Annotated in this window: 104 protein-coding genes, 1 tRNA gene and 6 pseudogenes (2 of these 111 only partly in view); 47 read left to right on the plus strand and 64 right to left on the minus strand. The window is 62.7% G+C overall.

Features of this window, described 5'->3' with window-relative positions:
- Both ACMHLQ_RS20890 and ACMHLQ_RS20895 read right to left on the minus strand, forming a co-directional pair.
- Positions 1 to 23: the 5' end (the start) of a glycosyltransferase family 2 protein gene (locus ACMHLQ_RS20890; RefSeq protein WP_415402598.1), read on the minus strand. It extends 928 nt beyond the left edge of the window; 23 of the gene's 951 nt are visible here — the first part of the coding sequence; its start codon is at positions 21 to 23; the stop codon falls past the left edge of the window.
- Positions 24 to 27: 4 nt separating this feature from the next.
- The gene (locus ACMHLQ_RS20895; RefSeq protein ID WP_415402599.1) at positions 28 to 1,638 is read right to left on the minus strand and encodes a peptide chain release factor 3; all 1,611 of its coding nucleotides are present in this window, start codon (positions 1,636 to 1,638) and stop codon (positions 28 to 30) included.
- A 215-nt stretch (positions 1,639 to 1,853) separates the two neighbouring features.
- On the opposite strand from ACMHLQ_RS20895, the gene ACMHLQ_RS20900 reads away from it, so the two are divergent.
- On the plus strand, positions 1,854 to 2,219 hold the full coding sequence (locus ACMHLQ_RS20900; RefSeq protein ID WP_415402600.1) for a nuclear transport factor 2 family protein: 366 nt from the start codon (positions 1,854 to 1,856) through the stop codon (positions 2,217 to 2,219).
- A gap of 48 nt (positions 2,220 to 2,267) precedes the next feature.
- On the opposite strand, the gene ACMHLQ_RS20905 is transcribed toward ACMHLQ_RS20900, so the two are convergent.
- Together ACMHLQ_RS20905 and ACMHLQ_RS20910 are read right to left on the minus strand one after the other, a co-directional pair.
- A complete protein-coding gene (locus ACMHLQ_RS20905) occupies positions 2,268 to 2,834 on the minus strand; it encodes a hypothetical protein (protein WP_415402601.1) in 567 nt (188 codons plus the stop codon).
- A gap of 52 nt (positions 2,835 to 2,886) precedes the next feature.
- Positions 2,887 to 3,888 (minus strand): Hint domain-containing protein, encoded by a 1,002-nt coding sequence (locus ACMHLQ_RS20910; protein WP_415402602.1) that lies wholly within the window; start codon positions 3,886 to 3,888, stop codon positions 2,887 to 2,889.
- 138 nt (positions 3,889 to 4,026) lie between these two features.
- Here ACMHLQ_RS20910 and ACMHLQ_RS20915 point away from each other — a divergent pair, with 138 nt between their 5' ends.
- The 5 genes from ACMHLQ_RS20915 to ACMHLQ_RS20935 all read left to right on the plus strand — a co-directional run bounded on the left by ACMHLQ_RS20915 (position 4,027) and on the right by ACMHLQ_RS20935 (position 7,894).
- The gene (locus ACMHLQ_RS20915; RefSeq protein WP_415402603.1) at positions 4,027 to 4,806 is read left to right on the plus strand and encodes an SDR family oxidoreductase; all 780 of its coding nucleotides are present in this window, start codon (positions 4,027 to 4,029) and stop codon (positions 4,804 to 4,806) included.
- Positions 4,806 to 5,933: a DNA alkylation repair protein gene (locus tag ACMHLQ_RS20920; RefSeq protein WP_415402604.1), complete on the plus strand. Its 1,128-nt coding sequence runs from the start codon at positions 4,806 to 4,808 to the stop codon at positions 5,931 to 5,933. Before ACMHLQ_RS20915 ends, ACMHLQ_RS20920 begins: the two co-directional genes overlap by 1 nt.
- A gap of 193 nt (positions 5,934 to 6,126) precedes the next feature.
- Complete coding sequence (locus ACMHLQ_RS20925; protein ID WP_415402605.1) at positions 6,127 to 7,221, plus strand: ABC transporter ATP-binding protein; 1,095 nt, start codon at positions 6,127 to 6,129, stop codon at positions 7,219 to 7,221.
- Entirely contained in the window at positions 7,218 to 7,562 is a 345-nt protein-coding gene (locus tag ACMHLQ_RS20930; RefSeq protein ID WP_415402606.1) for a Lin0512 family protein, read from the plus strand. Before ACMHLQ_RS20925 ends, ACMHLQ_RS20930 begins: the two co-directional genes overlap by 4 nt.
- Complete coding sequence (locus tag ACMHLQ_RS20935; RefSeq protein ID WP_415402607.1) at positions 7,559 to 7,894, plus strand: Lin0512 family protein; 336 nt, start codon at positions 7,559 to 7,561, stop codon at positions 7,892 to 7,894. Before ACMHLQ_RS20930 ends, ACMHLQ_RS20935 begins: the two co-directional genes overlap by 4 nt.
- Before the next feature lie 58 nt (positions 7,895 to 7,952).
- Here ACMHLQ_RS20935 and ACMHLQ_RS20940 read toward each other — a convergent pair whose 3' ends face one another.
- Positions 7,953 to 8,624, minus strand: a complete 672-nt coding sequence (locus ACMHLQ_RS20940; RefSeq protein ID WP_415402608.1) for a helix-turn-helix transcriptional regulator — start codon at positions 8,622 to 8,624, stop codon at positions 7,953 to 7,955.
- Between the two features lies 1 nt (position 8,625).
- Positions 8,626 to 8,928, minus strand: coding sequence for a hypothetical protein (locus ACMHLQ_RS20945; protein ID WP_415402609.1), 303 nt, complete (start codon positions 8,926 to 8,928; stop codon positions 8,626 to 8,628).
- Positions 8,929 to 9,136: 208 nt separating this feature from the next.
- Here ACMHLQ_RS20945 and ACMHLQ_RS20950 point away from each other — a divergent pair, with 208 nt between their 5' ends.
- The 4 genes from ACMHLQ_RS20950 to ACMHLQ_RS20965 are packed head-to-tail and all read left to right on the plus strand — an operon-like array spanning position 9,137 to position 11,607.
- Complete coding sequence (locus tag ACMHLQ_RS20950) at positions 9,137 to 9,355, plus strand: twin-arginine translocase TatA/TatE family subunit (RefSeq protein ID WP_415402610.1); 219 nt, start codon at positions 9,137 to 9,139, stop codon at positions 9,353 to 9,355.
- Between the two features lie 3 nt (positions 9,356 to 9,358).
- Positions 9,359 to 9,829, plus strand: coding sequence for a Sec-independent protein translocase protein TatB (gene tatB / locus ACMHLQ_RS20955; RefSeq protein WP_415402611.1), 471 nt, complete (start codon positions 9,359 to 9,361; stop codon positions 9,827 to 9,829).
- Positions 9,830 to 10,765, plus strand: coding sequence for a twin-arginine translocase subunit TatC (tatC, locus tag ACMHLQ_RS20960; protein ID WP_415402612.1), 936 nt, complete (start codon positions 9,830 to 9,832; stop codon positions 10,763 to 10,765).
- On the plus strand, positions 10,765 to 11,607 hold the full coding sequence (locus ACMHLQ_RS20965; protein WP_415402613.1) for an ATP-binding protein: 843 nt from the start codon (positions 10,765 to 10,767) through the stop codon (positions 11,605 to 11,607). Before tatC ends, ACMHLQ_RS20965 begins: the two co-directional genes overlap by 1 nt.
- Here ACMHLQ_RS20965 and ACMHLQ_RS20970 read toward each other — a convergent pair.
- From ACMHLQ_RS20970 to ACMHLQ_RS21100, 27 genes and pseudogenes are all read right to left on the minus strand, one after another.
- On the minus strand, positions 11,604 to 12,650 hold the full coding sequence (locus ACMHLQ_RS20970) for a Hint domain-containing protein (protein ID WP_415402614.1): 1,047 nt from the start codon (positions 12,648 to 12,650) through the stop codon (positions 11,604 to 11,606). The genes ACMHLQ_RS20965 and ACMHLQ_RS20970 overlap by 4 nt on opposite strands.
- 167 nt (positions 12,651 to 12,817) lie before the next feature.
- Positions 12,818 to 14,014 carry a peptidoglycan DD-metalloendopeptidase family protein gene (locus ACMHLQ_RS20975; RefSeq protein WP_415402615.1) on the minus strand — a complete coding sequence of 399 codons (1,197 nt, stop codon included), beginning with the start codon at positions 14,012 to 14,014 and terminating at the stop codon, positions 12,818 to 12,820.
- Between the two features lie 94 nt (positions 14,015 to 14,108).
- Positions 14,109 to 14,774 carry a protein-L-isoaspartate(D-aspartate) O-methyltransferase gene (locus ACMHLQ_RS20980; RefSeq protein WP_415402616.1) on the minus strand — a complete coding sequence of 222 codons (666 nt, stop codon included), beginning with the start codon at positions 14,772 to 14,774 and terminating at the stop codon, positions 14,109 to 14,111.
- Positions 14,771 to 15,553 (minus strand): 5'/3'-nucleotidase SurE, encoded by a 783-nt coding sequence (gene surE, locus ACMHLQ_RS20985; RefSeq protein WP_415402617.1) that lies wholly within the window; start codon positions 15,551 to 15,553, stop codon positions 14,771 to 14,773. The genes ACMHLQ_RS20980 and surE overlap by 4 nt, the downstream gene beginning before the upstream one ends.
- Before the next feature lie 105 nt (positions 15,554 to 15,658).
- Positions 15,659 to 16,303, minus strand: coding sequence for a class I SAM-dependent methyltransferase (locus ACMHLQ_RS20990; protein ID WP_415402618.1), 645 nt, complete (start codon positions 16,301 to 16,303; stop codon positions 15,659 to 15,661).
- 31 nt (positions 16,304 to 16,334) lie between these two features.
- Complete coding sequence (locus tag ACMHLQ_RS20995) at positions 16,335 to 16,976, minus strand: SDR family NAD(P)-dependent oxidoreductase (RefSeq protein WP_415402619.1); 642 nt, start codon at positions 16,974 to 16,976, stop codon at positions 16,335 to 16,337.
- A 31-nt stretch (positions 16,977 to 17,007) separates the two neighbouring features.
- Entirely contained in the window at positions 17,008 to 17,286 is a 279-nt protein-coding gene (locus tag ACMHLQ_RS21000) for a pilus assembly protein PilP (protein WP_415402620.1), read from the minus strand.
- Positions 17,287 to 17,407: 121 nt separating this feature from the next.
- Positions 17,408 to 17,809: a DUF1801 domain-containing protein gene (locus ACMHLQ_RS21005; RefSeq protein WP_415402621.1), complete on the minus strand. Its 402-nt coding sequence runs from the start codon at positions 17,807 to 17,809 to the stop codon at positions 17,408 to 17,410.
- 57 nt (positions 17,810 to 17,866) lie between these two features.
- Positions 17,867 to 19,321 carry an amidophosphoribosyltransferase gene (purF, locus tag ACMHLQ_RS21010; RefSeq protein ID WP_415405325.1) on the minus strand — a complete coding sequence of 485 codons (1,455 nt, stop codon included), beginning with the start codon at positions 19,319 to 19,321 and terminating at the stop codon, positions 17,867 to 17,869.
- Positions 19,322 to 19,437: 116 nt separating this feature from the next.
- Positions 19,438 to 20,007, minus strand: coding sequence for a Hint domain-containing protein (locus tag ACMHLQ_RS21015; RefSeq protein ID WP_415402622.1), 570 nt, complete (start codon positions 20,005 to 20,007; stop codon positions 19,438 to 19,440).
- 226 nt (positions 20,008 to 20,233) lie between these two features.
- Positions 20,234 to 20,833 carry a hypothetical protein gene (locus tag ACMHLQ_RS21020; RefSeq protein ID WP_415402623.1) on the minus strand — a complete coding sequence of 200 codons (600 nt, stop codon included), beginning with the start codon at positions 20,831 to 20,833 and terminating at the stop codon, positions 20,234 to 20,236.
- A gap of 51 nt (positions 20,834 to 20,884) precedes the next feature.
- The gene (locus tag ACMHLQ_RS21025) at positions 20,885 to 21,439 is read right to left on the minus strand and encodes a CvpA family protein (RefSeq protein ID WP_415402624.1); all 555 of its coding nucleotides are present in this window, start codon (positions 21,437 to 21,439) and stop codon (positions 20,885 to 20,887) included.
- A gap of 32 nt (positions 21,440 to 21,471) precedes the next feature.
- Positions 21,472 to 22,838 (minus strand): annotated as a pseudogene (radA, locus tag ACMHLQ_RS21030) (DNA repair protein RadA).
- 60 nt (positions 22,839 to 22,898) lie between these two features.
- Positions 22,899 to 23,648, minus strand: a complete 750-nt coding sequence (locus tag ACMHLQ_RS21035; protein ID WP_415402625.1) for a DNA repair protein — start codon at positions 23,646 to 23,648, stop codon at positions 22,899 to 22,901.
- Between the two features lie 117 nt (positions 23,649 to 23,765).
- Positions 23,766 to 24,209: a paraquat-inducible protein A gene (locus tag ACMHLQ_RS21040; RefSeq protein ID WP_415402626.1), complete on the minus strand. Its 444-nt coding sequence runs from the start codon at positions 24,207 to 24,209 to the stop codon at positions 23,766 to 23,768.
- Between the two features lie 66 nt (positions 24,210 to 24,275).
- Positions 24,276 to 25,025 carry an ABC transporter ATP-binding protein gene (locus ACMHLQ_RS21045; protein ID WP_415402627.1) on the minus strand — a complete coding sequence of 250 codons (750 nt, stop codon included), beginning with the start codon at positions 25,023 to 25,025 and terminating at the stop codon, positions 24,276 to 24,278.
- A gap of 76 nt (positions 25,026 to 25,101) precedes the next feature.
- Positions 25,102 to 25,875: an MlaE family ABC transporter permease gene (locus ACMHLQ_RS21050; protein WP_415402628.1), complete on the minus strand. Its 774-nt coding sequence runs from the start codon at positions 25,873 to 25,875 to the stop codon at positions 25,102 to 25,104.
- Positions 25,872 to 26,906 (minus strand): alanine racemase, encoded by a 1,035-nt coding sequence (gene alr / locus ACMHLQ_RS21055; RefSeq protein ID WP_415402629.1) that lies wholly within the window; start codon positions 26,904 to 26,906, stop codon positions 25,872 to 25,874. The genes ACMHLQ_RS21050 and alr overlap by 4 nt, the downstream gene beginning before the upstream one ends.
- Before the next feature lie 108 nt (positions 26,907 to 27,014).
- The gene (locus ACMHLQ_RS21060) at positions 27,015 to 27,803 is read right to left on the minus strand and encodes a DUF1194 domain-containing protein (RefSeq protein ID WP_415402630.1); all 789 of its coding nucleotides are present in this window, start codon (positions 27,801 to 27,803) and stop codon (positions 27,015 to 27,017) included.
- Between the two features lie 101 nt (positions 27,804 to 27,904).
- Entirely contained in the window at positions 27,905 to 29,407 is a 1,503-nt protein-coding gene (locus tag ACMHLQ_RS21065) for a replicative DNA helicase (protein ID WP_415402631.1), read from the minus strand.
- Positions 29,408 to 29,671: 264 nt separating this feature from the next.
- Positions 29,672 to 30,346, minus strand: coding sequence for an orotate phosphoribosyltransferase (locus ACMHLQ_RS21070; protein WP_415402632.1), 675 nt, complete (start codon positions 30,344 to 30,346; stop codon positions 29,672 to 29,674).
- Positions 30,347 to 30,421: 75 nt separating this feature from the next.
- A complete protein-coding gene (pyrC, locus tag ACMHLQ_RS21075; protein ID WP_415405326.1) occupies positions 30,422 to 31,453 on the minus strand; it encodes a dihydroorotase in 1,032 nt (343 codons plus the stop codon).
- 1,134 nt (positions 31,454 to 32,587) lie between these two features.
- Positions 32,588 to 33,634 carry a glycosyltransferase family 2 protein gene (locus ACMHLQ_RS21080; protein ID WP_415402633.1) on the minus strand — a complete coding sequence of 349 codons (1,047 nt, stop codon included), beginning with the start codon at positions 33,632 to 33,634 and terminating at the stop codon, positions 32,588 to 32,590.
- Positions 33,631 to 34,332: an FkbM family methyltransferase gene (locus tag ACMHLQ_RS21085; protein ID WP_415402634.1), complete on the minus strand. Its 702-nt coding sequence runs from the start codon at positions 34,330 to 34,332 to the stop codon at positions 33,631 to 33,633. The genes ACMHLQ_RS21080 and ACMHLQ_RS21085 overlap by 4 nt, the downstream gene beginning before the upstream one ends.
- A gap of 1 nt (position 34,333) precedes the next feature.
- A complete protein-coding gene (locus ACMHLQ_RS21090; protein WP_415402635.1) occupies positions 34,334 to 36,706 on the minus strand; it encodes a glycosyltransferase family 2 protein in 2,373 nt (790 codons plus the stop codon).
- Complete coding sequence (locus tag ACMHLQ_RS21095) at positions 36,706 to 37,332, minus strand: hypothetical protein (protein ID WP_415402636.1); 627 nt, start codon at positions 37,330 to 37,332, stop codon at positions 36,706 to 36,708. Before ACMHLQ_RS21095 ends, ACMHLQ_RS21090 begins: the two co-directional genes overlap by 1 nt.
- Positions 37,329 to 38,357 carry a glycosyltransferase family 2 protein gene (locus tag ACMHLQ_RS21100; RefSeq protein ID WP_415402637.1) on the minus strand — a complete coding sequence of 343 codons (1,029 nt, stop codon included), beginning with the start codon at positions 38,355 to 38,357 and terminating at the stop codon, positions 37,329 to 37,331. Before ACMHLQ_RS21100 ends, ACMHLQ_RS21095 begins: the two co-directional genes overlap by 4 nt.
- Before the next feature lie 221 nt (positions 38,358 to 38,578).
- Between ACMHLQ_RS21100 and ACMHLQ_RS21105 the strand changes: the two genes are divergently transcribed.
- Complete coding sequence (locus ACMHLQ_RS21105; protein WP_415402638.1) at positions 38,579 to 39,487, plus strand: AAA family ATPase; 909 nt, start codon at positions 38,579 to 38,581, stop codon at positions 39,485 to 39,487.
- A gap of 59 nt (positions 39,488 to 39,546) precedes the next feature.
- The gene (locus tag ACMHLQ_RS21110) at positions 39,547 to 40,800 is read left to right on the plus strand and encodes a vWA domain-containing protein (RefSeq protein ID WP_415402639.1); all 1,254 of its coding nucleotides are present in this window, start codon (positions 39,547 to 39,549) and stop codon (positions 40,798 to 40,800) included.
- 51 nt (positions 40,801 to 40,851) lie between these two features.
- Here the strand turns inward: ACMHLQ_RS21110 and purL are convergent, their stop codons facing one another.
- Positions 40,852 to 43,011 carry a phosphoribosylformylglycinamidine synthase subunit PurL gene (purL, locus tag ACMHLQ_RS21115; protein ID WP_415402640.1) on the minus strand — a complete coding sequence of 720 codons (2,160 nt, stop codon included), beginning with the start codon at positions 43,009 to 43,011 and terminating at the stop codon, positions 40,852 to 40,854.
- 304 nt (positions 43,012 to 43,315) lie between these two features.
- On the opposite strand from purL, the gene ACMHLQ_RS21120 reads away from it, so the two are divergent.
- Positions 43,316 to 44,080, plus strand: a complete 765-nt coding sequence (locus ACMHLQ_RS21120) for an SDR family oxidoreductase (protein ID WP_415402641.1) — start codon at positions 43,316 to 43,318, stop codon at positions 44,078 to 44,080.
- A gap of 39 nt (positions 44,081 to 44,119) precedes the next feature.
- Entirely contained in the window at positions 44,120 to 45,385 is a 1,266-nt protein-coding gene (locus ACMHLQ_RS21125; protein WP_415402642.1) for an alkyl sulfatase dimerization domain-containing protein, read from the plus strand.
- On the opposite strand, the gene ACMHLQ_RS21130 is transcribed toward ACMHLQ_RS21125, so the two are convergent.
- From ACMHLQ_RS21130 to ACMHLQ_RS21145, 4 genes are all read right to left on the minus strand, one after another.
- Positions 45,382 to 46,173 carry a transglutaminase-like domain-containing protein gene (locus tag ACMHLQ_RS21130; RefSeq protein ID WP_415402643.1) on the minus strand — a complete coding sequence of 264 codons (792 nt, stop codon included), beginning with the start codon at positions 46,171 to 46,173 and terminating at the stop codon, positions 45,382 to 45,384. The genes ACMHLQ_RS21125 and ACMHLQ_RS21130 overlap by 4 nt on opposite strands.
- A gap of 32 nt (positions 46,174 to 46,205) precedes the next feature.
- Positions 46,206 to 47,315: a mechanosensitive ion channel family protein gene (locus tag ACMHLQ_RS21135; protein WP_415402644.1), complete on the minus strand. Its 1,110-nt coding sequence runs from the start codon at positions 47,313 to 47,315 to the stop codon at positions 46,206 to 46,208.
- On the minus strand, positions 47,312 to 48,487 hold the full coding sequence (locus ACMHLQ_RS21140) for a hypothetical protein (RefSeq protein WP_415402645.1): 1,176 nt from the start codon (positions 48,485 to 48,487) through the stop codon (positions 47,312 to 47,314). The genes ACMHLQ_RS21135 and ACMHLQ_RS21140 overlap by 4 nt, the downstream gene beginning before the upstream one ends.
- 254 nt (positions 48,488 to 48,741) lie before the next feature.
- Positions 48,742 to 49,647, minus strand: a complete 906-nt coding sequence (locus ACMHLQ_RS21145; RefSeq protein ID WP_415402646.1) for a LysR family transcriptional regulator — start codon at positions 49,645 to 49,647, stop codon at positions 48,742 to 48,744.
- 179 nt (positions 49,648 to 49,826) lie between these two features.
- Here ACMHLQ_RS21145 and ACMHLQ_RS21150 point away from each other — a divergent pair.
- The 10 genes and pseudogenes from ACMHLQ_RS21150 (at position 49,827) to ACMHLQ_RS21195 (ending at position 61,222) form a co-directional block, all read left to right on the plus strand.
- Positions 49,827 to 53,227, plus strand: a pseudogene (locus ACMHLQ_RS21150) (indolepyruvate ferredoxin oxidoreductase family protein).
- A gap of 94 nt (positions 53,228 to 53,321) precedes the next feature.
- Positions 53,322 to 54,203 carry a lysophospholipid acyltransferase family protein gene (locus ACMHLQ_RS21155; RefSeq protein WP_415402647.1) on the plus strand — a complete coding sequence of 294 codons (882 nt, stop codon included), beginning with the start codon at positions 53,322 to 53,324 and terminating at the stop codon, positions 54,201 to 54,203.
- Between the two features lie 18 nt (positions 54,204 to 54,221).
- A complete protein-coding gene (locus ACMHLQ_RS21160; RefSeq protein ID WP_415402648.1) occupies positions 54,222 to 55,031 on the plus strand; it encodes a glutamate racemase in 810 nt (269 codons plus the stop codon).
- A 27-nt stretch (positions 55,032 to 55,058) separates the two neighbouring features.
- Positions 55,059 to 56,087 carry an N-acetyl-gamma-glutamyl-phosphate reductase gene (gene argC / locus ACMHLQ_RS21165; protein ID WP_415402649.1) on the plus strand — a complete coding sequence of 343 codons (1,029 nt, stop codon included), beginning with the start codon at positions 55,059 to 55,061 and terminating at the stop codon, positions 56,085 to 56,087.
- Between the two features lie 4 nt (positions 56,088 to 56,091).
- Positions 56,092 to 56,535, plus strand: a complete 444-nt coding sequence (gene ccmE / locus ACMHLQ_RS21170; RefSeq protein WP_415402650.1) for a cytochrome c maturation protein CcmE — start codon at positions 56,092 to 56,094, stop codon at positions 56,533 to 56,535.
- 81 nt (positions 56,536 to 56,616) lie between these two features.
- Entirely contained in the window at positions 56,617 to 57,228 is a 612-nt protein-coding gene (locus tag ACMHLQ_RS21175) for a holin-associated N-acetylmuramidase (protein WP_415402651.1), read from the plus strand.
- Positions 57,219 to 57,791: a holin family protein gene (locus ACMHLQ_RS21180; RefSeq protein ID WP_415402652.1), complete on the plus strand. Its 573-nt coding sequence runs from the start codon at positions 57,219 to 57,221 to the stop codon at positions 57,789 to 57,791. Before ACMHLQ_RS21175 ends, ACMHLQ_RS21180 begins: the two co-directional genes overlap by 10 nt.
- Before the next feature lie 164 nt (positions 57,792 to 57,955).
- Positions 57,956 to 59,922: pseudogene (locus ACMHLQ_RS21185) on the plus strand (heme lyase CcmF/NrfE family subunit).
- Positions 59,919 to 60,374 (plus strand): cytochrome c-type biogenesis protein CcmH, encoded by a 456-nt coding sequence (locus ACMHLQ_RS21190; protein ID WP_415402653.1) that lies wholly within the window; start codon positions 59,919 to 59,921, stop codon positions 60,372 to 60,374. Before ACMHLQ_RS21185 ends, ACMHLQ_RS21190 begins: the two are co-directional and overlap by 4 nt.
- A gap of 71 nt (positions 60,375 to 60,445) precedes the next feature.
- The gene (locus tag ACMHLQ_RS21195) at positions 60,446 to 61,222 is read left to right on the plus strand and encodes an enoyl-CoA hydratase-related protein (protein ID WP_415402654.1); all 777 of its coding nucleotides are present in this window, start codon (positions 60,446 to 60,448) and stop codon (positions 61,220 to 61,222) included.
- A 66-nt stretch (positions 61,223 to 61,288) separates the two neighbouring features.
- On the opposite strand, the gene ACMHLQ_RS21200 is transcribed toward ACMHLQ_RS21195, so the two are convergent.
- From ACMHLQ_RS21200 to gltX, 3 genes are all read right to left on the minus strand, one after another.
- Positions 61,289 to 63,022, minus strand: a complete 1,734-nt coding sequence (locus ACMHLQ_RS21200; RefSeq protein WP_415402655.1) for a calcium-binding protein — start codon at positions 63,020 to 63,022, stop codon at positions 61,289 to 61,291.
- Positions 63,023 to 63,309: 287 nt separating this feature from the next.
- Positions 63,310 to 64,605 carry a citrate synthase gene (gltA, locus tag ACMHLQ_RS21205; RefSeq protein WP_415402656.1) on the minus strand — a complete coding sequence of 432 codons (1,296 nt, stop codon included), beginning with the start codon at positions 64,603 to 64,605 and terminating at the stop codon, positions 63,310 to 63,312.
- A gap of 101 nt (positions 64,606 to 64,706) precedes the next feature.
- A complete protein-coding gene (gene gltX, locus ACMHLQ_RS21210; protein ID WP_415402657.1) occupies positions 64,707 to 66,107 on the minus strand; it encodes a glutamate--tRNA ligase in 1,401 nt (466 codons plus the stop codon).
- 81 nt (positions 66,108 to 66,188) lie between these two features.
- On the opposite strand from gltX, the gene ACMHLQ_RS21215 reads away from it, so the two are divergent.
- Positions 66,189 to 68,267, plus strand: a complete 2,079-nt coding sequence (locus ACMHLQ_RS21215; protein WP_415402658.1) for a ComEC/Rec2 family competence protein — start codon at positions 66,189 to 66,191, stop codon at positions 68,265 to 68,267.
- 85 nt (positions 68,268 to 68,352) lie between these two features.
- On the opposite strand, the pseudogene lexA reads toward ACMHLQ_RS21215, so the two are convergent.
- From lexA to ACMHLQ_RS21245, 6 genes and pseudogenes are all read right to left on the minus strand, one after another.
- Positions 68,353 to 69,050, minus strand: a pseudogene (lexA, locus tag ACMHLQ_RS21220) (transcriptional repressor LexA).
- Positions 69,051 to 69,129: 79 nt separating this feature from the next.
- A complete protein-coding gene (gene glp / locus ACMHLQ_RS21225; RefSeq protein WP_415402659.1) occupies positions 69,130 to 70,305 on the minus strand; it encodes a gephyrin-like molybdotransferase Glp in 1,176 nt (391 codons plus the stop codon).
- Positions 70,302 to 70,775 (minus strand): cyclic pyranopterin monophosphate synthase MoaC, encoded by a 474-nt coding sequence (gene moaC / locus ACMHLQ_RS21230; RefSeq protein ID WP_415402660.1) that lies wholly within the window; start codon positions 70,773 to 70,775, stop codon positions 70,302 to 70,304. Before moaC ends, glp begins: the two co-directional genes overlap by 4 nt.
- The gene (gene trpC / locus ACMHLQ_RS21235; RefSeq protein ID WP_415402661.1) at positions 70,776 to 71,591 is read right to left on the minus strand and encodes an indole-3-glycerol phosphate synthase TrpC; all 816 of its coding nucleotides are present in this window, start codon (positions 71,589 to 71,591) and stop codon (positions 70,776 to 70,778) included.
- A gap of 79 nt (positions 71,592 to 71,670) precedes the next feature.
- Positions 71,671 to 72,690: an anthranilate phosphoribosyltransferase gene (trpD, locus tag ACMHLQ_RS21240; RefSeq protein WP_415402662.1), complete on the minus strand. Its 1,020-nt coding sequence runs from the start codon at positions 72,688 to 72,690 to the stop codon at positions 71,671 to 71,673.
- Positions 72,687 to 73,268 (minus strand): anthranilate synthase component II, encoded by a 582-nt coding sequence (locus ACMHLQ_RS21245; RefSeq protein ID WP_415402663.1) that lies wholly within the window; start codon positions 73,266 to 73,268, stop codon positions 72,687 to 72,689. Before ACMHLQ_RS21245 ends, trpD begins: the two co-directional genes overlap by 4 nt.
- Before the next feature lie 159 nt (positions 73,269 to 73,427).
- On the opposite strand from ACMHLQ_RS21245, the gene ACMHLQ_RS21250 reads away from it, so the two are divergent.
- Positions 73,428 to 74,870, plus strand: a complete 1,443-nt coding sequence (locus tag ACMHLQ_RS21250) for a divergent polysaccharide deacetylase family protein (protein ID WP_415402664.1) — start codon at positions 73,428 to 73,430, stop codon at positions 74,868 to 74,870.
- Positions 74,871 to 74,881: 11 nt separating this feature from the next.
- Here ACMHLQ_RS21250 and ACMHLQ_RS21255 read toward each other — a convergent pair whose 3' ends face one another.
- The 8 genes from ACMHLQ_RS21255 to fabI all read right to left on the minus strand — a co-directional run bounded on the left by ACMHLQ_RS21255 (position 74,882) and on the right by fabI (position 83,227).
- Entirely contained in the window at positions 74,882 to 75,919 is a 1,038-nt protein-coding gene (locus ACMHLQ_RS21255; protein WP_415402665.1) for a succinylglutamate desuccinylase/aspartoacylase family protein, read from the minus strand.
- Positions 75,920 to 76,003: 84 nt separating this feature from the next.
- Positions 76,004 to 77,512, minus strand: coding sequence for an anthranilate synthase component I (gene trpE / locus ACMHLQ_RS21260; protein WP_415402666.1), 1,509 nt, complete (start codon positions 77,510 to 77,512; stop codon positions 76,004 to 76,006).
- Positions 77,512 to 79,356 (minus strand): peptidyl-prolyl cis-trans isomerase, encoded by a 1,845-nt coding sequence (locus ACMHLQ_RS21265; protein ID WP_415402667.1) that lies wholly within the window; start codon positions 79,354 to 79,356, stop codon positions 77,512 to 77,514. Before ACMHLQ_RS21265 ends, trpE begins: the two co-directional genes overlap by 1 nt.
- Positions 79,357 to 79,433: 77 nt before the next feature.
- Complete coding sequence (locus tag ACMHLQ_RS21270; RefSeq protein ID WP_415402669.1) at positions 79,434 to 80,609, minus strand: aminotransferase; 1,176 nt, start codon at positions 80,607 to 80,609, stop codon at positions 79,434 to 79,436.
- Positions 80,610 to 80,676: 67 nt separating this feature from the next.
- Positions 80,677 to 81,192: a xanthine phosphoribosyltransferase gene (gpt, locus tag ACMHLQ_RS21275; protein ID WP_415402670.1), complete on the minus strand. Its 516-nt coding sequence runs from the start codon at positions 81,190 to 81,192 to the stop codon at positions 80,677 to 80,679.
- Position 81,193: 1 nt separating this feature from the next.
- Positions 81,194 to 81,802, minus strand: a complete 609-nt coding sequence (locus tag ACMHLQ_RS21280; protein ID WP_415402671.1) for a LysE family translocator — start codon at positions 81,800 to 81,802, stop codon at positions 81,194 to 81,196.
- A gap of 3 nt (positions 81,803 to 81,805) precedes the next feature.
- Entirely contained in the window at positions 81,806 to 82,417 is a 612-nt protein-coding gene (locus tag ACMHLQ_RS21285) for a LysE family transporter (RefSeq protein ID WP_415402672.1), read from the minus strand.
- Between the two features lie 3 nt (positions 82,418 to 82,420).
- Entirely contained in the window at positions 82,421 to 83,227 is an 807-nt protein-coding gene (gene fabI, locus ACMHLQ_RS21290; protein ID WP_415402673.1) for an enoyl-ACP reductase FabI, read from the minus strand.
- A 135-nt stretch (positions 83,228 to 83,362) separates the two neighbouring features.
- Here fabI and pdxH point away from each other — a divergent pair, with 135 nt between their 5' ends.
- The 4 genes from pdxH (at position 83,363) to ACMHLQ_RS21310 (ending at position 85,235) form a co-directional block, all read left to right on the plus strand.
- Positions 83,363 to 83,968 carry a pyridoxamine 5'-phosphate oxidase gene (gene pdxH / locus ACMHLQ_RS21295; protein WP_415402674.1) on the plus strand — a complete coding sequence of 202 codons (606 nt, stop codon included), beginning with the start codon at positions 83,363 to 83,365 and terminating at the stop codon, positions 83,966 to 83,968.
- Positions 83,969 to 84,088: 120 nt separating this feature from the next.
- On the plus strand, positions 84,089 to 84,625 hold the full coding sequence (locus tag ACMHLQ_RS21300) for a cold-shock protein (protein ID WP_415405327.1): 537 nt from the start codon (positions 84,089 to 84,091) through the stop codon (positions 84,623 to 84,625).
- A gap of 64 nt (positions 84,626 to 84,689) precedes the next feature.
- On the plus strand, positions 84,690 to 85,115 hold the full coding sequence (locus tag ACMHLQ_RS21305; RefSeq protein ID WP_415402675.1) for a DUF192 domain-containing protein: 426 nt from the start codon (positions 84,690 to 84,692) through the stop codon (positions 85,113 to 85,115).
- A 43-nt stretch (positions 85,116 to 85,158) separates the two neighbouring features.
- Positions 85,159 to 85,235 (plus strand) — tRNA-Pro (locus tag ACMHLQ_RS21310).
- 10 nt (positions 85,236 to 85,245) lie between these two features.
- Here the strand turns inward: ACMHLQ_RS21310 and ACMHLQ_RS21315 are convergent.
- Positions 85,246 to 85,704: a hypothetical protein gene (locus ACMHLQ_RS21315; protein WP_415402677.1), complete on the minus strand. Its 459-nt coding sequence runs from the start codon at positions 85,702 to 85,704 to the stop codon at positions 85,246 to 85,248.
- A 529-nt stretch (positions 85,705 to 86,233) separates the two neighbouring features.
- Here ACMHLQ_RS21315 and ACMHLQ_RS21320 point away from each other — a divergent pair.
- Positions 86,234 to 89,905 (plus strand): vitamin B12-dependent ribonucleotide reductase, encoded by a 3,672-nt coding sequence (locus ACMHLQ_RS21320; protein WP_415402678.1) that lies wholly within the window; start codon positions 86,234 to 86,236, stop codon positions 89,903 to 89,905.
- Positions 89,906 to 90,180: 275 nt separating this feature from the next.
- Here the strand turns inward: ACMHLQ_RS21320 and ACMHLQ_RS21325 are convergent, their stop codons facing one another.
- The gene (locus ACMHLQ_RS21325) at positions 90,181 to 90,621 is read right to left on the minus strand and encodes an RNA polymerase sigma factor (RefSeq protein ID WP_415402679.1); all 441 of its coding nucleotides are present in this window, start codon (positions 90,619 to 90,621) and stop codon (positions 90,181 to 90,183) included.
- 281 nt (positions 90,622 to 90,902) lie between these two features.
- On the opposite strand from ACMHLQ_RS21325, the gene ACMHLQ_RS21330 reads away from it, so the two are divergent.
- Positions 90,903 to 91,151 (plus strand): hypothetical protein, encoded by a 249-nt coding sequence (locus ACMHLQ_RS21330; RefSeq protein ID WP_415402680.1) that lies wholly within the window; start codon positions 90,903 to 90,905, stop codon positions 91,149 to 91,151.
- Positions 91,152 to 91,511: 360 nt separating this feature from the next.
- On the opposite strand, the gene ACMHLQ_RS21335 is transcribed toward ACMHLQ_RS21330, so the two are convergent.
- The gene (locus tag ACMHLQ_RS21335) at positions 91,512 to 92,111 is read right to left on the minus strand and encodes an outer membrane protein (protein WP_415402681.1); all 600 of its coding nucleotides are present in this window, start codon (positions 92,109 to 92,111) and stop codon (positions 91,512 to 91,514) included.
- Positions 92,112 to 92,517: 406 nt separating this feature from the next.
- Here ACMHLQ_RS21335 and ACMHLQ_RS21340 point away from each other — a divergent pair, with 406 nt between their 5' ends.
- Positions 92,518 to 94,062 carry a trimethylamine methyltransferase family protein gene (locus ACMHLQ_RS21340; protein WP_415402682.1) on the plus strand — a complete coding sequence of 515 codons (1,545 nt, stop codon included), beginning with the start codon at positions 92,518 to 92,520 and terminating at the stop codon, positions 94,060 to 94,062.
- Positions 94,063 to 94,145: 83 nt separating this feature from the next.
- Here the strand turns inward: ACMHLQ_RS21340 and ACMHLQ_RS21345 are convergent, their stop codons facing one another.
- Entirely contained in the window at positions 94,146 to 95,324 is a 1,179-nt protein-coding gene (locus ACMHLQ_RS21345; RefSeq protein WP_415402683.1) for a pyridoxal phosphate-dependent aminotransferase, read from the minus strand.
- A 124-nt stretch (positions 95,325 to 95,448) separates the two neighbouring features.
- Positions 95,449 to 95,805, minus strand: a complete 357-nt coding sequence (locus tag ACMHLQ_RS21350; protein ID WP_415402684.1) for an MmcQ/YjbR family DNA-binding protein — start codon at positions 95,803 to 95,805, stop codon at positions 95,449 to 95,451.
- 197 nt (positions 95,806 to 96,002) lie between these two features.
- On the opposite strand from ACMHLQ_RS21350, the gene cysS reads away from it, so the two are divergent.
- Genes cysS through ACMHLQ_RS21370 form a run of 4 tightly spaced genes read left to right on the plus strand, consistent with a single transcriptional unit; the run spans position 96,003 to position 100,613 of the window.
- A complete protein-coding gene (gene cysS, locus ACMHLQ_RS21355; protein WP_415402685.1) occupies positions 96,003 to 97,511 on the plus strand; it encodes a cysteine--tRNA ligase in 1,509 nt (502 codons plus the stop codon).
- Positions 97,508 to 99,124 carry a citramalate synthase gene (gene cimA / locus ACMHLQ_RS21360; protein ID WP_415402686.1) on the plus strand — a complete coding sequence of 539 codons (1,617 nt, stop codon included), beginning with the start codon at positions 97,508 to 97,510 and terminating at the stop codon, positions 99,122 to 99,124. Before cysS ends, cimA begins: the two co-directional genes overlap by 4 nt.
- The gene (locus ACMHLQ_RS21365) at positions 99,121 to 99,849 is read left to right on the plus strand and encodes a class I SAM-dependent methyltransferase (protein ID WP_415402687.1); all 729 of its coding nucleotides are present in this window, start codon (positions 99,121 to 99,123) and stop codon (positions 99,847 to 99,849) included. Before cimA ends, ACMHLQ_RS21365 begins: the two co-directional genes overlap by 4 nt.
- Positions 99,846 to 100,613 carry a squalene/phytoene synthase family protein gene (locus ACMHLQ_RS21370; protein ID WP_415402688.1) on the plus strand — a complete coding sequence of 256 codons (768 nt, stop codon included), beginning with the start codon at positions 99,846 to 99,848 and terminating at the stop codon, positions 100,611 to 100,613. Before ACMHLQ_RS21365 ends, ACMHLQ_RS21370 begins: the two co-directional genes overlap by 4 nt.
- Here the strand turns inward: ACMHLQ_RS21370 and ACMHLQ_RS21375 are convergent.
- Positions 100,610 to 101,833 carry an MFS transporter gene (locus tag ACMHLQ_RS21375; protein ID WP_415402689.1) on the minus strand — a complete coding sequence of 408 codons (1,224 nt, stop codon included), beginning with the start codon at positions 101,831 to 101,833 and terminating at the stop codon, positions 100,610 to 100,612. The genes ACMHLQ_RS21370 and ACMHLQ_RS21375 overlap by 4 nt on opposite strands.
- 101 nt (positions 101,834 to 101,934) lie before the next feature.
- Here ACMHLQ_RS21375 and ACMHLQ_RS21380 point away from each other — a divergent pair, with 101 nt between their 5' ends.
- Genes ACMHLQ_RS21380 through ACMHLQ_RS21390 form a run of 3 tightly spaced genes read left to right on the plus strand, consistent with a single transcriptional unit; the run spans position 101,935 to position 103,915 of the window.
- The gene (locus ACMHLQ_RS21380) at positions 101,935 to 102,627 is read left to right on the plus strand and encodes a precorrin-6A/cobalt-precorrin-6A reductase (RefSeq protein ID WP_415402690.1); all 693 of its coding nucleotides are present in this window, start codon (positions 101,935 to 101,937) and stop codon (positions 102,625 to 102,627) included.
- Positions 102,624 to 103,253: a DNA-3-methyladenine glycosylase family protein gene (locus ACMHLQ_RS21385; RefSeq protein WP_415402691.1), complete on the plus strand. Its 630-nt coding sequence runs from the start codon at positions 102,624 to 102,626 to the stop codon at positions 103,251 to 103,253. The genes ACMHLQ_RS21380 and ACMHLQ_RS21385 overlap by 4 nt, the downstream gene beginning before the upstream one ends.
- Positions 103,250 to 103,915: an alpha/beta hydrolase gene (locus ACMHLQ_RS21390; protein ID WP_415402692.1), complete on the plus strand. Its 666-nt coding sequence runs from the start codon at positions 103,250 to 103,252 to the stop codon at positions 103,913 to 103,915. Before ACMHLQ_RS21385 ends, ACMHLQ_RS21390 begins: the two co-directional genes overlap by 4 nt.
- A 14-nt stretch (positions 103,916 to 103,929) precedes the next feature.
- On the opposite strand, the gene ACMHLQ_RS21395 is transcribed toward ACMHLQ_RS21390, so the two are convergent.
- Entirely contained in the window at positions 103,930 to 104,103 is a 174-nt protein-coding gene (locus ACMHLQ_RS21395; RefSeq protein WP_415402693.1) for a hypothetical protein, read from the minus strand.
- Positions 104,104 to 104,434: 331 nt separating this feature from the next.
- On the opposite strand from ACMHLQ_RS21395, the gene ACMHLQ_RS21400 reads away from it, so the two are divergent.
- On the plus strand, positions 104,435 to 105,019 hold the full coding sequence (locus ACMHLQ_RS21400) for an HNH endonuclease (RefSeq protein ID WP_415402694.1): 585 nt from the start codon (positions 104,435 to 104,437) through the stop codon (positions 105,017 to 105,019).
- Positions 105,020 to 105,150: 131 nt separating this feature from the next.
- Positions 105,151 to 105,708: a hypothetical protein gene (locus tag ACMHLQ_RS21405; RefSeq protein ID WP_415402695.1), complete on the plus strand. Its 558-nt coding sequence runs from the start codon at positions 105,151 to 105,153 to the stop codon at positions 105,706 to 105,708.
- A 4-nt stretch (positions 105,709 to 105,712) separates the two neighbouring features.
- Here ACMHLQ_RS21405 and xth read toward each other — a convergent pair whose 3' ends face one another.
- Positions 105,713 to 106,495: an exodeoxyribonuclease III gene (gene xth, locus ACMHLQ_RS21410; protein WP_415402696.1), complete on the minus strand. Its 783-nt coding sequence runs from the start codon at positions 106,493 to 106,495 to the stop codon at positions 105,713 to 105,715.
- Between the two features lie 347 nt (positions 106,496 to 106,842).
- Here xth and ACMHLQ_RS21415 point away from each other — a divergent pair, with 347 nt between their 5' ends.
- On the plus strand, positions 106,843 to 107,364 hold the full coding sequence (locus ACMHLQ_RS21415; protein WP_415402697.1) for a hypothetical protein: 522 nt from the start codon (positions 106,843 to 106,845) through the stop codon (positions 107,362 to 107,364).
- A gap of 51 nt (positions 107,365 to 107,415) precedes the next feature.
- Positions 107,416 to 108,485 (plus strand): annotated as a pseudogene (locus tag ACMHLQ_RS21420) (DUF6902 family protein).
- Position 108,486: 1 nt separating this feature from the next.
- Here ACMHLQ_RS21420 and ACMHLQ_RS21425 read toward each other — a convergent pair.
- A pseudogene (locus ACMHLQ_RS21425) lies at positions 108,487 to 108,809 on the minus strand (HesB/IscA family protein).
- An 84-nt stretch (positions 108,810 to 108,893) separates the two neighbouring features.
- On the opposite strand from ACMHLQ_RS21425, the gene ACMHLQ_RS21430 reads away from it, so the two are divergent.
- The 3 genes from ACMHLQ_RS21430 to ACMHLQ_RS21440 all read left to right on the plus strand — a co-directional run.
- Positions 108,894 to 110,033: a deoxyguanosinetriphosphate triphosphohydrolase gene (locus ACMHLQ_RS21430; protein WP_415402698.1), complete on the plus strand. Its 1,140-nt coding sequence runs from the start codon at positions 108,894 to 108,896 to the stop codon at positions 110,031 to 110,033.
- A gap of 68 nt (positions 110,034 to 110,101) precedes the next feature.
- Positions 110,102 to 111,844 (plus strand): arginine--tRNA ligase, encoded by a 1,743-nt coding sequence (gene argS, locus ACMHLQ_RS21435; RefSeq protein WP_415402699.1) that lies wholly within the window; start codon positions 110,102 to 110,104, stop codon positions 111,842 to 111,844.
- A gap of 140 nt (positions 111,845 to 111,984) precedes the next feature.
- Positions 111,985 to 112,103, plus strand: partial view of an SPOR domain-containing protein gene (locus tag ACMHLQ_RS21440; protein WP_415405328.1) — the start only. Its footprint extends 859 nt past the window's final position; the window shows 119 of its 978 coding nt (coding positions 1-119); the start codon lies at positions 111,985 to 111,987; the stop codon falls past the right edge of the window.

Raw genomic sequence — 112,103 nt, forward strand, 5'->3', positions numbered from 1 at the left:
ACGGGCAGAGTGTAGGGAGTCACCGGATCAGACCATCATTTCCTTGGTCGCAGTCAGGGTCACATCCGGGTAGTCGCGGGCCACGCGGTCGATATCCCATTGCAGACGGGTGAGGTAGACGATGTCACCGTCATGGTCGTGCGCGATATGCTGTTTGTTGGCGTCCATGAACTTGTCCACGGCCTGTTTTTCCCCGCTAACCCAGCGTGCGGAGATGAATTGCGAGCCTTCGAACCGCACGGGCAGGCCGTACTCCAGCTCGATCCGGCTGGCCAGCACCTCAAATTGCAGCGCGCCGACGACGCCCACGATAAAGCCCGAGCCGATGGACGGCTTGAACACTTTTGCAGCCCCTTCCTCGGCAAATTGCATCAGGGCCTTTTCCAGATGTTTCGCCTTGAGCGGATCACCGGCCCGCACCGTTTGCAGCAATTCCGGCGCAAAGGACGGGATGCCCGTCACTCGCAAGGCTTCCCCTTCGGTCAAGGTGTCGCCAATGCGCAACTGCCCGTGGTTCGGGATGCCGATGATGTCGCCCGCCCAGGCCTCTTCGGCCAACTCGCGATCGGAGGCGAGGAACATGACCGGATTGGAAATTGCCATGGGTTTCTTGGTGCGCACATGGGTCAGTTTCATGCCGCGTTTGAAGTGGCCTGAGGCCATGCGCAGAAAGGCGACGCGGTCGCGGTGCTTGGGGTCCATGTTGGCCTGCACTTTGAAGACAAAGCCTGAAACCTTTGATTCCTCTGGAGAAATCTGGCGCGGTTCTGCCTTTTGCACCTGCGGTTCGGGGCCGTAGGTGGCGATGCCGTCCATCAGTTCCTTGACCCCGAATGAGTTGATGGCCGAGCCGAACCAGATCGGGGTCAGCGTGCCTTGCAGCATTGCCACGGGGTCAAGCGGCGGCAGCAATTCGCGTGCCATTTCAAGCTCTTCTCGCAACTGGTTCAACTGCGCCTCGGGCACATGTTCAGCCAGTTTCGGATCGTCCAGCCCGTTGATCTCGATGCTTTCGGCGACCTTGTTGCGGTCGGCGCGGTCCATCAGCTCGAGCCGGTCGCGCAGGATGTCATAGCACCCGATAAAGTCACGCCCCATGCCGATGGGCCAGGAGGCTGGGGTCACGTCAATGGCCAGGTTTTCCTGAATTTCATCAATGATCTCAAAGATATCCCGGCTCTCGCGGTCCATCTTGTTACAGAAAGTCAGGATCGGCAGATCGCGTAGGCGGCAGACCTCAAACAGTTTCTGTGTCTGGCTTTCCACACCTTTGGCGCCGTCGATCACCATGACGGCCGCATCCACGGCCGTGAGCGTGCGATAGGTGTCTTCGGAGAAGTCCGAGTGGCCGGGCGTGTCCACAAGATTAAAGCGGAACGTATTGTTTTTATTCTCGAAATCAAAGGACATGGCCGAGGCGGAAACGGATATCCCACGATCCTTCTCCATCGCCATAAAGTCGGAGCGCGTGCGCCGCGCCTCGCCCTTGGCGCGGACCTGTCCGGCCATCTGAATGGCCCCGCCAAAAAGCAGGAATTTCTCGGTCAGCGTCGTCTTGCCCGCGTCCGGATGCGAGATGATCGCAAAGGTGCGGCGGCGGGCGATTTCGGGGGGCAGTTTGGGGCGATTATCCAACATGACAGCCCTATATCCGGGGTGCCGGGACGGGGCAAGCGGCGCTGACACAACCCCTGTTCATCAACATCATCGGCGAGAGAGGCGCAGTCCGCGATTGCGAAGACGCGATACAGCGCCAACCCCCGCGTACTGAGAGGGCAGCAAGGCATCCTGACAGAAACTGACAGTGGGTGCGCGTAGTGTCGCGGCACACTAACCCCCGAAGGAGAACCCTTATGTCACTGATGGATGTTGCGAACGAATTGGTCGCTGGCTGCCGCGAAAACCGCACGACGGAAAATCTGGAAAAGCTGTACGCCGCTGATGCAGTGTCGGTCGAGGCCATGGACAATGGCATGGGCCGCGAGGTGCAGGGACTGGAGGCGATCCGGGGCAAGCATGATTGGTGGGATTCCACCTTCGAGGTGCTGGATGCGAATGTGTCCGACCCGATGCCCAATGGCGACGACCGCTTTGCCGTGATTTTTGAGTTGAAGGCCAAGCACAACGAAAGCGGCGAGGTCAGCGATATGAAAGAGGTCGCGCTCTATACCGTCGCGAATGGCAAGATCTCACGCGAGGAGTTTTTCTACGGGATGTGACACCGTGCCAGCGTTGCCTGCTCCTTAAAGTTCAGGAGAGGTCGAACTTCAGCCGCATACTGAAGCGATCACTTCTGCATGAAAGGCGCGGCAGCGCCGCCAGGGTTTGGTCACCTTTTGCATAGGTGCCACCAAGTGCATAGGACGCAGCACCCAACCGCGTCGAATGATCGCCTGAATCTGCACAGTTTGAAGCTGTCGAAATGCGTAGCCTGTGTTGACCGCAGTCAGGATGCACCCGGTATCCTGCAGCGAAAGTCCGAGGAAAGCTGAACCCTCCCCATCATTTGTGCGACGAACGGTGGTGCCGATCTCGGAGGGAGGGACTTGGAACGTGTAGAACGCAACAAGCGGTTTGTCTGTTGAAAGCTCGAATGGAATGCCTTCGGGCCAGGCGCTCTGACTTTTGACATATCCAGCGCGCAGCAATGCGGCATCACTGATACCAGTGGGGCTAAGCGCCGTCAGGCACGCAGCGGTTGCCGCATCGATTGCGCCAGCGATGCGCGCGGACGAAGTGCCGGGTGTGGTCGCATTGGCACTTGGGCTGGTTGTTTCAGGATTGCACGCAGACAGCGCGAAAACGGAAAGGGCTGCAATAACATGGATTTTCATGGTGTTGGACAATAGTCGGCACGTCCTACGGACACAACCTTTGCGTGTGTGTCTACCGCGTGCTGGCCCTGCGCAAAATCTCTGCGGCATCGGGCCGGTCGAGCAGGGTTTCGGTCACGTCCAGGCCCGACAGCCCCGCATCGGTGTGCTGGGTCAGCCTGGCGCTGACCTCGTCCGGGACAACGGGTTTCGTGCGCGTGTCGATCAGCATCGATTCGGCGGCGATCCCTTCGGCATAGATGATCTGATGCGTGTCAAAGAGCAGTTCGAAATAGTCGACAAAGCCGCCATCCTGCACCGTTACGCTGTCTCCGTTCACCAGGTGACGCGCCTTGACCAGCAGTTCAGAGCGGCCTGCGCCAAGGCGATCCTTGCGCTGGTAGATGAACAGCCGGTGATCTGGCGAGACGATAAGATCGCGGTCGTTGTTGAGCGTACCCGCCCGGATGCAGATGGGAGCGAAATCGCCCACCGCGCGGACGGTGGACTGGCCGATCCAGCGTACTTCCTGCGCGCCATCGTTGCGGGTCAGCACCCGGTCACCGACGGCCAGTGCCTCGATCGGGCGTTGCGCGCCCGAGGCAAGCGTGATGTGCGTGCCGCGCGTGAACCGTGCGCATGTCAGGTGGGCGAGTTTGGCGCGCACCTGCTCTGTGTCGATGCCGACCAGTGCGTAGGGCGTGCGTGGGGCCAGACGGACCGTGGGCAGCAGGTAGATTTCTGCGATGTCACCGGCGCTGTCGACCTCGACAAGCACGATGGCGTCGGTGATCTGCCCGTCGGGCGACATCAGCGTCAACGCGCAGTCAAGGTGAATGGCCGAGCCCGGCGCGCCCAGGGTACTGCCATCGGCCACCGTCAGATGCGTATCGTCCGTGGCATGCAGCGACAGGCGCTGCGGATTGGCAAGACCCGAGAGCGAATAGACATCGTCCAGCATCAGATCGCCCTCGCACGACAGCGGGTCGCCCAGATTGGCCCCTTGGCTCACCACAAAGTCTGCCGCCCGGAATACGGGCAGGCTTTGGGCGGGAAGGGGGCGCTGGTCGGTCATGGTGGGATATTCAACTGCCTGTTTAGACACCGACCTAACCTAGAATTGTGGCAGGCTTCGGTCAACGGTTCGGTCTTTTGCTGGCGCAGCCGTGCAGAGGCCGTTACCTCTGGGCCGACAAGACAAGGGAGAGACGAGATGGATCTGGGAATTGCGGGCAAGCGGGCGGTTGTATGTGCGTCGTCCAAGGGCTTGGGCCTCGGCTGTGCCGAGGCGTTGGCGGATGCGGGTGTGCATCTGGTGATGAACGGGCGTGGTGTGGATGCGCTGGAGGCCGCAGCAGAGGCCATTCGCGCTGCCTACGGCGTTGAAGTGGTGACCGTCGCGGCGGATGTGACCACAGAGAACGGGCAGGCCGCCCTGATCGAGGCGGCAGGCGATGCTGACATTTTGGTCAACAACGCAGGCGGCCCGCCCCCCGGCATGTGGCACGATTGGGACCGCGCCGATTTCATTGCAGCCCTTGATGCCAACATGCTGACCCCCATCGCCCTGATCAAGGCATTGGTGCCGGGCATGATGGACCGCGGCTGGGGCCGGGTGGTCAACATCACTTCGCAATCGGTCAAGGCGCCGATCCCCGTGCTGGGCCTGTCCAATTCGGCCCGTGCGGGTCTGACGGGCTATGTGGCCGGCACCTCGCGCCAGGTGGCGAACAAGGGTGTGACGATCAACAACCTGCTGCCGGGTATCCACGCCACCGACCGCGCCGATGCCTTGGATGGCGGTGTGGTCGCGGCCCAGGGGATCACGCTGGAAGAGGCCCGCGCGCAACGTGCCGCCACCATTCCGGCGGGGCGCTATGGCACGCGAGAAGAGTTCGGAGCGGCCTGCGCCTTCCTGTGTTCGCAGCATGCAGGCTTCATCGTGGGTCAAAACCTGTTGCTGGATGGTGGCGCGACGGTGGCGACGATCTGATGGCCAAGGCGGCGCCGACTTTTTCGTTGAAGGATCAGCTGTTTAACGAAGGGTCTTTAGGTGATCTGGCAGATGAATTTGCCGGGGCCGTGCCCGGCTTTGACCGGGATGGATTTCACGCGACGGCCCTTGGGGGCGTGGCAGAACGGTCGCTGCTGGAGTGTCTCGACTGGTTTGCCGATTGTCTGGAACCCTATCTGGCGGACGATTTTCCGGCCATGGCCGATCAGCTGGAGGCAGCAATGCCTGCCCGTCTTGACCCGTCTTTGCGCGACGATGATTTCGGGCGGTTCATCCACGCGGTGCCGGGGGTTCTGGCCGTGCGCCACGGGCTGGAGGATCATCGCGAGCGGGCGCTGGACCTATTGCATGCCGCCACGCAGCGGTTTTCGATGGAATTCTACGTCCGCGCGTTCCTGAACCGCTGGCCCGAAGAGACATTGGCGCGGCTGGATCAATGGGTCGCGGATGAGAACTACCATGTGCGCCGTTTGGTGAGCGAGGGGACGCGGCCCAAACTGCCTTGGGCGCGCAAGGTGGAGCTGACTTTGGATCAGACCTTGCCATTGCTGGACCGCTTGCAGGGTGATGGGACGCGCTTTGTGACCCGCTCGGTCGCCAATCACCTCAATGACGTGGCCAAGTCCGAACCCGATGCGGTGTTGGGACGTTTGGAGGCTTGGGAGGCGGCGGGCACACAAGCGGCAAAGGAGCGCGACTGGATGCGCCGCCACGCCTTGCGCACACTGGTCAAGGATGGGCATCCGGGCGCTATGGCGATGCTGGGATACAGGGGCGATGCGCCCGTCGCGGTGTCTGTTGACGTGGCCACACCACGTGTGGCGCTCGGGCAGGCCCTCGACTTTGCCGTGACTTTGGAGGCGGCGGAGGCGCTGCCCGTGCTGGTGGACTACCGCATCCGCTTTGCCCGGCCCGGTGGGAAGACAGGCGAGAAAGTGTTCAAGTTGAAGGTGGCGGAGGTCAAACCCGGTAAGCCACTGGTGCTGAAGAAGACACACAAGCTGAAGGCCAATGCGACCACCTTCGAGCTGCATCCCGGGGCCCACGGGCTGGTGGTGCAGGTCAACGGGGTGGACCGCGCCGAAGCCACGTTCGAGATTGTGTGAGGTCGGCGGGTGGCTCTGTTTGCTGACGCAAAGGCGCCCACCCACCGACCCCGGGTGCGCTGATCTCGGACGCTGCGCATTGGGTCTGCTCTGCCCCATGCACAGTCCGGCATGGTTGTTTTGGTGACTGGCTGTGTCGCAGTGCTTGCGGGCGCGCGGTGGGCCTGATACCTCCCGACTGTTTTGATCGGGAATGGAATTGGTGACCGCACCACGGCTGGAGATACGGAACCTAATGCGCAGCTTTGGCGGGCGCCGTGTGGTGGATGGTGTCAGCCTGAGCATCCAGCCGGGGCAGGTGACTTGCCTGCTGGGGCCGTCGGGCTGTGGCAAGTCCACCACGCTGCGCATGATCGCCGGGGTCGAAATGCAGGATTCGGGCGAAATCTACGTGGATGGGGCCCTGATCTGCGATACGAAGTTTCGCGTGCCGCCCGAGAGGCGCGAGATCGGGTTGATGTTCCAGGACTTTGCCCTGTTCCCGCATCTGAGCGTTGCGGGCAATGTGGCTTATGGGCTGACCGGGTCGCGCACGGAAAAACGCGCGCGGGTCGAGGAGATGCTGGAGCGGGTCCGTATGGGCCGCTTCATCGACATGTATCCCCACCAACTGTCGGGGGGCGAACAGCAGCGCATCGCGCTGGCCCGCGCCCTTGCGCCGCGCCCGCGCATCATGCTGATGGATGAGCCTTTTTCGGGGCTGGATAACCGGTTGCGGGACGGCATCCGTGATGAGACGCTGGCGATTTTGAAAGAGGAAGACACGGGCGTCTTGCTGGTCACGCACGAGCCGGACGAGGCGATGCGCATGGCCGACGAGATCGCGCTGATGCGCGACGGGGTGATTGTGCAACGCGGCGCGCCCTACAACGTCTACACCCGGCCTGTAGACCGGGCCTCGGTTGCTTTTTTCAGTGATGCCAATCGGTTGCGGTCCACAGTTGAAGGGGCGCTGGCGATGACGCCCTTTGGCCGGTTCCTCGCGCCGGGTGTACCGGACGGGACGGATGTGGACATCGTATTCCGCCCCCAGCACGTGAAGATCGACTTTGACCGCGCAGGTGTTGGCCCCGGACCGACGGCGACCGAAGGCACAGCCGCGCGGGCCCATGTGGTGCGTGCGCGATTCATGGGCAATGAGAGCCTTGTGGAGTTTCGTCTGGACCACGATGGTGCCATCATCAAGGTGACGGTGCCGGGTGTTTTCCTGCCGCAGCCCGAAACGGTGATGTGGCTGCGCATCCGGCGCGACAAGTGTTTTGTTTTTCCAAATGAGGGTGGCGCATGAGCGGACCGATGATTGTGGAATTTGGCCTTGGCACATCCTTGCGCCGGGGCAGCTATACAGAGGCGGCGGCGCGGGCGGTGCGCGCGGCCTTGTGGCGCAATTCGATCAACCTGGCCGAATACATGGGGGTCGCCAAGGAAGATATGGTGATCGAGGTGCGCATCGGTTGTGCGCAGCCCGAAGCAGTCGATGTATCTGTTCTGGCTGAGGTTTTTCCCTATGGCGCGACCAGTTTTGTCGTTGAGAAGGGCGGGTTGGACGTGGCGCGCCCCGAAGGTGTCGGCAATCCGACGGTGATGGCGCAGGCGGCGCTGATCGTGTCGGTGGAGGGCGCGGCATGAGCGAGCAGAGGTTGATCATCGAGATGGCGCAGGGCGTCGATCTGCATGGCCGTGATGACACAAAGGCGGCGCGCCGGGCGGTGGAGCAGGCCTTGCAGGGGGCATCCTTGCCCATCTTTGGCACGTTGGGTGTGGATCGTGAGACGATGAGCGTGGTGGTGCATATTGGCGTGCCCCGGCCCGAGGCGGTGGATGTGGATGTGATTGCGGGGCTGTTGCCCTATGGGTCGGTCGAGGTTGTGCCTGAAAAGGGCGGTTTGGACGTGCCGGTGGCAGGCGATGTGGCTGTGATGGCGGTGGCGGCCATCGAGGTGTTTTTGCCGGTGCGCTAGTCGTCGGGTGGCTCTGTTTGCATTCGCAAAGACGCCCACCCGCCGACCCGTGGTTGCGCTAGAGATTGGGGTCGTAATCGCTGAGCCGTTTGCCGGGTTCGTCCACGAACATTTCCGGCAGCGCCTCGGCTGATTGTATAAGGTCGACGCGGAAAACACGGAAATCATTGCGTAATTCGCACCATGACGTGAGCGTCCAGACGCGCGCCCAATATTCCATATGTAAGGGCCGGATGGTGCGGGTCGTGATCCTGTCGCCCTTGGAATGATAGGTCAGCCGCAATTTCTGGCGTGCTCGGATCGCGGCGCGCAAGGTCGGCATCTGGGCAAAGCCGCGCACGGCGTCCGAGAACGGGTAGACCGCGAATTTCCACTTGTCCGCATCTGCAACGGTGCGTTCGGGCAGGACCGCGTCGATCTTGTCCGCAAGGCTGCGCGCGGAGGCCTTGAGCGTGTCATCTGCGGCCTCGGCCACGATGGCCATGCCCAGATTGAGCGCTTCGAGTTCCTCGACCGTTAAGGTGAGGGGCGGCAGGCTGATCGCTTCGGTGATCATGTAGCCGACGCCGCGTTCGCCCTGCACGGGCACGCCGGAGGTCACCAGCGTGTCCATGTCGCGGTAGATGGTGCGCACCGACACCTCGAGCGTTTCGGCCATGTCCTGCGCGCGGTGCAACTGCCCGTCGCGCAGGATCTGGATGATGTCAAAGAGGCGGTCGGTGCGGCGCATGCTACTCCGGTGTGAGGTGAATGGTGGCGTGGCGCATGTCCATCCCTTCGGGATCGATCAGGGCCATGAAAGGCGCGGCCTCGGGGCGGGCAAACATGGCCTTGGCGGCGGTATCTGCGGCGGTGCGGTTGGTCCAGGTGATGTGATCGGTCCAAAGGCCATTTTCGTCGCAGCTGAGCGTGCGCGCGATCATGTCGCCGGTGCCGTGCAGAAACGGCATCATGTTTTCAGCCGCCTCGGCAAAGGCGGCAGGGTCTGTCCCGGGCTTGAGGCGGAAGGTGACGATTTCAGCGGTTTTTGTCATGTTGTCTCTCCTATCTTGATGACAGGACGGATATGGCAGGGTGCAACTGACACTAACCTGTCAGTTGGATACAGGCCAGCCGGTTTTTCTGCGAAAATGCCGGTGCGCACGGCGATGTTAGGGGGCGCCGCCTTTTCTGAGACGCGCGGCCTCCATAGAACATCTACCAACGGGCGGCATCCGCGCCGCCACAGACAGGAGAGTGATCATGGGACTTGGAAATATCGGCCTGCCGGGCCTGCTGCTGATTGCGGTTGTGGTGCTGGTGCTGTTTGGACGCGGCAAGATTTCGAGCCTGATGGGTGAGGTTGGCAAAGGCATCACCAGCTTCAAGAAGGGCATCAACGAAGGCAAGGAAGAGCTGGAAGCGGCGCAGGCCGAAGAGGCCAAGGACATCACGCCCGAGTCCGATAAAGACAAGGTCTAAGCCATGTTCGACCTCGGGTGGGCCGAGCTGCTGGTCATTGGGATTGTCGCGCTGATCGTGATTGGCCCCAAGGACCTGCCGATGGTGTTTCGCAATGTGGGCCGCTGGGTCGGCAAGGCGCGGGGCATGGCGCGCGAGTTTTCGACCGCCATGAACCAGGCCGCGGACGAAAGCGGCGTGCGGGACCTGCAGCGTACGATCAAGACGGCGGCAAACCCGGTCGGGTCCGCCATGGACGGCGTGAAGGAAGCGGCGCGGGATGTGACATCGTCACTGACCGACCTCGACCCGGACAGCGAGACCGGCAAGATGGCCGCCGAAAAGGCCGAACGCGCCGAAAACGCGCGCAAAATTCAGGCCGCCACCGCGCGCGCCCAGGCCGAGCGCAAGGCCAAGGAAGCTGCCGACGCGCTGAAAAAGGCCGAAGAGTTGGAAGCCGCCGCACCCCCGCCCGCACCTTCGAAAGACAGCTAGATGAGCGATACCGACAACATGGACGACAGCACGGCGCCGCTGATCGAGCATCTGGCCGAGCTGCGCACGCGGCTGATCCGGTCGGTGATTGCGTTCATCATCGCGATCACCGTGTTCTTCATTCCCATCCAGGGCGAATTCATCGCCGTGCATGTGCTGAACTTCCTGATGCAGCCGATTGTCGAGACGCTGCGTGATCTGGGGGATCCGTCGCCAACGTTGCAATACACCAGCCCGCAGGAATATCTGTTCACGCTGTTTCGTATCTCCATGGTGTTTGGCTTTGGGCTCGCCTTTCCAGTGATCGGGTTCCAGATGTGGCGCTTTGTGGCGCCGGGGCTGTACCGGCAGGAAAAGAACGCGTTTCTGCCGTTTCTGATTGCCTCGCCATTGATGTTCATCCTGGGCGCAAGCTTTGCACAGTTCGTGGTCACCCCGCTGGCGATGGCGTTTTTCCTCGGCTTTGCCGATGTGTCATCCGTGCTGGCGATCGTATTTGGCAACGGGGCTGAATCGCTGCCGGATGGGGCGGTGATCACGCCGGAATCGCAAAGCGATGCACCCACCATCACCTTCTTTGGGAAAGTGAACGAAAGCCTTGATATCACGCTGAAATTCATCATGGCCTTCGGCTTGTGCTTCCAACTGCCCGTCCTGCTGACCCTGATGGGCAAGGCCGGGTTGGTAAGTTCCGAAGGGCTGGGCAATGTACGCAAATACGCGATGGTCGGCATTCTGGTGCTGGCAGCACTTGTGACACCGCCGGACGTGATCACCCAAGGCATCCTGTTTACGGTTGTCTACGGCTTGTACGAAATCTCCATCTTCCTCGTGGCCCGTGTCGAAAAGAAACGCGACGCCAAGCTGCGCGAAGAGGGGTATTTTGACGAAGATGAGGACGATCTGGGCGATCTGCCAGAGGAAGACCTGAAGTAATGATCGACGACCCCATGGACCGCATCGCGGCGGCGCTGGAGCGGATGTCGCCCGCGCCGCTCGCTGCCCCTGATTTCGGTGCGGCATCGGCTTTTGTCTGGCAGACCGGGCCGGACCGGCTAGAGCCTGTGACGCAGGTGGCGCGGATGCCGCTGGAGTTGCTTCTGGGTGTGGATCGCTCGCGTGAGACATTGCTGGCCAACACTCGGCAATTTGCCGAAGGGTTACCTGCAAACAACGCCCTGTTGTGGGGTGCGCGCGGCATGGGGAAATCCAGCCTTGTCAAGGCGATACATGGCGCTCTTGAAGCGGATTTCCCGCAGTTGAAGATCGTGGAGTTGCACCGTGAGGACTTGCCCTCGGTGGGTCGTTTGCTCAACGTCCTGCGGCAGGCAGAGGCCGCTCGCTTTGTGCTCTATTGCGACGATCTGAGTTTCAGCCATGACGATCAGCACTACAAATCGCTCAAGGCGGTGCTGGATGGCGGGATCGAGGGGCGGCCCGACAACGTGATCCTTTATGCCACGTCGAACCGGCGCCACCTGATGCCGCGCGATATGATCGAGAACGAGCGGGGGTCAGCCATCAACCCGTCCGAGGCGGTCGAGGAAAAGGTGTCGCTGTCAGACCGCTTTGGCCTTTGGCTGGGTTTCCATGCCTGCGATCAGGATCAGTACCTGGCGATGATCCGGGGCTATTGCGGCGCCTATGGAGTCGAGATTGACGAGGATACGCTCTGGGCCGAGGCCATTGAATGGCAGGCCACGCGCGGGTCGCGGTCGGGCCGCGTGGCCTGGCAATATTTCTGCGATCTGGCCGGGCGGCTCGGGGTCGCGATCTAGGCAGCCAGAAGCTGGGCCTCGAACCCCTTGAGGCAAGGCGCGCACATCGGTCCATACCCGTCGAGGTCGGGAAACAGTTCCTCGATCTCGGCCCGGGCCTCATCGCCGACAGCCCCCATGGCAACTGAGCCGGGGTAGAGCGTTTCGCTCCAGATCCCGTGGGATTGCACGACGTTATGGGCATCCAGAAGGATGTGGTGGTAGGTCACGCGCCCGCCGGTCTTGCGATAGACACCGTCCATGCACAAAAGGTCCTTGGCGCGCACCAAGACCTCGTCTTGGCCAAACAATAGTTCCGCGCGCCAGTCATCCAGAAGGATGGCGTGCTGGGGGGACACCACCAGATCACGATCATTGCCCAGCGTACCTGCCGAAATCACGATAGGGGCCAGATCGGCCGACGCGCTGACAGTTGTGTGGCCCGTCCACAGGATCGGTTGCGGGCCGGTGTCAGCCGTCAGCACAAGATCACCGCTTTCGAGCGTTTCGATGGCACGAGGCCCTTCAGGCGTTTCGATCCAGGTGCCCGAGGCAAAGCACACGACGGTGCCGCCGAGGTCGGTGTGCGGCGTGCTGGCATCGTTTTCGACGATGCCGCCGATGGTCAGGTTGGTGTTGGGCGGCGGCATCCCGTCCGGGAAAACCAGAAAGTACCCGTCTTCGTCGGTGGCCCCGGCATCGGTGCCATCGTTCAGGTCATTGTCGTTGTTGAGATCGACGTCGATGACGCCGATGCGCCATGTGGTCGTCCCGTCTGTGACGGTGAATGTGTAGTCCCAGATGATTTGTCGTTGGACCCCATCGACAAATGCCGTTTGCTGCCACGTTCCGCCAAAACGTTCATCGGGGTCCACGAATTCGTTTGTTTCGCTGTCACCGTTGAAAAGCGCGCCCGCATCATTGCCCTCTTCGACCACAAAATAGGTTGTGTTGCCGGAATAGCTCCACGTGCCGCTGGGCGCGAACGCATAGTTGTTGGCAGAGCCATCGACCGTTGTCTGTGTGCCCCGCAGGGCGAAGGTGTATCCGTAATATGCAGGCATGGGCCTGAACCAATCCAAGTCGTTTCGTTGGATTGTTTCTGATCGCGCAACAGGGCACCCATAGGGCCATACCCGGCCGTTTTAGGAAAATGCGAGGTCATTTTTAGGCAAATGCGGCAGGTTCACCCGTCTGGCGGGCATCCTGCCACAGTTGCCATGGGTCTGCCTTATTCGAGGTAGGGGTTGGGATCGACGCTGTCGAACCCGTCGCGCACTTCGAAATGAACATAGGCGGTGTCGTCGCTGTCGCGCAGGCGGGCGATGGTCTGGCCGCGCCGTACCGTGTCATCCTTGGACACCTGCACCTGATCGACATTGGCATAGACCGTCAGCAGGTTGTTGGGGTGGCGGATCACGATGATCGGCACGCCGTCCGCGCTCTTGGTGATGGCGGCGACGGTGCCGCCCGTGGCAGCCTTGACCGGCGCGCCGGGGGCGGCCTTGATGTCGATGCCTTCGTTGCGCCCCTTCGAATAGGGGCGGATGATGCTGCCCTGCACAGGAAAGGCCATGTCGGCACTGCTTGCAGGGGCTGCGGTTGGTTCGCCCACATCCGCAGTCGGCTTGTCAGGCTCGGGCGAGCCGGGGGGCAGCGTGGCGGTGTCATCCTCGGGCAGGGGCTTGGTCGCGCTGGGGGGCAGCGGGGTCGGAGAGCCTGTGCCGGGCGCGGGCGTGGTTTCGGTTGCGGGCGCAGGCGCTGCGACGCGCGCCACGGGGATCAGCAGGTACTGCCCTTCGCGCACGGCGAAATCCGCGCCCAGACCGTTCCATTCGGCCAGCGACTTGGCAGGCACCTGGTAGAGACGCGCGATGGTAAAGGCGGTTTCACCCCGTTCGACCCGGTGGCGGATCGGCTCTTGCCCGGTCTGGGGAAGTGGCGTGGTCGTGGTGGCGGGCGCGGCCGGTGTGGTCGGGGCCGCGCGCTCGATGGCCGATCCGGCCAGCGTTGTGACATCCACGCCCGATGGCTGGATCGGGCCGGTGCCGACAGCGCCCGTCGCGGGCGAGGGTTCAGCGACGCGGCGGGGCAGGGCGATAACCTCGCCTGCGCGCAGAGGCACGTCCGGCTCGATTCCGTTGAAACGGCCCAATTCCTCGGCGGGCAAGCCCACACGCGTGGCTACATCCCCCAGCGTATCGCCGCGCTGGGCAACGGCCACCTGGTAGTTTGGATAGGAAATGATGCCGCGATCATCGGCCTCCGGGCGCTCGACCGTGGCGTTGCGCGCAGCCTCGCGGGTGTTGAAACCGCCTTCTAGGCCGCGCAGGTCGAAATCCAGCGGCTCGTCACAGGCGGCCAGCACCAGCAGGCCACAGGTTGCAATCATCAACGGCCCACGCCGTGCGGGGAATTTCAGGATCATCTGCATCGTCCTCTGCCGGACCCCTCGTAAGCGGGGGCGTTGCCGGTTTCCGGCGTATATTCGATACACCGGTGACTGGGCTTTTACACCAGTTTCACTCTTTGCCCAAGCCCTCGAGCAAGGGGACAAAGCGCACATCGCGCAATTCGTCATATTCGAGGCCCGTGGCGGTCTTGTGCACACGAATGAGGCTTTGCACCGCATCCGACTGGCCCACGGGCAACACCATGATCCCCCCGACCTTCAGCTGCGCCATCAATGGCCCCGGCGGGTCTTCGGCGGCGGCCGTCACGATGATCTTGTCGAAAGGCGCCTGATCGGGCAGGCCAAAGCTGCCATCGCCCGTGATCGCGGTGATCGTGTGCAGGTCCAGTTCTTCAAAGATGGCACGCGCCTCGCGCACCAATCGGCGGTGGCGGTCGATGGTGTAGACCCGGCGCGCCAGCTTGGCCAGGATCGCCGCCTGATAGCCCGAGCCTGTGCCGATTTCGAGCACCTTGTCGCGCGCCGTGATGTTGAGCGCCTGCGTCATCAGCCCCACGACCGAGGGTTGGCTGATCGTCTGGCCGCAGGCGATGGGCAGCGGCATGTCCTCGTAGGCGCGCATCGAAAACAACCCGCGCACAAAGGGGCCGCGGTCGATCTCTTCCATCGCTTGCAGCACCCGCTTGTCCGTCACCCCCTTGGAACGCAGCGCATAAAGGAACTGCATCTTGCGGGTGGCGAGGTCGTCATCATCATCGCTGCGCTCCGGGCTCATGTGGCAATGGCCTTGAGTGTGTCGAGCATGTCGTGCGCCGTGAGGTCCGCGCGCATCGGCGTGACCGAGATATAGCCATCCAGATTGACGGCGGCATCGGTGCCCGCGGCGGTCTGGACCTGCTGATCGCCGCCCTTGATCCAGAGATAGTCGCGCCCGGTGGGCGAGGTCGTCGCCTGCGTGTGAAAGCCGGTGCCGGGGCGCAGGCCCTGGGGAACAAGCGCCGTGCCCTTGACGTCACCCGCCGCCACCGGGGGCACGTTGACGTTGTAAAACAGCTGATAGCCGGGTTGGTTGGCGGGCGTCGCGGCGATGATCCGCTCGATCACTGCCTTGCCATGTGCAGCAGACGCCTCGAACGGGTCATCGAGGTCGCGGTTGGCGGGCCCGTAATACTGCGACAGCGCGATCGACAGGATGCCCTGCAACGCGCCTTCGATCGCGGCGCCCAGCGTGCCCGAGTACAGCGCGTTTTCAGCCGAATTGTTGCCGCGGTTCACACCCGACAGGATCAGATCGGGGGGGGCATCCAGCACCTGGTGCAGTCCGGCCAGCACGCAATCGGCCGGGCTGCCCTCGACCGCAAAACGGCGTGGGGCGATTTCCTGGATCATGAAGGGGCGGGCATAGCTGATGCAGTGGCCCACGCCCGATTGTTCGAAGGCGGGGGCGACGGTCCAGACCTCGCCCTCGGGTCCGGCAAGGTCATGGGCGATCCGGTCCAGCACGTGTAGCCCGGGGGCCGAGATACCGTCGTCATTTGTGATGAGAATGCGCATGTGCCGCCCTTTTGGTCCTTACTATGGGGGCGGATGCGCTTGGGCAACCGGGGGAGCCTCCGGCGGGGATTTTTTGGAACAGAGAAGGGGACCGTTGCGCACGGGTTACGGGCGCTGTGCGACATAGCCATGCGAGACCCGCGAGGGTGGGCCACTGGTGAAGGGGTGCGCCGCGATATGGGTGAAACCGGCCCGTGCCAGCATCTCCTGGGCGTGGTCCGGTGTGTAGGCGGCATTGCCCCAGCGCCACCGCACCAGCGCCGTGCACCAGTGCGGTTTGGAGATGGCCATGACCAGCGTGCCGCCGGGCACAAGTTGGTCGTGCAGCCAGTCGAGCGCGGCTTGCGGGTCATCGAGATGTTCGATCACATGGGCGCAGAGCACCACGTCTTGCGCCGGGATATCCAGCGCTGTGCCTAAACGGGCGGTGATTGTCCGGGAGGGTGCGAGGCGTTTGCTGGCAGCCTCGAGCATGGCGGGCGAGATATCCGTCAGCGTCAGGCGATTGGGGACACCATGCGCATCGATCCAGGCACCTGCGAATGCGCCTGTTCCGGTGCCCACGTCCAAAACCTGCGGCGCCTTTTGCGGGGGCGGCACCTGCTGCATGAGGTGGCGATACGCCGTGTCAAAGCCGAGTTTCGAAATCCCGTCCTGCCAACCCGCAGCGGCGGCATCATAAACGGCCTGCAACGGCCCTGTTCGGGTTGCGGGCTTGGGCCGGTCAAAACGGGTCAGATGGCGCAGCATGGGCGCAGTGGGCCATGGCTGGCCCGCGATTTCAACCTTTGAGGTCGGCCAGGATACGCGCGGCCTCTGTCATCGGGTCGGCGAGGGGCGCACGGTCTTCGCCCGGATGAAAGCGCGCGCGGGTGGCCGTTGGCATCGGCTGGGGCGTGGCGATGTGGACGCGCGGCCCGGTCTTGGCCGTTTCGGCTTGCCAGCTGCGCGCCAGCGCGATCTGTGCCGCCTTGGTGGCGCCGTAGCTGCCGTAAAACGGCACACCGGCCTGCGGATCATCAAAGAAAATTGCAGTACCCTCAGTACCCAAAAGCGGGGCGAGGTAGGTGATCAGCGTCGATGTGGCGGTGACATTCCCGGCCACGGACTTGGCCATATCCTTGTTGTCGATCATGGATGCCGGGGCCAGCGGGGCGGCATGTACGGCGGCATGTGCCCACAGATCCAGCGTGCCCCAGCGTTCGAAGACCCCACGACACAGCGCCTGCATGGCGGCATCATTGGTGATGTCCATCGGTGCCAGCGTCGCGGCGCCGCCCCGGGCTGTGATCTGGTCGTCCAGCTCTTCCAACGCGCCGGTGGTCTTGGCCACGGCGATGATGTGATGCGTCGGGGCGAGGTGGCGGGCGATGGCCGCGCCAAGGCCGCGCGAGGCACCGGTGATAAGCGCAGTTTTGGTCATGCCCGCGTGATGCCTGCTTGGGCCTGCATCGTCAAGCAGCCGCCCGTACGCCCGGAAGGTCCGGCATGGCAAGCACCCGCTGGCCCGCACTGGTGTGCAGGTAGACCGCACTGTCGGAAATGGCTGTCACGGTGCCCTGGCGCAGCGTGTCGCCGACGCGCACCTGGCGGACCTGCCCGGCGGATGTGCGCAGCAGGGCGCGCCGCGCCTCGGGCGTGCCCATCACCCCGATCAGGTGCAGTTTGCGCAAGGGCAGCGCGCCAACCTGCGTGGCGGCTTGTGCGGTGGTGGCGTTGGTGGTGTCGGACATGATGCCTCTGATGCTGTGCTCGAAAGCGCGCGCTATCACGGCCAGTCAGGGGGAAAAATGCGCGAAATTCCCCTGCGCAAAGGTCCGCCCATTGACGTTTGGGCAGTGGGCAAACTGGCGCTCAGGCGCCGCGTTTGGCGCGGTGATAGGTGAAGGTGAGGTGGGCCAGTTGGCGGATCGCGTCCTCGGGCAGGGGCTGGTCAAGATCAAAGGACAAGGCTCGCCGCCCATCGTTGCCAAACTGCCCGGGAAAGCGCGTGGACATCTGGCTGGCCAGATCCGTCTTGCAATCCACATAAGCCGACAGACGATCCGGCGCATCGGGCGACCAGTTGAGCCGCAAGGTGGTGCCGGTGCGCGCCCTGCGCGGTCGCCAGGCAGGCTGGCCCCATTTCAGGGATTCGTCGAGTGGGCCGATATCGGCGTCCTGCGCGACCTCGTGAAAAAGGGTCCGCACCGCCAGCAGGTGCTGCTGGGCGTCTTCGGGCCAGCGGTCGATCTGGTTCAGAATATCAACGGACATCGTATTCATGCCCATCTGCGTGACAGGTCATGCTGCCACTTTCTGACGGCAGCGGGATTACTCCGCCGCCTTCATCTCGAACCCTTTTTCGATCATGTCGGCGGGTTCGACCGGGTATTCGCCCGAGAAACAGGCATCGCAGTATTGCGGCTGGGACGCATCGCGTCCCTGCGTCTCGCCCACCGCGCGATAGAGACCGTCGAGCGAGATGAATTTGAGGCTGTCCACGCCCAGATGCTCGGTCATCTCTTCTTCGGACATGGTGGCCGCCAGCAGCTTTTCCCGCTGCGGCGTATCCACCCCGTAGAAACAGGGCCAGGCGGTGGGGGGCGAGGCGATGCGGAAATGCACCTCTTTCGCGCCGGCATCCAGGATCATCTCCTTGATCTTGCGCGAGGTGGTGCCGCGCACAACCGAGTCGTCCACAAGGATCACCCGCTTGCCCTTGATCAGGGCGCGGTTCACGTTCAGCTTCAAACGCACACCCATGTTGCGGATGCTTTCCGTCGGCTCGATAAAGGTGCGGCCCATATACTGGTTGCGAATGATGCCCATGGCATAGGGAATGCCCGATTCCAGCGAATAGCCGATGGCCGCCGGGGTGCCGCTGTCGGGTACGGGGCAGACAAGATCCGCCTCGACCGGGGCCTCCTTGGCCAGTTCGCGCCCGATGTTCTCGCGCGTTTCATAGACCGAGCGGCCGCCGAGGATACTGTCGGGCCGGCTGAAATAGACATGTTCAAAGATGCAGAAGCGCGGCTTTTGCGGGCGGAAGGGATGGTGACTTTCGATGCCCTTGTCGGTGATTACGACCATCTCGCCCGGCTCGATCTCGCGCACGAACTCGGCCCCGATGATGTCGAGCGCGCAGGTCTCCGAACTCAGCACATAGCCGGTGTCGAGCTTACCCAGCACCAGTGGGCGCACACCAAGTGCGTCGCGCACGCCGATCAGCTTGGTGCGGGTCATCGCCACGACCGAGAACGCGCCCTCGACCCGGCGCAGCGCGTCTTCCATCCGCTCGGGGATGTTGCGTTGCAGGGACCTGGCCATCAGGTGGATGATGCATTCGCTGTCGGACGAGGACTGGAAGATCGAGCCGCGCTCGATCAACTCGCGCCGCAGCGCATCGGCATTGGTGATGTTGCCGTTATGGGCAATCGCCGCACCTCCCATGGCAAACTCGCCAAAGAAGGGTTGCACGTCGCGGATTGCGGTCTGCCCTTTGGACCCAGCCGTGGAATAACGCACGTGCCCGATCGACAGCGATCCGGGCAGGGTTTCCATCACCTTTTGCGAGGTAAAGTTGTCGCGCACATAGCCAAAGCGGCGGGCCGAGTTGAAGCCGTGGTCGGGATCGTAAGCAACGATGCCGCCCGCCTCCTGCCCGCGATGTTGCAGGGCGTGCAGGCCGAGGGCCACGAAATTGGCTGCGTCCAATGTGCCCAGAACGCCGAATATGCCGCACTCTTCCTTGAGTTTATCATCATCAAAGGGATGGGCGGGGGGCATCAGCGCGTCGGCGTCAAGGTCGGACAAGGGGCAGCTCCGAATCCGTTTCAAGGGGTCAGGCGCGGTGTAGCAAGCCCGGCCCCCCTGTCACGAAAGGATCACATTTCTTGCACCCTTTACGCAGCGACCGTGTCGGGGCGGACCATCTTGCCCTCGATCAGGGCAAGAAGGGCTCGGGTGTCGCCGTAGCCGAGTGTGCGAAAGAAGGTGGGCGCGGCGCTTGCATGGGCGTGGATCAGCAGGCCGGATTGGGCATAGATCATCTCTTCGTCCGCAAAGTGGAGCGTGGCGAGGTCGGGGCCTGCAAACAGGGTGGGTCGGATGCCGCGCCAGCCGCTCAGCGCCTTGAGCGGGGCAGAGACAACCGGGGCCTCGCACCAGCGGGCAGGCGGGGTCAGCGCGATCCGGGTGTCGGCAGGAAGCGCGATATCCGAACAGTTGGACAAGGCGCCGCCCGGCACGTGGACCAGCGGGCTTGTGCGTCGGGGGTGGCTGATGGCCGTGAGCGTGGCAAACCCGCCATCAAGTGTGGCGACCGCGTCCCCGGCGCTCAACTGATCGACAGTGGCCCAGCCGTTGGGTGTCTCGACCCGGGTTCCGGCACAGAGCGTCGCCATATGGTCGGACAATGCGGGCGAAACAGCAGGGGTGAACGTGGTAAATGCGGCGTCGTGGTTCAGGAACATGTCGGGTCCTCCGGTTGCGTTGTGTCTGTTTTGATCTGCGGCCCATGACGCACCACGAATCTGCCGCTTTTTCGTCACAACCGGGGCCAAAGGCGGGCGCTGTTTCGCCACAGTGTTTAGTGGTGGGTCGGGGGCGCGCACTCTCCGCCGCTGGGCCACACGATTAACCGTTGGGTAATCACGTTGGGGCCCATCGGCCTTGAGTCGCGTCTCACGCGGGGTGGATTTACTGGCCCGGTTCGACGCCCGCGCGGGCCAAAAGCCCGTTCATGGCATTAACCAGATAACCGAAGTCATCCGGGGCTTCGGCATCGGGCGGCAGGTTGCGCGCAACGGCGAGATCGGCGGCGATCACGCCCGCGCAGCTTTCGCCGTGCAGGCTGATGACGCGCACAAAGGCTTCGGTATCGGCCATGATGTCCCCGTCGCGCAGCACGTCGCGGCAAAAGGTCAGATGCGCCTGAAACGCCTCGACCTTGCCGCGCTTGACCGTCGAGGTGACAAAGCCGAGGAACAGGGACAGCCCCAACGCCAGCGCACAGATCGACGCGATCAGCCCCTTGCTGCGATCCGCGCCAAACAGATAGGCCGCCGCACCTCCGGCAAGGGCCAGGGCGGCTGGAATGATCTCGCCCACTGCTGCCGTCCGGCTGAGCCCGCCCAGATAGCCCGAAATGCAGCCCAGCATCGCAAGGCCCGCAATCAGGCCCAGCAGCACGCGCCAATTGTCCTTAGGCGACAGCAGCATGGCAAAGATCAGCGTGGCCACACATGTGCCCACAAAGATCAGTGCAAGAGTTGAGATATCTTCGACAATCCAGACCATGACGCCCCCCGTCAAAGGCTAACGGGCAGGGGCGTATGGCTCAAGGCCGCATTACTCGGCGCAGGCGCCCACGAGGCTTTCGTATTGCTGGGTGATCCAGCCGAGGGCCTCTTCGGGGTTCTGCTCCTCGATCTGGCCGGTAAAGCGGCCAAACACGGCAGCCGAGCGGCTTTCGTCCACGATGGTGAATTCCTGGCCCGTGATCACGGTGTCATAGACAAAAAAGGCGATGGCGACGAGCAAGACGCCCCGCGCCACACCAAAGAGGAAGCCAAGCCCCTGATCGAGCCCGCCAAGGGCGGAGCGTTGGACCAGCGACGAAAACAGCGGGGTAAAGAGCGACACGACAATCAGCGCCACGGCAAATACGAGGGCGAAGGCCCCGATGATGCTCAATTCGCAACTGTCCGCGAGGAAGTCGCCCACCACCGGAATTTCGCGCACCAGCGGTTCGACCCGCGGCGCGAACAGAAAGGCAAGGATCGCGGCTGCAATCCAGCCCGCAATCGCCATGGCTTCGCGCACGAACCCACGCCCATAGGCCAACAGGGCCGAGAGGATGATGACCACGGCGACAACGCCGTCAATGATGGTGAACCCTTCCATGGTCCTGCCCCTTTATCTCTGCCCCTGCGACGCTAGCCTGCGCCGAATACCTCGCCCACAAAACCGGTCAGGTCGCTCATACAGTTGAGCGTGATGCCGGTCGTGCCCTGGGCTTTGCCACCCTTTGGCGCGATGGCCGAGGTGAAACCAAGTTTTTGTGCTTCTTTCAACCTGTTTTCGGTCTGCGGTGCCGGTCGAAGGGCGCCGGACAGGCTGATTTCCCCGAAAACCACCGTATCTGCGGGCAGCGCACTATCTTCGCGTGCACTTAACAACGCGGCGGCCACGGCCAGATCGGCGGCGGGTTCGTTGATCTTCATGCCGCCTGCGACGTTCAGGTAGACGTCGAGGCCCGCAAACGGGATGCCGCAGCGCGCCTCGAGCACGGCGAGGATCATGGCCAGCCTGCCGCCATCCCAGCCCACGACAGTGCGCCGTGCCTGGGAATGGGGCGAGGGGGCGACCAGCGCCTGCAATTCGCACAACACGGGACGCGTGCCCTCGATCCCGGCAAAAACGACCGAACCGGGCGAGGGATCGCCACGCTCGGACAGGAACAGGGCAGAGGGGTTGGTGACCTCGGCCAGCCCCGCGCCGGTCATTTCAAAGACGCCGATTTCGTCGGCGGGGCCAAAGCGGTTCTTGACCGCGCGCAGGATGCGGAACTGGTGGCCGCGCTCGCCCTCGAAATAGAGCACGGTGTCGACCATGTGTTCGACGACGCGGGGGCCCGCAATCTGGCCTTCCTTGGTGACGTGGCCCACCAGCACGACGCTGATGCCCTTGCGCTTGGCAAAAGTGGTCAGCTCATGCGCGGCGGCGCGGACCTGGCTGACCGAGCCGGGCGCGCTGTCGACAGTATCGAGCCACATGGTCTGGATCGAATCGATGATGGCAAGGCCAGGGGCCTCGGATTCCAGCGTCGTCAGGATGTTGCGCAGGTTTGTGTCGGCGGCCAATTGTACGGGTGCATCGGCAAGGCCAAGGCGCTGGGCGCGCATGCGCACCTGTGCGCTGGCCTCTTCCCCGCTGACATAGATGGTTTTCAGCCCCGATTTGGCGAAATGGGCGGCCGCCTGCAAGAGCAGGGTGGATTTGCCGATGCCCGGATCGCCGCCCACGAGGATGGCCGAGGCAGGCACGAGGCCCCCGCCCAGCACGCGGTCCAGCTCGGCCATGCGGCTGTGGGTGCGGGGGGCGGTGTTTCTTCGGCGCGCAGATCGGTGAGGGTGATGCCGGTGCCGCGTTTGGCCCCAAGGGCCTTGGCGCCGGGGCCGGTGGACAGGCCCGTATCTTCGGTGATCGTATTCCACTCACCACAGCCATCGCAGCGCCCGGACCATTTGGTAAAGGAGGACCCGCAGGCCGAACAGGAATAGGTCGCGCTGGATTTCGCCATGGGCCCTCACTGCCAGCGGCGACGGGATCGGGCAACCCCTATTCTGGCCCCGGTCTGGCGCTATTCCACACGCATCGGCAGTTGGGTGACCTTGGCCGGAATTGCAGGCTGGTTCAGCTCGGGCAACAGCCGCTCCATCTCGTCCAGCAGCCGTTCCAGATGGGCGCGGGCCACGTTTTCCTCCACGTCAAGGCGGGCGATCCAGGTGGAGAATTCGCCGTGGATGGCCTTGGCCTGCTCAAGCCGGTCGTTGAACTGCTCGATCTCGAACTGGCGTTGCTGCAGGAAGGCGCGGGCGCGTTCGACCTTGTCGTCGGAATAGGCCTGGGCCAGGTCGCGGCTGATATGGGACATCTTGGCCGCCAGCTCCAGCAGTTCGGGTTCGAGCATGCCGAGATCGGGATGGTCGCGCAGATAGGCGAGCCGCTCGCGCGTGCTTTCAAACGCGTCCCCCAGCGCAAAGGTGCCGTCGCGGTCCGCGTGATGGGCCGCGTGATAGGCGCGGGTGATGTCGTTCACGCCCACGCTGAAGGCACGGTGCGAGTTTTCAAGCTGCAGGATGCGGGCGTTTGTGGGCAGGAAAAAGCACAAGGTGATGGCAAAGACGGTCAAGGCGATCTGCGCATACATCCCGGCCTGTGCCAAATGCGCGTCGTTCCACATGACCGGTAGATCGATCCAGGGCCAGACACCAACCAGCGCCATGCCAGTCGCGACGACCAGCATGAGACCGAGACCGGCGAACAAGATGAACGCCAGGTAGCGCATGGTGGCGGCAAAAACCTGCGCCGCGTAGACAAAATACTGCAACAGCCTTCCCCCCAGAAGACAAAATACCTGCGCCATAATACCTGTAAGATGCGGAATATACAGCCAAAAGAACCGGGTTGTGACGCAACAACCTGCGCGATTGTTTCCAGATCCGGATCAATCCTGCCATTCTGGCGGGTTTCTTTCCGTCTGCACGCTGACCCAGATCGAGGCGAGGATGCAGGCGGTAAAGAGGTAGAGGCCCCAGGCGACTTCGAGCCGGCCCACGCCGATGCCTTTGGCCAGCGTGATGTAGAGCGCGATGAGGAAAATATCTGCCATCGCCAGCTTGCCCAGGAGGGCGAGGGCAGGGGTGAGGCGCGGGCTAAGCAGGTTCCAGTGGATCAGCGCGAGGCCGATGGTCTTGACGTAGGGGGCAAAGAGGGCAAAGACCGTGACGACGAGGGCGAGAAAGATGTCCGAGCCCCAGAGCGATTGCAGGCCGGTGAGGACCGAGATTTCCTTGAGGTTGAACAGCGGCAGGAGCCCGGCGCGCATCAGCGGGGCAAACCACGAAAGCGGAAAGAGGACGAGCAGGGCGAGATTGATCCAACGGTGCATGGGGATTGTCGGCGGGTGGCTCTGTTTGGCCCTTTAAGGGGCCAAAGGCGCCCACCCGCCGACCCTTTATCTGACGGCTTCGATGGGGCCGGTGGCGCGGCCGTGAATGAACTGGTCGACATAAGGGTCATGGGCGCCGTCCATGTCGGCGACGGGACCGGTCCAGCGGATCTTGCCCCCGTGCAACATGGCGACGTGATCGGCGATGGTGCGCACCGAGGTCATGTCGTGGGTGATTGTCATGGTGGTTGCCCCCATCTCGGTCACGATTTCGCGGATCAGGTCGTTGATGACCCCGGCCATGATCGGATCGAGCCCGGTGGTGGGTTCGTCGAAGAAAATGATCTCGGGCTCGGCCGCGATGGCGCGGGCAAGGCCCACCCGTTTCTGCATGCCGCCCGAGAGTTCGGCGGGAAAACGATCGGCCACATCCGGTTTGAGGCCGACGCGGCGCAGCTTGTCGATGGCGATCTCGCGCGCCTCTTCGGCCGGTTTGGCAAGGCTGCCGCGCAGCAGGCGGAAGGCCACATTCTGCCAGACGGGCAGAGAGTCAAACAGCGCTCCGCCCTGGAACAGCATGCCAAAGCGCGCAAGGAAGGCGTCGCGGTCGCCTGTCTGGGTGACGTCCTGGCCGTCCACCGTGATGGTGCCCTGATCCGGGGTGACGAGGCCGAGGATCGTCTTGATCGTGATCGACTTGCCCGTGCCCGAGCCGCCGATGATGACCATCGACGTGCCACGATCTACGTGCAGATCGACGCCGCGCAGCACCTGGTTGTCGCCAAAGGCCTTGTGAACGTTGTCGAGTGTGATCATGGCGCAGTGCCCGTGGTGCCGCGCAGGTGCCTCCGGCGGGCATATTTGGAGAACAATGAAAGGGAGGAGCGGTATGTCATACGGAGAAGAACACTCCCGTGAGTACGAAGTTTGCCGCCAGGATCAGCACGGCTGCGGCCTCGACCGAGCTTTTGGTGGCGCGCCCCACGCCCTGGGCACCGCGCCCTGAGTTCATGCCGAAATAGCACCCCATGAGGGCGGCGATAAAGCCGAAGACCGCCCCCTTGGCGAGGCTGGAGGTGATGTCGCGCAATTCGAGGAAGTCGACCGTGTTCTGAATATAGGCCGCCGCATTGAAGCCCAGCGTGCCCGTGGCAACCGCATAGCCGCCGAAGATGCCGATGACATCACCCACCCCCACCAGCAGCGGCACCACCAGCGTGGCGGCCAGCACGCGCGGGGCGGTCAGGTACTTCATCGGGTGGGTCGAGAGGGTGACGAGCGCATCGATCTGCTCGGTCACTTTCATCGTGGCGACCTCGGCCGCGATGGACGAGGTGACGCGGGCGGCGATCATCAGGCCCACAAGCACGGGCCCAAGCTCGCGCACCATGCCGATGGCCACGATCTGGGGCACCACGGCCTCGGCGTTGAAGCGTGCGCCACCTGCATAGATCTGCAAGGCCAGCGCGCCGCCGGTGAAGATCGCCGTCAGACCCACCACCGGCAGCGACAGCCAGCCCACATGCAGCAGGGCAATACCAAACTCGCGCGGATAAAACGGCGGGCGGATTGTGTGGGTCAGGGTCGACCAGCCGAACAGGCTGACCCGCCCGATGGCCGCAAGGATGGCGAGAAAGGTGCGCCCGATGGCGGCCAGAACCCTCATTCGACGTAAGACCGCTGATAGCGCAGACCCAGCGAGGTCAGGATTTCGTAGCCGATCGTGCCTGCGGCCTCGGCCACACTGTCCACCGACTGGTGCCGGCCCATCAGTTGCAGATAGCCCGGGTCACGCTCCACCTCTGTGACATCCGCCGTGATCAGGTCCATCGACACGCGGCCCACCACGGGGCAGGGCACGTCGCCCGCGAACAAGGTCGCCTTTGGACCCATCGCCCGGATCAACCCGTCCGCGTAACCGCCCGACACGGTGGCGATGCGCGCATCGCGCGGCGCAGTCCAGGCATTGCCGTAGCCCACGGTTTCGCCCTTGGCCACATCGCGCACCTGGATCACCGGCAGATCGAGGGTGACCACAGGCACCGCATCGACAAAGGGCAGACCGCCATAAAGGCCCACACCCGGGCGCGTCATGTCAAAGTGATATTCGGGGCCCAGCAGGGTGCCGCCCGTCGCAGCGAGGGACAGGGGCACATCCAGCCCATCGGTCATGGCGCGAAACTCGGCCAGCTGGTGGGCGTTCATCAGATGGTCAGGCTCATCCGCGCAGGCGAGGTGCGACATGATCAGCTGCGGGCGCTGGGCGATGGCGATGTCGCGCACTGCGGACCATTCGCCCGGCTCCATCCCCAGTCGGTTCATCCCGGTATCCAGCTGGATGCCGAAGGGCGCACCAGGCAGCGCCTCCACATGGCGCAGCATCTGATCAACCGAGTTCAAAAGAGGGACAAGGCCCGCCTCGCGCACGGCTTTGGTGTCATTCGCCATGTGACCGGAAAAGACGTAAATCTCGGGGCCTTGACCCACGGCGGCGCGCAGGGTGACGCCCTCTTCGGCGGTGGCCACAAAGAAACTGCGCGCCCCTGCACGGGCCAGCGCCCGGCCCACGACAGGAGCCCCCAGCCCGTAGCCGTTGGCCTTGACCACGGCGCCGGTCTCGCCCTCTGATTTGGCGTCCAGCGCCTGCCAGTTGCGCACCAGCGCGCCAAGATCGATGGAAAGGGTCGCAGAAGTCATGAAGCGCGTTTTGACAGGCAATCCACCAAGGGGAAAGGAAAAAAACGCCTGTGGCCGAGAGGCGCAAGAGCGCAGAGCGCGTGTGCTGCACTGCCAGCACAAATCGGCTCAGGGCAGGGCAAAGAGATCGCGGTTGCGCTCCCAGATCTGCTCGCCAATCAGGCAGTTATAGGAGGCCGGGGCCTGCGCGCGCCACAGACGCGCCGGGCGGGCGGCAATCTCAAGGATCAGTTTGCGGCGCACGGCCTCTTCGAACTCGGCCCAATCGGTGACGGGCAGCACAAACGCACCGGTCCCGCCGATCACGCAAGCGGTGTAATAGGCGTCCAGATCGGGAATGTTCCAACGCGAGGTCAGATCGTCATCCTGCGTCATCAGGGGCAGACCGTTGATGGTGATGCCCTGGGCCAGTACCTGATCGCGCGCGCGGGTCACGGGCGGGCCCATGTTGTTGGGGCCGTCGCCCGATACGTCGATCACCCGGCGCAATCCGTCAAAGGCATTACCCTCGATAGAGGCCGCAGCATAGGCCAGCGCGCCGGAAATCGAAGTGCGGCGCAAGGCTGCGTCGTAGTTGGTGGTGATGCGCGCGGCAATTGCGGCGGCATCCGCCGGGTTTTGCAACAGGGTCCAGGGCACGATCACACGCTGGTCATGGGCCCCGGCCCATTCGACATAAGTGATGGCAATGCGGCCCAACATGCCGCCACCGATGGCGGCCTGGACTTCGGGGCTGGTCAACGCGGCGGCATAGCCGCGTCGCTGTATCTCCAGCTCGAACGGTTGCATGGATCGGCTGACATCAACAGCCAGAAACAGCTCCACGTCCACCTCGACACGCTCTTGTGCCTGCGCGGGGGCGCTCAACATCAGGATCAGGAACAACAGGATGCGCATGGGGCCAAGTGGGCCGCAATTGCGCGCACCTGTCCAGTCACATCTCGGTCACACCGGCGCTGATCCGCGCGTGCTTTCTCTGTTCTGAAAAATCTCAGGCGTCAGAAACCCACGTCGCCGCCACCGCCATTGCCACCCTGTTGCCAGGCCTGCACAAGATTGCCAAAGCGGGTAAACCGCCCTTCAAAGGACAGATCGACAGTGCCGATGGGACCGTGACGCTGCTTGCCAATGATGACCTCGGCGCGGCCATGCAGGCGCTCCATCTCTTCCTGCCACTTGGCCATGGCCTCCAGATCGTGATCGCCGGGTTTTTCACGCTCTTTGTAATACTCTTCGCGGAACACGAACATCACTACGTCCGCATCCTGTTCGATTGATCCCGATTCCCGCAGATCGCTCAGTTGCGGGCGCTTGTCCTCGCGGTTTTCGACCTGACGCGACAGCTGGGACAAGGCGACGACCGGGATGTTCAACTCCTTGGCGATGGCCTTGAGGCCCATGGAAATCTCGGCGATTTCCTGCACCCGGTTCTCGGCCCCGCCGCGCACCAGCTGCAGATAGTCCACGATCAGCACGTCCAGCCCATGGGTCCGTTTCAGGCGGCGGGCGCGGGCGGCCAGTTGGGCAATCGGGATGGCGGGCGTGTCGTCGATGTAAAGCGGGCAGGCCTCGAGCGCCTTGGCCGCATCCACGAAACGGCGGAACTCGGCCTCGGTCATATCGCCGCGACGGATCTGTTCGCTTGGCACTTCGGATGCTTCTGACAGGATCCGCGCGGCGAGCTGCTCGGCACTCATCTCGAGGGAATAGAACCCCACAACGCCGCCCTCGATGGCCCCTTCGGACCCATCGGGTTTCAGGCCGCGTTTGTAGGCCTTGGCGATGTTGAAGGCGATGTTGGTGGCCAGCGACGTCTTGCCCATCGACGGACGTCCGGCAAGGATCAAGAGGTCAGAAGGGTGCAGACCGCCCAGTTTCTTGTCCATGTCGATAAGGCCGGTCGAGATACCGGCCAGCCCGCCCTCACGCTGATAGGCGGCATTGGCGACGTTGACGGCATCGGTGACGGCCTTGAGGAAACTCTGAAACCCGCCTTCGGTGCTGCCCCGTTCGGCGAGTTTGTATAGGGCCTGTTCGGCCTCCACGATCTGTTCCTTGGGCTCGTTGGCCACGTCGACTTTGGCCGCCTTGGCGCTGATGTCGCGGCCCAGAATGATCAGATCGCGGCGCACGGCAAGATCATAGATCATCTGCGCATAGTCGCGCACGGCAAAGGCGCTGATGGCGGCACCGGCAAGACGGGCGAGGTAGGCAGGGCCGCCCAGTTCCTTCAGCCCCTCGTCATCCTCCATGAACGCCTTGAGGGTCACCGGGCTGGCGAGGTTGTTCTTGGCAATGCGCGCGGCCGAAATCTCGAAAATGCGGGCGTGGACGGGGTCGTAGAAATGCTGCGGCGAGATGATGGCCGCCACGCGGTCATAGACATCGTTGTTGGTCAGGATCGCGCCCAGCAGCTGCTGTTCCGCCTCGATCGAGTGCGGCATCGTTTCCGCATCCTGCACCGCGACGCCTGTTGGATTGATTGCCGCAATCTCGTTCATGTCCTGCACCCTGCCTGTTTTTCTTGTCCCCGTGAGAGGGGGCAATGCCACACCGCGCGCGTTCTGGGAACATGGAATAACCCTGTGGATCACTGCAGGGATAACCCGTGCGATCCGTCAGCGCGGCCCAGATGTCGCGGTCGACAGGTCCCAGACTTACCACATGTGGGTGCGCAGGTGCAAAAGAATCAATTCTGTGCACAGCCCGTCCACAGGACGGCCACGCAAGAAACCGCCCGGACATGCCTGTTTTTGCGCAGACGGCTACGTACGGTCAGCCTGCCACTTGCGGGGATCGCTCAGGAACGCCTCGACCCCGCTCAGCGTCGCCTCGTCAAAGGCACCGCTGGCGCGCGCCTCGGCCAGAACATCCCACCAGGTGCACAGGTGATGCAGGGCAACCCCATGATCGCCCAGCGTCTTTTCCGTCTCTGGAAAGATGTCGTAGTAAAAGATCACAGCCGTATGCGCACAGCTTGCCCCGGTCTCGCGGATCGCATCCACAAAGGACAGTTTCGATCCGCCATCGGTCGTCAAGTCCTCGACCAGCAGCACGCGCTGACCTTCGCTCATGTCGCCTTCGATCCGGGCGCCTTTGCCATAACCTTTGGGTTTCTTGCGCACGTAAGTCATCGGCAGCGCCATCCGTTCGGCCACCAGCGCGGCAAAGGGGATGCCCGCCGTCTCGCCACCGGCGATGTTGTCGAAGGCCTCAAAGCCCGCGTTGCGCATCACGGTCACAGTCAGGAAATCCATCAGCGTGGTGCGAATGCGCGGATAACTGATCAGCTTGCGGCAGTCGATATAGGTGGGCGAGGGCAGGCCCGAGGCCAGCGTGTAGGGCTCGGCAGGGTTGAAGTGCACGGCCTTGATTTCCAGCAACATGCGGGCCGTGAGGCGCGCCATTTCTTCGGCTGTGGGATAGCTGGTGGGGATCATGGCGCATTTCCTTTTTGGCGGTGTGCCGGTGGCGCGGGCAGGAGCCTCCGGCGGGGATTTTTTGGAACAGAGAAGTTATTGGACCGACCACGTCAGATCGAAACCGGGGTCAAAGACGGTCACGGGGCCTTCTTCTGTCTCGATATGGGCCGGTAGGTCAGGGGCGGTTTTGGTCAGGGTGATGGTGTCTGTATTCACCGGCAGGCCGTAAAAGGCAGGGCCATGGCGCGAGGTGAACCCTTCGAGCCTGTCCAGTGCGCCGTCTTCCTCGAACACCTGCGCGAGGATCGGCAGCGTGTTGGGCGCGGTAAAGCAGCCCGCACAGCCGCAAGGCAGCAGCTTGTTCGCATCCGTATGCGGCGCGCTGTCGGTGCCGAGGAAGAACCGCGCCTCGCCGGAGGTCGCGGCAGCGCGCAAGGCAAGGCGATGCTCCTCGCGCTTGGCAACGGGCAGGCAGTAGTAATGCGGCTTGATCCCCCCGGCGAGGATGTGATTGCGGTTGATCACCAGGTGATGCGTGGTGATCGTGGCGCCAAGGTCGTCGCCCTGGGCGCGGGCATAATCCACCGCGTCTGCTGTCGTGATATGTTCCATCACCACGCGCAGGCCCGGCGTGGCGCGCCGGATCGGATCCAGCACACGGTCGATGAACACGGCCTCGCGGTCAAAGATGTCGATGTCGTGATCCGTCACCTCGCCGTGCACGCACAGTGGCAGGCCGATCTCGGCCATCTTGTCCAGCACGCTGCGCACATTGTCGAAATTGGCCACACCTGAGGCGGAGTTGGTGGTGGCCCCCGCCGGATACAGCTTGACTGCCTTGACCAGCCCGCTGGCAAAGGCGGCGGCGACGTCGTCCGGGTCAGTGTCCTCGGTCAGATAGAGCGTCATCAACGGCTCGAAGGCCATGCCCTCGGGCAGGGCGGCAAGGATACGGTCGCGATAGGCCGTCGCCTGCGCCCCTGTCACCACGGGCGGGACGAGGTTTGGCATGATGATGGCGCGGGCAAAGTCGCGCGCGGTATGGGGCAGAACGGCGCGCATCATCGCGCCATCGCGCAGATGCAGGTGCCAGTCGTCGGGGCGGGCCAGGGTCAGGGATGTCATGGCCTGCGCGTTAGCACGGGCGCACGGGGCGTTTCTAGCCCTCCTCGGCGGGGTTTTCGCCACTCTCGCCACTGGCCATGCTGCGCTGCGCCTCGATTTCGGCCAGACGGCGCTGGAACCGGGGGCTTTCATCCGCGATGTCACGTTGCGCGCCATCATATAGGTCAGATCGGTGCGGCCAGCCGAATCCAGGGCCGCCATCACCCGGCGCAGGTAGCCGGGATAGGTGCGGCGCTGGCGATAAATTCTGGCAAAGGACAGATCGTCCAGCGTGCCCGCCGCGGCCTGTTCGAGCAGGCCGGGCAGCGCCTTCATCTGCATCAGATCGCTTTGTAGCGCATCGCCCATATTGCGCATGCGGAACTGGGTCACACCGGCGCGGGTGAACAGGGCTGCATGCATCGCATCCAGCGTCTCGACAGGATCATATAGGATATAGGCCTTGTCACAGGCATCCAGCATGTCGGGCGCATAGCCATAGCGCGAAGTGAAATCTGTGCGTCGCTTTTCGAAAAACCGGTCGTCCCATTCGGTGACGCGGGGATCAAGCGTGGCCTGGGGTTGGATCGCCAGCACCCGCGCGCCGGGGGCTGCAACCGAGAAGGCAGCGGCGGCATACCCACAAGGGCCCGCGCCGTAGAACAGGATGGTTTCGAAGTCGTCAAAAAACCCGTCATCGATCATGCGGTCGAACAGACCGATCACGTTGCGGTCGCGGAACCAGGTGTCGCCATCCGATGCGATGCACAGGTGCGACCAGTTGTGATCGCGCACCATCGACCAGCCCAGCGGCTCTGCCGAGTCGGTGAGGGCACGCATGCCCTGAATGGTCTCAAACGTGACCACCAGTGTGTCGCCACGCCGGATATGGGCCGCAAAATGCTTGCGCCCCAAGGGTTGGAAAAACCCGAAATCTTCTGCAATCCCCGCCAATTGGGTCAGCCATTCGCCTTTTGGCAAATCGGCCAGATCGGGGTCGAAACTCACACTTGCGTCCTGCATCGCACTATCCTCATGGCCTGAAACACTGGCCGTTGGTCCCACGGTTTTTCTGCGGGTTGAGGACGGAGGTAGGGGGGCAATGCGGCAGAAATAAGAAAAATTTGAGCGGCCTTTGTGCCAAAACCGCATGGTTTACTGGGCTTTGGCGCGGGCCTTGTTGGCGTAGCGGATCATGAATTGCGCCGCTTTGGGTGGAACGGGCCGCGTGGGCGGCGTCATCAGCAGGCGGCCGAACAGGGCGCGAAACGGCTCATCCTCCATCAGCGCGTCAAACCGTGTCTTGCGCCAGGCCACGGCAGCGTCGTGCAGGTCAGTCAGGATCGCATCGTCGCGCATTTCGGCCAGATAGGCATCGCGCGGTGCGTCATAGCGGCGGATCGTCGTGTCGCTGTCGGTGTTGAAATTCCGCTCGACCCAGTAGTCGAGGCCCAAAAGGTCGTCAGAGTGCACCGCGCGCCCGCGATCAGCCTTGAGCACATAGCTCTCCATCGCGCCGAGCGGGTAGTGGTTGAGCTGCGCCAGCCCATAATTGGGGCGGCCAAAGTTGGAAAAGATGCGCCGCGTCTTGAACTGATCGTCCAGCGCGCGCCCGTGGCCGTCAAACCAGCGCGCCTGCGCAAGGCGGTCATGATCGGGGCTGCGCGGGCGGTGCACGCCGGGTTTCCTGTAGGCGCCGTCATTGCGGTAAAGCGTCTTGAACATCGACGCGCGCCACGGCCAATGCAGGATTTCGGGGGCGGCGTGGGTAAACGTCTCGGTCACCGGCTCGTCGACATAGCGGACCTGCCCACCATTGCCGAACAGACGCCAGGTGAGGGTGATGGCGGTGGCGTCGGGCAGGGCGGCGTGCAGATCGCCGATTGTGCCGCCGCCGGTGTGGATGTTGACGAACTCATCGACGTCCAGCGGCAGGATCCACTCGGCCCGTTTGACCAGGTCCATCTTGGCCGCCTGTTTCAGGGCCGTGAACTGGATACCGCCCTGATCATAGGGGCCATCATTGCGCACATGGGTCAGCCAGCCTGTGGTTGCCAGCTGGTCCAGCATCGTGTCGGTGCCGTCTGCGCAATCATTCGAAAAGACGAGAAAATGATCGAAACCTATCGCCCTGTGATGGGCCAGCCATTCCAGCAGAAACGCGCCTTCGTTGCGCACGCACAGGATGGCAAGATGGCTCACGCGGCGTCGGTCTGCGCGACAAAGCCCACGACGCGGCCTGTGCTGAGGCGCGGATCATAGGCCAGACCGGCCTTGCCCATCGCGTCGAAAACGCCCCGCACACCGTCATGGCCAATATGGGTCGGGTGCAGTTTCACCACCACTTGCCGCACATCCTTGAGGGCGATGCCGTCCAGCAGTTCCGCCTCACCGCCCTCGATATCGCAGATGATGACGGTGGGTTTGACGGCGCTCAGCACCGTCTTGACGTTGTGCATGTCGACCTTGACCTCTTCGGCCTCTTCGCCCTCGACCGGCAGAAGGGACGAGGCGGCAAAGGGCGTGCGCACATAAAAGGGCACGCTCGACTTGCGCTTGCCCAGCACGCCTGCCGTCAGGGTCACGTTGTTGATGCCGTTGGTGGCCAGCATCGCCTCGGCATAGGTCAGCAGGGTCGCGTTGCCGTCATAGCCGTGTATCTCCTTGATATTGCGCCGTTTCGCAATCATGCCCGCAACAAAGCCAAGGCCACAGCCCAAATCCAGCACCACGTCATCCGCCCGCGTCGCCTTGAGCGCGGCTGCCACCAGCTCACGCTCGTAATCGCCGGTGCGCAACAGCCCGCGCACCTTACCGGTGAGATAAGTGCCGTCCTTGGGAAACTTCAGGCTGCGAGACTTGATAAAGCCCGTGGGATCGATTGTACCCGTACCATCCATGTCAACTCTCCATGTCTAGAGCGAGGGCATACGCCACCCGCTCGGTCTCGGTCAGTTTGACCTTCAGGGCCTGGTCGTACAGGTCCTGGAACTCCGGATTGGCGTGAAGTTCGTCCGCCTTTGCACGGTGCCATTCCAGGCCTTTCTCGTGCCAACCGCGCAGGGTGTCATCCTGCATCAGTTTTTCGTACTCAGCTTTCAACCGGGGCAGATTGCGCTTGATCGTAATGTCGCGGAAATCGGACCAGTCCATGCGGATCCAGTAGTTGATCCCGATGGAGCGATCGACATGCAGCGCGCGGCCCCTCTGGCGCTTGATCAAAAACGACTCGGCACTGCGCAAGGCATAGTGATTAAGCTGAAGCAGGTCATAGCCAATTGACTTTTTCGAACTTCTCCACCCGTTCTCGGCCACTTCCTTGGTCATATCCTTGCCGGATCCATTCACCCAGCGCACTTTGTTGGAAAATTTCGGGTCCAGCTTGTTGGGGCGGTGGCAGCTGATCTTTTCATAGGCACCGATGTTCTTGAACATGGTCTTGAACCCCCAGACCGTGTGCGGTTTGGGGCAGAATTTCGGGGCGCAGTGGTCAAACTGGTCGATCACGAAATCATCGGCCAGATCGGTCACACCGTTGTGCCCGAACAGCCGCCAGGTCATCGCCACATTGGTCGCATCCGGCACCGCGTCAAAGAAATCCTGAAGCGTACCATTGCCGGTGCGCACGTTCATGAACTCGTCCACGTCGATATGGATGATCCAGTCGGCATTCTTGATCAGCGGTTCCTTGAGCGACTGGTTCAACGCGTATTGCTGGGGTGAATTGCCCTTCCATTCGTCATTGTTGCGGTGCTGCAGCACGCCCATTTCCTGCAAACGGTCCAGGATTTCGCTGGTCCCGTCCTCGCAGCCATTGGTGTAGATCAGGAAATTGTCGACACCCATGGCCCGGTGATAGGCGACCCATTCGACGATATAGGGGGCCTCGTTCTTCATGCAGCCGACAATCACGTTGCCCGACGACCCCTTGGGCAGGTCGCGCGGCGCAATCGGGGTGTAGGCGGCGGCCAGTTCTTCCTCGTTCACCGCGCCCAGCTTGTTGTGCGGAGCAAAGGAGGATGTGCGCAGCTTTTCGAAATTCTGCACGGCCAGCGGCGGCATCAGGGCGCGCGCGCTGTCGGTCAGCCCATCGGCCGGCGTTGCGGTCGGGGCAGGGGCCGGCATTGTGACGGCACCGTTCACGCGGGCCAGATCGGCGGCCTTGGTCTTGCGCTCTTCCTGCGTGGCCTTGTCGATGCGCCACATGAACCCCAGCAGATATTGCGAGGCGCGAAAGCCCCGTGTCGGGTCGGCCTCTGCCCAGGCGGCCTTGGCACGCGGGGCCTTGAACAGCGCGGCGGGCAGGGTGTGGGCCTTGGCCAGTGCCTTGTTCTGATCGGCAAAGGTCTTGGAAATGGTGGACAGTGATGCGGGGTCGATCGCATCGCCATCCACCTTGATTTCATTGACGAAAGAACGCCACAACTGACGTGGCAAGATGCGCTTTTCCGCCTTGAGGACTTGCAGGATTAGGTCGTTCAACTGCCGCCCGCGCGCCAGCCACGCCGCCGACGGCGTCGCAGGCACCTGCGTGGCAGTGGCCTTGCCAATGGCGCTCTTGATCTCGAAGGCGGCGCGAATTTCATCCGTCACCGTCTCTGCGGCAAAGGCCTCGGCATCATAGGCGCGAAAGCGCAGCGCGCCGTCGCCAAACACCGCATTCCAATGCCGTTCAAGCGCCGCGTAATCCAGCCAGAAGGGCGCGCCCTGGTTCTCGATGAACACCCCGGCCTGCGGGTTCACCTTGGGCGCTTCGGCCAGGGCGTCGGCCCACCACGTGTCCGTGCCCGCCAGCCCCAATTCCTGGTCCAGCGTGATCCCGCGCCCTTCCATGATCTGTTCGCTGTAATGGCGCGTCAGCAGGCGCGCAGGCTCGTCCACATGGGCGATGATGCGAATGTCATCCGACAAAGTCGTCAACAGCGCCTTCAGCGTCTCCAGTTCCGAGCGCGCAATCAGGCTCACCCCCAGTTGCGAGGCGGACAGGATCAGGTGATCGGGGGAATGCTGTGCCACTTCCTTGGCCAGATCGCCCGCCAATGCGTCGCGCAGCACTTTTTGTTTGTCCCCGGTGATATAGCCGCGATTGTAACGCAGCGGGTCGATATGGGCGGGGTCGGTCACGGCCATGTAAAGGCGCGTGTGGTTCTTGTTGCCGGGGCTGCGGGCGTAGAGAACGCCCTTGGTGATCAGCTGATCCCGCTTGGTCGCCAAAACCGATTGCAGGCGATCCGCCCCCACCTGTTCCAGTCCGATATGTAGGTGGATCCGCATCACGCAACCTCGTTTAACTTGTTCACATTGGTCTTGCCCCACCAGTGCACCGGCATCTCGAGAAAGCCGCTGATAAGGTCACGCGCCGCTGGATCGGCCACGTCATATTCCAGAAAGTCGTCATCGTCTTTGAAGATGGCGCGCAGATGGTCGTAATGCGCCCTGATCCACTGCATCCGCTCGATGCTCGTCTCTCCATACCCCTCGGGCATGCCCGGGATGTTCGAGGCGGGCAGGCGCGACGTGCCCAGATCGGACCAGGCCAGCATGCTTTGGGACATGGTAAAAGGATCGCGGGAGGAGGCGAGGAACTTGACGCCGGGGTTGTGCTCGCGGATCGCCATGATCAGCCCGAAATCCATCTGCGGCCACAGCGACCGGCCCTCGCGCAGCACGCTCATCTCGGAAATCGCGTCGAAATCGGTGAAATAGATGCCCGGGTCGCCCGTCTCGAAATACCCGCGATAAAGCAGGTCAGCGACAAAGGTGTTGTGCAGTTCCGTATTCTTGGTCTGGCGTGGGCGGATGCGGTGGTCGGCCACATGGCACCCCGCCCGGCGCAGCGCGCGCGCCAGCGTCGTCGTTCCCGTCTTGGGCAAGCCCAGATTGACGACGCGCAATGTCATGCGGCGGGCTCCATCAGCCCCAACTCGATCAGCATCGCCTCTTCCTGCGGCGGCAGGGTAGAGGCCGCGCGCAATTGCGCCTGCATCTCGCGGTATTCAGAGCGGGCCAGCAACTCATCGCGCTTGGCAATGTGCAGCTTGACCGCTTCGTCATGCAGCGCCTTGATCTCCTTGTCTTTCTTCAACTCCGCCAGCGCCTTTTTCAGGTCGGGCAGATAGCGCTGAATGCTCAGGTCTTCCCAGGCCGGATCGTTCCTCTCGCGCCAATAGGTGTCGTCAAAGGCGCGGTTTTCGCGGTTCACATCGCCCCGGTCATTCTTGACCAGATAGCTGTCGAGGCTGCGCAGCGCATAGTGATTGAGCGTCGCCATCTCACGCGCGCCCGCAGCGGGAAAACGGCGGATGCGGCGCGGATTGGCCGCCACGAGGAACTTATGAGGCACCTTGCGTCCCGACCCGTCGGTCCATGTGGGACGCGCCTTGCCCTTCTGAAAGGGGCGGTGAGCACCGTAATACTGCAAGGGAAAATCGTGACGGACGAGGGATTTAACCTCAATCGCCGCCTCGCCACACCACAGATCGGGGTTGTGGGAACGGGTGAACTGGCCAATCACCGGCGCATCCTCGAACGTCTCAACACCGCCCGAGGCAAAGAACTGGAAATTCACCGAAATCGCCTGCGGATCGCCGCAGGCCTCGATCAGGGCAGGGATCGTGTGATCGCCCACATGGATGTTCAGAAACTCGTCCACATCGGCCACCCAGACCCAATCGGCCTGCATCACGATGTCCTGACGGCGCGCATCCTTCAGCGCCTCCATCTGGTAATTGCGCCCCTCGGCAGGGTTGGGCAGATGCTGACACAAGCCGCGATCCGCCAGCGCATCCAGCAAGCGATCCGTCCCATCCGTACAGTCATTGGAATAAAACAGATGATCCGTGACGCCGATCAACCGATTGAACGCAATCCACTCCAACAGGAACGGGCCTTCGTTCTTTACGCAAGTCACAGCCGTTACGCGCATGCGCCGTCCGCCTTTTTGATGGGGTCCATTGCCCGCCGCCTCGATACCGGGTTCGCGGTACTTTTGCCCCAAACCTCTTGTTATGTGGTGAACGCGTGCCGCGCTTCCTTTGCGCGCACCATGCCATTTTGCGCGAATCACGTCAACGATTAGGACTTTCGCCGCCCTTGACGGCGCAGGCTGGCAATGCACGTTGGAACGGACAGGAATAAGGACAACACATGCCCGACCACTCTTCGATCGACGCCGTACAACAGATGCTTGCCGAGCAGGGCTATGTCTGCGACCGCGCCCTTGGCACCGTTGTCTTCCTCAGCCTGTCGTTGGGCCGCCCCCTGTTCCTCGAGGGCGAGGCGGGCGTGGGCAAGACCGAGATCGCCAAGGCCCTCGCCGCCGCCATGGGCCGCCGCCTGATCCGGCTGCAATGCTACGAGGGGCTCGATGCCTCCTCCGCCGTCTACGAATGGAACTTCCCGGCCCAGATGGTCGCCATCCGCACCGCCGAGGCGGCCGGGGGTGCCGACCGCAAGGCGCTGCAAACCGAGCTTTTCTCCGACGACTACCTGATCGAACGGCCTCTGTTGGACGCGATGCGCCCCGACGAACACGGCGCGCCCGTGCTGCTGATCGACGAACTTGACCGCACGGATGAGCCGTTCGAGGCCTTCCTGCTCGAAGCGCTCAGCGACTTCCAGGTCACCATCCCCGAACTCGGCACGATCAAGGCGCCAGAGCCACCCATCGTGATCCTCACGTCCAACCGCACGCGCGAGGTGCATGACGCGTTGAAACGGCGCTGTCTCTATCACTGGGTCGACTACCCGGATTTCGACCGCGAAATGGACATCCTGACCGCCCGCGCGCCCGAGGCGGCCGAGACACTCAGCCGCGAGGTCGTGGCCTTTGTCCAGCGCCTGCGCACCGAGGATCTGTTCAAGAAACCGGGCGTGGCGGAAACCATCGACTGGGCCAAGTGCCTGCTCGCGCTCGACGTTCTCACGCTGTCCCCCGAAGTGATCGCGGACACGCTGGGCGCGATCCTCAAATACCAGGACGACATCCAGAAACTGCAAGGCTCCGAGGCCAAGCGCCTGTTGGACGAGGCAAAAGCCAGCCTTGAGCCGGCCTAAGTCCCTTTCTCTGTTTTAAAAAATCCCGGGGGTCCGGGGGCTGGCCCCCGGAACAACAGATGCCAGAATACGCACCGCTTGAATTGCCGGACGATCCGAAACTCGCAGGCAATATCACCCACTTCGCACGCGCCTTGCGCCGGGCGGGCCTGCCCATCGGGCCGGGCCGCGTGCTGGATGCGATCAACGCGGTGGCCGCGGCGGGCTTCACGGAAAAGCGCGATTTCTACTGGACGCTGCACGCCTGTTTCGTGTCCCGGCCCGAGCATCGCACGGTCTTTGCCCAGATTTTCCGGCTCTACTGGCGCGATCCGCGCTACCTCGAACACATGATGGCCGCGATGCTGCCTGCTGTGCGCGGCGTGCAGGAAGACCGGGGCGCGCAAGCGGCCGAAAAACGGGCGGCCGAGGCGTTGCTTGACGGCGCAGGCGCGCCCGATATCGACCTGCCCGATGAAGAAGAGGGCACAGAGGTCGAGATCGACGCCTCCCTCACCATGTCTGCCGAGGAAAAGCTGAAAACCCTCGATTTCGAACAGATGAGCACGGCGGAAATGGCGCAGGCCAAGGCCATGCTGGCGCGTATGTCCTTACCGGTCGATCCCACGCCCTCGCGCCGCAATCGTGCGGCTGCCACGGGCAAGATTGACGCGGCCCGGACCTTGCGCGCCGCGATGCGACAGGGCGGCGAGATGCATGCGCTGAAATGGCAGACCCCCAAGGTGCGTTACCCGAACCTTGTCGTGCTCTGCGATATATCGGGCTCGATGAGCCAGTATTCCCGCGCCGTGCTGCACTTTCTGCATGCGGTGTCCAATGCCAAGGGGGCGGGCTGGGCGCGGGTGCATGCCTTCACCTTCGGCACGCGGCTGACCAACATCACCCGGCACCTGAACCAACGCGACGTGGATGCCGCACTCAAGGCGGCAGGGGCCGAGGCGCAGGATTGGGAAGGCGGTACGCGGATTGGCGAGTGCATCGAAGCGTTCAACCGCGACTGGTCACGTCGCGTGCTGGGGCAGGGCGCGGTGGTGCTGTTGATCACCGACGGACTCGACCGCGACGACCCGGATGCATTGGGGCGCCAGATGCAGCGCCTGCACCTGTCCGCCCGCCGTCTGATCTGGATCAACCCCTTGTTACGATGGGATGAATTCGCCCCAAAGGCACGCGGGATCATGGCCATGCTGCCCCATGTAGACAGCTTTCGCGCCGGTCACTCCATCGCCTCGCTCGAAGACCTGGCAGGCGTCATTTCGAAACGTGACGATGTGGGCGACCGGGATCGCCTTTTGCGCATGATGGGCCGCTGAGCGGGTCTGTTTTGCGCTGACGCGCAAAAGGCGCCCGCCCACCGACCCCGGTCAGGCGAAAGTGTCAGGGAATGTCGTGCGGAAGGTCGCGCTCAACTCGGCCAGCGGGGCCGAGGACTGGCCGAGCCACACGGTTTCTCCGGTGAATTTGCCCACCGACTGGATCGGTACGCCTGCCTGGCCTGCCGCGATCATCAGCGCCTCGGCCTTGTCGAAGTTGCACGCCACCAGATAGCGCCCCTGATCCTCGCCAAAGAGGAAAGGCGTGTCGCCACTGTCGATCCAGACACCGACCTCTGCCGCCTCGGCCATCTCGAAGGCGGCCAGTGCCAGCCCGCCATCGCTGAGATCGGTGCAGGCGGTGATCAGGTGGCGGTTGTCGCGGATGAATTCGCCGTTGCGCTTTTCTACGTCCAGATCGACGGCGGGCGCGTCGCCATCCGCGCGGCCAAAGACCTCGGCCAAGAGGGCGGATTGACCCAGATGGCCGGTGGTTTCCCCGATCAGCAGGGCCACATGCCCGTCGCGCACATCGCAGCCGATGATGTCGTCCGCGTGCTCGATCAGACCCACCGCGCCTATGGTGGGCGTGGGCAGGATCGCGGTGCCGTCGGTCTCGTTATAAAGCGAGACATTGCCCGACACGATGGGCATGTCCAGAGCATCAACTGCGGCGCCTATCCCTTTGATTGCACAGACAAACTGCCCCATGATCTCCGGCTTTTCAGGATTGCCGAAGTTGAGGTTGTCGGTGGTCGCCAGCGGCTTGGCCCCAGTGGCGCAGAGGTTGCGATAGGCTTCTGCCACCGCCTGCTTGCCACCCTCGACCGGGTTGGCCTTGACGTAGCGCGGTGTCACGTCCGAGGTGAAGGCCAGCGCCTTGTCAGTGCCGTGCACGCGGATGATGCCCGCGCCGAGGCCCGGCGTGCGGGCGCTGTCGGCCATGACCATGGTGTCATATTGCTCGAACACCCAGGATTTGGAGGCATAGTTGGGGCTGGCGAGCAGCGCCTTGAGCCCGTCGATGGGATCGATGCCCGGCACGTCCCCGAGGGGCTCGGCGGCGGGAGTTTCGACCCAGGGGCGGTCATATTCAGGGGCGGTGGAGGCGAGTTTGGAGAGCGGCAGGTCGGCCTTGATTTCTCCGTTCAGCTGGATCAGGAACCGGTCCTCGGCGATGGTTTCGCCGACGATGGCAAAGTCGAGATCCCATTTGTCAAACACGGCCTTGGCCTCCGCCTCCAACTCGGGGCGCAGCACCATCAGCATGCGTTCCTGGGACTCCGAGAGCATCATTTCGTAGGCCGTCATCGCCTCTTCGCGCACGGGCACTTTTTCGAGATCGAGGCGGACGCCGAGGCCGCCCTTGTCGCCCATCTCGACGGCGGAGCAGGTGAGGCCCGCGGCCCCCATGTCCTGGATCGAGATCACAGCGCCGGTGGCCATCAACTCCAGCGTGGCCTCCATCAGGCGTTTCTCGGTGAAAGGGTCGCCGACCTGGACGGTTGGGCGTTTCTCTTCGATGGTGTCGTCGAACTCGGCGGAGGCCATGGTGGCGCCGCCCACGCCGTCACGGCCCGTCTTGGCGCCAAGGTAGACGACCGGCATGCCGATGCCGGAGGCGGCGGAGTAGAAGATCTTGTCCGCATCCGCGAGACCAGCGGCAAAGGCATTCACGAGGCAGTTGCCGTTATAGGCAGGGTCAAAGCGCACTTCGCCCCCGACGGTTGGCACGCCGAACGCGTTGCCATAGCCGCCCACACCTTCGACGACGCCGTGGACCAGCTGGCGGGTTTTTGGGTGGCCGGGTTCGCCAAAGGACAGGGCGTTCATCGCGGCGATAGGGCGTGCGCCCATGGTGAAGACGTCGCGCAGGATGCCGCCCACACCGGTGGCCGCACCCTGATAGGGTTCGATGTAGGAGGGGTGGTTGTGCGACTCCATCTTGAAGACCACGGCCTGACCGTCACCGATATCAACAACGCCCGCGTTCTCGCCGGGGCCGCAAATCACCTGGGGCCCGGAGGTAGGCAGGGTGCGCAGCCACTTTTTGGAGGACTTGTAGGAGCAATGCTCGTTCCACATGGCCGAGAAGATGCCAAGCTCGGTAAAGGTCGGAGCCCGCCCGATGATCTCGAGGATGCTGGCATATTCATCTGGGCTGAGACCGTGACTGGCGATCAGCTCATCGGTGATGTGTGGTTCTTGCATGCGTGTCCCCCGGATTTTGGCGCTGTTTAGAACAGGCGAGGCGGAGGGGGAAGGGGCAAGAGGGCAAGGTGTCCCCGCGGGGACAGGCTGTTCGGTGCATTCGCCTGATTTTAAGCAGTTTGAAGAACACCCGCGCCTTCAAGCGCTTGGATCAACGGGCGGTGGCTTTGCCAAATCTTAGGGAAATGTCGGCAAGCTGACGCGTGATCGGGTTTGGTCGCCACTTTGGCATGCCAAAGCCGGGATTTCATTGAAACCTGTGCAGCTTGTGTGCTTCGCTGCCCGCGTGGGCGGGAGGACGTGTATGCGGGTTGCCTTGACAGGTGGCGCCACGGGGATCGGCGCCGGGGTGGTCGACAGATTGCTGGCGCGGGATCACCACGTGACAGTTTTCGATATTCAGGCGCCGGACAGCGCCGTGCAGCGCTGGATCAAGACGGATTTGGGCGACAGCGCTGCGATCCGCGCAGCCATCGAGGAGGTGGATGGCCCGTTTGATGCGCTGATCAACAATGCCGGCATCCCGCCGCGCGCCGGTGAAGCCGAACGGGTGCTGCGCATCAACTATTTTGGCCTCGCCACCTTTCTCGAGGGCATGCGCGACAGGCTTTCCCCCGGTGCATCCATCGTGAACACGGCGTCACGGGCAGGCGCGCATTGGCGTGCCAATCTGGGCGAGGTGCGGGCGCTGATGGCCCTGGATGTGGCGGACCTGCCCGGGTTTATCGCAGAGCGCGGGATTGATGCGACCCGAGCCTATTGCTTGTCCAAAGAGGCGGTGATCGCAATGACGCTGGCCGCGACCCAATCCACGCTGGCGCGCGGCGTGCGCATGAATTCGGTCAGCCCGGCGGCGGTCAGCACGGGCATTCTGCCCGAGTTTGCCGAAGCCTTTGGCGACAGGATGGCCCGCAATCTGGCGCGCTCTGGCCGGGCGGGCACGGCGGAGGAGATTGCGGATGTGATCGTGTTTCTTGCCAGCCCCGAAAGCGGCTGGATCAAGGGGCAGGACATTGTCGTGGATGGCGGCATGAGCGCGATTAGCCTGGCCGAAGAGTTGGGATTGTAGCGCGGCCCGCCCTCCCGTGCCGTTGAGAGGAGGGCGCACATGCCCAATGAACAGCTGATCCACCACAACGCCACGCAGTGTCGCAAGGCCGTGGTCGCGCTTGCGCCCGGAATGTGGAGCGCCGTGGGATTTGCCGCCTCGACGCAGCACATGATCGAGGGGGCGGATACGCTGACCATCGTGGACACATCCGAAAGCACGGGCGCGGCGCGCAATGTTCTGGCCGCATTTCGTGACCTGTCGGACAAGCCCGTGGGGCGCATCATCTATACGCATGGGCACCGCGATCACATCTCTGGCGCGTCCGTCTTTGCCGAAGGGCGCGACATTCCGATCCTGGCGAGTGCCGGGTTTTCAAGCGACCTTGTGGAGCAGGACGCGGATGCCATCGCCCCGCATGCCGCGCTGAACCGTCGGACGGTGGCGCAATTCGGCATCGGGCTGAGCGCGGCGCAGCGCATCTCGATCGGGTGCGGTCCGGGGGATCGACCCATGGAGGGCCTGGGCGCCGGGCATATCCCGCCGACGGAGTTGATTGCCAGTGACACGGATATCGATCTGGACGGGGTTGCCGCCCGTCTGATCATGGTGCCCGGAGAGACCGACGATCACATGGCCGTCTGGTTGCCCGCGGCCAAGGTGCTGTTGCCCGGCGACACCTGGTATCATGCCTTTCCCAACCTTTATGCGATCCGGGGTACGCCCTATCGCGACTTTGCCGTTTGGGCGGACAGTCTGGCGCTGTTGGCGGATCTGGGGGCCGAGGTTCTGGCACCGGGTCATACGATGCCGGTGTTCGGGGCGGACAATGTGCGGGAGGTGCTGACAAGCACGCGCGCGGCGATCCTGCACGTGATGCGCCACACCGCTGCGGGCATGGATGCGGGCCTGTCGATGGATGATATTGCCGCCACGATCACCTTGCCGCCGGAGTTGGCGGAGAAGCCGTGGCTGGGCGCGTTTTACGGCAAGGCCAGTTGGGCGGCGCAGGCCTATGCCACGGGCACGCTGGGCTGGTATGACGGGAACCCGACCCACCTGGGCAGCTTGTCGGATGCCGCCCGTGCGGCGCATGTGGCGGAGCTGGCGGGCGGTGTCACCGCGCTGGAGGCCGCGGCCCGCGCGACGGATGATCTGCAATGGCGCCTTGAGCTGTGCGACCATCTGATGGCGCTGGGTGCCTCTGCCGCTGTGCTGAAGGCCGAGACGATGGAGGCATTGGCGGAGGCCGAGATTAACGCGACCGCGCGCAACACCTATCTGTGGGAGGCCACACGGCTACGTGCGCAGGCTGGGCAGGGTTAGCCGCTGGTGTCGGTCACGCGCGACACGCTCACGCGCGACACGCTCACGCGTTGATCAATCGGGTCGGCCTGGTTTTCCGTTTCCATGAAGGCGACATCGCCCGCATCGCGCCCCGAAGCGATGATGATCAAGTTGTCGGGCGCGCCCATGCCGGTGGCATCCACGAGGTGCCATGCACCATTCAGCCAGACCTCGGCAACCGCGTGAAAGTCCGCGGGCATTACATCGGGGCCGTAGACCGAGGTGTAACGCGCCGGGATGCCTGCGGCGCGGGACAGGGCGCAAACGAGGTGGGCGTAGTCGCGGCAGACCCCCTGAAGGTTCTGGAACGTCTCTATCGCCGTTGTGGCCCCGTGCGACGCGCCAGGGGCGTAGGTGAGTTCGGTTGTGACCCAGTCGCGGATGGCTGCGACCTTTGCCCCGCCACTCACGGTGCCGAATGTTGACTGGGCAAAATCGGTGAAAAGGTCGGACTGGCAGAAACGCGAGGGACGCAGGTAGGTCAGCACGTCCCCCGTGAGCGCGTGCATCGGTTGGGCGGTCAGGCTGGCCAGTGGTGTCTGCGTGCGTGTGATGTCGACGGTCGCCCGGTAGCGCAGGTCGAGCCGTGCGCCTGCGTCCAGCGCCCAGAGCCGCGCGCTGTCGATGCGGTGCAGTGTGGCGGACCCGGCTTTGAGCGTGCTGTGCCGGATGTGCTGCCCCTCTGCCGCGCCTGCCTCGAGCGTCAGCAGCACCGCGTCACCTTCGGTGAGCGTGTAGGCAAGGGAGACGTCAACCGAGAGGCGCATGGGCTTACCCTGTCTATGGTCGGGCGGGGGCGTCAATCCCCCGGTTTTTCGGCCACGGGCCCGGCCTCGACCATCTCTTGTGCGGCTTGGGTTGCGGCGGCGGCGACGGCTGTCTTTTCATCTTCGGTCAGCTTGTGATGGTCGTCCATGCCGGGGATCGCGACACGCACCTCGCGGCGGGCGAATTCGAGGCCGTTTTCCTCGAACGCCTTGTTGACCCGGTTGTAGATTTCCTTGCGCAGGGTGAATTGGGTGCCCGGCTTGGCCATGAACTTGCCCCGGATCACGATGCCCACGTCGTCGAATTCGAACACGCCCTGGGATTTGAACGGTTGCAGGAAATCGTCCTTGTAGAGCTCATGCTGCATCATGTCCTGCCCGATTTTCTTGAACAGTTTGCGCACCTTTTCCGGGTCGGTGCCGAAGGGCACGGTAAAGCGCAGTTTCATGATCACCCAATCGCGCGAGAAGTTGGTGATCTTGGGGATTTCACCATAGGGCAGGGTGTGGACCGGCCCCTTGTGGTGGCGCAGCTGCATGGAGCGGATCGAGATTTTCTCGACCGTGCCCATGGTGCCGTCGACCTCGACATATTCGCCGGTGCGGAAGGCGTCGTCGATCAGGAAGAAGATGCCCGACACCACATCGGTCACCAGCTTTTGTGCGCCGAAACCGATGGCCAGGCCGACGATACCGGCACCGGCGAGGAGGGGGGTCGTGTCCACTCCGATATTGCCGAGGGCCAGCAGCAGGAACACCACCACGATGGTGGCCCGCGCCACGCCGAGGATCAGGGGCAGCACGGTGGACAGGCGCGACCCGCCCGCGCCGCCGCCATCACCGGTGTCTTCGGTGTCGGGGTCATAGCCTGCCGAGGTCTGTTCGGCCGCCAGCTTGCGGTTGATGATAAGCGAGACGACCTCGTAGACCAGATAGCCGATGGACATGATCATCAGGAACTCGATGACCTTGCTGGCAAAGCGTTCGCCCACACCGGCCGAGGCGATGCTGGACGGGGTCATGCCCCAGAAGCCCGCGATGCTGATCAGGACGAGGCCAAAGACGATGACACGCCCGATCCGGATATAGGAGCGTTTGGTCGAGGCGTAGGCGCGCTCTGCCACCGGGCCCTCGCCAGTCATGGGGGGGCGAGGTGGCGCACAAGGCCACGGATCAGGGTGTCCATCGCGGGGGCGAACAGCAGGATGCCCATGGTCTTGTAATGCGGGGAACTGGCCAGCAGGGCCAGGTTGCCGGTGCTGGCCACGATGTTCACGATCCACCACGTGCCGATGGCCACGATCACGCCAAAGATGGGAAAGGCGCGCGCTATGCGCTCTTCGATCGGGCTGACATCCGGGTCAGCGCCGCGCATCATCATCACGGAGGCCTCGCGGTAGCGCCAGATCACGATGGCTGCATAAAGGTGAATGCCGAGGTTCAGCCAGAACCCCAGCCGCGTCTCACCCATCGGCACCCCGTTGGCCGCGTTGAACCGGATGATGAAGGTGGAAAAGCCGATCAGGAAGACGAACCAGAACATATGGAATACCATCCGCCGCGCCGTCCTGTCGGTGGCGTGCACGATCCGGTAGGCGGGGTTGTTCGGTGCCATCAGGAACCGCGCCACCGCCACGGAGAGCCGTGGCAAACCGATCAGCAAAGGCCCAACCGCACCGATGAACGGGCGGTAGAACGGCGGCACCAGGTAATAGGTGATCAGGTAGGCCGCGAGGACAAAAACACCGACGGCCACGATTTCGCTGGTCAGACGTTTGGAGAGCAGAACAACCGTTTGTGTCAGCGTTGCGTTTTCGGGCAATTGCGGCGGCAATGTCAGCCAGGCGCGCGTCACGCGGCGAAAGATCAACTCGGCCACAACGCCACCGGCGATGGCCAGCAGCAGAAAGCCGAATGTCCGTGCCAGCCCGTCCAGCCCGAGGAAACTGCCAAAATTGGAAAACGCCCTGGCCTGGGCAGTAAACAGGTTCGGCAACCGTTCGATAGCCACAACAATCGCGCCAAACGCCCCGCTGGTGGCGTGATAGAACAGCTGCGAGACGTCGGCCTCTTCGTCCTCGGCCGTGGTCTGGGCGTTCAACTGGTCCAGAAGCAGGTCGCGCACCTGCGTGTCGCTGAGCCGGGAAATCAGTGCATTTGCAGCCTCGGGTGTGAGCGGGTCGGGCAGCACAGGAGTCTCGGACGTATCCGTCGTGCCGCTGGTGGGCATCAAGGATTGAGCGGTTGCGAGTGGCGCGGCTAAAATCGCACTTACCAATATGAGCATGCGCAAGAGCATGTTGATATGGTTCATTTGGCGTCCCCCTGGTCTTTTGAGGACACCCTGCGTCTGTAGTGGGAGACGGCGCAAGGGCTTTCCTTGCGCGCCTCTGCCGGGCTGAGTGCAAAAAAAGGCCGAGCGCGAAGCTCGGCCAAGTCCAACAGGGAGGTGAAGATGACGCATACGCGCCATGTCTCTTCATCAGGCGAGGTAGGCGCGCGATTGCACCCGATCAAGGCACTTTTTAAACTTTGATTGGCATGGCGGCTATGCAATTACTGCATGGCTTACAGGTTTTCTTTTTGTCTCAACATCTTGCGGTATGCGATGATCTCTTCCTGCACGAAATCGCGGAAGGCGGCGATCCGCTTGGACTGCCGCAATTCTTCTGGATATGCCAAAAAAACGGGCACATCGGCAGATTCAATTTCGGGCAGGACCCGGATGAGTCGTGGATCATCCAGCGCGACATAGTCGGGCAGGATGCCAAGCCCGAGGTCTTGCAACACGCCCTGCAGCACCCCGAAGTAATTGTTGACCGTCAGCAGTGAGCGCACGTCATAAGTTAAAAGGTGCTGCACAAGGCTGGACCCCGCCCCGACCTGGGCGGCATTCACGCTTTGGCAGATCAGGCGGTGATCAACGAGGTCGTCGAGATCCTCGGGCACCCCGTTGGCGTCGAGATAGGCCTGCGTGGCAAAGACCTGCATCTTGACCGTCATCAGCCGCTTGCGGATCAGATCGGCCTGGCTGGGTTCTTTCATGCGGATGGCGACATCGGCCTCTCGCATGGGCAGATCGAGCACGCGTTCCTCGAGCATCAGGTCCACGCGCAGGTCGGGATACTGTTCATAGAGCTTGGACAGGCGCGGGGCGAGCCAGAGCGTGCCGAACCCGATGGTGGTGGTCACGCGCAGGTCGCCGAACACTTCCTCTTCGCTGTCGCGGATGCGGGCGCTGGCGGTGTCGAGACGCTTGTTCATTGCGCTGGTGGCGTCAAACAGCAATTCGCCCTGTTCGGTCAGGATCAGGCCGCGCGCATGGCGGTGAAACAGGGTGGCGTTCAGCGATTCTTCTAAGCCGCGAATCTGGCGGGACACGGCGGATTGGCTGAGATTCAGCTTGTCCCCCGCATGCGTGAGGCTGCCCGCGTCGGCAACCGCGTGAAAGATACGTAACTTGTCCCAGTCCATTTGCATCACATCCGTAACGTTTGCCTGACCCTATCCGAAATGATCATATTTCACAGCAGCGGGACGGCTGGAACATGAAGATTACAAAAATATTTGTAGGCGGGTCAGCATTTGTGACCTAATATTAAGCGAAAGCTATGCAACACTGAGTTGAGCCAATCGGGGCAGGGAGGCCGCTGATGAGCACGCAGAAGATTTCGCTAAACGACCGATATGATCTGGAAAAGAGCCCGGTGCTTTTGAACGGCACGCAGGCGCTGGTGCGGTTGATGCTGATGCAGAAGGCGCGCGATGTTGCCGCAGGGTTGAACACCGCCGGTTTGGTGACGGGCTATCGCGGATCGCCGCTGGGGGCGGTCGATATGCAGATGACCCGGGCATTAAAGCAGTTGGCCGCGGCCGATGTGACCTTTCAGGCGGGGTTGAACGAGGATCTGGCCGCAACTGCCCTGTGGGGCGCGCAGCAGGCCGAGGTGCGGGGCGAGGGCAAATACGACGGTGTGTTTGGCCTGTGGTACGGCAAGGGGCCGGGCGTCGACCGGTCGGGCGACGTGATGCGCCATGCCAACATGGCAGGGTCGTCGCGCCACGGTGGTGTGCTGATGGCGATGGGGGATGACCACACGGGCGAATCCTCGACCGTGCTGCACCAGTCCGAATTCGCGATGGTCGATGCCTATATGCCCGTGGTGTCGCCTGCCGGTGTGCAGGAGATCATGGATTACGGCCTTTATGGCATTGCGCTGAGCCGGTTTGCGGGCGTTTGGGTCGGCCTCAAGACCATGAAGGATACGGTGGAGGCGACATCGGTGGTGGACGGCGATCCCTACCGCTTGTCCTTTGTCACGCCGGATTACGAGATGCCCGAGGGTGGGTTGAACATCCGTCTGGTCGATGACCGGATCGAGCAGGAGGCCCGCCTGATCGATCACAAACGCTATGCGGCCGAGGCGTTCTCCTATGCCAACAAGATGGACAAGCGGGTCTGGGGTAAGCCGGGCGCCAAGATCGGTTTTGTCGCGGCTGGCAAGAACTGGCTGGACTTGGTGCATGCGCTGTCGCTGCTGAACATCGATGCAGAGGAGGCGGAGCGTCTTGGCCTGACCACCTACAAGGTGGGGCAGACATGGCCGCTGGACATGAAGGGCTTTAACGAGTGGGCCGAGGGCCTCGACCTGATCGTCGTGGTCGAGGAAAAGCGCAAACTGCTTGAGGTACAGATCAAGGAAGCCATTTTCGACAACCGTCAGGGTCGCCGTGTGTACGGAGGCATGAAGGATGGCGAGGTGTTTTTCAGTGCCAAGTGGGCGCTGGACCCGGTCGAGATTGCCATGAAGCTGGGCCAGGTGCTGATCGACGAGGGGCGCAACACGGATGGCATCCAGGCGGGTATGCTGACGCTGGACGAGGCGCGCCGGTCCGACAATGCCGAGGAGATCGCGGCGCGCCTTCCTTATTTCTGCTCGGGCTGTCCGCACAATTCATCGACCAAGGTGCCTGACGGGTCGCGCGCCTATGCCGGGATCGGCTGTCACTTCATGGCGCAGTGGATGGACCGCGAGACGCTGGGCTATACCCATATGGGGGCCGAAGGGGCGAACTGGATCGGTGAGGCGCCGTTTTCGACGCGCGAACATGTGTTTCAGAACCTTGGGGACGGGACCTATAACCACTCGGGCGTGCAGGCCGTTCGCGCGGCTTTGGCTGCGGGGACGAACATCACTTACAAGATCCTCTACAATGATGCCGTTGCCATGACTGGTGGGCAGAGCAATGAGGGGGGCTGGACCCCTACCGCATCGTGGATGAGGTGCGCGCGATGGGCTGTACCCATGTGGCTGTGGTCTTTGATGACAAGGAAGACGTGGATGTGGGCCGCTTTCCCGCCGGTGTCGATGTGCACGAGCGGGCAGAGTTGCAGACGGTGCAGGAACGGCTCGCCAAGGTCGAAGGGGTCAGCGTCATTGTCTATGTGCAGACCTGTGCGGCGGAAAAGCGGCGGCGGCGCAAGCGCGGGACCTTCCCCGACATCGACAAGCGCGTGTTCATCAATACGGATGTCTGCGAAGGGTGCGGCGATTGTGGGGTGCAGTCCAACTGTGTGTCCATCGTACCGGCGGAGACCGAGCTGGGGCGCAAGCGGGCGATTGATCAGTCGAGCTGCAACAAGGATTTTTCCTGCGTCAAAGGGTTCTGCCCGTCATTCGTGACGCTGGAAGGCGCGCAGGTGAAGAAGGCGGCGACAACCGAGTTGCACTTGCCCGACCTGCCGCAGCCTGAATTGCCGACGATCAAGGGCACGTGGAACGTGGTCATCACCGGGGTGGGCGGCACGGGCGTTGTCACCATCGGCGCGGTCATGGCCCAAGCCGCCCATATCGACGGCAAAGGCGCGGGCATGATGGAGATGGCGGGCCTCGCCCAGAAGGGCGGCGCGGTGCATATCCACTGCCGTCTGGCCAATGACCCGCATGACATCAGCGCCATTCGCGTGGCCACGGGCGAAGCGGATGCACTGATCGGCGGCGATCTGGTGGTGAGTGCGGGGGCCAAGACGCTGGGGCTGATGAGCGCGGGGCGCACCGGCGCGGTTGTGAACAGCCACGAGATCATCACCGGCGATTTCACCCGCGATACTGAATTTGCACTGCCGACGGATCGCTTGTCCCTCGCGCTTGAGGCGCGGCTGCGGGACCGCGTGGATATGTTCGATGCCTCGGACCTCGCCAAGGCCACGATGGGCGACAGCATCTTTTCCAACATGATGATCTTTGGCGGGGCCTGGCAGCGCGGGCTGGTGCCTCTGAGCTATGACGCGATCATGCAGGCCATCGATCTGAACGGGGCGGCGGTGGACAAGAACTGCCGCGCCTTTGACATCGGGCGCTGGGCGGTGCTGCACGCGGAGGAGGCCGCGCGGATTGCAGAGCCGAAGGTGATCCAACTGCCGAAATCGCTGGACGAAAAGATCGCATTTCGCGCGGATCATCTGGTGAAGTATCAGGGCAAGCGGCTGGCCAAGCGCTATCGCAAGCTGGTGGACGGGATCGCGGACCAGGACGTGAAGGAAGCGGTGGCCAAGGGCTATCACAAGCTGCTGGCCTACAAGGACGAATATGAGGTGGCCCGCCTGCATCTCGAGACCGAAGCCAAGGCGCGCGAACAGTTCGATGGCGATTTCACCATGAAATTCCACCTTGCCCCGCCACTGCTGTCCAAGGAGGGACCGGACGGGCGACCGGTGAAAAAGGAGTATGGCCCCGGCATGATGCGCAATTTCCGTCTGCTCGCGAAACTGAAGCGCCTGCGGGGCACGCCGCTGGACGTGTTCGGCCGCACCGAGGAACGCCGTATGGAGCGGGCGCTGATCAAGCAATATGAGGCAGATATGAAGGATGTGCTGCCCCAACTGATCAACCGCACCCGTGATGCCATCATTGCATTGGCCGCGCTGCCGCTGGATATCCGCGGCTTTGGCCCGGTCAAACAGGGCAACGAGGCCAAGGCGGCCAAACGGCGCGAGGAATTGCTGGCGGTGATCCGGACGGGCGGGCCCGAACAGGCGCAGGCGGCGGAGTGATGGCGTCACGCCTCTGTCATAGAGGCTAGCCAGAATAGGCTCTCACCACTAAATAGAAGCGGATTGACGCCTAGAAAGAGCATTCGAGTCGTTTATGCCCAAGCCGGACCGCCAGATCACCCGCGAGATTTCCTATGCCCATTCGGCAGAGACCAAGGGTGGGCGGGCGCTGATCCGTATCCTCGAAAATACGACCGGACGGTTGCGGCTGATCAAGCGGGCCCAAGGCTATGAGCACGAAGTGGCGGCGGGCCGCGATTTCTGGGCCGTTATGGTCGAACGCTATGGCCTGACGCTGGACGTTGTGGGCGGATCGCTGGACAACATTCCGACCGACAAGCCGCTGATCCTGATCGCCAATCACCCTTACGGTATCCTCGATGGTCTGATGATGGGGCACATCCTGTCGATGGTGCGGGGCGATTTCCGTATCATGGCAAATTCGGTGTTCAAGAAGGCCGAAGAGCTGAACCGCGTGCTGCTGCCCATCAGTTTCGATGAGACGCGCGAAGCGATGGCGTTGAACATCGAGACCCGCAAGGAGGCGCTGCGCTACCTCGGCGCGGGCGGGGCCATCGGCGTCTTTCCCGGTGGCACGGTCAGCACGGCGGCCAAGCCGTTTTCCAAGCCGATGGATCCGGGCTGGCGCAGCTTTACCGCCCGTATGGTGGCTAAATCGGATGCGACTGTCGTGCCGCTGTATTTTGACGGGCACACCAGCCGCCTGTTCCAGATTGCCAGCCACATGCACAACACGCTGCGCCTTGGGCTGCTGATCAAGGAGTTCAAGAAACGTGTCGATACGCCTGTGCAGGTCGTTGTCGGGGATCCGATTGATCGGCAGGTTCTGGATCCCATGGCGCGCGACTCCAAACAGATGATGGAATTCCTTCGAAAAGCCACGTATGAGCTGAATCCGAACCCGGTCAAGATGTTTGATCTGGGCTATGAGTTTGAAGAGCGGCACCGCACCTGAGCCGCAGCAGGGCATGTGATGGCAGTTGGTATTTTCGATTCCGGTCTGGGCGGGCTGACCGTGCTAGACGCCGCGCAAAAGCGGCTGCCGGATGTGGAGTTCGTATACCTCGCCGACAGTGCCAACGCGCCTTATGGCGTGCGTACGGCGGATGATATTTTCAACCTGACCTGTGCGGCAGTGCAGCGCCTGTTTGATGCGGGCTGCGATCTGGTGATCCTGGCGTGCAACACGGCCTCTGCCGCTGCGCTGCGGCGGATGCAGGAGTCCTGGGTGCCCGAAGATAAGCGGGTGCTGGGTGTGTTTGTGCCCATGATCGAGGCGCTGACCGAGCGGCAATGGGGCGACAATTCGCCCCCGCGTGAAGTGGCCGTGCAGCATGTGGCCCTGTTTGCGACGCCTGCGACTGTGGCGTCCCGCGCGTTTCAGCGCGAGCTGGCCTTCCGCGCCATCGGTGTGGATGTGGAGGCGCAGGCCTGCGGTGGCGTGGTTGATGCGATCGAGGACGGAGACATGATCCTGGCGGATGCGCTGGTGCGTTCTCACGTCGACGCGCTGAAGCGCAAGATGCCGGACCCGCAGGCGGCCATTTTGGGCTGTACACACTATCCGCTGATGCAGGACGAGTTTCAGGAGGCGCTGGGCGAGGGCGTTGCCGTCTATTCGCAAGCAAGCCTCGTCGGGGAGAGCCTTGCCGACTACCTTGACCGGCACCCGGACAAGATGGGCACGGGCACCAGCGCCTACATCACCACGGGCGATCCCAAGACGGTCAGCACCCGTGCCACGCAGTTTTTGCGACGACAGATCACGTTTGATTCCGCTTGATCTGAAACTTTGCATGGACGTGAAAACATGACCTACAACATCGCTATTCTGGGCGCTTCCGGCTATACGGGCGCTGAACTGATCCGGCTGATTGCCGGGCATTCCTCTATCAATATCAAGGCCTTGGGCGCCTTTTCCAAGGCGGGCCAGACCGTTGCGCAAGTCTATCCGCATCTGCGCCATCTGGATTTGCCGCCTATGGTGGCCTTTGACCAGATTAACTGGAGCGGCATTGATCTGTGTTTCTGCGCGCTGCCGCACAAGACCAGCCAGGAGGTGATTTCGGGCCTGCCGCGCGATTTGCGGATCGTGGATTTGTCGGCTGATTTCCGGCTGCGCGATCCCGAAGCCTATGCCAAGTGGTATGGCAACCCGCATTCGGCGGTCGAGATGCAGGGTGAGGCGGTTTACGGGCTGACCGAATTTTACCGGGACGAGATTGCGGGCGCGCGTCTGGTGGCGGGCACCGGGTGCAATGCGGCGACGGGGCAGTTTGCGTTGCGCCCGCTGATCGCGGCGGGTGTGATTGATCTGGATGAGATCATTCTGGATCTGAAAGCCGCCGTGTCGGGCGCGGGCCGGGCATTGAAGGAAAACCTGCTGCATGCGGAACTGTCCGAGGGCTATCACGCCTATGCGACGGGCGGCGCGCACCGGCATCTTGGGGAGTTCGATCAGGAATTCAGCAAAGTGGCGGGCCGGGACGTGCATATCCAGTTCCAGCCGCATCTGATCCCTGCGAACCGGGGTATCCTCGGCACGGCCTATGTGAAGGGCGAAGCGCAGGCGATTTATGACGCGCTTGGTGCGGCTTACGCGGACGAGTCCTTTATCGAGGTGCTGCCGCTGGGCGAGGTGCCGAGCACCCGGCATGTGCGTGGATCGAACTTTTGTCACATCGGCGTGGCGGCGGATCGGTTGCCGGGCCGGACGGTGGTGGTTGCCGCCCTCGACAATCTGACGAAAGGGTCATCGGGGCAGGCGTTGCAAAACGCCAACCTGATGTTAGATATTGAAGAGACCGAGGGGCTGATGATGGCCCCGCTATTCCCGTGAGCACATGAAGAGCCTCAAGAAACAGCGCCGTATTCAGATCATCGCCTTGGCCGCCGTCGCCCTGACGGTGTCCACGGCGCTGATCGGCTATGCGATGCGGGACGGGATCAATTTCTTCCGTGCGCCCAGCCAGATCATGGCCGAACCGCCGGGCCCGACGGAGGTGTTTCGCATCGGCGGGCTGGTGGCCGAGGGTTCGTTGATCCGGGGACAGGGCGAATCGATCCGCTTTGAGGTGACGGATGGCGGTGCGGCTGTTCCGGTGGTCTTTACAGGGGTGTTGCCGGATCTGTTTGAGGAAAACCAGGGCATGGTCGGCACCGGGCGTTACATCAACGGTGTCTTCGAAGCCTCTGAAATCCTTGCCAAACACGACGAGACTTATATGCCTGCCGAAGTCGTGGACGCCCTGAAAGAACAAGGCGTTTATCAGGATCCCAACGGGTAGCGCACGGTCTGGTTAAGGGCCGTTAACCAACATTACAGCAGTCTTGCCCCACGGAACGGACATGAGCCGACGGGGTCAGATATGCAGACTGTACGTGAGATTGCCAAAGAGATCGTTGCCCGCGAGGGTGGCTATGTGAATGATCCGGACGATCCGGGTGGGGCAACGAAATACGGTGTGACGATCCACACCATGCAGCGCCTTGGCATCGATTTGGACCGCGATGGTGATGTGGATGTTGCAGACGTCAAACAACTGACGCGCAAACACGCGACGGACATCTTTATCAAACACTACTTCGAGGGGCCGCTGATCGCGGAATTGCCCGCGCCGCTGCATGCGACGGTGTTTGACATGTATGTCAACGCGGGCGGCAATGCGATCAAGATCCTCCAGCGTCTGTTGACCGAGATGGGACATCCTTGTGTGATAGACGGTGCCCTGGGGCCGCAGTCCATTGGGGCCGCGCGCGCCGCCTATGCGCAAGCACCGGATCATATGGTTGATGCCTACGGGATCGCCCGGCGCAACTATTACTTCCGCATCGCAGACCGCCGCCCGGCCAGCCGCAAATATGCGCGCACACGGGCGGGGGGCAAAGGCGGCTGGATCAAGCGGGCCGAAGAGTTCATTGCGCCCCGCTTTCATCTGAGCAATGCACAATTTCAACAGAGGGTGGCGACATGGGGTTGATGGAACGGATGTTTGGCCTGCTGTTTGGTGGGGGAGCCAATGTCGTGAAGGACACCGTTGAAGTGTTCCGCGAAAACGCCGAAGCCGGGTCGGCACGTGCCCATGCGGTGCAGGTGCAGGCGATGAAGGAGTTTGGCCAGGAATTCATGGTGCCGCGCCAGGGGGTATTTGACCGCATCATGGATGGGGTGAACCGGCTGCCGCGCCCTATGCTTGCCTTGGGCACGCTGGGGCTGTTCGTGTCGGCGATGGTGGAACCGTTGTGGTTTGCCGAGCGGATGCAGGGCATTGCGCTGGTGCCCGAGCCGCTGTGGTGGCTGCTGGGTGTGATCGTATCCTTCTATTTCGGGGCGCGCCATCAGGTGAAGGCCCAGCAGTTCCAGCGTGAGATCGTGGAGACGATGCACCGCGTGCCGCAGGTGATCGAAAACGTGGCCGCCTTGCGCGCGTTGCGGGCCGACAGTGTTGGCGTGGCTGCCACCGGGGATGATGCGCGCCTGACGGCTGCGTCGCTCTTGCCGGATGCGAATCCGGCGCTGGAGGAGTGGCGCCGGGTGGCATGAGGCCTGAGCGGTCGCCAGAAAGTGGGCGGTGTTTTTCATGGGGGCTCTGCCCCCAGACCCCCGGGTTTTTTTGAACAGAGAAGAAGGGTGGGCTGGCGATGTCGTGATCTATCGCCCGCCTTTGTCGCATTGGCGGCGTTGACCTCGTCACGTATAGTGACGTCATGATTACAGAGCTTGGTCACTTCGCCCTTATTCTCGCATTCCTGGTGGCAATCGTGCAGGCCACTGTGCCCTTGATCGGGGCGTGGCGGCGCAACCCGCGCTGGATGGCGGTTGCCGAACCTGCGGCCTCAGCCCAGTGCCTTTTGATCGCCTTTTCCTTTGCGGCGCTGATGTATGCCTTTATCGTTTCGGACTTTTCCCTGCGCCTTGTCGTGCTGAACAGCCATTCGGCCAAGCCGATGCTCTACAAGATTTCCGGCACATGGGGGAACCACGAGGGGTCCATGCTGTTGTGGGTGCTGATCGTGGCGCTGTTTGGTGCGATGGCGGCATGGTTCGGGGGAATTTGCCGCCCTCTTTGCGCGCCCGTGTTCTGGCCGTGCAGGGGGCGATTGGCGTCGCATTCCTTGCCTTTATCCTGTTCACATCGAATCCATTCCTGCGCCTTGCCGTGCCGCCCTTTGACGGGCAGGACCTGAACCCGCTGTTGCAGGACCCCGGCTTGGCCTTCCATCCGCCGTTTCTCTATCTCGGCTATGTGGGTCTGAGCATGGCGTTTTCCTTTGCCGTGGCGGCCCTGATCGAAGGGCGCGTCGATGCCGCCTGGGGACGCTGGGTGCGGCCCTGGACGCTGGCGGCCTGGGTGTTTCTGACCATCGGCATCGCGCTTGGGTCCTGGTGGGCCTATTACGAGTTGGGTTGGGGCGGTTTCTGGTTCTGGGACCCGGTTGAAAACGCATCCTTCATGCCGTGGCTGCTGGCCGCAGCGCTGGTGCATTCCGCCATCGTTGTGGAAAAGCGCGAGAGCCTGAAGGCCTGGACGATCCTGCTGGCCATCCTTGCCTTTGGCTTTTCGCTGATCGGGACGTTCATCGTGCGCTCTGGCCTGCTGACATCGGTGCATGCCTTTGCCAACGACCCCGAACGCGGTGTGTTCATCCTGATGATCATGGGCTTTTTCATGGGCGGTGCGCTGATCCTGTTTGCCCTGCGCGCGGGTGCGATGGAGGCGCGCGGTGTGTTCGGCATGGTCAGCCGCGAAAGTGCGCTGGTGGCCAACAATGTGCTGCTGGCGGTGAGTTGTTTCGTGGTGTTCGTGGGGACGATGTGGCCGCTGGTGGCCGAGATGTTCTTTGACCGCAAGCTGAGCGTGGGGCCGCCATTCTTCAACATGGCCTTCACGCCCTTCATGGTGATCCTGGGCCTCATCTTGCCTGTGGGTGCGATGATGCCGTGGAAACGCGGTAGTCTGGCCAAGGCCGCGTGGCCGCTGCGCTATGTCCTTGTGCTGGCCATTGCCTTTGGCGGGCTGGCCTGGGCCTTGCAGACCGGGCGCAGCCTGATCGGGCCGATGGGTGCGTTTCTGGGCGCGTGGTTGGTGATGGGCGCGGCTGTCGATCTGGCAAGCCGGACGGGCCAAAAGTTCAACGCGGGCCGCTTGTGGCGGTTGCCCCGTGCCGATTGGGGCAAGGCGGTGGCCCATGCGGGTCTTGGCATCACGATGCTTGGGGTCGCGGGCCTGACCTCTTGGCAGTCGGAAGACATTCGCGTCGCGCAGATCGGTGAATCCTTTGAAGTGGGGGGGTATACACTCACCCTCGATAAGGTCGAGGATGTGGAGGGGCCGAATTACCTGTCCACGATGGGGTTCCTGACCCTGTCGCGCGACGGCAAGGAAATTTCGCAGCTGCGCCCGGAAAAGCGGATTTACCCGGTGGCGCAGATGCCCACCACAGAGGCGGGCATCGACTATAACCTGGCGCGCGACGTCTATGTGGTGATCGGGGATCCGCAAGCCAACGGAGGCTGGGCAGTGCGGACCTATATCAAGCCGCTGACCAACTGGATCTGGATCGGCTGTGCGCTGATGTCCTTGGGCGGGTTCCTCTCCTTGAGCGACCGGCGGTTCCGTGTGGCCGTGGGTGCGCGCAAGTCGCAAAAGGCGCAAGCGGTGGCAGCAGAATGATACGGCTGGCCGCCTTGTTCTGGCTGGTATGGGCCACGGCCCTGATGGCGCTTGATCCGTCCGAAATGTTGGAAGACCCGGCACTCGAGGCGCGGGCGCGGGGCCTTGATCACGCCTTGCGCTGTGTCGTGTGCCAGTCGGAATCCGTCGCATCATCCAATGCGCAATGGGCGGTGGATACACGCCGGGTGATCCGCGAGCAGGTGGCCTCGGGGCAGACGGATGCGCAGATCGTCGACTTCTTTGTCGAGCGCTATGGCGAGTTCGTGTTGATGAACCCGCGCGCATCTGGATCGAACTGGCTGCTTTGGGCTGCAGGGCCGTTGATGTTCCTCTTGGCTGCGGGCATCGGCTATGGCTATTTGCGGGGGCGCAGTGCGACCCCGGCCGCCCCGGATGCCGGGCTCAGCTCGGATGAGGCCAAGCGCCTGCGCGAGATTTTGGACGAGTAACGGCGCGTCGGGGCTTTTCTAAACTGATCGGTTTGATATGCAGGTCCGGAACCTCCAAGGGAGAGACGGGCATGAAATACGAGACCCTGACTTATGCGCTGGATGACGGCGTCGCACTGATCACGCTGAACCGGCCGGACAAGATGAACGCGCTAACCACGCAGATGCGGGCCGAGATCGACGTGGCGGTGACCCATGCGGGCAAACAGGCGCGTGTCGTGGTGCTGACCGGGGCTGGCCGTGCCTTCTGCTCGGGGCAGGATCTGGGCGATCGGGCCAATGCCGCGAACCTTGATCTGGAACGTACGTTGCGGGACGAATACACGCCCATGCTGACCGCGATCATCGACTGCCCGGTGCCTACGATTGCCGCCGTCAACGGCGCGGCTGCCGGGGCAGGGGCCAACCTGGCGCTGGCCTGCGATGTGGTGATCGCATCCGAAAGCGCCTATTTCCTGCAGGCCTTTACCCGGATCGGTTTGATCCCGGATGCGGGGGGCACCTATGTGATGCCGCGCACCATGGGCATGGCCAAGGCGATGGGCGCGGCCCTGTTTGCGGACAAGATCAGCGCGAGACAGGCAGACGCCTGGGGGTTGATCTGGGAAGCGGTGGCAGATGACGATTTCGACACCCAGTGGCGCGCGCGCGCCGCGCATCTGGCCCATGGGCCGACACAGGCCTTTGCCGCTGCCAAGCGCGTGATCCGTGCGAGCTGGGCCAACGACCTTGAGAAACAGTTGGAAACCGAGGCGTCCGAGCAGGGGGCCTGTGGCCAAAGCCGGGATTTCCGGGAGGGTGTTCTGGCCTTTGTCGAAAAGCGCAAACCGGATTTCGAAGGGCGCTGAACGTTAAAAAAACGCAAGCGCCTGTGCGGGCGCTTGCGTCTTGTTTTGCAGATAGGTTGATCCGGATCAGGCGTTCGGATCAAAGACCGAGGTGGACACACCTGTTGTCAGAGCGATCTGGGCCGCAGTGACCACACCGGCCCCGCCTGTCACGCGGGCCAGAACCTCACCACCAAGCGAGATCACCGCGTCCGCACCATCGTCGACAACTGTCACGACAGGCGCTGCGGCTGCGCCGAGATCATCAAGGACGATGAAAAGCTCATCTTCGCCAGCGGTATAGTCGGTGATCAGCGCCTCGCCCAGGCCGTTGCCCGCGCTGTCTGCAATGATGCCGAAGTCATCTGGTCCGTTGCCACCGGTTGCCGTGTCACCGGCGCCAAAGAACAGCACGTCAGAGGCGTTGCCGCCATCCAGCGTGTCGGCTGCGCCGTCATCGTCAAGGAACACCGTGTCCCCCAGCGCGATGCCAGTGGCCTCGGCCAGTGTTTCGCCGTCACGGATGTTGTCCAGCTCGCCCGTGGTGAGCGGATCAGCCAGCAACTCGCCGCTGACCAGCACGTCCTGCGCCTCGCCACCGCTGAGCACGTCAGAGCCCAGGCCGCCGACAACCGTATCGTTCTGCGTGCCGCCATTGACGCTGTCGTCGCCGTCATTGCCATCGACCCAGTCCGCGCCAGCGTTGCCCGACAGGGTGTCATCGCCGCCACGGCCCTGGATCAGGTCGTCGTCGGCGTTGCCGGTGATGCGGTCAAACCCGCCCTGACCCTGGATCACGTCGGCACCCGCGCCGCCTGTGATCGTGTCGGCACCGTTGCCGCCCAGGAGATCGTCGTCACCGCCGGCACCGTTGATCTGTTCGTCTTCGCCGCCACCGGTCAGGGTGTCTGCGTCGTCAGTACCGTTGATTTCGGTGACATCCGGTGTCTCGATGGGCTGGACGACTTCAATCTGGTCGGCGGTCAGTTGGCCAGCGGCCCCTGTCACGCGGCCCAGTTCCTCGCCATCGAGGCTGATCACGGCGTCGTCGCCATCGTCGGCCACGGTGATTTCGGAATCGGCTGGCACGTCATCGGACTGGAAGTAGACAAAGATCGTGTCGTCTTCGGCTGTGTAGTCCTGGATCACGGCAGGGCCGGACTCTCCGCCAGCGGACTCTGCCAAAATGGCAAAGCCATCCTCGCCGTTGCCGCCCCGTGCCGTGTCGCCTTCACCAAAGATCATCAGGTCGTCGCCGCCACCGCCAACGACCGTGTCCGCGTCGCCGTCGTCCTCCAGATCAAAGCTGGAGATCAGATCGCCGCTCAGCACGTCTTCGAGGGACACGCCGTCGCGCAGCTGGTCCAGTTGTGCGTTCGAGAGGGGGGTGCCGGGAACTTCGCCCGCGATGATCAGGTCGTCATCCGCCCGTCCAAAGATCGCGTCCGCACCGTCGCCGCCAATCACCACGTCATTGCCCGCACCGCCGCGTACAAAGTCGTCGCCGTCATTGCCGTCAACCCAGTCATTGCCCGAGAAGCCCTGTACGGTGTCGTCCTGTCCGCGGCCCTGCATGGCATCGTTGCCTTCGTTGCCGATCAGGACGTCTTCGCCGCCCTGGCCCTGGATCAGGTCATTGCCTGCGCCGCCTTCGATAGTGTCGGCCCCCAGACCGCCCAGAAGGTCATCGTCGCCATCGCCACCAACAAGGGAGTCGGCACCGTCTGTTCCCGTCAGTGCAACATCATCAGCGTCGGAATCGGATTCAGTAGAAAGTGAGCCTGCGAGCAATGCAGGAAATAATGACAACAAGAATAGCATTTTAGACACCTCGGCGAGCTGGTTAACGGATGATTAATTGACCCATAATTTTGTGAGCGTACGGTGCCGGTCTGTCAAGAATTCAGGGCCATGAAGGTTAACTTGTCACCAATCTTTGGAAATTGCGGGCATTGTTCCAGATTGGAAACAATCAAGTTTTTCGCTAATTCATTGTTTTAACGTTGAAAAGGCCCGCAGCGCGAGGCGTGCGGGCCTTTTTGTTTGTATACTATTCTGGGTTGTTATTCCCAGGTCAATTCCGTGCAACGAATTGCACTGGGAATCGGTTAACGGCGTTCGATGTCCACGTAATCGCGTTGCGTTTCGCCCAAATACAACTGACGCGGGCGGCCAATCTTGTTTTGTGGATCGGCAATCATTTCTTTCCACTGGCTGATCCAGCCGACCGTACGGCTGAGCGCAAAGATGGGGGTGAACATCGAGGTCGGGAAACCCATCGCCTCGAGGATGACGCCGGAATAGAAATCCACGTTCGGGAACAGTTTCTTTTCGGCGAAATAGGGATCGGCAAGGGCGGCCTGTTCCAGTTCCTTGGCAACAGCCAGCACCGGATTGTTTTCCACACCGAGCAGTTCCAGCACCTCGTCCGCCGACTGCTTCATCACCGTCGCGCGGGGATCGAAGTTCTTGTAGACGCGGTGGCCAAAGCCCATCAGGCGGAACGGATCGTTCTTGTCCTTGGCGCGGGCGATGAATTCGGGGATGCGCTCGACGCTGCCGATTTCCTTGAGCATCTCGAGGCAGGCCTGGTTTGCGCCCCCATGCGCAGGCCCCCAGAGGCAGGCGATACCGGCCGCGATACAGGCAAACGGGTTCGCCCCCGAGGACGAGGCCAGACGCACGGTCGAGGTCGAGGCGTTCTGTTCGTGATCGGCGTGCAGCGTAAAGATACGGTCCATCGCGCGGGACAGGATCGGGTTCACTTCGTAATCTTCCGCAGGCACGGCAAAGCACATGCGCAGGAAGTTCGAGGCATAGTCCAGATCGTTGCGCGGATAGATGAAGGGCTGGCCGATCGAGAACTTGTAGGCCCAGGCCGCAATCGTCGGCATCTTGGCGATCAGGCGGATCGAGGCGACCTCGCGCTGGTGCGCATCATGGATGTCGGTGGAATCGTGGTAGAAGGCCGACATCGCCCCAACCACACCGGTCATGATCGCCATCGGGTGCGCGTCGCGGCGGAACCCGCGATAGAAATAGACCATCTGTTCGTGCAGCATGGTGTGGTTGGTCACCAGGTTTTCGAACTCTTCCAACTGTTTGGCCGAAGGCAGATCACCGTAAAGCAGCAGGTAACAGACCTCGAGATAGTGGGATTTCTCGGCCAGCTGGTCGATGGGGTAGCCACGGTGCAGCAGCACGCCCTTGTCCCCGTCGATGAACGTGATCGTGCTGTCGCAGCTCGCCGTCGAGGTGTATCCGGGATCGTAGGTGAACACGCCCGCCTGGCCATAGAGCTTGCGGATATCAAGCACATCTGGCCCCGCAGTGGGCGAGTGCATGGGCAGGTCGTATGTATCGTCACCAATTGAAAGTTTTGCGGATTTGGGTGCGTCAGCCATCAGGGTCGTTCCTTTCGTCGCAGGGCGAGTGAGCCCCGCCTTGGGCCACAGATCGTGGCCCCATCGTTAGACTGCGCACCTTGAACGAATTATGAACCCCGTCAGGCGGCAGCTTCCTCGAGCCTGGCAAGGGTTTCTTCGCGACCCAGAACCAGCATCATGTCAAAGACTGAAGGCGTTACGGCCCGTCCTGCCAAGGCGGCTCGAAGAGGCCCTGCAAGCTTGCCGAATTTGGTGTCCTGTGCCGCAGCAAAATCGTTCAGGACCGCCTCCAAAGCGTCACGCTCCCACCTAACGGTTCGCAGGTGCGGCGTCAATTGGCTCAGTATACCACGGGATACCGGATCAAGCGCTTTCGCGGCCTTGTCATCGGGTGCTATCGGGCGTTCTGTCAGGATAAAATGCGCTTTATCAAGGAGTTCTGGGAATGTCTTGGACCGCTCTTTGACATAGGGCAGCGCGGCGCGCAAACCGTCTTGCCGGGAAATTGTGATCGCTGGCAGCCCGGCAGCCGCCAAAAAAGCGATAATTTCATGCTGCAACGCAGCGTCATCCGCCTGCGCCATGTGCTGACCACACAGATTTTCGAGTTTCTTGACATCAAACCGCGCCGGACTTTTGCCAATTCCGCCCAGATCGAACCACTCTTTCGCCTGCGCGTCCGTGAAAAATTCGTCGTCCCCGTGGCTCCACCCCAGACGGGCCAGATAGTTGCGCATGCCGGCGGCCGGATAGCCCATCGCCTGGTATTCCTGCGCCCCCAGCGCGCCGTGGCGTTTGGACAGTTTCTTGCCATCCGCCCCGTGGATCAGCGGGATGTGCGCCCAGGTCGGCACGTCCCATCCCATCGCGTCATAGATCATCATCTGGCGCGCCGCGTTGTTAAGGTGATCATCCCCCCGGATCACGTGGGTCACGCCCATGTCGTGATCGTCCACCACCACGGCCAGCATGTAGACGGGCGTGCCGTCGGCGCGCAGCATGACCATATCGTCCAACTGGTCGTTGCGTATGGTCACGTCGCCCTGCACCTGATCGCGGATCACGGTTTCGCCGTCCTGCGGTGCCTTGATGCGCACGACATAGGGCAGATCGGGGAATGTCACCGGATCGGCATCGCGCCAGGGCGAGTGGAACAGGGTCGACCGCCCCTCGGCCCGCGCCGCATCCCGGAAGGCGGCGATTTCGTCCTGGGTCGAGAAACACTTGTACGCCTTGCCCTCGGCCAGCAACTGGTTGGCGACCTCGGCATGGCGGTCTGCGCGCGCGAACTGGCTGATCGGCTCGCCGTCATGGTCCAGGCCCAGCCAGGCCAAACCGTCCAGAATGGCCTGCGTCGCCTCGGGGGTCGATCGGGCGCGGTCCGTGTCTTCGATCCGCAGCAGGAACTTGCCGCCGCGCCCCCGGGCATAGAGCCAGTTGAACAGCGCCGTACGCGCGCCGCCGATGTGCAGAAAGCCCGTGGGCGAAGGGGCAAAGCGGGTGACGAGGTCTTGGGCCATGGGGGTGTGTTTACCTTTGCTTAACCAAGGAGGTTCTACGGTTTGGCCTCCTGATACTCACCATGAGCGACAGGGGCAAGCATGGGCCTATGGTGGTATTTCTCGGATGCGATGTTGCATCAGCGGGGCAGTCTGTTTGGCTGGTTGCCCGTCGGCATGGCTGTGGGGATTGCGGTGTTCTTTGGGCTGCGGTTCGAGCCGTCGATTGCGCTGATTGCCGGTGTCGCCGTCGCAGGTTTGGCGCTGGTGGCCTTGGCCCGCTCGACGCATGAAAGCCTGTCGCCGATCCCCGTTTTCATCGCCATGATCGCGCTTGGCTTTGTGCTCGCCGCGTGGCGGGCGCATTCGGTTGCGGGCCCGGTGCTTGACTGGCGCTATTATGGACCTGTCGAGGGGCGCATCGTGGGCATGGACCGCAGCGGGACAGATGCGGTGCGCCTGACCCTCGATCACGTCAAGCTGGACCGCGTCTCGCCCGCTGACACACCGACGCGCGTGCGGATTTCGCTGCACGGCGATGCGGGCCTTGGTGTGACACCCCAACCGGGCCTGCGGGTGATGACCACCGCACATCTTAGCCCACCCGGAGGGCCTGTCGAACCGGGTGGGTTCGATTTTCAGCGCCATGCCTGGTTCGCCGAATTGGGCGCTGTGGGCTATGCCCGCGTGCCTTTGGTCGCCATATCCGAGGCGGAGTTCGATTTGCGCCAGACGATTTTTCGCATCCGCATGACCGCCTCTGCCCGCGTGCGGGAGGTGCTGCCGGGAGACGTTGGTGGGTTTGCCGCCGCCGTCACAACGGGGGATCGCAGCGGCATCAGTCAGGATGCATTGCTGGATCTGCGGGCCTCGAATACGGCGCATCTGCTGGCCATTTCGGGGCTGCATATGGGCCTGCTCAGCGGCTTTGTGTTCGGATTGCTACGTTTGATCTTTGCGCTGATCCCTTTCGTGGCCCTTCACTGGCCTGCGCGCAAACTGGCTGCGGGCGGGGCGCTGATCGCGGCGTCGGTCTACCTTGCGCTGTCGGGGGGCAATGTCGCGACCGAACGTGCTTTTGTCATGGTCGCGGTGGCCTTGTGCGCCGTGATGGTGAACCGCCGCGCGCTGAGCCTGCGCGCTGTGGCCATGGCGGCGCTGATCGTGCTGACCCTGCGGCCAGAAGCGTTGATGGGGCCGGGGTTCCAGATGTCCTTTGCTGCAACCACGGCGCTTGTGGCCGTTTTTGGCTGGATGCGCGATGCGCAGTGGTCTATCGGGCCGAAATGGATACAACCCGCCGTGGCCGTTGTCATTTCCTCGGCCGTCGCGGGGCTGGCCACCGCACCGATTGGGGCGGCGCATTTCAACGCAGTGTCGCATTATGGGCTGATCGCGAACCTAGCCAGCGTGCCGTTGATGGGCGCGCTGGTGATCCCGGCAGCGGTTCTGGCGCTTGCGCTGGCCCCGGTCGGGGGTGAGGCGATTGGCCTGTGGCTGATGGGCCTCGGCTTGCAGTGGATTCTCTGGGTGGCCGATTGGGTGGCCAACCTGGATGGCGCGCGCGGGTTCGTGGCGGGGCCGGGGCCTTGGGTTCTGCCGATGATGGCGCTTGGGGCCTTGTTCGTTATCTTGTGGCAGGGGCGCAGCCGCTTTGCCGGGATCGCGGCTGTGATCGGGGCGCTTGCGCTGTGGCAGGTGGGCGAACGCCCGTCCATCCTGATCGCCGACACCGGGGGCCTTGTCGGGGTGATGACACCCGAGGGCCGTGCCCTCAGCCGTCCCAAAGGGGCCGGGTTTGTTGCGCGCAACTGGCTTGAGAACGATGGCGACGGGGTGGATCAGGACCGCGCGGCGGCGCGGTGGGACGCGGGGGCGCCCGGTATTGTGCACCTCAGCGGCAAGCGCGCCATCGGCAGTTTTGCCGGATGCGCGCCGGGGCAGATTGTGGTCGCGAATGCCGAAGTGGATGGGAACGGGGCGCAGGCCTGCCTGATCCTCGCACCGAAATTGCTGCGCCGGACGGGCGCTGTTGCCGTGCTGGGGCAGGGGAACAAGGCGCGCCTTGTCACAGCGCGGGATTGGACGGGCGATAGAATGTGGTCTGGCTGGGCAAAATACGCGGTTCCGGACATAGCATTGCCCTCGGGGCTGGAACGCATTGTCAGCAAAACGGAGTAAGGCGGACTTTCCAGTCCGCCTTTCATAGCCGCTCAGCGCGCGGTCTCGTCACCACCCGTAAGGCGCACCTGTGGTGCGCTATCGGTCAATATGTGCGGATCAATCCCACCAGCTTGCCCTGTACCTTCACATGGCCCACCGGAAAGACACGCGTTTCGTAAGCTGGGTTGGCCGCCTCAAGCGCGATGGTGTCACCGCGCCGCATATAGCGTTTCAGCGTCGCCTCGTGATCCTCGACCAGGGCCACAACGATGTCGCCATTGTCAGCCGCTGCCGTTTCGCGGATCACCACGACATCGCCATCGTTGATCCCGGCCTCGATCATCGAATCGCCTTTGACTTCAAGCGCATAGTGATCGCCCTGACCCGACAGCATCTGCCCCGGCACAGCGACCGAATGGGACACTTCGGAGATTGCGGAAATCGGAACACCCGCCGCGATCCGGCCCATGACGGGCAGTTCGACCGCATGCATGGCGCTGACGGGCAGCGAGGATGCAGGCGGGGGCACGTCGGGTTTGTCGCCGTCGATCACCTTGGGGGTAAAGCCGGTGGGCGCACCCCCAGGCTCTCGGGCAGTTTCACCACTTCGATTGCGCGGGCACGGTGGGCAAGACGGCGGATGAATCCGCGTTCTTCTAGCGCCGTGATCAGCCGGTGGATGCCGGATTTCGAGCGCAAATCCAGCGCCTCTTTCATTTCGTCAAAGCTGGGCGGTACGCCGTCGCGTTGCACCCGTTTGTGGATGAATTCCAGCAGATCAAGCTGCTTTTTCGTCAACATGCCCCGTCCTCCGAGTTGGGATCACCAAACCGCGTTGGTTTCCGTTTGTTCTACGGACGTTCCTGTTTTGTGTCAACACTTAGCCAAGAAGGATGGTATCCACCGGCGCGCCAACCGGGCGGGGCGGGTCATTCGGGGGGCGTACGATCAGTGCATTCGCGCGCGCCAGCACGGACAAGAGCGAGCTGTCCTGAAGCCCTGCATCGCGCACGTTCCCCGCTTCGACGATGGCCCGCATATAGTGTTCGCGCGGTCCGTTCGCGTCCAGCGGGGCCGACAGGGGCAGGGACACGCGCGGTGCCGTCCTTTGCCCCAGACCCAGCATCGCGTTCAGCATCGGGGTCAGGAAAACGGTGCCGCACACCATGGCAGACACCGGATTGCCGGGCAGGCCGACCATGGGCACACCGTTCAGCCGCCCGGCCATCAGTGGTTTCCCGGGCCGCATGGCGACTTTGTAAAACGCCTGCTCCATCCCCAGACCGGCTGCAACACCGGCCACCAGATCGTGATCGCCCACAGATGCCCCGCCGATTGTGACAATCAGATCGGCCCCCTCAGTCAGGCCAAGGACCGTGCGCAGAGACGCTTCGGTGTCGCGTGCGATGGGCAGGATGCGGGGTACGGCACCAAGCTGTTCCAGCATTGCCGACAGGCCGAAGGTGTTCGACGCGATGATCTGATCCGGGCCGGGTGTTTCGCCCGGCACAACCAGTTCATCGCCGGTCGAGATAAGCGCGACCACGGGTTTGCGCCGCACCGGTACTTCGGCAATGTTCATCGCAGCCAACAGCGCGACATCGCCGGGGCTGAGGCGGCGCGGCGCCTCCAGTTCCATCCCTTCGGCGAAATCGACGCCAGCGGGGCGGATGTTGTCCTTGGGGCCGGGATCGTCGGTGATGGTGATCAAATCACCACTGCGCGTGACATCTTCCTGGATCACGATCTTGTCTGCGCCCTCGGGCACTGGCGCGCCGGTAAAGATGCGCACCGCCTGACCGGCGCCGAGTGTACCTTGCCACCGATGGCCCGCTGCCGCCTCGCCTACGACCTTGAACTGAGCGTGCAGGTCGGCCTCGACCCCCTTGATCGCATAGCCGTCCATGGAAGAGGCGGCAAAGGGCGGCTGGGTGCGGCGGGCTGTGACCGGTTCGGCGAGGATACGGCCGCCCGCAGCGCGCAGGGGCACGGTTTCGACTGCAACCGGATCAGCAAGCGCAAAGAGATGATCCAGAGCCTGCGCAACGGTGATCATGTCGCCGTGTACCGCCCTGATTTTCCACCATCTTTCAAGACGACGCGGATGCCGCCAATCTCCATGCCCTTGTCCACGGCCTTGGTCATGTCATAGACTGTCAGCGCACAGGTGGAGGCAGCAGTGAGCGCTTCCATCTCGACCCCTGTCTGGCCCGTTGTCTTGACCGTTGCGGTGATGCGCAGGCCGGGCAGGTCGGTGTCGGGTTCCAGATCGACGGACACTTTGGTGATGGGCAGCGGGTGACAGAGTGGGATGAGGTCGGCAGTACGTTTGGCGGCCATGATCCCGGCCAGTCGGGCCACGCCCATGACGTCGCCCTTCTTGGCGCGGCCTTGCGTAATGATATCAAGGGTTTCCGGCAGCATCTTAATGTGCCCCTTGGCCACGGCGATGCGATCCGTGATGTCCTTGTCGGACACGTCGACCATATGCGCGGCCCCGTCTCGGTCAAAATGCGTCAGGGCCATCTACATACCCCCGCCGGAGACAAGCGGATTTGCGAGCAGCGCGCGGGTGGCGGCCGATACATCGTCCTGGCGCATCAGGCTTTCCCCGATCAGGAAGGTGCGCGCGCCGTACATCGCCAGATCGGCGAGGTCTTCGGGCGTGTTCAACCCGCTTTCGGCTACGATGGTACGATCCGCTGGCACCCGTTTGGACAGCTGCCGCGTGGTGTCGAGCGTTGTCTCGAAGGTTTTGAGATTGCGGTTGTTGATCCCCATCAGCGGGCTTTTGAGCGCGGTTGCGCGGTCCAGTTCTTCGGCATCATGCACTTCGATCAGAACGTCCATGCCCCAGTCCTGTGCGGCATGTTCCAGTTCCAGCGCCTGCGCGTCGCTGACCGAGGCCATGATGATCAGGATGCAGTCTGCCCCCAGCGCGCGCGCCTCGGCGACCTGATAGGTGTCGTACATGAAGTCCTTGCGCAAGGCAGGCAGTTCGCAGGCCGCGCGGGCCTGTGTCAGGAAGTCCTTGGCACCTTGAAAGCTGGGGGTGTCCGTCAGCACCGACAGGCAGGTCGCCCCACCTTCCTCATAAGCCTGGGCCAGTGCGGCCGGGTCGAAATCGGCCCGGATCAGGCCCTTGGAGGGGCTGGCTTTCTTGATCTCGGCAATCAGGCCGTAGCCTTCGCGGTTGGCGCGTTGCAGCGCGTCCGTGAACGGACGCACCGGCCCGGCATCGCGCGCTTCGGCCTCGACCGCTTCAAGCGGTTTGGCCTCCTTGTCGGCGGCGACCTCTTCGAGCTTGTAGGCTTTGATCTTGTCGAGAATCGTGTCTGTCATGGGTTCGGTTCTTTGTGGTTGGGGCGGGACCGAGGGGCCAGCCCCTCGGGCTCCCCGCGATTTTTGGAACAGAGAAGGGTCAGGCGGCCTCTTGCGTGATCTCTGCGACCGCCTTGATCTTAGCTTTTGCGGCTCCGCTGTCGATGCTTGTCTGGGCCTGGGCGACCCCTTCCTTGAGGTCGGTGGCATGCCCGGCGACTTTCAGGGCGGCCGCAGCGTTCAGCAGCACCGCATCGCGGTAGGCGCCGGGCGCCCCATCGAGCAGGGCGCGGAAGGCAGCGGCGTTGTCTTCGGGTGTGCCGCCGACGATGTCCTCGAACGGGTGGGTTGGCAGGCCCGCCTCTTCGGGGTGCAGTTCGAAATCGGTGATGGCCCCGTTTTCGAGGGCCGAGACCCATGAGATGCCGGTGATCGTCAGCTCATCCGTGCCGTCCGATCCGTGCACAAGCCACGCCGCGTCTGATCCCAGTTGGCCAAGTGTTTCGGCCATTGGGCGGATCAGGTCGCGCGAAAACGCGCCCGTCAGCTGCCGTTTGACCCCGGCGGGGTTGGTCAGGGGGCCGAGGATGTTGAAGATTGTCCGCGTGCCCAACTCGGCCCGCGTGGGCATGACGTGGGCGATCGCCGGGTGATGCATGGGCGCCATCATGAACCCGATGCCTGCGTTTTGCAGCGCCTTTTCAACAGTTTGCGGGCCGACCATCACGTTGATGCCCATCTGGCCCAAAGCATCTGCCGCGCCGGATTTCGAACTGAGATTGCGGTTGCCGTGTTTGGCGACCGTCACGCCCGCACCGGCTACGACAAAGGCCGTGGCGGTCGAGATGTTGAGCGTGCCCTTGCCATCGCCGCCCGTGCCCACGATGTCCATCGCGCCCTTGGGCGCCGCAACCGCGTTGCACTTGGCGCGCATCACGGCGGCAGCGGCGGCATACTCATTCACCGTTTCACCACGTGTGCGCAGGGCCATCAGCAGCCCGCCAATCTGGCTGGGCGTTGCTTCGCCCTCAAAGAGAATTTCGAAGGCCGCCCGTGCCTGGCCGGGCGTTAGCGGGCCGTTTGCGGCCGCATCAATCAGGGGCTTGAGTGCGTCACTCATGCCGCCACCGGCATCAGGTCGACAAAGTTCTTGAGCAGCGCGTGCCCATGTTCGGAACGGATCGATTCCGGGTGAAACTGCACGCCGTGCATGGGCAATTCGCGGTGGGACAGGCCCATGATCGTGCCGTCGTCGATCTCTGCCGTGATCTCGAGGCAGTCGGGTAGGCTTTCCCGTTCGACTGTCAGGGAGTGATAGCGCGTGGCCTCGAACGGGGTGGGCAGGCCCGCGAATACGCCCGTGCCCGTGTGATGCATCGTCCCCAGCTTGCCATGCACAATGTCGGGCGCGCGCACCACCTTACCGCCAAAGGTCTGGCCGATGGTCTGGTGGCCCAGGCACACGCCCATCAGCGGCGTGCGGGTTTCAGCCGCCGCCGCCGTCAGGGCAAGGCAGATGCCAGCCTGGTCGGGATCGCAGGGGCCGGGTGAGAGCAAGATGCCATTGGGGCGCATGCCCATCGCCTCTTGCACATCCAGCGCATCGTTGCGGCGCACAACCACATCCGTGCCCAATTCGCCCAGATAATGCACCAGGTTATATGTGAAACTGTCGTAATTATCGATCAGCAGCAGCATCGCAAAATCTCATGTTCCAAGGGGGGCCAATGGCCCTTATAGTTGCGGCCATACATGCTCAGGCTTGCCCGCCAGCGTCAAGGGGATGGCAGCCGGTACAGCAGTCAGGTGGGGCACATCGCAAAGCGGGGCCGCGCCAATACAGGCGGAGAAGATGATATGGCACGTGGTTTTTTGAGCGGCATGATCTGGGGCGGCGTTGTCAGCGTCTTGGGCGCGGGCATGGCGTCGATTGTAGCCGACGGCCCGATGCGCCCGGATGCCGGGGTCACGGCCCCTCTCGGCGCGGATGCGCCAGCGACGGGTGAAGGCAGCACAGCCGAGGCCGTGACGGACGCCGATCTGGTGCGGGACGGGGATGCGCCGCAAGTCACCTCGCCCGAGGCTGATGACGTGGCTGCAGCGACGGCTGCGGGCTCTGATACGCCCACCGTTCCCGAAACGGGCAGCGCCGATGATCTGGCAGGGCCTGCCGAAACGTCGGAGGCCGGGTCGGTGGCTGTGGGCGATGTGGCGCCCGTGCAACCCGGCGCGCCTGCCACGGCCCCCTCTGCGCCCGGCTCCGAAACGGAGTTGTCGATTTCGACCGAACCCGCACAGCCCACCGCACCGTCTGTGCCTGACACCTCTGGTGCCTTTGCCCCGGAGGTCGGTGACGCGCCCGAGGCGCCGGGCGCCGAAACCCCCGGGCCTGACACCGCAGAGGCGGCGGCCCCGCCAGAGCCCAACGTGGCCGTGGCGCCTGCCGAGGTGGAACAGGACGCCCCAGGCAACGACGTGATCGCCGCCGTACCCGCGCCGGACACGACAGGGCGCCCCACCATTGGCCGCCCGGCCGGATCGCTTGTCGATCGCACGCCGGATGTGCCGACTGTCCCGCAAGAGGCTGACGGAACGGACACTGGCGCACCGCCTATCGTCGCCTTTGCCGCGCCATTCGAAAACCCCGAGAGCAAGCCGCTCATGTCCATCGTCCTGATCGATGCGGGCATTGATCTAACGGGCGGCCCAGTCGGCCTTGCCGCATTGCAAAGCTTTCCCTATCCGCTGAGTTTTGCCGTTGATGCCAGCCTGTCGGATGCGGCCAAGCGCATGAGCGACTACCGCGCGCAGGGTTTCGAAGTGCTGGCGCTGGTTGATCTGCCACAGGGCGCAACCGCTGCAGATGCCGAAATCGCGTTGTCTGCCGCAATCGACGCGGTGCCCGAAGCCGTGGGGGTCATGGAAGGGCCCGGCACCGGCATTCAAGGCACGCGCGATGCGTCCGACCAGGTGGCCGAGGCGGTGCTGGCCACGGGCCACGGTCTTGTGCTGCAATCCAAGGGGTTGAACACGGCCCAAAAGCTGGCCGCGCGCTCTGGCGTGCCCACGGGTCTTGTGTTCCGCGACTTTGACAGCGCGGATCAAACGCCGACCGTCATCCGCCGCTTTCTGGATCAGGCGGCGTTTCGCGCCGGGCAGGAAGGGGGCGTGATCATGGTGGGACGGGTGCGGCCTGACACGATCTCGGCCCTGTTGCTATGGGGGTTGCAAGACCGCGCAGAACGGGTGGCACTCGCCCCGGTCTCTGCGGTTCTGACCACGCTGACGGAAGAGCAGTAGGGCCAGTTGCCTCAGATAATCTCGTCTTCGTCAAAGAGCGGATCGGCCTCGAGCTGCGCGCTGAGCGCGTCAACCGTGTCTTCATCCGCCGTCGGGCCAAGCGTGGCGAGGTGAAAGACCGCGTCGCCCTCGTTCACCACCGGCAGGACGGCGCGCCCGATCAGAATACCGGGGCCGGGGGCCAGCAATTCGGTCTCGACCTCACCCGCCGGGTCCGACACGGCGGCCAGCACATCGCCTTCTTCGACAATGTCCCCTTCGGCGCGGAAGGTGCGCAGCAGGCCGCCCGAGGGCGCGCGCAGCCAGCTGGATCCCGTGCAGATCAGCGAAGGCGCGCGGGCCTTCGAGATCCCTTTGGAGGCCAGCATGCCCTGATCGCGCATCACCCGCAGAATGCCCGCAACGCCCGCGCGCACGGCAAATTCGTCAAAGCGCAGCCCTTCGCCCGCCTCGTACAGCAACACGGGCGTGCCCCGGTCCGCCGCCTCACCCCGCAGGCTGCCCTCGCGCAGGGGTGATGTCAGGATCACGGGCGCGCCAAAGGCGCGGGCCATGCGGGCGGTTGTCTTGTCGCCCGGGGTGACACGGATCTGGGGCAGGTTGGTGCGGTGCTCGGCGGCCGAGTGCAGATCGATGCCAAAGTCGCAGCGCAGCACCACATCGTGCAGAAAGATATGCGCCAGGCGCGAGCCGAGCGAGCCTTGCGAGGTGCCCGGAAAGCAGCGGTTGAGGTCGCGCCGGTCTGGCAGATAGCGCGAGCGCGCGAGAAAGCCGAAACTGTTGACCACGGGCACGACAAGCACGGTGCCGCGCACATGCGCCATTTGCGGGGTGCGCAGCAGACGGCGCACGATCTCGACCCCGATCACCTCGTCACCGTGAACAGCGGCGCTGACGAACATGGTGGGGCCAGGCCGCTTGCCATGAATGACCTCGACCCGCAGGTTGACGGGGGTGTGGTCGGGCAGGGCCGAAACGGGCAGGGGCACCGAGGCGCGGGTGCCGGGGGCCACGCTCACGCTGTCCAGAACAAAGGGCTTTACCGGCATAGGCCTGCCACGCCCTTCTCTGTTCTCAAAAAATCCCCCCGGAGGGCCGATCAGCCATCCGCGCCGACATGGCTGATACAGGGCTCAACTGTTGCCCCCACCAAAGCGCGCGGCATCTTCTGCGGCGCGCCGTATGGCACCGGATTTGTGAACGGTTTCCATGAACTCGGCCTCGGGGTCGCTGTCATAGACAACGCCGCCCCCGGCCTGGATATAGAGTTTCTGGTCCTGCACCACGGCGGTGCGCAGGGCGATGCACATGTCCATGTCGCCGCCCGCGCTGAAATAGCCCACGCCGCCGCCATAGACGCCGCGCTTTTCGGGCTCCAACTCGTCGATGATCTCCATGGCGCGCACCTTGGGCGCACCGGACACTGTGCCCGCTGGCATCCCAGCAAAGAAGGCATCGAGCGCATCCTTGCCTTCGGCCAATTCACCGACAACGTTGCTGACGATGTGCATGACGTGGCTGTAGCGCTCGACGATGAACTCTTCGGTTGGGCGCACGGTTCCGATGCGCGCCACGCGGCCCACGTCGTTGCGCCCGAGGTCCAGCAGCATCAGGTGCTCGGCCAGTTCTTTCTTGTCAGCCAGAAGGTCGGCCTCGAGCGCGCGGTCTTCCTCCGGCGTGGCCCCGCGGGGTCTTGTGCCTGCAATAGGACGGATCGTGACTTCGCTGCCGAACACGCGCACCAGGATTTCGGGGCTGGCGCCCACAACCTGAAAGCCGCCGAAGTTGAAATAGAACATGAAGGGCGAGGGGTTGGTGCGCCGCAACGACCGATAAAGCGCAAAGGGCGGGTCGCGGAACTCTTGCGTCCAGCGCTGTGCAGGCACCACCTGAAAGATGTCGCCCGCCTTGATATAGTCGCGCGCCTTTTCGACCGCTTGCATGTAGCCCGACTTGGTAAAGTTCGACACGGGCGCGCTGGCCTCGCCCGCATCGCCCAGATCGCGCGTTTCGGTCGGCATGGCGCGTTCCAGATCGCGCACCGCATCCATCACCCGTTCGGCAGCTTGCGCATAGGCGGCGCGTGCCGATTGGCCATCGCTGACCCAGGCGGGGGACACCACGGTGACCTCGCCCTTGACCCCGTCGAGCACCGCAATGACGGACGGGCGCAGCATGATGGCATCCGGCAGGCCCAGCGGGTCCGGATTCACGTCCGGCAGATGTTCGACCAGTCGGATCATGTCGTAGCCGAGATAACCGAACAGGCCCGCTGCCGCCTGGGGCAGGGCATCGGGCAGATCAATGCGGCTTTCCTCGATGAGAGAGCGCAGCGTGTCGAGCGGGTTGCCTGCCACATCCTCGAACGCATCCGCATCATAGCGCGCCATGCGGTTGATGGCCGACGCCTCACCGTGGCAGCGCCAGATCAGGTCAGGCTTCATCCCGATGATCGAATAGCGCCCGCGCACCTCGCCGCCTGTGACGGACTCGAGCACGAACGCATCCTTTTGTGCGCCCGTGAGCTTCAGCATCAGGGACACGGGCGTGTCGAGGTCGGCGGCCAGCCGGGTATAGACCACCTGGTTCTTGCCCGCCGCGTAGTCGGCGGCAAAGCTGTCAAAGTCCGGGATCAGGGCCATCAGGGAAAGTTCACGTGCACGGCGTCAAGCGCCTGCTGGTTGATCTGGGGGCCTGCGCGCAGCACGACATCTTCGCTGAACAGGTTGAACAGTTCGGTCGCAACCAATTGACCGATCTCACCGCTCAGCCCTTCGGTTTCGGCCTGCAATTCTTCGTTGTTTTCGGCTGGGTTGATCGCATCGAGGCGCACAATCAGGATCGCGCCAAAACTGGGCACGATCCGCACGTTGCCCGGCTCCATCTCGAACACGGCTTCCATGAAGGCCGGGGGCGTGCCTTGTACGAATGCGCCGCGATCCAGATCCTCTTCGACAATGGAATCCAGCGCCTGGCTGGCAAAGCTTTCGCCTGCTTCCAGCGCGGGCAGTGCGGCCTCGGCCTGCGTCATCAGGCGGGCTTCGGTTTGTTCTGCGTCCCAGTTGGCGCGCACATTCAGCCGGGCCTCTTCGAAGGGGGCGGGGCGCGGTGCCAGCGTTTCCTCGAGGCGCATGGCAAAGATGCCGCCATCGTCCAACTGTATGATCTCGGGAAAATCATCCTCTGTCAGCTCGAGCGCGGCGTCGCGGAACCCGTCATAGCCGGCGATGTCTTCGCCCAGGGCGGGATACCAGTCGATCTTGCCCAGCTGCATGTCGGTCTCTTCGGCCAGCTCTTCCAGTGTGGCGCCCCCGGCGAGAAGGTTGTCCAGTTCTTCCGCCTGAAATTCGACCTGCCGACGCGCTGCATCCAGTGCAAGGCGTTGACGAAGCAGCGGCTCGGCCTCCTCAAAAGGCGTGTTCTGGGCGGGCAGGATGGCATTCACGCGAAACAGGGCTGGGCCCAGATTTGACGGGATCGGGCCAACGACATCGCCCACTTCGGCGGCGAACACCGCTTCGCCTGCGGCATCGAGTTCGAGGCGGGTCACATCGCCCAGATCGACATCTGCAAGGTTCAGGCCACGTTCCTGCACCAGCGCTTCGAACGTGGTGCCGTCGACTTCAAGCTGCGCGGCGGCGCGGTCTGCGGCGGCGGCGTCGAGGTAGACCAGCCGTTCGACCAGGCGACGTTCGGGGCGGTTGTATTCCGCTTCGCTCGCCTCGTATTCGGCGCGCAATGTGGCCTCTTCGATCGCGACGGAGTCGAGGATCATGTCGGGCAGCAGCACGGCGTAGGTGATACGCTTGGTTTCGGGCAGTTCGTAGTCGCCCAGATTTGCCTCGTAATAGGCGCGCAGCTCATCTTCGCTGGGTTCTGGCACCGGGTCGGTCAGGTCGGACTGGCCCAGGCGCACCCATGTGAAATTGCGGGTCTCGCCCAGAAAGGACACCAGCGTGCGGGCATAGGTGTCGGGCATCGTCACGCCGGACATGATGGCACCCTGCAAGAGTGAGCGCGCGACTTCCTCGCGCAGCTGGGTTTCAAACGCGCCTTCGCTGCTGCCGGATTGTTCCAGCGCAAAGCGGTAGGCGTCGCGGTCAAAGGTGCCGTCAAGACCACGGAAGCTGGGGATGTTCAGGATTTCGTCGCGCAGGGTTTCGTCGCCCACGCTCAGGCCCATCTGCTCGGCCTCGTGGTCAAGCGCGCGGGCCCGGACGATGCGCGACAGCACAGCCTGATCAAGGCCGATGGCCTGGGCGCGCGCAAAGGTGAGCTGGCTGCCGGTCTGCTGGCTGACGGCCTGGATTTCCTGTTGCAGCGTCCGCGCATAATCCTGAACGTCGATATGCTTGTCACCCACCTTGCCCACGGTGCGGATCGTGCCGCTGAGGTTAGTGGCGCCAAAGCCGCCCAGTGCAAGGATCAGCAAGCCCAGAAGGACCCAGACTGCGGTTTTCGACAGGTTGTTTGAGCCCTTGGCCATGCGTGCCCTCTTGTTGGGTTTGGTGGGGTTTGGCGATGTCTATCCGCGCACGCACCGGCGGGCAAGTGCGCATGGGCTCAGAGATCGAGCGCTGACAGCCTTGTGTAGAGTTCACCGATGCCTGCCGCGTCCAGATTGGCAAAGGCGATGCGCACTTGCTGGCGTCCTTCGGCTGCGTCGTCGGGCCAGAACATGGTGCCCGGCAGGCACAGGATACCGGCCTCTTTCACCAGCAGGGGCGCGAGATCGGCAGAGGACATCGCAAACGGGTGGGTCATGTAGGCGAAATAGGCGCCAAGGCCCAACAGGTTCCAGCCCTTGGCGGCCAGTTGCGAGAATCCATCGGCAATGGCGGCGCGGCGCGCGAGGATTTCATCACGCTCGCCTGCGACCCAGCCCCCGAGGTTTTCCAGCCCCCAAAGGGCTGCATATTGCCCGATCTGACCGGGACAGATGGCAACGGTGTCGAGGAATTTTTCGGCTTCGGCCAGACGCGCAGGCGAAGATACCAGCGCGCCAACCCGGTGGCCCGTCAAGCGGTAGGCCTTGGAGAAGGAATAGAGGTGGATAAACGTCTCTTCCCATCCGTCCTGCTGAAACAGGGTGTGCGGCGGGCCGGAGCGGCTGTCGAAGTCGCGATAGGTTTCATCCACCAGCAGCGCGATGCCCTTGGCGTGGGCAAGATCGTAAAAGGCGCGCACCAGATCTGCGGGGTATTCGACGCCAGCCGGGTTGTTCGGCGTGACCAGCGCGATGGCGCGGGTGCGGGGTGTGATCGACGCCCCTGCCACGGCGATATCGGGCAACATGCCGTTGCCGACAGCCAGGGGCACCGCCGCGACACCGGCCATGTCCAACCACATTTTGTGGTTGAAATACCAGGGGGTTGGCAGGATAACTTCATCCCCCTCGTCGCACAGGCTGGCAATCGCCGCAGCAAAGGCCTGGTTGCAGCCCGACGTGATTGAGACGTTATCGGCCGTCGTTGTCCCGCGATAATGCGTGTTGATCTGCGCGCTGAGACCCGCGCGCAAGGCGGGCATACCGAGCACGGGGCCATAAAGATGTGCATCGTCCTGCAGCAAGGCGGCGTCCGCCATGGCCTGTCGCAAGGCCTGGGGTGGCGGATCGACCGGGGCGGCCTGGCTGACGTTGATCAGCGGACGCTCGGGCGGAAAGGTCACGCCTTCGATCCATCGGCGCGCCTCCATCACCGGGGGGGCAAAGGTGGCGGCGGTGCGCGAAATGCTCATGGGTCAGCTCCGTTGGCGGGGGCCGGAGCCTCCGGCGGGGATTTTTTGGAACAGAGAAGGCGCGTGTTCACTCGGTGCCGCGATAGGGTTCGACATATTGCAGGGCCATGTCCCATGGAAAGAAGATCCACGTGTCCTGACTGACGCCAGTGATGAATGTATCCACCATCGGCTCACCCTTGGGTTTGGCATAGACGGTCGCAAAATGCGCGCGCGGATAAAGATCGCGCACCACTTCGAGGGTTTTGCCGGAATCGACCAGATCGTCGATGATCAGGATGCCTGTGCCATCGCCCATCAGGGCCTTGTCCGGGGATTTGAGGACAAGGGCGTCGCCTTGTGTTTGGTGGTCGTAGGACTTGACCGAGATCGTGTCGACCGTGCGCACATCCAGTTCGCGCGCGATGATCATCGCCGGGGCCATGCCACCGCGTGTGATCGCAACGATGCCGCGCCATGCGCCATCTTCGGGGCCTTGCCCGTCCAGCCGCCACGCCAGGGCGCGGCTGTCACGGTGGATCTGGTCCCAGCTGATGTGGAAGCCTTTTTCATGGGGCAGGCGGCTTGGGTCTTTGGGGGACATGTTACTTCTCCAGGATCAGGCGCAGGCCAAGCGCACCCAAGAGGGTGGCGGCAATGCGGTCAAGCAGGGGTTTGAGGCTGATATAGCCGCGCCGGGCGGGCGCGGAGCTGAGCAGAACAGCGAAGGTGCCGTAGACTGCGATTTCAAGCAGCCAGTGGTTCAGCACGATGATGGCGATGTCGGTCGGGGCGAGTCCCTGGGGAAAGACCACGACGATCACGGCGGCCGCAAAAAGCATGGATTTCGGGTTGCCCAGGTTCAGCAGAATGCCCGACAGAACGGCGCGCCTGTTGGGCGTCGGTGCATCGCTGAGCGGGTCGCGGGCGTGCCGCCAGGTCTGGATCGCGATCCATATGAGATATAATGCACCACCGATCTTGAGCGCCGTATAGGCCCAGGGAAAGACGGCGAAGACGGCCTCGAGCCCCAAGAGGGCGGCGAGGGTCCAAAGGGCTGCCGCCGTGCCAAGGCCCAGACCGGTGGCCATGCCCGCCGCGCGGCCAGAGGCCACGGTCGTTTTGATGAAGTAGAGCAGGGCCGCACCGGGGGCCGCAAGGGCTGCTAGCAGCACTGCGTTGAAGGCAATCAGATCGGCAAATGTCAGGCTCATCCGCTACCCCAATGCGATCTTGATGCCGAAGAGGCTGAGAATGCCACCGAAGGCGCGTTCGAACAGGCCCTTGATGCGGGCATAAACCGCACGGGGCGCGGACCGGGAAAACAGGGCGGCCACCGCAGCATACCACAGACATTCCACAACAAAGACAGTGACGAGGATCATTGCCGCGTCCGTCCAGGATGTGTCTGTGGGCAAGATGCCGGTAAAGACGGCGGCGAAATAGGCCAGCGCCTTTGGGTTGGCGAGGTTGGTAAACACGCCGGTGCGGACCAGACCACCAACATGGTAGGGGGCGGCGGCACCATCATCGGGCATAGGCGTGCGGGCGCCACGCCACAGGCCGATACCGACCCAGATCAGGAACAGGCCGCCGATGATCCGCAAGCCGGTCTGCAGCCATGGCGCGACCTCGAACAGCACCGAAAGTCCAGTCAGTGCCGCACTGGCCCAGACAAGGATGGCGAGTGCCAGCCCGACCGCCAGGGCCATCCCGGCCCCGATCCCGTGTGCCGCCGCCGTGCGGATGGTAAGCACCGTCGCGGGCCCCGGGCTCATCGCGATGAGCAGTTGCAAGAGCGCAAGAGAGGCGAGGGCGGCCAGCGTCATGATCTAGCCCTTGCTGATGTCCGGGGCGTCGACCGCTTTCATGCCGACGACGTGATAGCCCGCATCCACGTGCAGGTTTTCGCCGGTGGTGCCCGACCCGAGATCGCTGAGCAGGAACAGCGCAGACTTGCCGACATCTTCGATCGTGACATTGCGGCGCAGGGGCGAGTTGTACTCATTCCACTTCATGATGTAGCGGAAATCGCCGATGCCGCTGGCGGCCAGCGTCTTGATGGGGCCGGCGCTGATCGCGTTGACGCGGATGCCGTCCTTGCCCAGATCCTCGGCCAGATACTTGACCGACGCCTCGAGCGCGGCCTTGGCCACGCCCATGACGTTGTAATGGGGCATGACCTGCTCGGCCCCGTAATAGGTGAGGGTGACGGCGCTGCCGCCGTCCTTCATCATCTTTTCAGCGCGTTGCATCACGGCTGTGAAGGAGTAGACCGAGATATCCATGGTCAGGGCAAAGTTGCCCCGGCTGGTGTCCACATACCGACCGCGCAATTCGTTTTTGTCCGAAAAACCAATGGCATGGACAAGGAAATCCAACTGGCCCCAGCGCTCCTTCAGGCTGTCGAACAGCGCGTCAATCGAGGTTTCGTCGCCCACGTCGCAGGGCAGCACGATGTCGCTGTCCAGTTGCGCGGCGAGCGGATCGACACGTTTCTTGAGCGCCTCGCCCTGATAGGAGAACGCCAGTTCGGCCCCTGCCTCGTGCAGGGTGCGCGCAATCCCCCATGCAATGGATTTGTCATTGGCGAGCCCCATGATAAGGCCCCGCTTGCCTGCCATCAGCTTAGTCGCCATGTTTTCGCCCACCCGATCCCGTGTTTCTGGCGCTCAGCTTTAGGCCATTGGCATAAGCGCATCAAGGGAGCGCGGAGTGCTTGAACACTCCCCCAGGCAGGGCTAGCTGGGACATAACGGATGAAGGAGAGGCAGATGGCAGATCGCGACGGAAAATTTGCAGGTGACGACCCGTTCGAAATCGTGCGGGCCTGGATGGCCGAAGCCGAACAGAGTGAGGTCAACGATCCCAACGCAATCGCGCTGAGTACGGTGGATGCGGATGGCATGCCGAATGCCCGTATGGTACTGCTCAAGGATGTGGAGGACGGGGCCTTTGTCTTTTACACCAACTACGGCAGTGCCAAGGCGGCAGAACTGGATCACGCCGAAAAGGCGGCCTTTGTCATGCACTGGAAATCTCTGCGCCGTCAGGTGCGTGTGCGCGGTCACGTGGAAAAGGAAGAGGGTCCGCAGGCGGACGAATACTACGCATCGCGTTCGCTGAAATCGCGCCTTGGCGCCTGGGCCTCTGATCAGAGCCAACCGCTGGAAGGGCGCGCGCATCTGATGGCCAAAGTGGCCAAGGTGACGGCACAGCATGGTACCGATCCCAAGCGTCCACCGTTCTGGGGCGGCTACCGGATTACGCCGGTCGAGATCGAATTTTGGGCCGATGGCGCCTTCCGTCTGCATGACAGGTTTCGCTGGAGCCGTGAAAATCCGGGGCAACCCTGGCAGATCGCCCGGCTCAATCCCTGAATTTCATGTGACGTGAAATGCAATATTCTGAAAACAAAGACTTTTAAACCGCTTGAAAATGGTGTGCAAAATAGCGCAAGTCTTGTGGTACGACACAAAACACTCACAGAAAGACGCGTCGTGTCAGAACACTCAGAAGATACGGGCCTGGTCACGGGGACTGTGAAATGGTTCGACCCTGTGAAAGGGTTTGGTTTCATCCTGGCCGAAACGGGCGGCCCGGATATTTTGCTGCACGTCAATGTGCTGCGCAACTTTGGCCAGTCATCGGTTGCCGATGGCGCGGCCATACACGTGCGCGTGCAGCAAACCGACCGTGGCGTACAGGCCGTCGAAGTGGTGCAGATCGTGCCACCGCAGCAGGAAGAAACCTCGAATCTCACCGACATCGCCGACCTGGATTCCGCGGCGGTTGCGCGGGCGCCGTTGCAGCCCGGTCGCGTCAAATGGTTCGACAAGGGCAAAGGCTTTGGCTTTGCCAATGCATTTGGTTCTTCCGAGGATGTGTTCCTGCATGTAGAAGTGTTGCGGCGGTCGGGTCTGTCGGATCTGGCCCCGGGCGAGGCATTGGCGATGCGGGTGATTGATGGAAAACGTGGGCGAATGGCGGCCGAGGTTCTGGCTTGGGAAGCAGCGCTGCCGCGCGCGGATGACTAAAGCGGTTACACGCGTATTTGCGTCGTCGCGACGATTTGGCGTGGCTGTCTTTTTGACCTGCGCCATGCCCGTTGTCGCATTCGCGCAATGCAGCGACGATACAGTCTGGATTCGCGGTGAGTTCGGGCAGGCCAGATTCTCCGTCGAAATTGCGGATGATGAAGCGGAACGCGCGACCGGCCTGATGCATCGCCCGTCAATGGCGGCGTCGGCGGGCATGCTATTTATCTACCCGCGACCGCGCCGCTTGTCCTTCTGGATGCGCAACACGTTGATCGAACTGGATATGCTCTTTGTCGATCCCACTGGGGTTGTGCGCAACATCCATCACCGCGCGATACCTTTGGACGAGACATCGATCTTTGGCGGCAATGGTTTGACCCATGTGCTCGAAATCAATGGCGGCCTTGCCAAGATGCTCGGGATTTCCGTGGGCGATCAGTTGCGCCACCCCAGCTTTCCGCAGTCTGATGCGGCTTGGCCCTGTTAGGTCTTTTCAATCGCGCAAACCATGTCTAAGAGGGGCGCACGGTCGGAGCGTGGCGCAGCCTGGTAGCGCACCTGTTTTGGGTACAGGGGGTCGGAGGTTCGAATCCTCTCGCTCCGACCAGTTCACCAAATCATGTATTTGCGGCGATCCCGCCTGTGGCTGACAGCAGGCGATCCATCAGGGCATCCAGTTCGCGCTGCTTGAAATAGATGCGGCGCGGATTGCCGGATTTCTGCACGACTTCGGCAAAATATGACAGTTCCACGACAAACGACCCGTTGTCGGGGTTTGTCCGTTTCTGCACGACAAGCATCGGCGCCTCGAGCGCACCATCATATTGCAACAGCAAGAACGCAGCCACGTCCGGCGGTGGCAGGATGCGGCATTGCACCGTCGAGCGTGACACCTGGCGCAATTCATCACCGGGCGAGTCGCAGGAGGATCGGAATGCCGCGTCCAGCGGAACGGGCGCCGTTTCAAAAAGCGCCCGGCGAACGGGCAAATCTTGTTCCGATGTGGCGATCGTCTCTACATATTGTGGTGCGCACGCGCCGAGGGCGACCAGCAAAAAGGGCAATATAGGTCGCATCTGGGGCCTCATTTCAGGGATAATCGTAGATGACCACATTTTCCGCAGCGCGGCAAAAGCTTTCTACTTTTAAGTGTGTTAACTGTGGATAACTTCAAGTGAAGCATCCACAGGCGGGCCTAAGTCGCCCGCTTTTATCACAAATTGTGAGGTCACCCTCGGGATAAGAATTTCCTGCACCAGCGGCCTGTTAACCATTTGAATCAGGGGAGAGACCCGCGGCGCAGGCTGGTCGGAGGGTCAAGAAAAAAGATGTCAAAAAAGATTTAAAATATCGTTGACGGCACCCGGCCTCATACGTCAGTTTGTGTGGGCCGGGCGCTTCACCACAACATTTAGTGGGTAACACTAGGGGTGATCGCCAGTCACGAGGGACAGAACACACACAGCCAGTCACGGCATTCCCAGCAGGCCTGCACACTCAGCGCGCTTGCACGGGACGTCTTTGCCCTCGTGTTGGCACCGAATTCGGGCCCCCGCAACGCCGGGGCAACCCGGTAAAGATACATGCTGGAAACGAGGCAGCGCGATGAAAATTGAAAGACAGTTCACCAAGGCCGGTCAGGACGCTTACGCTGACCTAGATTTCGTGACCACGGTGTCCGAAATCCGTAATCCCGACGGCACAATCGTGTTCCGCCTGGACGAGGTCGAAGTGCCTGCCAAATGGTCACAAGTGGCCAGCGACGTCATCGCGCAGAAATACTTTCGCAAGGCGGGCGTCCCCTCCAAGCTGCAGAAGGTCGAAGAAGCGGACGTGCCCGAGTTCCTGTGGCGCTCCGAAGCGGCTGAGGGCGCTGAGATGGGTGGTGAGACGTCGTCCAAGCAGGTGTTTGACCGTCTGGCTGGCGCCTGGGCCTATTGGGGTTGGAAAGGTGGCTATTTCACCACCGAATCCGATGCTCGCGCCTACTATGACGAGATGCGCCACATGCTGGCGACCCAACGCGCCGCGCCGAATAGCCCGCAGTGGTTCAACACCGGTCTGCACTGGGCCTATGGCATCGACGGCCCTGCGCAAGGTCACCACTATGTCGACTACAAGACCGGCAAACTGACCAAGTCCAAATCGTCCTATGAGCACCCGCAGCCCCACGCCTGCTTTATCCAGTCTGTGTCGGACGATCTGGTCAATGACGGCGGTATCATGGACCTCTGGGTGCGGGAGGCGCGCCTGTTCAAGTACGGTTCGGGCACCGGCACCAACTTTTCGTCCTTGCGCGGCGAGGGTGAGAAACTGTCGGGCGGCGGCAAGTCGTCGGGCCTCATGGGCTTCCTCAAGATCGGTGACCGCGCAGCTGGTGCGATCAAGTCGGGCGGCACCACGCGCCGTGCGGCCAAGATGGTCATCGTCGATGCCGACCACCCCGACATCGAGGATTTCATCAATTGGAAGGTGATCGAAGAGCAGAAAGTGGCGTCCATCGTCGCAGGCTCCAAGATGCACGAAGAAAAGCTGAACGGCTTGTTCGCAGCCATCAAGGCCTGGGACGGCGCGGTCGAAGATGCTTACGATCCCAAGAAGAACGATGCGCTGAAAGAGGCGGTCAAGGCGGCCAAAAAGGTCGCGATCCCCGAGACTTACGTCAAGCGCGTGCTGGACTATGCACGCCAAGGCCACACCTCGATCGAATTCCCGACATACGACACCGACTGGGATAGCGAAGCCTACAACTCGGTCTCGGGCCAGAACTCCAACAACTCGATCCGCGTCACCAACGCCTTTTTGACTGCCGTCGAAAAAGACGCCGATTGGGAACTGATCAACCGCGTCGACGGCTCGGTCACCAAGACGGTCAAGGCGCGCGATCTGTGGGCCCAAGTTGGTCACGCGGCCTGGGCTTGCGCCGATCCCGGCATCCAGTACCACGACACCGTCAACGACTGGCACACATGCCCCGAAGATGGCGCGATCCGCGGTTCGAACCCGTGTTCGGAATACATGTTCCTCGACGACACGGCTTGTAACCTTGCGTCGATGAACCTGCTGACCTTCCTCAAGGATGGCCAGTTCCAGGTCGAGGATTACATGCATGCCTCGCGTCTCTGGACCGTGACGCTGGAAATCTCGGTCATGATGGCACAGTTCCCGTCCAAGGAGATCGCGCAGCGCTCTTACGACTTCCGCACTCTGGGCCTTGGCTATGCCAATATCGGTGGTCTGCTGATGAACATGGGCCACGGATATGACAGCGACGAGGGCCGTGCGCTCTGCGGTGCGCTGACGGCGATCATGACGGGCGTGGCCTATGCCACATCCGCCGAGATGGCGGGCGAGTTGGGGCCATTCCCTGGCTACAAGAGAAACGCCGACCACATGTTGCGGGTCATGCGCAACCACCGCACGGCAGCGTACGGATCGACCGAGGGCTACGAGAAGCTGGCGGTCAAACCCGTCGCGCTCGACCACGCCAACTGCCCTGATGCCCGCCTGATCGATGTTGCCATGTCCACATGGGACGAGGCGCTGAAACTGGGCGAGGCCAACGGCTACCGGAATGCGCAATCCACCGTGATCGCACCTACCGGCACCATCGGTCTGGTCATGGATTGCGACACCACGGGGATCGAACCTGACTTTGCGTTGGTGAAGTTCAAGAAGCTTGCCGGTGGCGGTTACTTCAAGATCATCAACCGCTCGGTGCCTGCGGCGCTGGAAAATCTTGGCTACGGCTCTGCCCAGATCGAGGAAATCGTCAGCTACGCGGTGGGCCACGGCTCCATCGGCAACGCCCCGGCGATCAACCACACGACGCTGGCGGGCCACGGCTTTGGCGCCAATGAGCTGGCCAAGGTGGATGCCGCACTGGAAAGCGCGTTCGACATCCGGTTCGTGTTCAACCAGTGGACGCTGGGCGAAGAGTTCTGCACTGGCGTGCTGGGCATCCCGGCGGACAAGCTGAACGACCCGACCTTCGATCTGCTGAAGTCGCTCGGTTTCTCCAAGGCCGACATCGACGCCGCTAACGACCATGTCTGCGGAACGATGACGCTGGAAGGGGCGCCGCACCTCAAGGAAGAGCACTACCACATCTTTGACTGCGCCAACCCGTGCGGCAAGAAAGGCAAGCGTTTCCTGAGTGTTGACAGCCACATCACCATGATGGCCGCGGCACAGTCCTTCATCTCGGGTGCGATCTCGAAGACGATCAACATGCCCAACGATGCGACTATCGAGGATTGCCAGAAGGCTTACGAACTCAGCTGGTCGCTGGGGGTGAAGGCCAACGCGCTTTACCGCGACGGCTCGAAACTCTCGCAACCTCTGGCTGCCTCGCTGGTCGAGGATGATGAGGACGCGCAAGAGGTTCTGGAAAGCGGATCGCCGGTTGAGAAGGCCACAGTCCTGGCCGAGAAGATCGTCGAAAAGGTCGTGGTGAAAGAGATCATCAAATCGCACCGCGAAAAGATGCCTCAGCGCCGCAAGGGCTATACTCAGAAAGCCATCGTGGGGGGCCACAAGGTCTATCTGCGCACGGGTGAGTATGAGGACGGCAACCTCGGTGAGATTTTCATCGACATGCACAAGGAAGGCGCTGGCTTCCGGGCGATGATGAACAACTTTGCCATCGCCGTGTCCGTGGGCCTGCAATACGGTGTGCCGCTGGAAGAGTTCGTGGACGCCTTCACATTCACCAAGTTCGAGCCAGCAGGCATGGTTCAGGGCAATGACAGCATCAAGAACGCGACATCGATCCTCGACTACGTGTTCCGCGAACTGGCTGTCAGCTACCTCGACCGCACCGATCTGGCGCATGTAAAGCCGGAAGGCGCAAGCTTTGACGACCTCGGTATGGGTGTCGAAGAGGGCGTGTCCAACGTATCCGAGTTGAGTGAAACAGCGGCGTCCAAGTCCTTGGAAGTGCTGAAACAAATCAGCTCGACAGGCTATCTGCGCAAGCGTCTGCCACAGGATCTCGTGGTGTTGCAGGGCGGCATGGCCGAGACCGGTGAGATGCTGGCGGATCCGTCTGCTGCGCTGCAAACGCTGGTGCCCGAAGTCGCCGTCGGCGGCGGGGTTGCGGTCAGCACAACCACGACAGCCGTGTCTTCGGGCTCGGTCAGCATGGATGCGCGCACCAAGGCCAAGATGCAGGGCTACGAGGGCGAGGCCTGCGGCGAGTGCGGCAACTACACACTGGTGCGCAACGGCACCTGCATGAAGTGCAACACCTGCGGCGGAACGTCCGGGTGTAGCTAAAAGAGATACGCGGCCCGGGGAAGGGGCGCGAGGGGGCTGGGCCGGTTTGGCCGGTCTGGCTCCCGACGAGACAGGGTGGGGCGCGACTTTAGTCCTTCCCATCCTTTTACAGGGGCAGAGAAATCTGCCTCTGGCACACGGGGCGGGTGCGCTCGCCCCCGACGACGTTCAGGCCGCAGGCAGAAAAGTACCGGGCGGTTAACATATTGAGCCTGAACGGCGAAACTAAAGGGGAGCGTTCGCGCTCCCCTCTTTTGTTTCAAGGACAGGGCGGCCTATCTCGCCACCGGCTCTTCATCCGCCAAGGTCAAGCGCAGGCGCGCCCGCGCACGTGCCAGGCGCGACATGACCGTGCCCAGCGGCAGCCCCGTGGCCGAGGCGAGCGCACGCGGAGAGCTTTCGCCCGCGACCACCAGATCCAGCAACTCGCGTTGGGGAGGCGGCAGTGTCGCGATGGCCGCCAGCGTGTCCGCGCAATCCAGACGGATCAGCGCGTCTGGCTCCGTCAGTGCGTGGGTCTCGTCCAATTCGTCCGTGGGCAGTTGCCGCCAGCCCCGGCGCGCACGGTTCGACAGGGTGCGCATCGCATAGGCGGGCAGATCTTCGATCTGTTTGCCCTCCCTCAGACGTTGGCACAGGCTCAGCAGGGTGTCCTGCACAATGTCTTCCGCCTCGCTTTGGCTGCGGGCCAGACGCCGCGCGCGACGGGTCAGCATGGGGATGAGAGGAACAAGGCGGCGTACGGGTACTGGATGTGTCATGCACCGAAAGGTGCGCCGTTCCTGCAGGCCTGAACAGCCCGGGGGTTTTTGCCTATTCCCAAACTGCCCCCTTTTTGGGCGACGGCTCGCCCATGCCGATCCCGCACATCGGCAGGGCATCGCGCGATTGTGCGGGTCAGGCGACGGATGCGGATGCTGGGCCGATTTTTGTGCTCATACTTGGTGAGGGCGCCACTCACGGACCCTCACAACGAAAACGAATAGGAGTTTCCCCTATGACCAAAATTGCCACTCTGACATTTATGGCTGCACTGGCCATCCCGGCACTCGCGATGGGTCAGGGCGCAGCCGATCTCGATACAAACCAGGACGGCGTGCTCACCATCGATGAAGTCCAGGCCAGCTTCCCCGAGATCACATCGGATGCGTTCTCGGCGATGGACCTGAATGCTGATGGGGCATTGGACGCTGACGAGATTGCTGCCGCACAGGAAGCGGGGCTGATGCCCGCCACGGACGGCTAAAGCGTCACCCGCTATTTCGCGCAACGCGTAGCCCATAAGGCGCGTGGTGACGTGAAAGGGTGGGGGTGTGAGGCCCGGTCTCCCCCCAGGGGCCGGGCCTCACTGTATTTACAATGCGGTTGCGTCCGCGGATGCGATGCTGCGCACAGATCTGACGACCGACAAGACGGCTCCATATGTGGGGCCGTCTTTCTTTGTGTCCTGTGGCCAGTGATGGGCGCATGGCGCGCATATCGGTTGCGTGCGGAACGACGAGGGCGTCTGCGCGTCTGGTCTGCTGAGGCTGTGTGGGGGAAGGGGTGCGGCCGGGGCCTGCGAGCGCCCGGGCAAAGGATCTGTCCCTTGCCCGGGCGGGTCGTATCAGAAGCGGATCGAACCGCGCAGGGTCAGGGTCGTTGCGTCAGCTTCGACACCGGTTCCGCCGATGTCATCAAAGCTGTGCTCAAGCAGTTCTGCCCCGATCGTGTAGCGATCTGTCACCTGGTAGGCGACGCCGAGGCCGTAGAACTCGCCCGTCTCCGAGCCAAGCGAGGTGTCCAGATCGGCGACACCTGCCGTGAAGTAGCCAAGCGTGCGGCCAAAGTCGTAGCCAGCGCGCAGTTTCAGGCGCGCCACGCTGTCAACCGAGGCGGCCCCGTTCAGGTCGATATCGGCAAAGTCATAGTCCAACTCGCCACCCAGAACGAAGGTGCCAAAGTCGTAGTCATAGCCGAGGTGCACACCGCCGAGGATATCGTCCCCGTCTGCGGTTCCGGACCCGTCAACATCGGCATAGCCGAGTTGCACACCGGCGTAACCGCCTGTCCAGTCACCGCCTGTGTCGATCACGGGTGCGGGCGGCGGGGGCGCTGGCGCGATGGGATCGGCAACCGGGGTGGTCGGCCCGGCGGCCAGTACTGGCCCACCCGCCAGCCCGATCAGGCCCGCCGTCAGGCCGGCGTAGATGCTGCGCGTCTTCATTATTCTGCTCCTTTTGCGACGATTTGAGTGTGACGGCATGCCGCCAGTGCCATTAGGTGGGGGGTTTTGTCCGCCGCTTCCAGATGCGGTGCCCTTGGGACCCACCTATCGGCAGTGGGTTGCACAAATGGGCCAAACCGATGCGCGGGGCGTCGCCAGAACGGCGTCGCAAACAGAACAGACAGGCGGTGTTTTGCGCAGCAGTGTGGCCAGAACACGGGTGGTGCGACGCGTCCACCCCGGGCTGGACAATGCGAGGGAGGCTTGTCGTGCAGGGATGCCGCTGCAAAATAGCGCTCGTGTCGCGCACCATCGGTGCCGAGCGTGGGCGCGCACCCCGGGGACGTCCGCAACCTCTTTGATGTGATCGCATTTATCGCACTCAAAAACGTGGACAGACCAAAACATGAATGACCAAACCCCAACGCGTTCCGGGGGCCGTGCTGCGCGCCGCGCCGCCCGTGCCGCCCCGCTTGCCGACCATTTGCGCCCAATCCGGGCCGGGCTGGAAGGGGGCACTTATACCCCGCTGACCCAGGCCGAGATCGAACGTATCCACCGCGCGGCCCTGGATGCGCTCGAGCAGATCGGCCTAGCCGACGCGCCCCCGTCGGGCATCGCATATCTGACAGCCGCTGGCGCCATTCTGGGCGAGGACGGCCGCATCCGCTTTCCCCGTGCCTTGGTCGAGGACACGTTGGCGCGCGCCAACCGCTCGATCACATTGATGGGCCGTGACCCGGCACATGACATGAACCTGTCCGGCACCCGTGTTCATTACGGCACGGCAGGCGCTGCGGTGCATCTGGTCGAGGTCAATGGGCGCGAATACCGAGAAAGCGGTGTGCAAGACCTGCACGATGCCGCGCGGATCGCGGATCAGCTTGATAACATTCACTTTCTTCAGCGGCCCATGATCTGCCGCGATATCTCTGACACGATCGAGATGGAGTATAATTCTGTCTTTGCCTGCGTGTCGGGCACGACCAAACATGTCGGCACCAGCTTTACCGGCCCCGAATGCGTCGGACCCGCGATGGAGATGTTGCACATGATCGCGGGTGGCGAGGACAAGTGGCGCGAACGCCCCTTCGTGACCAATTCCAACTGCTTCGTGGTGCCACCGATGAAGTTCGCCTCGGAAAGCTGCGAGGTGATGGAGGCGTGCATCAAGGCAGGCATGCCCGTGCTTTTGTTGTCGGCGGGCATGTCCGGTGCGACGGCGCCGCCCACGATTGCGGGCGCCATCGTCCAAGCTGTGGCCGAATGCCTTGCCGGTCTCGTCTATGTCAACGCGGTGAAACCGGGCGCACCGGCGGTGTTTGGCACCTGGCCCTTTGGCCTTGATCTGCGCACGGGCGCGATGAGCATCGGGTCGGGCGAGCAGGCCTTGCTGACGGCGGGTTGTGCGCAGATGCATCAGTTCTACGACTTGCCCGGCGGGGCCGCCGCTGGTGCGTCTGACAGCAACATGCCGGACATGCAGGCCGGGTGGGAGCAGATGTGTTCCAACGTGATGGCCGGACTGTCGGGGCTGAACATGGTTTATGAGGCCGCGGGCATGCACGCGTCGCTTTTGGGCTTTTGCCACGAGTCGCTGATCCTGGGGGATGACATCATCGGGCAGGCGTTGCGCTGTGTGCGTGGCATCGAAGTGACCGATGAGACGCTTGCGGTGGACCAGATTGCCGATGTGTGCCTGTCGGGCCCCGGACATTACCTGGGGACCGAACAGACCCTGAGTGGGATGCAGACCAATTGCGTCTATCCCTCCATGGGCAGTCGGACGTCTCCCAAGGAATGGCTGGAACTGGGCAAGCCGGACCTGATTGCCAAGGCCACCGCGCGCAAGGAAGAGATTCTGGCGATGCGCCCCAAGGCTGCGTTGGATCCAGAGCTGGATGCGGCGGTTCGAGCAAGGTTCAACATCCACTTGCCTGCGTTCGGATAGGGCGGGGCGGAGGACACCTCCGCCTTACTTGAAGAAGTCCGGCGAGTTGCTGCAATGGTGCGGGGCGGAGGGTCACCTCCGCCTTACGCGGCACTGGCGCGCTGTTCGGCAAAGGCGCAGAGCTGCTGCAGCGCTGCCTCGAACGCTGCGTCCTCGATCGTCATCGCAACGCGGATATGGCCCGCAGCTGCCGCGCCAAAGCTTTCGCCCGGCATGACCGCGATGTGATGCGTGTCCAGAAGTGCGTTGGCAAATTCGTCCCCGCTCATCCCCGTGGCGCGGATGTCGAGCATCAGGTACATTGCCCCCTGCGCCGGGATCAGCCCGACAGTGTTCTGCCCCGCCAGCACACGTTGTGCGATGGCGCGGCGGCGGCGGAAGGGGGCGGCGATGTCTTCTTCGAATTCTGGACCTTGGGTCAGCGCAAAGACGCTTGCGTCCTGGATGAAACCGGGCACGCCGTAGGTGGTGTGAGTGGCAAAGGTGATGAGATGCGCAATCACCTCTTGTGGCCCGATCAGCCAGCCGCAGCGAGATCCCGTCATCGCGTGGCTTTTCGACATGGAGCCGACGACCAGCGTGCGTTCGGCCATGCCGGGCAGGGCACGCGGAGACAAGTGATCGCCCTCCCACACTTGCGTGTCATAGACCTCGTCCGAGATCAGCCACAGATCATGGCGCTGGCAGACATCTGCAATCCCCTCAAGCGTGGCGCGCGAATAGACGGTGCCAGTGGGGTTGTTGGGCGAGTTGATCAGCAGGCTATGCGCACCTTCTGCGGCGGCCTCGATATCGCTGGCGCGCGGTTGAAAGGCATCCTCGGCCCGCGTCTGGACCGCGCGCGGGATGGCCGACACACCGCGCAGCGTGCCGGGATAGGTGGCATAGTAGGGATCAAGGTACAGGGCCACATCCCCGGGATCACAGGCGGCGGCGTGGGCGGCAAACAGCGCCGATTGTCCACCGGGTGTGATCAGGACATTGTCGCGTGTGGTCGCCACGCCCGTGCGGTCCTGGGTGCGTTGCGCAACGGTATCGCGCAGCGTGTCCGTGCCGGGGACCATCGCGTAGCCGGTGTGACTGCCAAGGGCGCTGTCATGCATCTGCTGCAGGATTGGCGCGGCGGTGCGGATGTCATGTTCGCCGATCGTGAGTTCGGTGACGCGCGTGCCTGCTGCGATCATGCGCCGGGCCTTGATGAACACATCCCAGCCGTCCGAACCGCCGCCGGTCAGGGTTTGCATACGTTGCGAGAGGTTCATGGGCGGCTCCTTGGCGGGGTTTGCGCCAAGGGGTCAGAGGGCGAGGGCGATGTCAACACGCGGACTGGGGCGCAGCCCCAGACCCCGGGATTTTTTCGAACAGAGAAGGGGGTGGGCGGCGCGTTCAGGTGTCATCCTGCCATGTGGCAAGGGCGGCTTGTGCCTTTTTCGGCAGGCTTTTCCGGATCAGGCCGTAGGAGAGATGAATGCGGTCCTGCAACGCTGCGGCGCCGGGGTGATCGAAGGGGATACGCACCCAGGACCGGTGAAAATACTTCGCTTTGATGGCGGCCTCGATCTCGATCAGGAACTGTGCGCTTTCAGGATCGGCAGTCTTGACCGAGACACCGTCCAGCGCATGGCCGTAGCAGGCGAACATCTTGTCGCCGACTTTCCACGCTTCGAGCCCGCCATCGGCGTTGGAGTGATACCAGGCGCCGGGCAAAGCGGCGCAGATGCGGTTTGCGTTGTCGAGGGTCATGGGGGCACTGTGCCGGGGGCAATGGCGGGAAACAAGGGTTGACCGCTGCTGCGCATGCGCGCTACTGACAGTTTATGACCCGGACCCTTTGCATCATTTGCTGCATTATCTGCTGATCACCTCAGCGGGCCGGTTCTTTGTTTCCATGACAGTTCAGAATTGCTAGGCCCGCGCCACCCTCTTGCGCGAGTTTTCCCATGTCGATCACCCTCTACAACACAGCCACACGCCGCAAAGAGCCCTTTGCGCCCCTCGATCCCGAGAATGTGCGGATGTATGTCTGTGGCCCTACGGTCTATGACCGCGCCCATCTGGGCAACGCGCGGCCTGTGCTTGTGTTTGACGTGCTTTATCGTCTGCTGCGCCATGAATATGGTGCGGACGCAGTGACTTACGTGCGCAACTTTACGGATGTGGATGACAAGATCAACGCGACCGCGCTGGCGCGCAAAGAGGCCGGGGCAGATGGTACGCTCGAGGAACTGGTTGCGCAGCGGTCGGATGAGACTATCGGCTGGTATCATGCGGACATGGATGCGTTGGGCGCCTTGCGCCCGAACCACGAGCCCCGCGCGACGCAGTTCATCCCCCAGATGGTGGCGATGATCGAGGATCTGATCGGCAAGGGTTTTGCGTATGCCAGGGACGGTCACGTCCTGTTCCGGGTGCGCGCCTATGACGACTATGGCAAACTCTCGGGCCGGTCGGTTGACGACATGATCGCCGGTGCGCGGGTCGAGGTTGCGCCCTACAAGGAAGACCCGATGGATTTCGTGCTGTGGAAACCCTCCACCGACGATCTGCCCGGTTGGGACAGCCCGTGGGGGCGGGGGCGGCCCGGCTGGCATATCGAATGCTCAGCCATGGCCTATGATCTGCTGGGCAGATTCGATCCAGAAGGCAAAGGGCAGTTCGACATTCACGGGGGCGGCAACGATCTGCAGTTTCCCCACCACGAGAACGAGATTGCGCAGAGCAAATGCGCAGGCCACGGCTTTGCCAATCTGTGGATGCACAACGAGATGTTGCAGGTCGAGGGCAAGAAGATGTCCAAGTCGCTTGGCAACTTCTTTACCGTGCGGGATTTGCTGGATCAGGGCGTGCCGGGCGAGGTGATCCGGTTTGTGATGTTGTCTACGCACTACCGCAAGCCGATGGATTGGACGGAGAAGAAGCGGGCGGAGGCGGAGGCGACGTTGCGAAAAATCGCTGAAGTACTCGGACGGGATCTATTGCAAAAATCTTGGACAGTTTCGGGCACGTTCAAACCGCCCAAGGAGTTTGTGGAGGCTCTCTCTGATGACCTGAACACGTCTCTTGCGTTAACTCTTGTTAGAAAATATCTCAAATCCGAGGACGAACTGAAACTGCATAGTTCGCTGGAGTTGCTGGGCTTTTGCCCGCACGCGATAACTAACAAGTTTTTCGCATTCGAAGCTCATGCGCGCGTGTCGGACGTGGGCTATGGTCAAGGTGTTCGAAGTTTTGGCGATGACGCTGCCGTAGAGTCCAAAGGTTTGGATTCATTGGCCGCTCGACTTCAGACGCTCCGAGAGCTGGCAATCGAATCCAAAGACTTTAGTGAAGTCGATGCATTGAAAGCAGCGCTGCAAGACTCCGGGCTAGAGGTTCGAATGGACAAGAATGGAGTCCAATTGCTTCGGGGCCCGAACTTTGACGCGACAAAGCTGGAGGGGCTGTCGTGACAAAAGAACGCCTCTCTCTCTTTGACACCACGCTCCGTGACGGCCAGCAAACTCAAGGTGTGCAATTCTCGCCTGCGGAAAAGCACCAGATTGCGCAGGCCCTCGACACGCTCGGCGTCGACTACATCGAAGGCGGGTGGCCCGGGGCGAACCCCACCGACAGCGCGTTTTTCGAAGATGCGCCCAAGACCCGCGCCACCTTCACCGCCTTTGGCATGACCAAACGGGCGGGTATCAGCGCGGAAAACGACGATGTGCTGGCGGCTGTCCTCAACGCCAACACGCCCGCCGTTTGCCTTGTCGGCAAAACGCATGATTTTCACGTGGACAAGGCGCTTGGCATTTCGCTGGCCGAAAACACCGCCAACATCGCCGCCAGTTTCGAACATCTGGTCGGGCAGGGGCGCGAGGCGATCTTTGACGCCGAACACTTCTTTGACGGCTACAAATCCAACCCCGACTACGCGCTCGAGGCGATCCATGCCGCCTATGACGCTGGCGCGCGCTGGATTGCCCTGTGCGACACCAATGGCGGCACGCTGCCCCACGACATTCATACCATCACCACGGCCGTCATCGCCTCGGGCATCGACGGTGCGCGGCTGGGCATCCACACGCACAATGACACCGAAAACGCGGTGGCCGGATCGCTGGCCGCAGTGGACGCAGGCGCGCGCCAGATACAGGGCACGCTGAACGGGCTGGGCGAGCGCTGCGGCAATGCGAACATCACTGCGCTGATCCCGATCCTGCTGCTGAAAGAACCCTATGCCAGCCGGTTTGACACCGGGATCACACTCGACGCGCTTGCCGGGCTGACCCGCACCTCGCGCATGCTGGATGACATCCTGAACCGGGTGCCGCAGAAACAGGCGGCGTTTGTCGGTGCCTCGGCCTTTGCGCACAAGGCCGGGCTGCACGCCAGCGCGATCCTCAAGGACCCGACCACATACGAACATATCGACCCTGCCGCCGTTGGGAACGCGCGCATCATCCCGATGTCGAACCAGGCGGGCCAGTCCAACCTGCGCAAGCGTCTGGGCGATATGGGGCTTGAGGTCGCGCCCAAGGATCCGGCCCTCTCTGCCATCCTCGAGCGGATCAAGGAGCGGGAGGCACAAGGGTACAGCTATGACACCGCGCAAGCCTCGTTCGAACTGCTCGCGCGCGAGGAACTGGGCCTGTTGCCAGAGTTTTTCGAGGTCAAACGCTACCGCGTGACCATCGAGCGCAGAAAGAACAAGCGTAACCGTATGGTCTCACTCTCCGAAGCGGTCGTGGTGGTCAAGGTCGATGGGAAAAAGATGCTGTCGGTCAGCGAATCCATGGACGAACACGGCACCGATCGCGGCCCCGTCAACGCGCTGTCCAAGGCACTGGCCAAGGATCTGGGCCGGTATCAGCGATATGTCGAAGACATCAAGCTGGTCGATTTCAAGGTGCGCATCACACAAGGCGGAACCGAGGCCGTGACCCGCGTCATCATCGACAGCGAGGACGGGCAGGGGCGGCGCTGGTCGACCGTGGGGGTGTCGGCCAACATAGTCGACGCCTCGTTCGAGGCGCTGCTGGATGCGATCCGCTGGAAGCTGGTGCAGGACGATGTGACATGACGCCCGAGGAACGTGACGCCTTTTTCACCGTGCATCGCGACTTGCCCCGCGAAGGGCCGGGGGAAGTCGCGGATGTTGCTTGGGTGATTGCACAGACGGGCATCTCCGGCGCGGTTGATGTGTTCGATGCGGCATGCGGGCCGGGGGCGGATCTTGAAACCCTTGCGGACTCCCTGCCAGAGGCGCGCCTGTTGGGTGTCGAGCAAGTCAGCCACTTTGTCGAAGCGGCCGCAGCACGGGTCGCACGGTTTGGTCCCCGCGTGCGTGTCGAACTGGCGGATATGGCTGCCCCCGAGGGGCGCTATGACCTGATTTGGTGCGCCGGTGCGCTTTACTTTCTTGGCATTGCGGAGGGTTTGCGCGGATGGCGTGACGCCCTGAAACCGGGCGGCAAGGTCGCGTTTTCCGAACCTGTTCTGCTTGAAACCCCTGCCTCTGACGCGGTGACGGCGTTTTGGGAAGAATACCCGCAGATTACCGATCTCGACGGGATCAAGGCGCAGGTGGCGGATGCTGGATATCGCACGCTTGGTCATCGCATGATCGTTGGCACCCCTTGGAGGGATTACTACGACCCCATGCAGGCGCGCATCGATGCGCTGCGCAAGACGCATCCCGATGCCGCGCTCAGCGCCGCGCTGGATGAAAATCAGCAAGAGATCGACCGCTGGAAGGCGGCACAGGATCAGATCGCATACGCGCTTTTGATCGTGGAACCGGCATGAGCCTGCCCGAGGCCATTGTGCCCTGCGCACGGCTGGTGGAACAGGGTGACCCGGACAGGTTTCGCACGGTCATGGCAGCCCCCGTCGCTACCCGTGCCGCGCTGTTTCCTCTCTATGCTTTCAACGTCGAAGTGTCCCGCGCGCCCTGGCTGACCCAGGAGGCGATGATTGCCGAGATGCGCCTGCAATGGTGGCGCGACGCACTGGAAGAGATTGCAGACGGGACAGGCGTGCGCAAACACGAAGTGACGACGCCTCTTGGCGACCTGCTGACCCCTGCACAGGCCAAACGGCTGGATGAAAGCGTGGCGGCGCGGCGCTGGGATATCTACCGCGACCCGTTTGAGGATCAGGCGCATATGGACGCCTATATCGACCAGACGGCAGGGCACCTGATGTGGACGGCGTGCGAACTGCTGGGCGCACCGCCAGCGGTGGAACAAGACGTGCGCAGCCTCGCCATGGCGGCAGGATACGCGGCGTTCCTGCGCGCGGTACCAGCGCTGGCCGAGGCCAAGCGCATCCCGCTGCTTGATGGTACACATGACGGTTTGCGCGCACTTGCCCAGGGGGCGAAGGCCCAGGTTGCCCGCCCCAAGCTGCCCGGAACAGCCAAGCCCGCGCTGTGGCCTGCAATCGGGGCAGTCAAGACATTGACCCAGGTTGTCCGCGATCCAGGTGCGGTGGCCGACGGTGCGCTGAGCTCCGGCATCACGTCATTTCGATTGGCGCGTACAGCCCTCACCGGGCGCGTCGCGCTTTAGGCCGTCGCCACCCGCTGGCGCATCACCAGCCAGATCAGCGAGCCACCGGCCAGCACGAGGAAGGGCACCATGGCGATGTTCACCGCCGCCCAACCCTCGACCGGATCACCGCCGATACAGTTCATCAATCCGCCCGAGGCGAGCGAGGCAAGGGTGACGCCGCCAAACACGATCAGGTCATTCATACCCTGCATGCGCCCGCGTTCCTGCGGCGTGTGCGCCCCGGCGAGCATGGTGGTTGCGCCGATAAAGCCAAAGTTCCAGCCGAGCCCCAGCAGGAACAGCGCGCCGTAAAAGTTGGCCAACTCGACCCCTTGCAGCGCGACGACCCCCGCCACAGCAAGGATGGCAAGGCCCAGCCCCATGATCTTTTCCACGCCAAAGCGGGCGATCAGGTGACCGGTAAAGAAGGACGGGGCGAACATTGCCAACACGTGGACAGTGACCACATTGGCCGCGTCAGGTTCGCCAAAGCCGCAGCCGACGACCGCCAGCGGGGTCGAGGTCATCACGAGGTTCATCAGCGCATAGGACACGGCCGCACAGATCACGGCGACCATGATGCGGGGGCTGGCCAGCAATTCACGCCGCGACCGCCCGGGCCCGTCAGTGGCCGAGGCGGGGGCAGGTTTGGGGATGTCGAGCAGCAGGAACAGCGCCATGCCCATGACGTTGAAGCCCATCGCGACCCAGTAGATCGGGATATAGCGTGCAACCGTGGCATCCGCAGATGCGCCCGTGACATAGGCCACGACCTGCGGTCCGATGATGGCTGACAGCAAACCACCCGCCATGACATAGGAAATCGCCTTTGGCTGGAACGCCTCTGACGCTGTGTCGGCGGCGGCAAAACGGTAAAAACCCTGCGCAGACATATAGATACCGGTCATGTAGCTGCCGACCAGGAACAGCCAGAAGCTGCCGACGCTGAGGGCCCAAACCCCGATGGCGGCGCCGATCAGGCCGCCAAAGGCGCCCAGAATGAAGCCGGTCTTGCGCCCGTAGCGTTGCATCACATTGGACAGCCAAGGTGCGGTTGTCATCGACCCGAACACGATCAGCGAGATCGGGAGCGTGGCAAGGCAGGCAAAGGGGCTCAGCTGTTGTCCGGCAAGGCCAGCGACCACGAACATCATGGTGATCTGGCTGCCAAGAAAGGCCTGTGCAGCCACCAGAACGGCCACATTGCGCTTGGCGCGGGTGTCATCGATTTGGGTCATGCGGATTGACTATCCCCGTTGACAGACGGCGGCAAGCGCCCGCATGTCGCAACCCGCGCACAGGTGGTTGCGCAAGGCGACATGCGGGGTAGGGTGGCGCCATGAACGATGGGCCGATGATCCTCTTGCTGGCAGGCGCGCGCGAAACGCAACAGGCGGCCACTGCTCTGAAACAGTGCGGCGTACCCTGCTGTGCGGTCTGGGCGCGGGGGGCGGATAGGGACGCATTGTGCGTGCCGGTGGTGTCCGACATTCCGGACCAAGTGGTCGGCATCCTGGACGCAACACATGCCTTTGACACCGACACGCGCAGCTCAATTGTCGCTGATCTGCCCGGTGTCTCCTATGCCCGCTTCGGCCGTGATCCGTGGTCTGCACAGGCTGCGGACACCTGGACCGAAGTCGATGGCATCGACGCGGCAGTTGCCGCCCTTCCACCCGGCGCGCGGGTCTTTGCCGCGACGGGCCGGGGCAGCCTGCCGGCGCTCGCGCGCCATGATGGGCCGGTGTTCCTGCGGCAATTGTCCCGGCACGATGCGGAGACGGGCCACGAAAACTGCTCTTATGTCTTTGGAACTGCGCCGTTCGATCCGGAGGGTGAGGCCGCGCTGTTCAAGGAACTGGCGATAGACGTTGTGCTGGCGCGCAATATCGGGGGGCAGGGCAGCTTTCCCAAACTGATGGCAGCGCGGATGCTGGGCCTGCCGGTCGTGCTCTTGCGTCCTCCCGCCTTACCGCAAGGCCCGCATCTGCGTGATCCAGATGATGTAGTGCGTTGGGCACACAGCCTATGACGGGGCGCATCATCGAAACCGACGCCGATGTGGCCGAAGGGGCCGTATGGCTCGCCGCCAAGAACGCGGCATTGGCACGGGCCATAGACATTGCCGGGCCACTGCCCTTGCGGCGCAGACCGGACGGGTTTGCCGCGCTGTTCAACGCCATCATCGGGCAACAGGTCAGCACCGCATCGGCCAGTGCCATATGGGCACGGCTTGAAGCGGGCGGGCTGACGGCCCCCGCGCCTGTCATCGCGGCAGGAGAGGACGGGCTGCGTGCCGCGGGCCTCAGCCGCCAGAAAATCGCCTATGCGCTGGCGTTGGCCGAGGCCGGGATCGACTATGACGCCCTGCGTCGCGCACCCGACTCCGAGGTCATCGCGACCCTGACAGCCGTCAAGGGCATCGGAGTCTGGACGGCGGAGATATACGCCATGTTCGCCTTGGGCCGCGCGGATGTCTTTGCGCCTGGCGATCTGGCCCTGCAAGAGGCGGCCAAGTTGATCTTTGATCTGCCCGAACGCCCTAAGGAACGCGCCCTGCGGGCCATGGCAGAGGACTGGAGCCCGTGGCGGGCGGTTGCCGCGCGGCTGTTCTTCACCTACTACCGCGTGGCCAAGGGCCGGGAAGGGATCACATGACACGGGTGTTGCAAGCAGGGCGGGTCGAACCGCAATCGGGCGAATTGCGCTCGATCGTCGTATTTCTGCACGGGTACGGAGCCAATGGCGCCGACCTGCTGGGGCTGGCCGATCCGCTGGCCGAGCATCTGCCCGATACGCTGTTTGTGGCCCCCGACGCGCCCGAGGCGATCCCCGGATTTCCCGGCGGCTATCAGTGGTTCCCGATCCCCTGGATAGATGGATCGAGCGAGGAAGAGGCCGAGCGTGGGCTGAACGCTGCCAGCGAAGACCTCAATGCGTTTCTTGATGCGCTGATGGTGGACGAAGATGTTCTGCCCGAACAGGTTGTGCTGTTCGGCTTTTCCCAAGGGACAATGATGTCGCTGCATGTGGCGCCCCGGCGTGAAGACCCGGTGGCGGGGATCGTGGCGTTCTCGGGCCGCTTGCTGAACCCGGAACTGCTGGCCGACGAGGTGGTCAGCCGCCCGCCGATCCTGCTGGTGCACGGGGATCAGGACGATATGGTGCCGCCGCAATCACTGCCGCAGGCCGCAGAAGCGCTGCAAGAGGCGGGGTTCAAGGATGTCTTTGCCCATGTGATGAAGGGCACCGCACATGGCATTGCGCCGGACGGGCTGAGCGTGGCACTGGCATTCATGCGCGACAAGCTAGGGCTGTAGGGTCAGAAACGCCCTCAGCAGATCCCCTCATACCCGTTGGCTGACCGATCCTTGGCGCCGTGTTTGCGCACCGGGCCCGCACTCCAGCTATAGGCGCTGTCGGGGTTGGGGCCGTCGATGGCCGCGCGGGTAAAGGCGGCGATGGTGCGGATCAGCGAAATGGCTGCCGTCCTGATGAGAAAAGTCATTGTGGTCTCCGTTTGCGACGCGCGCCTGACCTGACATCCGGTCTGGTTGCGCGTGCGAAACTGATTGTAATGGCGCCCTTGTGCCCGGCGGGAAGGGCGGGGTCCAGTGTGGAAAACCTGACCCTGTCGCCGCCAATACAGGCTGTGGTCAGCTTGTGGATAACCGTCACATGGCTGTCACGGAACTGTCCTATCCGACATGCGACATCTCGTGGTGATCTGGGCACTTGCAGATCAGTTTCCACAAGATATAGTCACCCTATAAGACCGGGGCGGGATCCCTGCTCTGGTGCCGAATTGGGCAGACCGGGCAAGGATGGAGTCACTCTTTATGGACGGCGATTTCAGGACGGAATTTGTGCGCAGTCCCACTGCGCTGAAGCACCACCCGGCGCTGGTGCTGAATGCGGACTATCGCCCGCTCAGTTACTACCCGCTGTCGCTCTGGCCCTGGCAGGAGGCGATCAAGGCGGCCTGGCTCGATAGGGTGGACATTGTCGCCGAATATGACGAGGTCGTGCGAAGCCCGAGTACCGAGATCAGGATACCCTCGGTCGTTGTCCTGAAAGATTATGTGAAACCTCAAAAGCGCGTGGCCTTCACGCGCTTTAATTTGTTTTTGAGAGATGAGTTTCGGTGTCAATACTGCGGTGCCAAGGGCGATCTGACCTTTGATCATGTGGTGCCGCGTGCCTCTGGGGGCGTGACCAGCTGGCAGAACGTGGTAGCAGCGTGCAGCCCCTGCAATCTCAAGAAAGGGTCGAAAGCGCTGCATCGCACCGGCATGGCCCTGCGCAAACCGCCCCGCCAGCCAGGCGCCGAAGAGTTGCGCAACATGGGCCGGAAATTTCCGCCCAATCACCTGCACGACAGCTGGATCGACTTCCTTTATTGGGACGCTGAATTGGAAGCGTGAGGTCGGCGGGTGGCTCTGTTTGCTGACGCAAAGGCGCCCACCCACCGACCCCGGCGTGCCCTCACGGGGACGTGATCGCACTGGCCATCATCCGTCGGTACACCTGAGGTGCACAGATACTGGGGGATGGTATGCGGGTTTTCATGATGGCGGTCGCACTTTGTCTGGCGACACAGCCCGCCACTGCCCTTGTCGTTGGTGGAGAGATTGTGCGCCAGACCGGGGCAGGACAGTTTGTGGTGCTTGATCCGGCCTGCGCCTTTGCAGTTGGAGCGGACACGTTTGACGACGACAACCTCTATGCGTTTGACGAAGACCAGAACATCAAACTCAGCGCCCCCATCCGTGTCGACATCGGCGGGGTGGACGGCCGGATTGCAGCAGGCACAGTGGTTGCAAGCCACTATGTGTTCTTTGACAGCCTGTCGGGGGTACATGCGGGATATGTGGATTTTGACGCACCTATCCTGGGCATCGCGGCCTTTCAGGACACGATGGGGGCGACCGACTTTCTCGCCAACACGGACGTAAACTATATCAGCACCGAATTGCGGGGGCTGGAACAGGGTGACTATGTCTGGATTGATGAGGACAATCCCAACCGATTGTGGGTCTATTGGGCTGGATCCTCGCCCGGCGACTACATCCGCGTCTTTACCGAGGAATCCGGCACCGCACCAATGATGTGAAGTTTCAGGCCGCGAGATACACCCAGACTGGCACGTGATCCGATGGCTTATCCTCGGCCCGGACTTGTTTGTCGATCTGGCAGTCCACCATCATGTCCGCACAGGCCGGGGACATCAGGAAATGGTCGATGCGGATGCCGTCATCGCGGTTCCATGCGCCTGCCTGATAGTCCCAGAACGAATAGTGGCCCGGCCCGTGGGTGCGGGCGCGGAACGCTTCGGTGAGGCCCAGGTTCAGCAGGCGGCGATAGGCGGTGCGCGACTCGAGGCGAAACAGTGCGTCCTCGCGCCAGGCATCGGGGCGTTTGGCATCTTCGGCCTGCGGGATGATATTGTAGTCGCCCGCCATGAGGAACGGGGTTTCCTCGGCCAGCAAGGCCACTGCGCGTGCGCGCAACCGTTCCATCCAGGCGAGTTTGTAGTCGTATTTCGGACCCGGCACCGGATTGCCATTGGGCAGGTACAGACCGCACAGGCGCACGGCCTGCGCATCCCCCACCACGGTCGCCTCGATATAGCGGGCCTGTTCATCCGTCTCATCACCGGGCAGACCGCGCGTCACATCCTCGAGCGGCAGCTTGGACAGGATGCCGACGCCGTTAAAGGATTTCTGGCCGTGGGTTTCGACGTTGTAGCCACGCTCTTCAAACATCTCGCGAGGGAAGTTTTCGTCGACCGACTTGATCTCTTGCAGCAGCACGACATCGGGTTGGGCCGCATCCAGCCAGCGTGGCAACGCTTCTGCGCGCGCCTTGATCCCGTTGATGTTGAATGTCGCGATTTTCATGGCCTGCCCCTTGTCGTCCGTAGCGTCAGACTTGACCGATTGAGAGAACGATCGCAAGAGGTGTGCTGCGTACGGTGAATTAACCAATTCTTAACCGTTTGATTCGCCCTAAAATTGCAAGCCCCGGCCTGATTTCCCAAAAAATCCCGCAAAATCAGGGCTGTGGATAAGTTTTTTTGTTCTCGAATGTTCCAAGGGGAAGCTGGGTCACCTCAAGCTCTTCTGTTGCTTTCCTTATGTGGACAACTTGTGCGCTGATCATCCTTAGCGGGAATTTCTATTTTCAGACACACTTTTAGCGGGCAAGGCTAAAGGCGTCACAACCTCAAGATGAAAGGGACTTCACAATGACGGCTCAACGCAAAATCTCCGCAGCTTTCTCCGCAGAAAATATCAGCGCAACACACGCTGGTGAAGCGGTCGAAATGTTCTCCTCCGGCAGCGCGCCCACTGCGTCCGACACCTTGCTCGGGGATGCCACGGCCCTGTTCTCTTCCGGTTCCAGCCCGATGATGTCGGCCAATGGCGCAATCGGTGATGCGGTCGAAATGTTCTCGTCCGGTTCTGCCCCGGTTTCGGGTGACGCATCGACGGGCGATGCTGTGCAGATGTTCTCGTCCGGTTCGGCACCGACACGCAGCGAAACCAGCGCAGGCGACGCGGTCGAGATGTTCTCCTCCGGCTCGGCCCCCACAGCGTCCGACGCAACGGCTGGCGACGCGATCCAGATGTTTTCGTCGGGCTCCGCACCCACAACAAGCGAGGCCAGCACGGGTGACGCGACCGAGATGTTCTCGTCCGGCTCGGCGCCCACGACCGGCACATTGACAGACGGTGCCGTCACCGGCCTGTTCTCCTCCGGCTCCTAAGCCCGCTGCGGCGGGACGTTCAGATCACATAGCCTTGAAAGGACAAGAAAAATGTCAAACATCATCGCCCTGAACGCCCCGCCGCGCCGCCAGCGCCTGTCCGAACGGACAGCGGCATTGCTGGAATGTTTCGCCCGTCACCGCCGGATCCAGGATGATGTGTTCTGGCTCAAGGAAAACGCGGAACTCCTGAACATTCTGGAATGCACCGGCCTGGCCGTGACCGAAAACGCGCTGATCCCGCATGCCGGGTTCTACGCCGCTCTTCCCGAACGGTTGGGCTTTTTCCCACAATATTATCGCTTCCTGCTGTCCATCGGCCTCGACCTCGAAGACCTGGGCCTGCCGGGGGCTCAGATGGAACGGCTGTGTCACTGGGTTGCCGATCAGGGTCTGCCCGAAGCGGAACTCAGCGATTTGCAACGCGCCGAGGCCCGCCGCCTGCTTGCCCGTCGCGGGGTTGCGACCAAGGCGGCCGATCCCGGCCTCGATGACCGTTTGCGCGCCTTTTTCGGACGGCCCGCGACCTTCGCGCTGCCCAACAAGAAGGCCGCTTACGAGCTGACGCATATCGTTTTCTACCTTTCGGAATATGGTCGCCGCGCGCCGCATCTGGACGCCGCAGGGCGCACCAGCCTCGAATATGCGGGCATCCTGGCGCATCTTGATCAGAACATGGATCTGTTGGCCGAAATCTGTGTTGCCTTGCGCCAGGCAGGTCAACAGCCAAGCCCTGTCTGGGATGCTGCCGTGCGCTACAACCTAAGCCGTTTTGCGGTGCGCGAGGATGACGCGGTGCCCTTGTCAGATGATTACCACGAATATCTCGTCTCGTCCTGGGCGATGGCGACGCTTGGCCATGATGACAGCGGTCAGGCCGTGCAGGCCAGCCGCCAAGTCTTTCATCGCCGCGCAGAGGGGGAGGGGCGCTGCGCCAAATCTCTGCAGCACTGCTCAGCCTCGAGGATGCGCGCAGCGGCGATTGGGGTGCGATGCAGGCCACGTTGTATGATATGCTGGACGAAGACGCCGCACGCATTCTGCACGAAACAGCGTCTTCAAGCCCGGATTTCGATGCCTTCTTTGAAGGGTTCGCGCGCGCCAGTGCGGGCCTGCGCTAGGTCACATCGAAAAGGATGTGCCGCAACCGCAGGAACTGGTGGCGTTGGGGTTCTCGATCACGAACCGGGCGCCAATCAGTTCCTCGGAAAAGTCGATGACCGCGTTGGACAGGAACGGCAGGCTGATGGAATCGACCACCACTTTCTGGCCAGCGCCTTCCAGCACCAGATCGTCTTCCTTGGGGTGGTCCAGCGCGATTTCGTACTGAAACCCGGAACATCCACCGCCTTCGACGGCCACACGCAGGGCCTGACCTTGGGTGGCGGCCCCGATCTCGGCCAGACGCTCAAAGGCGCGGGGGTCACTGTGGGCGGCAATTGCATCGATCTCTCCGAAAAAGGCGCGTTTCATGTTCGCTGCATCTGCAATATATGGGCACAAGGAACAGGCGACAAGGATCAGCAGATATGTCCGCGCCCTATGCCTCCGATCCTGCCCGCGCCCGGGGACGGCGCTGGCCGGAAGAGGAGATGTCATTTCGCTCGTGCTTTCAGCGCGACCGGGATAGGATTATTCACGCCTCGGCCTTTCGGCGGCTCAAGCACAAGACGCAGGTTTTTGTGGAGCATGAGGGCGATTACTATCGCACCCGCCTGACCCATTCGATCGAAGTGGCGCAGGTGGCGCGCACCATTGCCGGTGCCTTGGGCCTCAACGACTGCCTGACCGAGGCCATCGCCCTCGCGCATGATCTGGGCCATCCCCCCTTTGGCCACACGGGCGAGGATGCGTTGCAGTCGCTCATGGCACCCTATGGTGGTTTTGATCACAATGCGCAGGCGATCAAGATCGTGACGCGCCTTGAATGTCACTATGCCGATTTCGACGGGCTGAACCTGACATGGGAATGTCTTGAGGGGATCGCCAAGCACAATGGGCCGGTTACGGGCGATTTGCCCTTTGCTCTGGCTGACTACAACGCCGAACACGACCTCGAACTTGCCACCCATGCCAGCGCCGAGGCGCAAGTGGCCGCGCTGTCCGATGACATTGCCTATAACAATCACGACCTGCATGACGGTCTGCGGGCGGGCCTTTTTGACGAAACCGATATCGCGCATCTGCCGCTGATCGCCCCGGCCTATGCCGAGGTAGACGCAAGTTACCCCGGACTTGACCCGATCCGCCGTCGTCACGAGGCGCTGCGCCGCGTGTTCGGCGCGATGGTCAGCGATGTGGTTGCCACATCAAAGCGGCTGCTGGCTGACAGCGGTGCTGAAGCTGTCGAAGACATCCGGCATCTCGGGCGACCCGTGATCCGCTTTTCCGACCAGATGTGGGCGGATTTGACCGAAATCCGCAGCTTCCTGTTCCAGAACATGTATCGCGCGCCATCAGTGATGGAGAAACGCGAGGAAGTGACGCTGATCGTCACCGATCTGTTCCCGCTGTTCCTGCATCAACCCGATCTGTTGCCCGACCGCTGGGCGGCGGATGTGGACCGCGCCGAAGGCGATGCAACCGCGCTGGCCCGCGTCGTGGCGGACTATATCGCGGGTATGACCGACCGTTTTGCCCTGCAAGAGCACGCGCGTTTGATCGGATAGCACCGATTGACGCGGCACCCAGCCGTGATACACCGCCCCGACCCTCAAAAAACCAAGACCGAGCCACAATGAACCTCTTTGCCGACATCCGCGCCCTCGTGCTTTCTGACCTCGCCGCAATGGCCGAGGCCGGTGACCTGCCCGAAGGCCTCGCCACCGACAACGTCACGGTCGAACCGCCCCGCGACGCCGCACATGGCGATATGGCGACAAATGCGGCCATGGTGCTGGCCAAGCCCGCCGGCATGAAACCCCGCGACATCGCCGAGGCGCTGGCCGCGCGTCTTGCAAGTGATCCGCGCATTACCAGTGCTGAGGTCGCTGGCCCCGGCTTCCTGAACCTGCGTCTGGCACCCTCTGTCTGGCAGGACGTCGTTGGCGCTGTGCTGGCGGGGGGGACCGACTATGGGCGGTCGACCATGGGGCAGGGGAAAAAGGTCAACGTCGAATACGTCTCGGCCAACCCCACCGGTCCACTGCATGTGGGCCACACGCGGGGCGCGGTCTTTGGCGACGCCCTGGCCTCGTTGCTGGATTTCGCGGGCCATGATGTGACGCGTGAATACTATATCAATGATGGCGGCGCGCAGGTCGATGTGCTCGCGCGGTCTGTTTACCTGCGCTACCTCGAAGCGCATGGGCAAGAGGTGGCGTTCCCCGATGGCACCTATCCCGGTGACTACCTTGTCGAGGTGGGGCAGGCGCTGAAGGCCAAGGTGGGCGATGCCTTTGTGGACAAGGGCGAACAGTTCTGGCTGGAAGAGATCCGCGAATTTGCGACCGAAGCGATGATGGACCTGATCCGCGCCGACCTCAAAGCACTGGGTGTGGAGATGGATCGGTTCTTCTCCGAAAAGTCGCTCTATGGCACGGGCCTGATCGAGGCGGCGATTGACGATCTGCGTGGCAAAGGCCTGATCTACGAGGGCGTGCTGGAGCCGCCCAAGGGCAAGAAGCCCGAAGATTGGGAACCGCGCGAACAGACCCTGTTCAAATCCACAGATCACGGCGACGATGTGGACCGGCCCGTGATGAAATCGGACGGGTCCTGGACCTATTTCGCGCCCGACATCGCCTATCACTATGACAAGGTTCAGCGTGGCTATGACGCGCTGATCGACGTCTTTGGCGCCGATCACGGTGGCTATGTCAAACGGATGAAGGCGGCTGTGTCCGCGCTATCCGGTGGCACGGTCCCGCTGGATATCAAGCTGACGCAGTTGGTGAAACTGTTCAAGAATGGCGAGCCGTTCAAGATGTCCAAGCGGGCAGGGACGTTCGTGACCCTGCGCGATGTGGTCGATCAGGTCGGCCCCGGGGTCACACGGTTCCACATGCTGACCCGCAAAAACGACGCGCCGCTCGATTTCGATTTCGACAAGGTGCTGGAACAGTCGCGGGAAAACCCCGTCTTCTATGTACAGTACGCTCATGCGCGCGTCACATCCGTGCTGCGCAAGGCAGCCGAGGCAAAGGTCGCAGTGGATGACGCCACATTGGGTGCCGCAGACCTTTCCAAACTCGACCACGAGGCGGAACTGGCGCTGGCGGCGAAGCTGGCAGAATGGCCGCGTCTTGTGGAAACGGCGGCGCGCAGCAATGAGCCACACCGCATCGCCTTTTACCTCTATGACCTTGCGGGCACTTTCCACGGGCTCTGGAACCGGGGCAACGATGTGCCTTCTTTGCGCTTCCTTCAGGACGATGCAGCCACGTCACAGGCAAAAATCGCACTCGCACGCGCCTGCGCCGTTGTAATTGCATCCGGTCTTGGTATTCTTGGCGTCGAACCAGCCGAAGAGCTGCGTTAAGCCCCGCCAAAAAGGGGCAACACAGGCAACGTTTTCCCTTTGCGCCCCGTGCGGGTGCACCCACAATCAGATGATCTGCGCGGGCACGTATCTGCGCGGACAACGAGGCAGAGATGGCAGATATGCAGTTCACCCATAGTATGGGTCACGTGGGGTATTCTACCCCCGAAACAACTTCAACACCGCCCTCCAACCCGCTGAAGAACATCACGAACCTTGCAGGCGCTGCCGTGTCGTTGGCGCTGATCGCAGGCGTGTC

This window comes from Tateyamaria algicola (genome assembly GCF_047715485.1).
GTDB lineage: Bacteria > Pseudomonadota > Alphaproteobacteria > Rhodobacterales > Rhodobacteraceae > Tateyamaria.

Coding starts and splice junctions, on each gene's coding strand:
- ACMHLQ_RS20975 (WP_415402615.1), bottom strand. CDS start 14,014: ATGATCCTGAAATTCCCCGCACGGCGTGGGCCGTTGATGATTGCAACC.
- trpC (WP_415402661.1), bottom strand. CDS start 71,591: ATGACAGACACGATTCTCGACAAGATCAAAGCCTACAAGCTCGAAGAG.
- gltA (WP_415402656.1), bottom strand. CDS start 64,605: ATGGCTGACGCACCCAAATCCGCAAAACTTTCAATTGGTGACGATACA.
- ACMHLQ_RS20905 (WP_415402601.1), bottom strand. CDS start 2,834: ATGAAAATCCATGTTATTGCAGCCCTTTCCGTTTTCGCGCTGTCTGCG.
- ACMHLQ_RS21285 (WP_415402672.1), bottom strand. CDS start 82,417: ATGACGCTGGCCGCCCTCGCCTCTCTTGCGCTCTTGCAACTGCTCATC.
- ACMHLQ_RS21395 (WP_415402693.1), bottom strand. CDS start 104,103: ATGACTTTTCTCATCAGGACGGCAGCCATTTCGCTGATCCGCACCATC.
- ACMHLQ_RS20900 (WP_415402600.1), top strand. CDS start 1,854: ATGTCACTGATGGATGTTGCGAACGAATTGGTCGCTGGCTGCCGCGAA.
- gpt (WP_415402670.1), bottom strand. CDS start 81,192: ATGTCCCCCAAAGACCCAAGCCGCCTGCCCCATGAAAAAGGCTTCCAC.
- trpE (WP_415402666.1), bottom strand. CDS start 77,512: ATGGCCCTGATCCCGGACTTTGACAGCTTTGCCGCCGACTACGCGGCG.
- ACMHLQ_RS20895 (WP_415402599.1), bottom strand. CDS start 1,638: ATGTTGGATAATCGCCCCAAACTGCCCCCCGAAATCGCCCGCCGCCGC.
- ACMHLQ_RS21140 (WP_415402645.1), bottom strand. CDS start 48,487: ATGAACCATATCAACATGCTCTTGCGCATGCTCATATTGGTAAGTGCG.
- ACMHLQ_RS21255 (WP_415402665.1), bottom strand. CDS start 75,919: ATGCCGGTAAAGCCCTTTGTTCTGGACAGCGTGAGCGTGGCCCCCGGC.
- ACMHLQ_RS21340 (WP_415402682.1), top strand. CDS start 92,518: ATGAATGACCAAACCCCAACGCGTTCCGGGGGCCGTGCTGCGCGCCGC.
- ACMHLQ_RS21050 (WP_415402628.1), bottom strand. CDS start 25,875: ATGAGGGTTCTGGCCGCCATCGGGCGCACCTTTCTCGCCATCCTTGCG.
- ACMHLQ_RS21270 (WP_415402669.1), bottom strand. CDS start 80,609: ATGAGCATTTCGCGCACCGCCGCCACCTTTGCCCCCCCGGTGATGGAG.
- ACMHLQ_RS21090 (WP_415402635.1), bottom strand. CDS start 36,706: ATGCGGATCCACCTACATATCGGACTGGAACAGGTGGGGGCGGATCGC.
- trpD (WP_415402662.1), bottom strand. CDS start 72,690: ATGAGTGACGCACTCAAGCCCCTGATTGATGCGGCCGCAAACGGCCCG.
- ACMHLQ_RS21065 (WP_415402631.1), bottom strand. CDS start 29,407: ATGAACGAGATTGCGGCAATCAATCCAACAGGCGTCGCGGTGCAGGAT.
- ACMHLQ_RS21070 (WP_415402632.1), bottom strand. CDS start 30,346: ATGATCCCCACCAGCTATCCCACAGCCGAAGAAATGGCGCGCCTCACG.
- ACMHLQ_RS20930 (WP_415402606.1), top strand. CDS start 7,218: ATGAGCGGACCGATGATTGTGGAATTTGGCCTTGGCACATCCTTGCGC.
- ACMHLQ_RS21180 (WP_415402652.1), top strand. CDS start 57,219: ATGGGGTTGATGGAACGGATGTTTGGCCTGCTGTTTGGTGGGGGAGCC.
- fabI (WP_415402673.1), bottom strand. CDS start 83,227: ATGGCGACTAAGCTGATGGCAGGCAAGCGGGGCCTTATCATGGGGCTC.
- ACMHLQ_RS21130 (WP_415402643.1), bottom strand. CDS start 46,173: ATGCGCCTCTCGGTTGACGTCTCCCTTGCCTACACGCTCACCGAAGGT.
- ACMHLQ_RS20970 (WP_415402614.1), bottom strand. CDS start 12,650: ATGCCTGCATATTACGGATACACCTTCGCCCTGCGGGGCACACAGACA.
- ACMHLQ_RS21145 (WP_415402646.1), bottom strand. CDS start 49,647: ATGGACTGGGACAAGTTACGTATCTTTCACGCGGTTGCCGACGCGGGC.
- tatC (WP_415402612.1), top strand. CDS start 9,830: ATGAGCGATACCGACAACATGGACGACAGCACGGCGCCGCTGATCGAG.
- ACMHLQ_RS21320 (WP_415402678.1), top strand. CDS start 86,234: ATGAAAATTGAAAGACAGTTCACCAAGGCCGGTCAGGACGCTTACGCT.
- ACMHLQ_RS21135 (WP_415402644.1), bottom strand. CDS start 47,315: ATGACTGGCGAGGGCCCGGTGGCAGAGCGCGCCTACGCCTCGACCAAA.
- ACMHLQ_RS21335 (WP_415402681.1), bottom strand. CDS start 92,111: ATGAAGACGCGCAGCATCTACGCCGGCCTGACGGCGGGCCTGATCGGG.
- ACMHLQ_RS21000 (WP_415402620.1), bottom strand. CDS start 17,286: ATGTCCGACACCACCAACGCCACCACCGCACAAGCCGCCACGCAGGTT.
- ACMHLQ_RS20980 (WP_415402616.1), bottom strand. CDS start 14,774: ATGAGCCCGGAGCGCAGCGATGATGATGACGACCTCGCCACCCGCAAG.
- ACMHLQ_RS20950 (WP_415402610.1), top strand. CDS start 9,137: ATGGGACTTGGAAATATCGGCCTGCCGGGCCTGCTGCTGATTGCGGTT.
- ACMHLQ_RS21345 (WP_415402683.1), bottom strand. CDS start 95,324: ATGAACCTCTCGCAACGTATGCAAACCCTGACCGGCGGCGGTTCGGAC.
- gltX (WP_415402657.1), bottom strand. CDS start 66,107: ATGGCCCAAGACCTCGTCACCCGCTTTGCCCCTTCGCCCACGGGCTTT.
- glp (WP_415402659.1), bottom strand. CDS start 70,305: ATGATCACCGTTGCGCAGGCTCTGGATCATCTCTTTGCGCTTGCTGAT.
- ACMHLQ_RS21415 (WP_415402697.1), top strand. CDS start 106,843: ATGACGGCTCAACGCAAAATCTCCGCAGCTTTCTCCGCAGAAAATATC.
- alr (WP_415402629.1), bottom strand. CDS start 26,906: ATGACTTCTGCGACCCTTTCCATCGATCTTGGCGCGCTGGTGCGCAAC.
- pdxH (WP_415402674.1), top strand. CDS start 83,363: ATGGCAGATCGCGACGGAAAATTTGCAGGTGACGACCCGTTCGAAATC.
- ACMHLQ_RS20935 (WP_415402607.1), top strand. CDS start 7,559: ATGAGCGAGCAGAGGTTGATCATCGAGATGGCGCAGGGCGTCGATCTG.
- ACMHLQ_RS21060 (WP_415402630.1), bottom strand. CDS start 27,803: ATGCGCATCCTGTTGTTCCTGATCCTGATGTTGAGCGCCCCCGCGCAG.
- ACMHLQ_RS20920 (WP_415402604.1), top strand. CDS start 4,806: ATGGCCAAGGCGGCGCCGACTTTTTCGTTGAAGGATCAGCTGTTTAAC.
- ACMHLQ_RS20915 (WP_415402603.1), top strand. CDS start 4,027: ATGGATCTGGGAATTGCGGGCAAGCGGGCGGTTGTATGTGCGTCGTCC.
- purF (WP_415405325.1), bottom strand. CDS start 19,321: ATGCCCCCCGCCCATCCCTTTGATGATGATAAACTCAAGGAAGAGTGC.
- ACMHLQ_RS21110 (WP_415402639.1), top strand. CDS start 39,547: ATGCCAGAATACGCACCGCTTGAATTGCCGGACGATCCGAAACTCGCA.
- ACMHLQ_RS21195 (WP_415402654.1), top strand. CDS start 60,446: ATGAAATACGAGACCCTGACTTATGCGCTGGATGACGGCGTCGCACTG.
- cysS (WP_415402685.1), top strand. CDS start 96,003: ATGTCGATCACCCTCTACAACACAGCCACACGCCGCAAAGAGCCCTTT.
- ACMHLQ_RS21125 (WP_415402642.1), top strand. CDS start 44,120: ATGCCCAATGAACAGCTGATCCACCACAACGCCACGCAGTGTCGCAAG.
- ACMHLQ_RS21350 (WP_415402684.1), bottom strand. CDS start 95,805: ATGACCCTCGACAACGCAAACCGCATCTGCGCCGCTTTGCCCGGCGCC.
- ACMHLQ_RS21375 (WP_415402689.1), bottom strand. CDS start 101,833: ATGACCCAAATCGATGACACCCGCGCCAAGCGCAATGTGGCCGTTCTG.
- ACMHLQ_RS21315 (WP_415402677.1), bottom strand. CDS start 85,704: ATGCGACCTATATTGCCCTTTTTGCTGGTCGCCCTCGGCGCGTGCGCA.
- ACMHLQ_RS21330 (WP_415402680.1), top strand. CDS start 90,903: ATGACCAAAATTGCCACTCTGACATTTATGGCTGCACTGGCCATCCCG.
- ACMHLQ_RS20945 (WP_415402609.1), bottom strand. CDS start 8,928: ATGACAAAAACCGCTGAAATCGTCACCTTCCGCCTCAAGCCCGGGACA.
- xth (WP_415402696.1), bottom strand. CDS start 106,495: ATGAAAATCGCGACATTCAACATCAACGGGATCAAGGCGCGCGCAGAA.
- ACMHLQ_RS21305 (WP_415402675.1), top strand. CDS start 84,690: ATGCCCGTTGTCGCATTCGCGCAATGCAGCGACGATACAGTCTGGATT.
- ACMHLQ_RS21155 (WP_415402647.1), top strand. CDS start 53,322: ATGCCCAAGCCGGACCGCCAGATCACCCGCGAGATTTCCTATGCCCAT.
- ACMHLQ_RS21005 (WP_415402621.1), bottom strand. CDS start 17,809: ATGTCCGTTGATATTCTGAACCAGATCGACCGCTGGCCCGAAGACGCC.
- ACMHLQ_RS21385 (WP_415402691.1), top strand. CDS start 102,624: ATGACGGGGCGCATCATCGAAACCGACGCCGATGTGGCCGAAGGGGCC.
- ACMHLQ_RS21015 (WP_415402622.1), bottom strand. CDS start 20,007: ATGTTCCTGAACCACGACGCCGCATTTACCACGTTCACCCCTGCTGTT.
- ACMHLQ_RS21100 (WP_415402637.1), bottom strand. CDS start 38,357: ATGCGCGTAACGGCTGTGACTTGCGTAAAGAACGAAGGCCCGTTCCTG.
- ACMHLQ_RS21380 (WP_415402690.1), top strand. CDS start 101,935: ATGAACGATGGGCCGATGATCCTCTTGCTGGCAGGCGCGCGCGAAACG.
- ACMHLQ_RS21400 (WP_415402694.1), top strand. CDS start 104,435: ATGGACGGCGATTTCAGGACGGAATTTGTGCGCAGTCCCACTGCGCTG.
- tatB (WP_415402611.1), top strand. CDS start 9,359: ATGTTCGACCTCGGGTGGGCCGAGCTGCTGGTCATTGGGATTGTCGCG.
- argC (WP_415402649.1), top strand. CDS start 55,059: ATGACCTACAACATCGCTATTCTGGGCGCTTCCGGCTATACGGGCGCT.
- pyrC (WP_415405326.1), bottom strand. CDS start 31,453: ATGACATCCCTGACCCTGGCCCGCCCCGACGACTGGCACCTGCATCTG.
- ACMHLQ_RS21325 (WP_415402679.1), bottom strand. CDS start 90,621: ATGCTGACCCGTCGCGCGCGGCGTCTGGCCCGCAGCCAAAGCGAGGCG.
- ACMHLQ_RS21020 (WP_415402623.1), bottom strand. CDS start 20,833: ATGGTCTGGATTGTCGAAGATATCTCAACTCTTGCACTGATCTTTGTG.
- ACMHLQ_RS21025 (WP_415402624.1), bottom strand. CDS start 21,439: ATGGAAGGGTTCACCATCATTGACGGCGTTGTCGCCGTGGTCATCATC.
- ACMHLQ_RS21175 (WP_415402651.1), top strand. CDS start 56,617: ATGCAGACTGTACGTGAGATTGCCAAAGAGATCGTTGCCCGCGAGGGT.
- ACMHLQ_RS20940 (WP_415402608.1), bottom strand. CDS start 8,624: ATGCGCCGCACCGACCGCCTCTTTGACATCATCCAGATCCTGCGCGAC.
- ACMHLQ_RS21085 (WP_415402634.1), bottom strand. CDS start 34,332: ATGGATGGTACGGGTACAATCGATCCCACGGGCTTTATCAAGTCTCGC.
- ACMHLQ_RS21405 (WP_415402695.1), top strand. CDS start 105,151: ATGCGGGTTTTCATGATGGCGGTCGCACTTTGTCTGGCGACACAGCCC.
- ACMHLQ_RS20995 (WP_415402619.1), bottom strand. CDS start 16,976: ATGACCAAAACTGCGCTTATCACCGGTGCCTCGCGCGGCCTTGGCGCG.
- ACMHLQ_RS21365 (WP_415402687.1), top strand. CDS start 99,121: ATGACGCCCGAGGAACGTGACGCCTTTTTCACCGTGCATCGCGACTTG.
- ccmE (WP_415402650.1), top strand. CDS start 56,092: ATGAAGAGCCTCAAGAAACAGCGCCGTATTCAGATCATCGCCTTGGCC.
- ACMHLQ_RS20925 (WP_415402605.1), top strand. CDS start 6,127: ATGGAATTGGTGACCGCACCACGGCTGGAGATACGGAACCTAATGCGC.
- ACMHLQ_RS21200 (WP_415402655.1), bottom strand. CDS start 63,022: ATGCTATTCTTGTTGTCATTATTTCCTGCATTGCTCGCAGGCTCACTT.
- ACMHLQ_RS21160 (WP_415402648.1), top strand. CDS start 54,222: ATGGCAGTTGGTATTTTCGATTCCGGTCTGGGCGGGCTGACCGTGCTA.
- ACMHLQ_RS21105 (WP_415402638.1), top strand. CDS start 38,579: ATGCCCGACCACTCTTCGATCGACGCCGTACAACAGATGCTTGCCGAG.
- ACMHLQ_RS21390 (WP_415402692.1), top strand. CDS start 103,250: ATGACACGGGTGTTGCAAGCAGGGCGGGTCGAACCGCAATCGGGCGAA.
- ACMHLQ_RS21370 (WP_415402688.1), top strand. CDS start 99,846: ATGAGCCTGCCCGAGGCCATTGTGCCCTGCGCACGGCTGGTGGAACAG.
- ACMHLQ_RS21040 (WP_415402626.1), bottom strand. CDS start 24,209: ATGCACCGTTGGATCAATCTCGCCCTGCTCGTCCTCTTTCCGCTTTCG.
- ACMHLQ_RS20965 (WP_415402613.1), top strand. CDS start 10,765: ATGATCGACGACCCCATGGACCGCATCGCGGCGGCGCTGGAGCGGATG.
- surE (WP_415402617.1), bottom strand. CDS start 15,553: ATGCGCATTCTCATCACAAATGACGACGGTATCTCGGCCCCCGGGCTA.
- moaC (WP_415402660.1), bottom strand. CDS start 70,775: ATGGCCCTGACGCATTTTGACCGAGACGGGGCCGCGCATATGGTCGAC.
- ACMHLQ_RS21215 (WP_415402658.1), top strand. CDS start 66,189: ATGGGCCTATGGTGGTATTTCTCGGATGCGATGTTGCATCAGCGGGGC.
- ACMHLQ_RS20990 (WP_415402618.1), bottom strand. CDS start 16,303: ATGCTGCGCCATCTGACCCGTTTTGACCGGCCCAAGCCCGCAACCCGA.
- ACMHLQ_RS21190 (WP_415402653.1), top strand. CDS start 59,919: ATGATACGGCTGGCCGCCTTGTTCTGGCTGGTATGGGCCACGGCCCTG.
- ACMHLQ_RS21120 (WP_415402641.1), top strand. CDS start 43,316: ATGCGGGTTGCCTTGACAGGTGGCGCCACGGGGATCGGCGCCGGGGTG.
- ACMHLQ_RS21045 (WP_415402627.1), bottom strand. CDS start 25,025: ATGATCACACTCGACAACGTTCACAAGGCCTTTGGCGACAACCAGGTG.
- ACMHLQ_RS21250 (WP_415402664.1), top strand. CDS start 73,428: ATGGCACGTGGTTTTTTGAGCGGCATGATCTGGGGCGGCGTTGTCAGC.
- purL (WP_415402640.1), bottom strand. CDS start 43,011: ATGCAAGAACCACACATCACCGATGAGCTGATCGCCAGTCACGGTCTC.
- ACMHLQ_RS21430 (WP_415402698.1), top strand. CDS start 108,894: ATGTCCGCGCCCTATGCCTCCGATCCTGCCCGCGCCCGGGGACGGCGC.
- ACMHLQ_RS21280 (WP_415402671.1), bottom strand. CDS start 81,802: ATGAGCCTGACATTTGCCGATCTGATTGCCTTCAACGCAGTGCTGCTA.
- ACMHLQ_RS21095 (WP_415402636.1), bottom strand. CDS start 37,332: ATGACATTGCGCGTCGTCAATCTGGGCTTGCCCAAGACGGGAACGACG.
- ACMHLQ_RS21245 (WP_415402663.1), bottom strand. CDS start 73,268: ATGCTGCTGCTGATCGATAATTACGACAGTTTCACATATAACCTGGTG.
- ACMHLQ_RS20910 (WP_415402602.1), bottom strand. CDS start 3,888: ATGACCGACCAGCGCCCCCTTCCCGCCCAAAGCCTGCCCGTATTCCGG.
- argS (WP_415402699.1), top strand. CDS start 110,102: ATGAACCTCTTTGCCGACATCCGCGCCCTCGTGCTTTCTGACCTCGCC.
- ACMHLQ_RS21265 (WP_415402667.1), bottom strand. CDS start 79,356: ATGGCCAAGGGCTCAAACAACCTGTCGAAAACCGCAGTCTGGGTCCTT.